Origin of the sequence: Cryobacterium sp. MDB1-18-1 (assembly GCF_004402735.1) — a bacterium.
Classification (GTDB): Bacteria; Actinomycetota; Actinomycetes; order Actinomycetales; family Microbacteriaceae; genus Cryobacterium; species Cryobacterium glucosi.
In genome coordinates this window covers 1-93,457 of the sequence record NZ_SOFR01000064.1, presented here as the reverse complement: position 1 = coordinate 93,457, position 93,457 = coordinate 1, and the positions used below count along the sequence as shown (strand labels likewise).

General features: G+C 69.7%; 86 protein-coding genes and 1 rRNA gene. 42 read left to right on the top strand and 45 right to left on the bottom strand.

The features are described from left to right. The 3 genes from E3O50_RS15475 to E3O50_RS15465 all read right to left on the bottom strand — a co-directional run. A partial coding sequence (locus tag E3O50_RS15475; RefSeq protein WP_134560661.1) for a hypothetical protein occupies positions 1–948 on the bottom strand: 948 nt, incomplete at its 3' end. Positions 949–1,197: 249 nt separating this feature from the next. Then, a complete protein-coding gene (locus E3O50_RS15470) occupies positions 1,198–2,598 on the bottom strand; it encodes a M20/M25/M40 family metallo-hydrolase (protein WP_198413418.1) in 1,401 nt (466 codons plus the stop codon). Positions 2,599–2,642: 44 nt separating this feature from the next. Then, on the bottom strand, positions 2,643–3,404 hold the full coding sequence (locus E3O50_RS15465; protein ID WP_134449817.1) for a gamma-glutamyl-gamma-aminobutyrate hydrolase family protein: 762 nt from the start codon (positions 3,402–3,404) through the stop codon (positions 2,643–2,645). Positions 3,405–3,597: 193 nt separating this feature from the next. Here E3O50_RS15465 and E3O50_RS19850 point away from each other — a divergent pair, with 193 nt between their 5' ends. The 7 genes from E3O50_RS19850 to E3O50_RS15430 all read left to right on the top strand — a co-directional run bounded on the left by E3O50_RS19850 (position 3,598) and on the right by E3O50_RS15430 (position 11,788). Beyond that, positions 3,598–5,700 (top strand): TPM domain-containing protein, encoded by a 2,103-nt coding sequence (locus E3O50_RS19850; RefSeq protein ID WP_134560659.1) that lies wholly within the window; start codon positions 3,598–3,600, stop codon positions 5,698–5,700. Between the two features lie 82 nt (positions 5,701–5,782). Further along, positions 5,783–6,514, top strand: coding sequence for a PspA/IM30 family protein (locus tag E3O50_RS15455; RefSeq protein ID WP_134449815.1), 732 nt, complete (start codon positions 5,783–5,785; stop codon positions 6,512–6,514). Positions 6,515–6,610: 96 nt separating this feature from the next. After that, complete coding sequence (locus E3O50_RS15450; protein WP_134560668.1) at positions 6,611–7,444, top strand: arginase family protein; 834 nt, start codon at positions 6,611–6,613, stop codon at positions 7,442–7,444. A gap of 142 nt (positions 7,445–7,586) precedes the next feature. Further along, positions 7,587–8,438 carry a crotonase/enoyl-CoA hydratase family protein gene (locus tag E3O50_RS15445; protein ID WP_277612980.1) on the top strand — a complete coding sequence of 284 codons (852 nt, stop codon included), beginning with the start codon at positions 7,587–7,589 and terminating at the stop codon, positions 8,436–8,438. Positions 8,439–8,469: 31 nt separating this feature from the next. Then, positions 8,470–9,915 (top strand): NAD(P)/FAD-dependent oxidoreductase, encoded by a 1,446-nt coding sequence (locus E3O50_RS15440; protein WP_134560655.1) that lies wholly within the window; start codon positions 8,470–8,472, stop codon positions 9,913–9,915. Positions 9,916–10,040: 125 nt separating this feature from the next. Beyond that, on the top strand, positions 10,041–11,018 hold the full coding sequence (locus E3O50_RS15435; RefSeq protein ID WP_134560653.1) for an ATP-binding cassette domain-containing protein: 978 nt from the start codon (positions 10,041–10,043) through the stop codon (positions 11,016–11,018). Then, positions 11,015–11,788, top strand: a complete 774-nt coding sequence (locus E3O50_RS15430) for an ABC transporter permease (RefSeq protein WP_134560651.1) — start codon at positions 11,015–11,017, stop codon at positions 11,786–11,788. The genes E3O50_RS15435 and E3O50_RS15430 overlap by 4 nt, the downstream gene beginning before the upstream one ends. A 30-nt stretch (positions 11,789–11,818) precedes the next feature. On the opposite strand, the gene E3O50_RS15425 is transcribed toward E3O50_RS15430, so the two are convergent. Beyond that, a complete protein-coding gene (locus E3O50_RS15425) occupies positions 11,819–14,809 on the bottom strand; it encodes a hypothetical protein (RefSeq protein ID WP_134560649.1) in 2,991 nt (996 codons plus the stop codon). Positions 14,810–14,852: 43 nt separating this feature from the next. Between E3O50_RS15425 and E3O50_RS15420 the strand changes: the two genes are divergently transcribed. Beyond that, positions 14,853–15,224 (top strand): Fe-S oxidoreductase, encoded by a 372-nt coding sequence (locus tag E3O50_RS15420; RefSeq protein WP_134560647.1) that lies wholly within the window; start codon positions 14,853–14,855, stop codon positions 15,222–15,224. Beyond that, the gene (locus tag E3O50_RS15415; protein WP_134560645.1) at positions 15,221–16,093 is read left to right on the top strand and encodes an SDR family NAD(P)-dependent oxidoreductase; all 873 of its coding nucleotides are present in this window, start codon (positions 15,221–15,223) and stop codon (positions 16,091–16,093) included. Before E3O50_RS15420 ends, E3O50_RS15415 begins: the two co-directional genes overlap by 4 nt. Before the next feature lie 37 nt (positions 16,094–16,130). Here E3O50_RS15415 and E3O50_RS15410 read toward each other — a convergent pair whose 3' ends face one another. The 3 genes from E3O50_RS15410 to E3O50_RS15400 all read right to left on the bottom strand — a co-directional run bounded on the left by E3O50_RS15410 (position 16,131) and on the right by E3O50_RS15400 (position 18,872). After that, positions 16,131–17,660 carry a catalase gene (locus tag E3O50_RS15410; RefSeq protein ID WP_134560643.1) on the bottom strand — a complete coding sequence of 510 codons (1,530 nt, stop codon included), beginning with the start codon at positions 17,658–17,660 and terminating at the stop codon, positions 16,131–16,133. A 37-nt stretch (positions 17,661–17,697) separates the two neighbouring features. After that, a complete protein-coding gene (locus E3O50_RS15405; RefSeq protein WP_134449805.1) occupies positions 17,698–18,210 on the bottom strand; it encodes a Fur family transcriptional regulator in 513 nt (170 codons plus the stop codon). Between the two features lie 95 nt (positions 18,211–18,305). Next, complete coding sequence (locus tag E3O50_RS15400; protein WP_134449804.1) at positions 18,306–18,872, bottom strand: MarR family transcriptional regulator; 567 nt, start codon at positions 18,870–18,872, stop codon at positions 18,306–18,308. A gap of 61 nt (positions 18,873–18,933) precedes the next feature. Between E3O50_RS15400 and E3O50_RS15395 the strand changes: the two genes are divergently transcribed. Together E3O50_RS15395 and E3O50_RS15390 are read left to right on the top strand one after the other, a co-directional pair. After that, the gene (locus E3O50_RS15395) at positions 18,934–21,012 is read left to right on the top strand and encodes an MMPL family transporter (protein WP_134560641.1); all 2,079 of its coding nucleotides are present in this window, start codon (positions 18,934–18,936) and stop codon (positions 21,010–21,012) included. A gap of 43 nt (positions 21,013–21,055) precedes the next feature. Then, positions 21,056–21,712, top strand: a complete 657-nt coding sequence (locus E3O50_RS15390) for a hypothetical protein (protein WP_134560639.1) — start codon at positions 21,056–21,058, stop codon at positions 21,710–21,712. Between the two features lie 28 nt (positions 21,713–21,740). Here the strand turns inward: E3O50_RS15390 and E3O50_RS15385 are convergent, their stop codons facing one another. The 9 genes from E3O50_RS15385 to E3O50_RS15345 form a co-directional block, all read right to left on the bottom strand. Continuing rightward, complete coding sequence (locus tag E3O50_RS15385; protein ID WP_134449801.1) at positions 21,741–22,130, bottom strand: hypothetical protein; 390 nt, start codon at positions 22,128–22,130, stop codon at positions 21,741–21,743. Between the two features lie 3 nt (positions 22,131–22,133). Next, on the bottom strand, positions 22,134–22,712 hold the full coding sequence (locus E3O50_RS15380) for a GNAT family N-acetyltransferase (protein ID WP_134449800.1): 579 nt from the start codon (positions 22,710–22,712) through the stop codon (positions 22,134–22,136). Between the two features lie 27 nt (positions 22,713–22,739). After that, positions 22,740–23,435 carry a uracil-DNA glycosylase gene (locus E3O50_RS15375; protein WP_134560638.1) on the bottom strand — a complete coding sequence of 232 codons (696 nt, stop codon included), beginning with the start codon at positions 23,433–23,435 and terminating at the stop codon, positions 22,740–22,742. 3 nt (positions 23,436–23,438) lie between these two features. Further along, positions 23,439–24,188: a Type 1 glutamine amidotransferase-like domain-containing protein gene (locus tag E3O50_RS15370; RefSeq protein ID WP_134560636.1), complete on the bottom strand. Its 750-nt coding sequence runs from the start codon at positions 24,186–24,188 to the stop codon at positions 23,439–23,441. After that, positions 24,185–24,796 carry a phosphoribosyltransferase gene (locus E3O50_RS15365; RefSeq protein ID WP_134449797.1) on the bottom strand — a complete coding sequence of 204 codons (612 nt, stop codon included), beginning with the start codon at positions 24,794–24,796 and terminating at the stop codon, positions 24,185–24,187. Before E3O50_RS15365 ends, E3O50_RS15370 begins: the two co-directional genes overlap by 4 nt. After that, the gene (locus tag E3O50_RS15360; protein WP_134449796.1) at positions 24,765–25,988 is read right to left on the bottom strand and encodes a bifunctional 2-methylcitrate synthase/citrate synthase; all 1,224 of its coding nucleotides are present in this window, start codon (positions 25,986–25,988) and stop codon (positions 24,765–24,767) included. The genes E3O50_RS15365 and E3O50_RS15360 overlap by 32 nt, the downstream gene beginning before the upstream one ends. A 30-nt stretch (positions 25,989–26,018) precedes the next feature. Next, a complete protein-coding gene (prpB, locus tag E3O50_RS15355; RefSeq protein WP_134560634.1) occupies positions 26,019–26,930 on the bottom strand; it encodes a methylisocitrate lyase in 912 nt (303 codons plus the stop codon). After that, positions 26,930–28,465 carry an MmgE/PrpD family protein gene (locus E3O50_RS15350; protein WP_134449794.1) on the bottom strand — a complete coding sequence of 512 codons (1,536 nt, stop codon included), beginning with the start codon at positions 28,463–28,465 and terminating at the stop codon, positions 26,930–26,932. Before E3O50_RS15350 ends, prpB begins: the two co-directional genes overlap by 1 nt. Before the next feature lie 85 nt (positions 28,466–28,550). Next, positions 28,551–29,285 (bottom strand): GntR family transcriptional regulator, encoded by a 735-nt coding sequence (locus E3O50_RS15345; RefSeq protein ID WP_322189561.1) that lies wholly within the window; start codon positions 29,283–29,285, stop codon positions 28,551–28,553. 112 nt (positions 29,286–29,397) lie between these two features. On the opposite strand from E3O50_RS15345, the gene E3O50_RS15340 reads away from it, so the two are divergent. The 3 genes from E3O50_RS15340 to E3O50_RS15330 are packed head-to-tail and all read left to right on the top strand — an operon-like array spanning position 29,398 to position 33,378. Next, on the top strand, positions 29,398–31,341 hold the full coding sequence (locus E3O50_RS15340; protein ID WP_277870864.1) for an AMP-binding protein: 1,944 nt from the start codon (positions 29,398–29,400) through the stop codon (positions 31,339–31,341). 58 nt (positions 31,342–31,399) lie between these two features. Further along, a complete protein-coding gene (locus tag E3O50_RS15335; protein ID WP_134560628.1) occupies positions 31,400–31,756 on the top strand; it encodes a DUF485 domain-containing protein in 357 nt (118 codons plus the stop codon). Further along, a complete protein-coding gene (locus E3O50_RS15330) occupies positions 31,753–33,378 on the top strand; it encodes a cation acetate symporter (RefSeq protein ID WP_241975499.1) in 1,626 nt (541 codons plus the stop codon). Before E3O50_RS15335 ends, E3O50_RS15330 begins: the two co-directional genes overlap by 4 nt. Before the next feature lie 105 nt (positions 33,379–33,483). On the opposite strand, the gene E3O50_RS15325 is transcribed toward E3O50_RS15330, so the two are convergent. Then, complete coding sequence (locus E3O50_RS15325) at positions 33,484–34,266, bottom strand: SDR family oxidoreductase (protein WP_134560626.1); 783 nt, start codon at positions 34,264–34,266, stop codon at positions 33,484–33,486. Between the two features lie 271 nt (positions 34,267–34,537). Then, positions 34,538–34,891: an alpha/beta hydrolase gene (locus tag E3O50_RS15320; RefSeq protein WP_241975498.1), complete on the bottom strand. Its 354-nt coding sequence runs from the start codon at positions 34,889–34,891 to the stop codon at positions 34,538–34,540. 134 nt (positions 34,892–35,025) lie between these two features. Between E3O50_RS15320 and E3O50_RS15315 the strand changes: the two genes are divergently transcribed. Both E3O50_RS15315 and E3O50_RS15310 read left to right on the top strand, forming a co-directional pair. Further along, positions 35,026–36,357: a bifunctional o-acetylhomoserine/o-acetylserine sulfhydrylase gene (locus E3O50_RS15315; RefSeq protein ID WP_134560622.1), complete on the top strand. Its 1,332-nt coding sequence runs from the start codon at positions 35,026–35,028 to the stop codon at positions 36,355–36,357. A 147-nt stretch (positions 36,358–36,504) separates the two neighbouring features. Continuing rightward, the gene (locus E3O50_RS15310; RefSeq protein WP_134449787.1) at positions 36,505–36,930 is read left to right on the top strand and encodes a MarR family transcriptional regulator; all 426 of its coding nucleotides are present in this window, start codon (positions 36,505–36,507) and stop codon (positions 36,928–36,930) included. Between the two features lie 3 nt (positions 36,931–36,933). Here E3O50_RS15310 and E3O50_RS15305 read toward each other — a convergent pair whose 3' ends face one another. After that, entirely contained in the window at positions 36,934–37,446 is a 513-nt protein-coding gene (locus tag E3O50_RS15305) for a CarD family transcriptional regulator (RefSeq protein ID WP_134449786.1), read from the bottom strand. Positions 37,447–37,535: 89 nt separating this feature from the next. Continuing rightward, complete coding sequence (locus E3O50_RS15300; RefSeq protein ID WP_134560620.1) at positions 37,536–38,162, bottom strand: TetR/AcrR family transcriptional regulator; 627 nt, start codon at positions 38,160–38,162, stop codon at positions 37,536–37,538. Positions 38,163–38,327: 165 nt separating this feature from the next. Between E3O50_RS15300 and E3O50_RS15295 the strand changes: the two genes are divergently transcribed. The 5 genes from E3O50_RS15295 (at position 38,328) to E3O50_RS15275 (ending at position 44,633) form a co-directional block, all read left to right on the top strand. Continuing rightward, the gene (locus E3O50_RS15295; RefSeq protein ID WP_134560618.1) at positions 38,328–39,530 is read left to right on the top strand and encodes a homoserine O-acetyltransferase; all 1,203 of its coding nucleotides are present in this window, start codon (positions 38,328–38,330) and stop codon (positions 39,528–39,530) included. A gap of 159 nt (positions 39,531–39,689) precedes the next feature. Further along, on the top strand, positions 39,690–41,195 hold the full coding sequence (locus tag E3O50_RS15290; RefSeq protein ID WP_241975500.1) for a DUF4389 domain-containing protein: 1,506 nt from the start codon (positions 39,690–39,692) through the stop codon (positions 41,193–41,195). A 217-nt stretch (positions 41,196–41,412) separates the two neighbouring features. Then, on the top strand, positions 41,413–42,582 hold the full coding sequence (locus tag E3O50_RS15285) for an ATP-binding protein (protein ID WP_134560616.1): 1,170 nt from the start codon (positions 41,413–41,415) through the stop codon (positions 42,580–42,582). After that, positions 42,579–43,883, top strand: coding sequence for a hypothetical protein (locus E3O50_RS15280; RefSeq protein ID WP_134560614.1), 1,305 nt, complete (start codon positions 42,579–42,581; stop codon positions 43,881–43,883). The genes E3O50_RS15285 and E3O50_RS15280 overlap by 4 nt, the downstream gene beginning before the upstream one ends. A gap of 69 nt (positions 43,884–43,952) precedes the next feature. Beyond that, positions 43,953–44,633 (top strand): response regulator transcription factor, encoded by a 681-nt coding sequence (locus tag E3O50_RS15275; protein WP_255454140.1) that lies wholly within the window; start codon positions 43,953–43,955, stop codon positions 44,631–44,633. Between the two features lie 92 nt (positions 44,634–44,725). On the opposite strand, the gene E3O50_RS15270 is transcribed toward E3O50_RS15275, so the two are convergent. The 3 genes from E3O50_RS15270 to E3O50_RS15260 all read right to left on the bottom strand — a co-directional run bounded on the left by E3O50_RS15270 (position 44,726) and on the right by E3O50_RS15260 (position 47,733). After that, positions 44,726–46,006: an MFS transporter gene (locus E3O50_RS15270; RefSeq protein WP_134560610.1), complete on the bottom strand. Its 1,281-nt coding sequence runs from the start codon at positions 46,004–46,006 to the stop codon at positions 44,726–44,728. 72 nt (positions 46,007–46,078) lie between these two features. Continuing rightward, complete coding sequence (locus E3O50_RS15265) at positions 46,079–46,405, bottom strand: thiamine-binding protein (RefSeq protein ID WP_134449780.1); 327 nt, start codon at positions 46,403–46,405, stop codon at positions 46,079–46,081. Between the two features lie 2 nt (positions 46,406–46,407). Continuing rightward, positions 46,408–47,733 carry a glycosyltransferase family 87 protein gene (locus E3O50_RS15260; RefSeq protein WP_166787412.1) on the bottom strand — a complete coding sequence of 442 codons (1,326 nt, stop codon included), beginning with the start codon at positions 47,731–47,733 and terminating at the stop codon, positions 46,408–46,410. 120 nt (positions 47,734–47,853) lie between these two features. Here E3O50_RS15260 and E3O50_RS15255 point away from each other — a divergent pair, with 120 nt between their 5' ends. From E3O50_RS15255 to E3O50_RS15245, 3 genes are read left to right on the top strand one after another with little or no spacing between them, the layout of a single operon-like run. Further along, positions 47,854–48,786, top strand: a complete 933-nt coding sequence (locus E3O50_RS15255) for an ABC transporter substrate-binding protein (protein WP_134560608.1) — start codon at positions 47,854–47,856, stop codon at positions 48,784–48,786. A gap of 32 nt (positions 48,787–48,818) precedes the next feature. Beyond that, complete coding sequence (locus E3O50_RS15250) at positions 48,819–49,697, top strand: amino acid ABC transporter permease (protein WP_134560666.1); 879 nt, start codon at positions 48,819–48,821, stop codon at positions 49,695–49,697. Further along, entirely contained in the window at positions 49,694–50,452 is a 759-nt protein-coding gene (locus tag E3O50_RS15245; protein ID WP_134560606.1) for an amino acid ABC transporter ATP-binding protein, read from the top strand. Before E3O50_RS15250 ends, E3O50_RS15245 begins: the two co-directional genes overlap by 4 nt. 11 nt (positions 50,453–50,463) lie before the next feature. Here E3O50_RS15245 and E3O50_RS15240 read toward each other — a convergent pair whose 3' ends face one another. Next, positions 50,464–51,333 (bottom strand): ADP/ATP-dependent (S)-NAD(P)H-hydrate dehydratase, encoded by an 870-nt coding sequence (locus tag E3O50_RS15240; protein ID WP_134560604.1) that lies wholly within the window; start codon positions 51,331–51,333, stop codon positions 50,464–50,466. A gap of 29 nt (positions 51,334–51,362) precedes the next feature. On the opposite strand from E3O50_RS15240, the gene E3O50_RS15235 reads away from it, so the two are divergent. Continuing rightward, positions 51,363–52,496, top strand: coding sequence for an NADH:flavin oxidoreductase/NADH oxidase (locus tag E3O50_RS15235; protein ID WP_134560665.1), 1,134 nt, complete (start codon positions 51,363–51,365; stop codon positions 52,494–52,496). A gap of 71 nt (positions 52,497–52,567) precedes the next feature. Here the strand turns inward: E3O50_RS15235 and E3O50_RS15230 are convergent, their stop codons facing one another. The 4 genes from E3O50_RS15230 to E3O50_RS15215 all read right to left on the bottom strand — a co-directional run bounded on the left by E3O50_RS15230 (position 52,568) and on the right by E3O50_RS15215 (position 57,195). After that, positions 52,568–52,945, bottom strand: coding sequence for a VOC family protein (locus E3O50_RS15230; RefSeq protein WP_134560602.1), 378 nt, complete (start codon positions 52,943–52,945; stop codon positions 52,568–52,570). Positions 52,946–53,051: 106 nt separating this feature from the next. After that, positions 53,052–54,134, bottom strand: a complete 1,083-nt coding sequence (locus tag E3O50_RS15225; RefSeq protein ID WP_134560600.1) for a hemolysin family protein — start codon at positions 54,132–54,134, stop codon at positions 53,052–53,054. After that, the gene (locus tag E3O50_RS15220) at positions 54,127–55,554 is read right to left on the bottom strand and encodes a hemolysin family protein (RefSeq protein WP_134560598.1); all 1,428 of its coding nucleotides are present in this window, start codon (positions 55,552–55,554) and stop codon (positions 54,127–54,129) included. The genes E3O50_RS15225 and E3O50_RS15220 overlap by 8 nt, the downstream gene beginning before the upstream one ends. A 201-nt stretch (positions 55,555–55,755) precedes the next feature. After that, a complete protein-coding gene (locus E3O50_RS15215) occupies positions 55,756–57,195 on the bottom strand; it encodes a GuaB1 family IMP dehydrogenase-related protein (protein ID WP_134560596.1) in 1,440 nt (479 codons plus the stop codon). 130 nt (positions 57,196–57,325) lie between these two features. On the opposite strand from E3O50_RS15215, the gene E3O50_RS15210 reads away from it, so the two are divergent. Both E3O50_RS15210 and E3O50_RS15205 read left to right on the top strand, forming a co-directional pair. Then, positions 57,326–61,108 (top strand): multifunctional oxoglutarate decarboxylase/oxoglutarate dehydrogenase thiamine pyrophosphate-binding subunit/dihydrolipoyllysine-residue succinyltransferase subunit, encoded by a 3,783-nt coding sequence (locus E3O50_RS15210; RefSeq protein WP_134560594.1) that lies wholly within the window; start codon positions 57,326–57,328, stop codon positions 61,106–61,108. A 151-nt stretch (positions 61,109–61,259) separates the two neighbouring features. After that, on the top strand, positions 61,260–62,174 hold the full coding sequence (locus E3O50_RS15205) for a VOC family protein (RefSeq protein ID WP_241975497.1): 915 nt from the start codon (positions 61,260–61,262) through the stop codon (positions 62,172–62,174). A gap of 72 nt (positions 62,175–62,246) precedes the next feature. Here E3O50_RS15205 and E3O50_RS15200 read toward each other — a convergent pair whose 3' ends face one another. Next, positions 62,247–62,489 (bottom strand): zf-HC2 domain-containing protein, encoded by a 243-nt coding sequence (locus E3O50_RS15200; RefSeq protein WP_134449770.1) that lies wholly within the window; start codon positions 62,487–62,489, stop codon positions 62,247–62,249. Continuing rightward, the gene (locus E3O50_RS15195; protein WP_174774656.1) at positions 62,486–63,124 is read right to left on the bottom strand and encodes a sigma-70 family RNA polymerase sigma factor; all 639 of its coding nucleotides are present in this window, start codon (positions 63,122–63,124) and stop codon (positions 62,486–62,488) included. The genes E3O50_RS15200 and E3O50_RS15195 overlap by 4 nt, the downstream gene beginning before the upstream one ends. A 110-nt stretch (positions 63,125–63,234) precedes the next feature. Here E3O50_RS15195 and aroA point away from each other — a divergent pair, with 110 nt between their 5' ends. The 3 genes from aroA to bcp are packed head-to-tail and all read left to right on the top strand — an operon-like array spanning position 63,235 to position 66,131. Continuing rightward, positions 63,235–64,596 (top strand): 3-phosphoshikimate 1-carboxyvinyltransferase, encoded by a 1,362-nt coding sequence (gene aroA / locus E3O50_RS15190; RefSeq protein WP_134560592.1) that lies wholly within the window; start codon positions 63,235–63,237, stop codon positions 64,594–64,596. Next, a complete protein-coding gene (rsgA, locus tag E3O50_RS15185; RefSeq protein ID WP_134449767.1) occupies positions 64,593–65,642 on the top strand; it encodes a ribosome small subunit-dependent GTPase A in 1,050 nt (349 codons plus the stop codon). The genes aroA and rsgA overlap by 4 nt, the downstream gene beginning before the upstream one ends. Before the next feature lie 9 nt (positions 65,643–65,651). Further along, on the top strand, positions 65,652–66,131 hold the full coding sequence (bcp, locus tag E3O50_RS15180; RefSeq protein ID WP_134560590.1) for a thioredoxin-dependent thiol peroxidase: 480 nt from the start codon (positions 65,652–65,654) through the stop codon (positions 66,129–66,131). Between the two features lie 126 nt (positions 66,132–66,257). Here the strand turns inward: bcp and E3O50_RS15175 are convergent, their stop codons facing one another. Beyond that, positions 66,258–66,713 carry a hypothetical protein gene (locus tag E3O50_RS15175; protein ID WP_134560588.1) on the bottom strand — a complete coding sequence of 152 codons (456 nt, stop codon included), beginning with the start codon at positions 66,711–66,713 and terminating at the stop codon, positions 66,258–66,260. Positions 66,714–66,893: 180 nt separating this feature from the next. Here E3O50_RS15175 and E3O50_RS15170 point away from each other — a divergent pair, with 180 nt between their 5' ends. Beyond that, positions 66,894–67,142 carry a WhiB family transcriptional regulator gene (locus tag E3O50_RS15170; RefSeq protein WP_035837005.1) on the top strand — a complete coding sequence of 83 codons (249 nt, stop codon included), beginning with the start codon at positions 66,894–66,896 and terminating at the stop codon, positions 67,140–67,142. Positions 67,143–67,188: 46 nt separating this feature from the next. Here E3O50_RS15170 and E3O50_RS15165 read toward each other — a convergent pair whose 3' ends face one another. After that, complete coding sequence (locus E3O50_RS15165; RefSeq protein WP_134449764.1) at positions 67,189–68,682, bottom strand: PAS domain-containing sensor histidine kinase; 1,494 nt, start codon at positions 68,680–68,682, stop codon at positions 67,189–67,191. 78 nt (positions 68,683–68,760) lie between these two features. Between E3O50_RS15165 and E3O50_RS15160 the strand changes: the two genes are divergently transcribed. After that, positions 68,761–69,234 carry a hypothetical protein gene (locus tag E3O50_RS15160; RefSeq protein ID WP_134560586.1) on the top strand — a complete coding sequence of 158 codons (474 nt, stop codon included), beginning with the start codon at positions 68,761–68,763 and terminating at the stop codon, positions 69,232–69,234. Further along, positions 69,231–70,985 (top strand): DUF5671 domain-containing protein, encoded by a 1,755-nt coding sequence (locus tag E3O50_RS15155; protein WP_241975496.1) that lies wholly within the window; start codon positions 69,231–69,233, stop codon positions 70,983–70,985. Before E3O50_RS15160 ends, E3O50_RS15155 begins: the two co-directional genes overlap by 4 nt. Before the next feature lie 72 nt (positions 70,986–71,057). Here E3O50_RS15155 and E3O50_RS15150 read toward each other — a convergent pair whose 3' ends face one another. Both E3O50_RS15150 and E3O50_RS15145 read right to left on the bottom strand, forming a co-directional pair. Then, positions 71,058–72,314, bottom strand: coding sequence for a regulator (locus tag E3O50_RS15150; RefSeq protein ID WP_174774655.1), 1,257 nt, complete (start codon positions 72,312–72,314; stop codon positions 71,058–71,060). A 2-nt stretch (positions 72,315–72,316) separates the two neighbouring features. Further along, entirely contained in the window at positions 72,317–72,952 is a 636-nt protein-coding gene (locus E3O50_RS15145; protein WP_134560584.1) for a hypothetical protein, read from the bottom strand. A 145-nt stretch (positions 72,953–73,097) separates the two neighbouring features. On the opposite strand from E3O50_RS15145, the gene E3O50_RS15140 reads away from it, so the two are divergent. Beyond that, complete coding sequence (locus E3O50_RS15140) at positions 73,098–73,400, top strand: helix-turn-helix domain-containing protein (RefSeq protein ID WP_134449761.1); 303 nt, start codon at positions 73,098–73,100, stop codon at positions 73,398–73,400. 15 nt (positions 73,401–73,415) lie between these two features. On the opposite strand, the gene E3O50_RS19725 is transcribed toward E3O50_RS15140, so the two are convergent. Both E3O50_RS19725 and E3O50_RS19720 read right to left on the bottom strand, forming a co-directional pair. Beyond that, positions 73,416–73,706: a hypothetical protein gene (locus E3O50_RS19725; protein WP_241975495.1), complete on the bottom strand. Its 291-nt coding sequence runs from the start codon at positions 73,704–73,706 to the stop codon at positions 73,416–73,418. A gap of 111 nt (positions 73,707–73,817) precedes the next feature. Beyond that, complete coding sequence (locus E3O50_RS19720; protein WP_241975494.1) at positions 73,818–74,057, bottom strand: hypothetical protein; 240 nt, start codon at positions 74,055–74,057, stop codon at positions 73,818–73,820. A 131-nt stretch (positions 74,058–74,188) separates the two neighbouring features. On the opposite strand from E3O50_RS19720, the gene E3O50_RS15130 reads away from it, so the two are divergent. Next, positions 74,189–74,626: an Rv3235 family protein gene (locus tag E3O50_RS15130; RefSeq protein WP_241975493.1), complete on the top strand. Its 438-nt coding sequence runs from the start codon at positions 74,189–74,191 to the stop codon at positions 74,624–74,626. Here the strand turns inward: E3O50_RS15130 and E3O50_RS15125 are convergent. Then, complete coding sequence (locus tag E3O50_RS15125; protein ID WP_134449759.1) at positions 74,613–75,305, bottom strand: TetR/AcrR family transcriptional regulator; 693 nt, start codon at positions 75,303–75,305, stop codon at positions 74,613–74,615. The genes E3O50_RS15130 and E3O50_RS15125 overlap by 14 nt on opposite strands. Before the next feature lie 104 nt (positions 75,306–75,409). On the opposite strand from E3O50_RS15125, the gene E3O50_RS15120 reads away from it, so the two are divergent. Beyond that, the gene (locus E3O50_RS15120; protein ID WP_134560582.1) at positions 75,410–76,936 is read left to right on the top strand and encodes an MFS transporter; all 1,527 of its coding nucleotides are present in this window, start codon (positions 75,410–75,412) and stop codon (positions 76,934–76,936) included. Positions 76,937–77,006: 70 nt separating this feature from the next. Here the strand turns inward: E3O50_RS15120 and secA are convergent, their stop codons facing one another. From secA to mtrA, 6 genes are all read right to left on the bottom strand, one after another. Continuing rightward, positions 77,007–79,829, bottom strand: coding sequence for a preprotein translocase subunit SecA (secA, locus tag E3O50_RS15115; RefSeq protein WP_134560580.1), 2,823 nt, complete (start codon positions 79,827–79,829; stop codon positions 77,007–77,009). Positions 79,830–80,002: 173 nt separating this feature from the next. Then, positions 80,003–80,710 carry a ribosome-associated translation inhibitor RaiA gene (raiA, locus tag E3O50_RS15110; RefSeq protein WP_134449756.1) on the bottom strand — a complete coding sequence of 236 codons (708 nt, stop codon included), beginning with the start codon at positions 80,708–80,710 and terminating at the stop codon, positions 80,003–80,005. Positions 80,711–80,809: 99 nt separating this feature from the next. Further along, positions 80,810–81,544: a phosphoribosyltransferase family protein gene (locus E3O50_RS15105; RefSeq protein WP_166787411.1), complete on the bottom strand. Its 735-nt coding sequence runs from the start codon at positions 81,542–81,544 to the stop codon at positions 80,810–80,812. A gap of 97 nt (positions 81,545–81,641) precedes the next feature. Next, entirely contained in the window at positions 81,642–83,390 is a 1,749-nt protein-coding gene (locus E3O50_RS15100) for an LpqB family beta-propeller domain-containing protein (RefSeq protein WP_134560578.1), read from the bottom strand. Further along, a complete protein-coding gene (gene mtrB, locus E3O50_RS15095; RefSeq protein WP_134560576.1) occupies positions 83,383–85,083 on the bottom strand; it encodes an MtrAB system histidine kinase MtrB in 1,701 nt (566 codons plus the stop codon). Before mtrB ends, E3O50_RS15100 begins: the two co-directional genes overlap by 8 nt. A gap of 7 nt (positions 85,084–85,090) precedes the next feature. Continuing rightward, entirely contained in the window at positions 85,091–85,771 is a 681-nt protein-coding gene (gene mtrA, locus E3O50_RS15090) for an MtrAB system response regulator MtrA (protein WP_134449752.1), read from the bottom strand. 135 nt (positions 85,772–85,906) lie between these two features. Here mtrA and E3O50_RS15085 point away from each other — a divergent pair, with 135 nt between their 5' ends. Genes E3O50_RS15085 through E3O50_RS15065 form a run of 5 tightly spaced genes read left to right on the top strand, consistent with a single transcriptional unit; the run spans position 85,907 to position 91,265 of the window. Beyond that, positions 85,907–87,058 carry a hypothetical protein gene (locus E3O50_RS15085; RefSeq protein WP_134560574.1) on the top strand — a complete coding sequence of 384 codons (1,152 nt, stop codon included), beginning with the start codon at positions 85,907–85,909 and terminating at the stop codon, positions 87,056–87,058. Further along, a complete protein-coding gene (locus tag E3O50_RS15080) occupies positions 87,055–87,738 on the top strand; it encodes a DUF4129 domain-containing protein (protein WP_134560572.1) in 684 nt (227 codons plus the stop codon). The genes E3O50_RS15085 and E3O50_RS15080 overlap by 4 nt, the downstream gene beginning before the upstream one ends. Next, positions 87,735–88,988 carry a DUF4350 domain-containing protein gene (locus E3O50_RS15075; protein ID WP_134560570.1) on the top strand — a complete coding sequence of 418 codons (1,254 nt, stop codon included), beginning with the start codon at positions 87,735–87,737 and terminating at the stop codon, positions 88,986–88,988. The genes E3O50_RS15080 and E3O50_RS15075 overlap by 4 nt, the downstream gene beginning before the upstream one ends. Further along, positions 88,985–89,956, top strand: a complete 972-nt coding sequence (locus E3O50_RS15070; protein ID WP_134560568.1) for a MoxR family ATPase — start codon at positions 88,985–88,987, stop codon at positions 89,954–89,956. Before E3O50_RS15075 ends, E3O50_RS15070 begins: the two co-directional genes overlap by 4 nt. A gap of 1 nt (position 89,957) precedes the next feature. After that, positions 89,958–91,265: a DUF58 domain-containing protein gene (locus E3O50_RS15065; RefSeq protein ID WP_134560566.1), complete on the top strand. Its 1,308-nt coding sequence runs from the start codon at positions 89,958–89,960 to the stop codon at positions 91,263–91,265. A 14-nt stretch (positions 91,266–91,279) separates the two neighbouring features. Here the strand turns inward: E3O50_RS15065 and E3O50_RS15060 are convergent, their stop codons facing one another. Beyond that, positions 91,280–92,275 carry a stage II sporulation protein M gene (locus E3O50_RS15060; protein WP_134560564.1) on the bottom strand — a complete coding sequence of 332 codons (996 nt, stop codon included), beginning with the start codon at positions 92,273–92,275 and terminating at the stop codon, positions 91,280–91,282. 17 nt (positions 92,276–92,292) lie between these two features. Between E3O50_RS15060 and E3O50_RS15055 the strand changes: the two genes are divergently transcribed. After that, positions 92,293–93,147 carry an RDD family protein gene (locus tag E3O50_RS15055; protein ID WP_134560562.1) on the top strand — a complete coding sequence of 285 codons (855 nt, stop codon included), beginning with the start codon at positions 92,293–92,295 and terminating at the stop codon, positions 93,145–93,147. A 232-nt stretch (positions 93,148–93,379) separates the two neighbouring features. Here the strand turns inward: E3O50_RS15055 and rrf are convergent. Next, a 5S ribosomal RNA gene (rrf, locus tag E3O50_RS15050) occupies positions 93,380–93,457 on the bottom strand; the annotation flags it as partial.

Here is a 93,457-nt window from a genome sequence, read left to right as displayed (position 1 = left end):
CGCCGCATCCCGCGCCAACCCCAGACTCACATTCAACTCCACCTGCCGCACCCGCAACCGATCAGCATCCCGCACCGCGAACAACAGGCGCACCGCACCAGCCATCACGGTCACGACGGCGGTGACGATCGAGAAGTACGACAGGGAGGTGAATTGATTCACCAGGGCAACCGCAAGGGCGCCGAGAGTGAATATCGAGGGAATCGCCAGTACGAACGCCGAATCCGACCCGACAGGCCTCGGGGTGCTCCGGGACCGCCAGGCCGCGGCCACGAGGAGCAGGGCGGCGAGCGGCCAGAGCGCGTTGACCGGCGCTCCCGGCAGATCGAGCCCGGGAAGGCCGGTCGCCTGGATGAGGTTGCCCAGGGCCATCAACGAGAATGCAGCTGTGCACAGCGCCCAGATCTGACTCGGGCGCCGGCCGAGGGCGGCGGCCGTGCCGACAAGGATGGCGACGAGCACGAGCGGGGCGACCGCGTAGACGAGGGAGATCAGGCTGTCGACGGTGATCTCGTCGGCAGCGCGATAGAAGAGCGCAGACGCGATCGACAGCAGACCCAGGCTTGCAATCACACCGTCGAGCCACACGGAGGCCGTTGACGGCGGCAGCCGCTTCCGCACCAGCAGGACCAGCCCGGCGAAGGCGAGCCCGAAGAAGGCTGCGTCGAGTGCGAAGGCGAACGCATCCAGCACGCCGGCGGCGTCATGGTCCGTTGCGGCCGCCGCCGTGCCGGCCGCGTCCGACAGCGCGACGGCGTACAGTGCGCCGGCAAGCGCTCCCCAGGCGGGGCGCTCGATCGGGCGCAGGACCACTCGAGCTCCGACCAGGGTCGCGGCTCCGAGTTCGAGCGCGATGTAGAACCAGCCGTCGAGCCACCCGGGGCGGCCGGGGCCGGTCACGAGGAACGTCGACGCGGCGTATGCGACGGTCCCGATGAGAATCGCCATGAACGAGACCCGGATCGATCCCGGCGCGTCGGGCAGGAGAGAAGCGACGCTGGCGGACCCGCGCTGTGCCACCTGAATCGACCTCTCGTCCGGGTCGTCGCCCCGGCGGCCGCCCGTGCATGCACTGGCCATCCTCAGCGCAGGTCCGGAGCAGGTGACGACGGACGTCAACTGCTACTTACAGTGCAGCATTGCATGCAATTTATCAACTGCGAGCGGCTCGACCCCGGGACTCCCCGCGTGAAGCGATCAGCCGTGCAGGTCCCGCACGACGGCGTCGAGGGCGTTCACCGTGAGTGAGACGGACTCGACGTCGATCCGCTCGTCGTTACCGTGGAAGAGCTGGCGGAACATTCCGTAGTCCCAGCGCCGGCTGAGCAGGGCGAAACCGTACGCGGGGATGCCGCGGCGGCGGTAGAACCGGGCGTCTGAGCCGCCGACGCTCAGCATCGGCAGCAGGTCGGCGTTCGGGTACGCCCGGCGGGCGGCCGCACCGAGGGCGTCGTAGAGCGGTGTGTCGATCGGAGAGCGGGTCGCGGCTTCGAACCCCTCGCCCTCGATCGTCACGTCGGCCATGAGCTCGCCGAGCGCCTCGCGGAGGTATGCGTCGACATCCGCCGCCGCGATGCCGGGCAGCACCCGGATGTCGAGGGTCACAGTCGCGAGGGCGGGAATGACGTTGTCCTTGTCACCGGCCCGCACGACGTTCGGCGAAACGGTCGTGTGGGTCGAGGCGTGCGCGAAGCCGGCGAGGGTGCCGAGTTCGTGCAGGGCGTCGATGATGCGCACGGGGTCGAGGAGCCGGGCGGCGAGCGCCGGGTCGAGGTCGAGCGCCGCGACGTAGCGGCGCCAGTCCGGGGTGATCTGCACGGGCGCGTGGTACCGGGAGAGCCGGTACACCGCATCCGCTGCGATGATGGCGGCGTTGCGGGCACCCCAGGGCGCCGAACCGTGCCCGGGGGTGCCGTGCACGACGAGGCGACGGCCGGCGAGGCCTTTCTCGCCGATCGTCGTGGAGATGGAGGGGGTGGGGCCGACGGGCACGCCGCCGGACTCGGTGAGGACGAAGTCGGCGTCGATCAGGTCGAGGCGGTTCTCGGTGAGCCACTCGACGCCCAGGCCGCTGCCGGCCTCCTCGTCGGCGACGGCCGCGAACACGAGGTCGCCCCGGGGTCGGAATGAACCGGTCGCGATGGCACGTGTGACGGCGGCGTAGCTCGCGGTGAGGCAGAGCATGTCGAGAGCGCCTCTGCCCCAGATCTCGCCGTCGACGATCTCCGCCGCGAACGGGTCGCGGCTCCAGCCGGCCTCGTGCACGGGGACGACGTCGAGGTGGCCGACGAGGGCGAGGGAGGGCGCGCCCGGGTCCGTTCCGTGGATGCGGGTGATCAGGGAGGCCCGGCCCGGGTGCGGTTCGACGACCTCGAGGTCGAGGCCGGAGCCGGCGAAGAAGCCCTCGAGGGTGCGCACACTGCGGATCTCGCCGCCGGAGTCCGCTGTGCCGTCGTTGACGCAGGCGTTGCGGATCAGGTCGCGCAGCAGGTCGACAGTGGCGCGGGTGAGCGCGTCGTCGGGGTGCGTGCTGCCCGGAATGATGCTGCCGGAAAGGGTGTCGTCTGCGATGGTGCGGTCCTTTCGACAGGTGCCCACACTCTACCCGAGCGGATGCCGGGCTCGGGTCGGCTCGGCTCAGCTCAGGCCGCGATACGACCGGCCGCTTCGATGGCCGCGAGCTGGCGCTCGAGGCTCTTCAGCAGCAGCGGGAGCTGGTCGGCTGGAGCGTCGGGGGCCTCAGGGTGCCACTGCACGCCGGTGATCGGCGCGAACTCGTGCTCGACGGCCTCGATGAGCCCGTCGGGGGCCACCGCTGCGGCGAGGAGGCCGGTGCCGAGGCGGTCGACGCTCTGGTGGTGCGCGCTCTGCACGGCGGCGAACGCGCCGCCGAGGCTGTCGGCGAGTACGGTACCCTCGAGCAGTTCGACGGTGTGTTCGCGGAGGATCCGGTCGATCGGCACGTCGACGTTGCGGTGGATGCCTTCGTCGATGTGCTGCACGATGCTGCCGCCGAGGGCGACGTTGATGATCTGGAGGCCGCGGCAGATGCCGAGCAGCGGGGTGCCGTGCTCGAGGGCGCGGCGCACGAGCGCAAGCTGGCCGTCGTCGGCGACCGGGAAATGCAGGGTTTCTTCCGGGTAACCGGAGACGCCGCCGTAGAAACGGGGAGTGATGTCTTCCCCGCCGAGGATGACGATCGCGTCGGCATCCGCTGTCGCGGTGAGCAGGGTGGCGATGGTCATGTCGGCCGCGGCGAGGCGGGTGACGGCCCAGCCGCCCTGTTCGGCTGCGGCCACGACGGTTCCGTTGAGGACCTGGACCTTGGCGTGGTACGCGGGGCGGTCCGGGCGGCTTCCGGTGACCTCGACGACCGCGAGGCGCGGGGCGGTGGTCTCGGCCATGCTGCCCTCCAGGCTGTTTCATCGTGTGCGGTGTTCCCAGTGTGGGCACTGCCGGCTCCGGACGCGAACGGGGCCGTCACAGTCCGCAACAGAAGGTTCGTAGACGGGCGGGTCTGGCCGTTCTATGCTCGCGGCAGGAGGGCACCGGGCACCCGCCCTCGCCTGCCATTCCCGCGCCGAAGGAGGCGAGTCCATGCGGTCACGACGCCTGCTGCTTCTGGGGGTCGTCCTCGCGGTCGTGGGCCTCGGGGCAGGGCCGGGGACTCCGGCATCCGCCGAGGATCCCCCGAGCTTCGGGTCGAGCCACGTGGTCGACAGGGTCGGCGCCCTCGGCTCCCGCACCGCGGAGGTGACCGCCGCCCTCGACCGGCTCTACGCGGAGACCCGCACCGACCTCTTCGTCGCCTACGTCGACAGCTTCACCGGAGTCTCCGACCGCCAGCAGTGGGCAGACCAGACCGCCGACGAGAACGGGCTCGGCACCAACGACGTGCTGCTCGCCGTCGCAACAAGCGACCGCCAGTACCAGCTCTCGGTCGCGCAGAATTCGAGCCTGACGGATGCGCAACTTCTGGAGGTCGAAACCGTCGCGATCGAACCGGCCCTGCGCGTGAACGACTGGGCCGGGGCGGCGATCGGCGCCGCGAACGGCTTCGCGGCGACGATCGGCGGCCAGCCGGTTCCAGCGCCCTCGCTCACCCCCGGTACCGCGAATCCCGGAGGAGGGGCCTCCGGGGGCGGCCTCCTCACGGTGATCCTCGTGGCGCTCGTCGTTTTCATCGCGATCGTCGCGGGGACGATCGTGTTCTTCGCTCGCAGACGGCGGGGCGCGGCGGTGGCTGCAGCCGGTGCAGCCGGTGCAGCGCCTCCCGTCGGAACCGGGCAGCCCGCCGCCCTCTCCACCGAAGAGCTCTCCCGGCGGGCGGCGACCGCCCTCGTCCAGACCGATGACGCCGTGACGTCGAGCGAGCAGGAGCTCGGCTTCGCCCTCGCCCAGTACGGTCAGGAGGCCACGGAGGCGTTCCGCACGGCCCTCGACTCCGCGAAGGCCGCGCTCCGGGCCGCGTTCACCCTCCAGCAGAAGCTCGACGACGCCGTCCCCGACACCGAGGAGCAGCGCAGGGACTGGTTCCTCGCCATCCTCGACGGCTGCGAGCAGGCCAACACGACCCTCGACGACCAGGCGGCGGACTTCGCCGCGCTGCGCCAGCTGGAGAAGAACGCTCCGGCCGCCGCGGCATCCGCTACCCACGATACCGACGCCGCCGAGACCAGGATCGCGCCCGCCGCCGCCCGTATCGCCGAACTCGCCGGCCGGTATACCGCGGCCGCACTCGGGACCGTCGCCGACAATACCGACCAGGCCAGGGAGCGCATCGCCTTCGCACGCACGGCACTGTCGGAGGCCGGCAAACGGATCGAGAGCGACCCGCCGGGAGCAGCCGTCGGGATCCGTGCGGCGGAGGAATCGGTCGACCAGGCCGGGCTGCTGCTCGATGCCGTCGACCGGCTCGGAACCGACCTGTCCGCGGCGGCGGACCGGGTCTCGGCCACACTCGCGGAGTTGCAGGGGGATCTCGCCGCGGCCCGCGCGCTGCCCGCCACCCCTGCCGGCGTCATCGCCGACACCGAACGCGCCGTCGCCGAGGTCTCCGCCCGGCTCGGCGCCGGACCGATCAACCCGCTCGAACTGCTCGGCCGGCTCGAGGCGACCAACGCGCGCATGGATGCCGCGCTGCAGGGGGTGCGGGACGCGGCCGCCCAGGCGCAGCGCACCGAGGCCGCACTCGACCAGGCCCTGCTCTCCGCGCACGGCCAGGTCTCGGCGGCGGACGACTTCATCACGGCCAGGCGCGGCGCCGTCGGTGCCGAGGCGCGCACCCGGCTCGCCGAAGCCGGACGTCTGCTCGCCCAGGCCGACGGCACCCGCGCGACCGACCCGGGCTCCGCTTTCACCGCCGCGCAGCGCTCCGGCTCGCTCGCCGCGGAGTCGATCACCCTGGCACGAGCGGATGTCGACGGTTTCGCGGGCGGGCCCGGCCCCGGTACCGGCCTCGGGCAGGGCGGAGGTCAAGGCGGCACCGGGTCAGGCACGCTCGGCGCCGTCCTCGGCGGGATCCTGATCAACTCGGTGCTCTCCGGCAACCGCGGTGGCGGTCTCTTCGGCGGCGGCACATTCGGCGGCGGCCCCTTAGGTGGTTCGCGCGGCCGGGGCGGTGGCGGCGGGTTCGGCCTGCCGGGCGGCTTCGGCGGTGCGGGCACCCGGTCCCGCCGCGGCGGGGGCGGGAGGTTCTGACTCACTTCACCCCATACAGCGGAAGCACACAGACACGCGCCACACTGGACCCGCCCGCAGAATCACTCGAAAGGACACTGTCATGACCAAGCAATCCATCTTCGGCCGCATCGCACAACTGGCCAAGGCGAACATCAACTCCCTGATCGACTCGGCAGAAGACCCGAAACTCATGCTCGACCAGATGGTGCGCGACTACAGCAACAGCATTTCGGATGCCGAGGGTGCCATCGCGGAGACGATCGGCAACCTGCGCCTCCTCGAGGACGACCACCGGGAGGACGTCGAGGCCGCGGCGGAGTGGGGCGGGAAGGCACTCGCCGCGAGCCGCAAGGCCGACGAGCTGCGCGCAGCGGGCAACGCCGTGGACGCCGACAAATTCGACAACCTCGCCAAGGTCGCGCTCGGCCGCCAGTTGCAGTCCGAGAAAGAGGCGAAGGCCGCCGAGCCGCAGATCGCCTCGCAGACCACCGTCGTCGAACAGCTCAAGACCGGTCTCAACGCGATGAAGGAGAAGCTCGGCCAGCTGTCCGCCAAGCGGGACGAGCTCATCGCCCGCTCGAAGACGGCCGCGGCGCAGACCAAGGTCATGGACGCCGTCAAGAGCATCGACATCATGGATCCCACGAGCGAGGTCAGCAGGTTCGAGGACAAGATCCGCCGCGAGGAGGCCAAGGTGCGCGGGGCGAACGAGCTCGCCGCGTCGAGCCTCGACGCCCAGTTCGAAAGCCTCGAAGACCTCGGCGAACTCACCGAGGTCGACGCCCGCCTGGCGGCGCTCAAGTCCTCCGGCGCGAGCGAGATCGAGAAGTAGCCCACGGCGCTAAACCGCCGAGAGGGCACACTTTTGAGTTCGGAGAACGTGCGCGATGCCCTCGCGCGCGACAAGCCGCGAGGCGCATACTGGAGTATGGCTCCCTCCTTCGTTGTCGTGCCGCAATGGCAGGGTTCGGTTTCTCCGCGCGCAATGCGCCTCAGCGATGGTGCGGAGGCGATCCGGGGTGATCTCCCGTCCTCCGCGACCGTCGAAGTCCCGGTTCCGGTCGAGGCCGGCGACGCGCAGGACACCGGCATCGACCGGTTCTCGAGCCTCGTTATGGTGCGCGAGCGCCTCACCCGTGCGCTGCGCGACTGCGTCACCCCCGTCCTCACGATCGGCGGCGAGTGCGGCGTCTCGCTCGCGGCCGTCGGCCACGCCTCGGCGCGGCATCCGGGCGGCCTTGCCGTGGTCTGGCTCGACGCCCACCCCGACCTGCACACCCCCGAATCATCGCCCTCCGCAGCTTTCGGCGGCATGGTGCTCCGGGCGATCGCCGGCGAGGGTGTCGACGGGCTCGTGCTCGGCGCGGACGAACGGGTGCCGTTCGACCGGATCGTGATCGCGGGAGCCCGCGACATCGACCCGGCCGAAGCCGAGCTCATCGGTGCGGCGGGCATCCGCAGCCTGTCGATCGAGGAGCTCGAGACGCCGGACGGCATTCTCGCCGCGGTCCGCGCGACGGGGGCGCCCGCGTTCTACCTCCACCTCGACCTCGACGTGCTCGACCCCTCCGTGCTGACCGGGCTCTCGAACCTCCTGCCCTTCGGACTGAGCGTCGAGACCCTCGGCCGCACGATCACTGCGCTCAGGGCCGAGTTCGAGCTCGCCGGTGCCACGATCGCGGGCTTCGCGCCCGCCTCCCCCGAGGCCGCGAACGACGACCTGCCGAGCATCCTCCGGATCATCGGCGCCCTCACCCGCTGACCCGCGCACCGCAACGTCGGAGATTTTCGCCACACGCCGTGAATCCGGGCAGCGGATGCCGCGGGTCGCGCACAACTCCGACGTTGCGTTGTCCTGCACCGCGGGCAACGCCCCGAAACCCACCAGCACCAGGAAGGCATCCGTGAGCGAGCAGCGCAGCACCGAACAGAGCCGAACAGAGCACGACCCCGGCGGGCAGGACCGCGCCCACCAGGAACTCCGGGTGCTGACCGAGCGGCGCGGGCACGTGCTCCTGATCGGGCTGAACCGGCCGGAGAAGCGCAACGCCGCCGACCTGCTGATGCTGCAGCAGCTGTCCCTTGCCTACGGCGAGCTCGATCGCGACCCCGGGCTCAGGGTCGGCCTCGTCTACGCCGTCGGCGAGCACTTCACGGCCGGCCTCGACCTCGCCGACATCGGCCCGCGCCTCGGCCCGGACGGCATCGACATGGTGCCGGACGGCGGGGTCAACCCCTGGCAGGTCGACGGCCGAGCGGTCTCGAAGCCGGTGGTGATGGCCGTGCAGGGCACCTGCCTCACACTCGGGATCGAGCTCATGCTCGCGAGCGAGATCTCGGTCGCTGCCGCCTCGACGCGGTTCGGGCAGATCGAGGTGGCCCGCGGCATCCTGCCGTTCGGCGGAGCCACGATCCGGTTCCCCCGCGCGGTCGGCTGGGGCAATGCGATGCGCTGGATCCTCACCGGTGACATGTTCGATGCCGCGGAGGCCCTGCGGATCGGGCTCGTGCAGGAGGTCGTCCCCGACGGCACCGAGTTCGACCGGGCGCTCGAGCTCGCCGGGCGGATCGCCGCCCAGGCCCCGCTCGCGGTGCAGGCGACCCTCGCGAGTGCGCGAGACGCCGTGCGACTCGGCGATGCCGTCGCGGAGGCCGGGCTGCAGCCGACCCTCGGCGTGCTCGCCGCGAGCGAGGATGCCCGGATCGGCATGGAAGCATTCCGCACCCGAACCGCGGCGGAATTCGTGGGGCGCTGAACCACGTGACTCATCGACGACAGGAGACACCATGAACGACCAGACCACGACCTACGACGTCATTGTGATCGGCGGCGGTGCCGTCGGAGAGAATGTCGCAGACCGCACCGTTCAGGGCGGGCTGAGCACGGTCATCGTCGAAAGCGAACTCGTCGGGGGCGAGTGCTCGTACTGGGCGTGCATGCCGTCCAAGGCCCTGCTGCGGAGCGGAACGGCACTCTCCGCCGCACGCCGGGTCGGCGGAGCCGCCGAGGCCGCGACCGGTGAGCTCGACGTCGCCGCCGTGCTGCGTCGCCGGGACTCGTTCACGAGCCACTGGGCGGACGACGGCCAGGTCGGCTGGCTCGACTCCGCGGGAATCGCCCTCGTCCGCGGGCATGCCCGCCTCAGCGGCGTGCGCGAGGTGACCGTCACCGGCACGAACGGGACGACGACCGTGCTCACGGCCCGACACGCCGTCGTGGTGAGCACCGGGTCCTCCGCCGTGCTGCCCGACATCCCAGGGATCGGCACCGTCGACCCCTGGACCAGCCGCGAGGCCACGAGCGTCCAGCACATCCCGGAGAGCCTCGCCATCATCGGCGGCGGTGTCACCGCGGCCGAAATGGCCACGGCGTACACGTCGCTCGGCGCCCGGGTCACGCTCATCGTGCGCCATTCCCTCCTCGGCAAGGAAGAACCGTTCGCCGGCGAACTCGTCATCGAGGCCCTGCGCGCGGCGGGAGCGACGGTCCTGACCGGCGAGGCTCCCGTTCTCGCGATGCGCTCTGCCGACGGCGACGTCGTACTCACCCTCGCGAGCGGTGGAACCGTCACCGCGACAGAGGTCCTCGTCGCGACGGGTCGCGCACCGCGCACCGACGACCTCGGGCTCGCGGCCGTCGGGCTTCCCGACGGCGGCTGGCTGACCGTAGACGACACCCTGCTTGTTCAGGGCGACGCGGCGGACCTCGCCGGCGACTGGCTGTACGCGACCGGCGATGTCACGCATCGGGCCCTCCTCACCCACCAGGGCAAGTACCAGGCGAGGGCGGCGGGCGACGTGATCGTCGCCCGCGCCTCCGGCCGGGCCGTCGACGACTCCCCCTGGGGCACCCACGTCGCCACCGCAGACCACTCCGCCGTCCCCCAGGTCACCTTCACCGATCCCGAGGTCGCCTCGGTCGGGCTCAGCCAGGCGGCGGCAGAGAAGGCCGGCCTCCGGATCCGGGTGCTCGACTATCCGATCGGAAGCGTCGCCGGAGCGAGCCTGCAGGCCGATGGCTACACCGGCATGGCCAGGGCCATCGTCGATCTCGACCGGGAAGTGCTCATCGGCGTCACGTTCGTGGGCCAGGATGTCGCGGAACTCCTGCACGCGGCGACCATCGCCGTCGTCGGCGAGGTACCGATCAGCCGGCTCTGGCACGCGGTCCCGGCCTACCCCACGATGAGCGAAGTCTGGCTGCGCCTGCTGGAGGCATACGGCAGGCCGTAGCGCGGCATCCGCTGCCCGCAGCCGGCGCTCACGGCGGCTGACAGCCGCTGACAGCGCGCGGCAGCGGGGCGACAGCGGGGCGACAGCGCGGGAATTGTCTACTGGTGTCCTACCCAGGAGGCACCATGACCGCAGCAATCGAAGCCCGCGGGCTCACCAAACGATTCGGCACGACCCAGGCACTCGCCGGAATCGACCTCACCGTCGAACCCGGCCGGGTGCTCGGCGTCCTCGGCCCCAACGGCGCGGGCAAGACCACCGCCGTGCGCATTCTCGCGACCCTGCTGAAGCCCGACGCCGGCACCGTCACGGTCGCCGGCTTCGACGTCGTCACTCACCCCGTCGACGTGCGCCGCCGGATCGGCCTGACCGGCCAGTACGCGAGCGTCGACGAGGACCTGCGCGGCGTCGAGAACCTCGTGATGATCGGGCGCCTCCTCGGGCTGTCCCGCTCCGATGCGAAGGCCCGCGCCGCCGAGCTCCTCGAGGAATTCGAGCTGACCGACGCCGGTGGCCGCCTCGCCAAGACCTATTCCGGCGGCATGCGCCGCCGCCTCGACCTCGCGGCCTCGCTGATCGGTCGTCCGAGCGTCGTCTTCCTCGACGAACCGACCACGGGCCTCGACCCCGCCAAGCGCGACGACGTCTGGGAGATGATCCGCACCCTCGTGCGCCAGGGCACGACCGTGCTGCTGACGACGCAGTACCTCGAAGAAGCGGATGCCCTCGCGAACGAGATCACCGTCATCGACCACGGTCTCGTCATCGCCCACGACACCCCGGAGGGCCTGAAGCGCCAGGTCGGCGGGCAGACCCTCGAGGTGCGGCCGACCGACGACCGGGACCTGGACCGCGTCACCGCCCTGCTCGCCTCCGTCGGCACCCGCGCCCCCGAGTTTCCAGCCCCGAGCCTCGTCTCGGTCCCCGTCGCCGGCGCGGATGCCCTCACCGCGACCGTCGCCCGGCTGCACGCCGAGAACATCGCCGTCACCGAGCTCTCGCTGCGGCTCCCGAGCCTCGACGAGGTCTTCTACTCCCTGACCGGTCACACGCCGGCAGTACCCTCCGCCCCCGGCCTCGTCACGGAAGGAGCCGCATCATGATCGTCCGCGACTCGCTGATCCTCGCCCAGCGCACCGTCACCAAGATGGTGCGGAACCCCGAGCAGTTCCTCGACGTCTCGGTGCAGCCGATCGTGATGACGGTGATCTTCGTGTTCATCTTCGGCGGCGCGATCGCCGGGACGAGCCAGGACTACCTCCAGTTCGCGCTTCCCGGCATCATCGTGCAGACGATCATGACCACGGCGATGACCATCGGCGTCAACCTCAACTCCGACCTGAAGAACGGGGTGTTCGACCGGTTCCGGTCCCTGCCGATCGCCCGGTCCGCCCCCCTCATGGGCGCCGTGACTGGCGACGTGGTGCGGCACAGCATCGCGATCGGCGTCACCCTCGCCTTCGGCGCGGCGATCGGCTTCCGCTTCCTGACCCCGTGGTACTCGGTTGTGACGGCCATCGTGCTCATGATCGTGTTCGCGATGAGCCTGTGCTGGACATCCGTGTTCATCGGCATGCTCGCCCGCAGCTCGGGCGCCGTGCAGGGTTTGTCGTTCCTGATCGTCTTTCCGCTCACCTTCGGCTCCTCGGCGTTCGTGCCCGCGGCGACCATGCCCGGCTGGCTCCAGGGCTGGGTCGCGATCAACCCGGTCACCCACGTCACCGACGCGATGCGCGGCCTCCTGGTCGGCAACTCGATCATGACCCCGGGCACAAGCGTCGGCGGCGAAGTCCTCTGGGTGCTGCTCTCCTGCGTCGTCCTCGTCGGCGTCTTCTTCCCCCTGGCGATGCGCGCATACCGCACGAAGCTCTAGCGCGATTCCCTCCCGCGCGCGGGGGCGGGATCAGCCGGCCGGGTCGATCAGGGCGCGGAGGGTCGCGAGGGCGTGCGGGCGCGAGGAGGGCGCCGGCGTCGCCCGGTCGATGCCGTGGGCGGCGGCGGCCTGTTCGATCGCGATCGCTCGCGGTTCGAGGCGGTCGTATGCCCCGATGATCGCCGAGGAGAGGTCGAGCGCCCGCACGGCCTCCTCGACCTGCCCGCGGGCGAGCGCGAGGCCGCCGAGACTCAGTGCGACCTGGCCGATCACGGGGTGGTCGAGGCTCGCGATCGCGGCATCGGCGGCCACGCGAATGGCCCGCTCCGCGGCATCCGCGTCGCCCTGAAGGAGCTCGAGCTCCGCGCGGCGCACCCCGATCATGGCGACGAGCTGGGCGGGCATGTTCGGCCAGCCGGACGCGAGGTCCTCGATCCTGGCGAGCCGGGCGCTCGCGGCTCCCGTGTCGCGGTCGTTCAGGTCGAGCACGAGTGCGGTGGCCTCGGCCTGGATCACGGTGAAGATATTGCCGGACTCCGCAGCCCCTGCGAGGAGTTCATCCGCGCGCTCCCGCGCCGCCGCGAGCCTGCCCTGCCGCAGCATGATCGACACGGCGAGCGCCTGCTGCTGGGCGAGGTCCCAGCTCGAGGTGATGCGGCTCATGTTCGCGGTCGATGCGTCCGTCACGTCGAGCGCCTCGTCCAGGCGCCCCTGCAGGCTGAACCACTCCGCGCGCATCTGCTGCGCGAGGGCGAGGCCCCAGAGGTCGCCGATCGCCTCGAACGCGCGCACGGCGTGGGCGGATGCCTCGCCGAGCTCGGCGATGTCGCCGCGGTTCTGCGCCGTGGCGGCCCGAATCACGTGCAGCATGGCCGCGGGCCAGGGATCAAGGCCGAGTTCCTCGCCGCTCGGGATCCGCACCCGCAGCATCCAGCCCTCCTCTCCGAACGAGGTCCGGAACGCGGACAGGAGCGGGAAGGCGAGCTGCATCAGTTCGCCGCCCCTCCCCGGCGGGTCCTGCGCCCACGCGTCGAACGCACGCCGTGCGGCCTCGGCGAGCGCCTCGGGGACGAGTGCCGAGTCACGAGCGGCATCGGGATTGGCCTCCTCTGCTGAGAAGGCCCGGACGACCGGCGTGAACAGCACAATGGCGCGTGCTTCATCGCTGTCGACCTCTGCGGCCAGTTCGCTCACCGCGCCGAGCCAGACGCCGAGCTCGTCCCTCCGCTCCCGGATCCCCCAGTACCACACGCAGGCGAGCGCGACCCGGACCGCGGGCTCGGCGAGACGCGCGCTCGTTGTGTACCGGAGCGCCGCAGTCACATTGTCGTCTTCGGCGTCGAACCACGCGATCGCCTCGCGGATCCGCGGCCCGCGCATCAGCGCATCGGCGGCCTCCGCCCGCACCGCGATGTATCCGGCCTGCGCCGCGCGCTCGGCCGCGAGGGTCCCGGCCTCCGCGAGCCGTTCGATGCCGTATTCGCGGATGGTCTCGAGCAGCCGGTAGCGTCCGCGTTCGCGGTGCAGCAGCGACTTGTCCACGAGGTTCTCGAAGACGGATGCCCCGACGAGCCCGGCCGTGGCGGCGACGTCGGCCGCATCCCGGGTGTCGATCCCGGCGGGGAACACCGCGAGCCGGCCGAGCGCCGTGCGTTCGTCCGCCGAGAGCAGGCTCCAGCTCCAGTCGATCAGGGCGCGGAGGGTCTGGTGCCGCGGCAGTGCCGTGCGGTACCCGCCGGTGAGGAGGGTGAAGCGATTGTCGAGGCCGTCGAGGACCTCGTCGAGGGTCATGGTGCGGAGCTTCGCCGCGGCAAGCTCGAGGGCGAGCGGCAGCCCGTCGAGGCGCGCGCAGATCCGGGCGGCGCCGGCCAGTTCCCCGGTAGCGAGGCCGGCGCCCCGCGCGGCGAGGGCCCGCTGGCCGAACAGCTCGAGAGCGGCGAACTCGCGCAGGCGCTCCGGCGACCCCGGCGTGTCCGGAGTGTCGATGGCGGCCTCGAGCTCTGACTCGCTCGGGTGCGGCAACGACCCGACGGTGACAAAGGACTCGCCGGGGATTCCGAGCGGCTCGCGACTCGTAGCGAGAATCGTCAGTGCGGGCAGCGCGCCGAGCAGGCTCTCCGCGAGCCGCGCGGCCGCGTCGATGACGTGCTCGCAATTGTCGAGCACGAGCACGACCGCGCGCCCGAGAAGCGCCTCGACGACCCGTTCGAGGCTGCCCACGGGCTCGACGGGCGCGTCCGAGGTGCGCAGTTCGCGCCCGGTGGCCGCGAGCACCGCGGCGAGCACCTCGCCCGGACCCACCGGGGCGAGCTCGACGAGCACGGCACCACGGATGCCCGCTGCCGTTTCGAGCGCGAGGCGCGTCTTCCCGATTCCCCCGGTTCCGACGATCGTGACCAGCCGGGACACGGCGAGCTGCTCCTCGATCGCCGCGAGTTCACGCTCCCGGCCGACGAGGCGGGTGAGGGACACCGGGATGCCGCGGGCCGCGGAGGGTGCGAAGGCCACGGAGGGTGCGCAGCCATCCGGGGCTGCGCCATCCAGGGCTGTGAGTTCGAGTGCCCTGGCCCGGTCGCGGGCGAGGTCGCGGAGGAACCAGTCGAAGTCCGGGGACGGGATCCAGGGTTCGCCAGCCCAGAGCGCGAGGGCCGCGAGCGCGGCGCGTCGGGCATCCGCCGGCAAGGCAGTCCCCGCCGCGGCAACCGCCTCGGCCACGAGGTCTTCGAAACGGAGTGCGTCGACATCGGACCTGGCGAGCAGGAGGCGGTAGCCGCCGACCGTCGACTCGATCACTCCGGGAGGGAGCTGGGCCCGGAGCCGGGAGACGATGGACTGGAGGGCGGCCCGCTGGTTCTCGGGCGCATCGCGGGACCAGACGTCCTCGGAGATCGCCCGGTAGCTCACCGCCGTTCCCGCATCGACGGCAAGCCGGAACAGCACGGCGAGCTGCATCGACCCCGTCACGGGAACCTGCCGTCCGTCGTGCTCGACACTCAGTCCGCCCAGCAGTCGAATTCGCACGGGGTTAACTCTAAGTGCCGGTCAGGCGGCATACGCTTGAGTGATGCTCCGGATCCTTTTCGATTCCCCCCTCAGCAGGGCCGGGTATCTCTATGCGACGGCCGTCGGGCTGGTCTGGGGAGGGCTCCTCAGCACCGGGCGCGTCGAGCGGCGCGGCGGCCTGATCTTCTTCCGTGGCCTGCCGAACTGGGCCTTCGGCCGCGGCGGGTCCTGCGTCGGCGGCTGCTACCTCACCCGGGACAACGTCTCCGACGCGATCCTCGAACACGAGGCCGTGCACAAACGGCAGTGGCAGCGCTACGGCATGCTGTTCCCGCTGTTCTACCGCGCGGCCGGCAGCAACCCGCTCACCAACCGTTTTGAAATCGAGGCCGGCCTGGAAAAGGGCGGCTACCTGACCAAGAGGAAGTCATGACCGACACGTCCGAAGCATCCGCACCGTCCGCTCGCACCATCATCATCACCGGGGGCAGCGACGGCATCGGCGCGGCCGCGGCCCGCGCGCTGAGCCGCACCGGCGCATCCGTCGTCATCGTGGGACGCTCGGCGGCCAAGACCGCCGCCGTCGCAGCACCGCTCGGCGCCGACTCGTTCACCGCCGACTTCGCCAGCCTCGACGAGGTGCGCGCTCTCGCCGCGACCCTCCTCGAGCGCTACCCGCGCATCGACGTGCTCGCCAACAACGCCGGCGGCATCATGGGCAAGCGGGTCCTCACCGTCGACGGCCACGAGAAGACCTTCCAGGTCAACCACCTCGCGCCGTTCCTGCTCACGACGCTCCTCACCGACCGGCTGCTGGAGAGCCACGCCCGGGTGATCAACACCGCGAGCGTGGCGAACAGCGTCTACGCCCGGTTCGACATCGACGACCTCGATGCGAGCGCGAAGTATTCACCCAACCGGGCTTACGGCAACGCCAAGCTCGCCAACATCCTCTTCACCCGCGAGCTGCACCACCGCTACCACGAGCAGGGCCTCACGACTGCGGCGTTCCACCCCGGCGTCGTCGCGACGAGTTTCTCGTCGAACTCGACGAGCGTGATGCGCTTCATCTACCAGACCCCGCTCAAGCGGATGCTGATCACACCGGAGCAGGGCGCAGACACCCTGGTCTGGCTCGCCACGGCTCCCCTGGACGAATGGATCTCCGGCGAGTACTACGACAAGCGCCTGGTCGCGAAGGCGAACAAGCTCGCCTACGACCCGGCGCTCGCCGCAGCCCTCTGGGAGCGCAGCGGGGCGATGGTGGCTGCGACCGCCCAGGCCGCACCCACCCTCGAATAGCCGCTACGGCATCCGCTCGCTTACTCCGAGTACCGCGTTACTCCGAGTATCGGGCGGATGCCTCTGCGAGCATGTCCGCCTCTGCCCACGTCGCGAGGTTCGCGCGCAGTGCAGCGCCGAGCGTGGCGTCGACGCTCGTCCAGTACCAGATCGCGCGTTCGGTGACCTCAGGGCGCTGCACGCCGCTGATCGCACCCGTGATGGTGTCGAGGAAGCGGGCCTTGGCCGCGTCGTCGAACACGTCGCGATAGAGCGTCCCGGCCTGGCCGAAGTCGCTGTCCTCGCTGCGCAGCACGGCGGCGGCACGGAGCAGCTCGCCGTCGTTCTCCCAGCTGCCCTCGCCCGCGAGCAGCGGGTCGGCCACCGGGCCGCCGAGCGAGTTCGGCGCGTAGTTCGGGGCCTCTGGAGCGTTGAAGTGGTGCCTGCCGGCGCCGTCCTGCGAGTAGTTGTTCACCGGGGCTGCGTGCGGGGCGTTGACGGGCAGCTCAGCGTAGTTCGTGCCGACCCGGTATCGCGCGGCATCCGGGTAGGAGAAGATGCGCGCCATCAGCATCTTGTCGGGGCTCGCCGCGATGCCGGGCACGAAGTTGGCCGGCGAGAACGCGGCCTGCTCGATTTCGGCGAAGAAGTTCTGCGGGTTGCGGTTGAGCGTGTGCACACCGACCTCGATGAGCGGGTAGTCGGCGTGCGGCCAGACCTTGGTCAGGTCGAAGGGGTTGAACCGGTAGGTCTTGGCGTCCTCGTACGGCATGATCTGCACCGAGACGGTCCAGGACGGGAAGTTGCCTGCCTCGATCGCGTCGTGCAGGTCGCGGCGGTAGTAGTCGGCGTCTGCGCCGGCGATGAGCTCGGCCTCAGAGCCCTCCATCTCGACGTTGCCCTGGTTGGAGGCGAAGTGATACTTGACCCAGAAGCGCTCGCCGGCGGCATTGATCCACTGGTAGGTGTGCGAGCCGAAGCCGGGCATCTCGCGCCAGGAGCGCGGCAGGCCGCGGTCGCCCATCAGGTAGGTGACCTGGTGCGCGGACTCCGGCGAGAGGGTCCAGAAGTCCCACTGCATCGTGGCATCGCGCAGGCCGGAGCCGGGCAGCCGCTTCTGGGAGTGGATGAAGTCGGGGAACTTGATGCCGTCTCGGATGAAGAACACCGGGGTGTTGTTGCCGACGATGTCGTAGTTGCCCTCCGTCGTGTAGAACTTGACCGAGAAGCCGCGCACGTCGCGCCAGGTGTCCGGACTGCCCTGCTCGCCGGCGACACTCGAGAATCGCTGCAGCGTCTCGGTGCTCGTGCCCGGCTGGAAGACCGCGGCGCGGGTGTACGCGGACACGTCGCCGGTGACCTCGAACACGCCGTGCGCTCCGCCGCCCTTGGCGTGCACGATCCGCTCCGGGATGCGCTCGCGGTTGAACTGCGCGAGCTTTTCGACCAGATAGCGGTCGTGCAGGGCCGCGACGCCGTCCGTCCCGACGGTGAGGGAATGCTCGTCGCTCGCGACGGGGGTTCCGGTCTGGGTGGTGGTCGGCTTGATCGGCCCGGTGTTCGACTCGCTGTTGGACTCGGTGGTCATGCTGCTCCTTTGTTCGACTACATGTGCACTGCGTAGGTCAGGGATGAGTGGGTGGATGGCCGGCCGGGAGATGGGGCTCTGCGCCCGCGGCCTGGCAGTCGGGGCAGAGCCCCCAGTAGGTGACCTCCGCGGCGTGCACGGCGAAACCGGCCGCGTCGCTCGGCTCGAGGCAGGGCGCCTCGCCGACGGCGCAGTCCACGTCCTGCACGGCGGCGCAGCGCGAGCAGATCACGTGGTGGTGGTTGTCGCCGACCCGGCGCTCGTAGAGCGCGGGAGACCCGGACGGTTCGATCCTGCGGGTGAGACCCGCCGAGGTGAAGGCCGCGAGCACGCCGTAGACCGCCTGCAGCGACGTTCCGGGCAACTCGGTCCGCACCACGGCGAAGAGCCGCTCGGCACTCGCGTGCGGGGAATCGTCGAGGGCCCGCAGCACGGCGAGGCGCGGCGCGGTGACCTTGAGTCCCGATCGGCGGATGCTGTCACCGAGCTGCCCTGGCTCGCCCGGCCGCGAGAATCCCGGGTTTTTGCTCGGCGTCCCGGTCGTCGTCATGCCCTCACGCTAACAGTTGTTTTGATTTCCTCAAAACAATTCACCGAATGTTCAGAAACGCCGGATGTTCAGGAAGCGGGGGTCAGGAGCGAGGGTCAGGAGCGGGGAGCGGTGTCGCCGTCACCATCGGCGCCGCCGGCGAGGGCGCCGCGGTAGACGTCGAGCACCCGCGACAGGAAGGCCGCGATGACCTCGCGCTCCTCCGCGGGGAGGTCACGGGTGACAGTGGCGACTCCCCCGATCACCGGCATGAGCGCTCCGACGGCCTTCTCCACCGATTTCGCTGCGGGCAGGACGACGACCTTCCGCCGGTCCGAGGTGTGCGCCTCGCGCCGGGCATGACCGAGTGCGACGAGCCGGTCGACCACAAGGGTGGTCGCGGCCGTCGAGATGTCGAGCCGCCGGGAGAGTTCGCTCGGCGTGAGCGAACCGGCCGTGATCAGGTGTTCCATTGCGGACAGGTCGGTCGGATTCACCGCGAGGGCCTGTCCGACCTGGCGCTCGAACGCCCGGGACAGCACCACGAATTCCCGCAGCTGGGTGCCGATCTCGCCGGAATAGGGCAGGCCGATGTCGTTGTCGCCGACAAGGGGTTGGACGGCGCCGGTCGGCGCACCGCTTGGTGCACCAGCCGGGAGCGGGGACTTGCGAGGCTCTGCCATGACCGCCATACTAGTCCTGACATTGCTAGGATGCTTAGCAATCAGGACTATTGGAGGAAAAGTGCTCGGGATTGTGCGCATCATCACGGGTCGGCGCACGGCCTGGGTCGTCCTCGTCGGCGCCGTCATCGCCGTCGGACTGCTGTTCGCACTGCTGCCGAAGAGCGCCGGGAACGACTTCCCGACGTCCGGGCTGCCCACGTCGAGCCAGGCTGCCAGGGTCGATGCCCTCCTCGCCGACTTCCCCTCGGCGAAGCAGACCTCCGCGATCGTCGTCTGGAACCGCGGTGGCGACACGACCGGCGCGGAGAGCGCGCTGACGGAGACGGACAAGGCCGCGATCACCGCGCAGGCCGCCGAACTCGGCGCACTGTCGACCGCCCCGCGGGCGACCACGCCCCGGTTCAGCGACGACGGGCTCGCGGCGATCAGCGTCGTGCCGCTCGAGGCCGCCGCCGTCAGCGCCGACGTCAAGGGCACGGCCGCGGACATCCGCTCGGCCGCCTCGAGCGACCTGCCCTCCGGCCTGAGTTCCTACGTGACCGGGCCGGTCGGGTTCCAGGCCGACATCTCCAACGCCTTCGCGGGCGCCGATTTCCGGCTGCTGCTCGTGACCGTGATCGTCGTCGCGGTACTGCTGATCATCACCTACCGCAGCCCCGTGCTCTGGATCGTGCCGCTCGTGGTCGTCGGACTGGCCGACGGGCTCGCCGGCGTCGTCGTGAGCGCCCTCGCCGGGCCGTTCGGCATCACCCTGGACGCAAGCGTTTCGGGCATCCAGTCCGTGCTCGTCTTCGGTGCGGGCACCAACTACGCACTGCTGCTCGTCGCCCGCTACCGCGAGGAACTGCTGCACACCGAGAGCAGGAACGAGGCGATGCGGATCGCCGTGCGGAGCGCAGGCCCCGCGATCGCCGCGAGCGGAGGGACCGTCGCGCTGAGCCTGCTGACCTTGCTCTTCGCCGAGCTCTCCGGCAACCGCGCGCTCGGTTTCGCCTGCGCGATCGGTGTCGTCATCGCGATCCTGTTCGCCCTGATCGTCCTTCCCGCCGCCCTCGTCGTCTGCGGCCGCGGGCTGTTCTGGCCGTTCGTGCCGCGCTACGACCCCGCGTCGCCCCGCGTGCACACCGGATTCTGGTCCCGGCTCGGCCGCGGCGTCGCCCGGCGCCCTGTGGCGATCATCGTCGCCTCCGCGCTCGGGCTCGGCGCCCTGAGTCTGGGACTGGTCGGGGCATCCGTCGGGCTCTCGCAGGCGGACCAGCTGCTCGGCAACCCGGAATCGGTGCAGGCGCAGGCGCAGGCCATCGTCGACGCCTCGTTCTCGTCGGGGCTCACGAGCCAGACCATCGTGCTCGCACCGGATGCCTCGGCGACAGAGGCCGCGAGCCTCGCCACAACGACAGCGGGCGTCGCAACGGTGCAGCCGGGCGAGAGCGCGAACGGGCGCACCCGGCTCAACCTGTCGCTTTCGAGCGAACCGGGCAGTGAGACGACCTTCGCCACCATCACCGCGCTGCGCACCGCATACGCGGATGCCGGCGGCGCGGTCGCGGATTCCCTCGTCGGCGGCACAGACGCGACGGCCCTCGACACCCGCACGAGTTCGCAGCGCGACCAGGACCTGATCCTGCCGATGATCCTCGCGATCGTCTTCGGCATCCTCGCCCTGCTGCTCCGCTCCCTCGTCGCGCCGGTCCTGCTGATCCTGAGCGTGCTCGCGACGTTCTTCGCGAGCCTCGGCGCTTCCAACCTGATCTTCCAGAACCTGCTCGGCTTCCCGGCTTTCAATACGAACGTCGTGCTGTTCGCGTTCCTGTTCCTCGTCGCGCTCGGGGTGGACTACAACATCTTCCTCACGACGAGGGCGCGGGAGGAGGCCCGGCTGCACGGCACCCGGGAGGGCATGGTGCGCGCCCTCTCCTCGACCGGAGCGGTGATCACGAGCGCCGGCATCCTGATCGCAGCGGTCTTCGTCGTGCTCGGGGTACTCCCGGTCGTCGCGCTCGCTCAGATCGGCGTGATCGTCTGCCTCGGCGTGCTGCTCGACACCCTGCTCGTCCGCACCCTCGTGGTTCCCGCGCTCGTGTTCCTCACCGGCGACCGGTTCTGGTGGCCGTCGCACCCGGCACTCCGCGAGTAGCGGGGCACCGAGCCCCGGCAGACCTCGCGAGTACAGTGTCCGCATGACTGCGGTGCTCGAGCGGATGCTGCCGGCGTGGCTCGTTCGGCATCCGCTGCGGTCGGGCTGGGCCTGGCTGGCCCTCTGGGGTGTCGTGGTCGCCTCCGACGCCCTCTCGCCCTGGGTTCCCGGTCCCGGCTGGTACGCGGTCGTGCTGCTCGCCGCGCTGCCGGCCCTCGCGGCGACAGTGTGGCTGCTCGCGGCCACACCGCGCGACCACCTTCCGCCCGCGAACGACTCGGTGCTCGGCCATTTCTTCGTGCGATTCCTCGCGCTGTGTGCGGCATTCCTGGTCTGGGGGGTGTCCGTGGTCGCGAGTTCGTCGATCTCGACAGCGATCCAGGCCGCGGCCGACGACAATGACGCCGAGGTGACCGGGCTCGGCTTCACGCTCATGCTCGCGGCGATCCCGGTGGTACTGCTCGTACTGTGGATGGCCTTCGTCGTTCGGTGCAGCTGGTTCCTGCGGCGGTTGCGCGGCTGGCGCGAACTGCCGGAGGCGCACGCGGTTCCGGAGGACTTCCTGCGGACCAGCCCGCGCTTACGATCCACGATCGTGGGGCTCGCCCACCCTGGGCTGCTCCTCGCCGGCGGGCTCGGGGCATCCGTGCTCGCCGTGCTTCTCGGCGGACCCGAGTTCACGCTGCATCTCACGCCCTGACCCGCGCCCCCGGACGGGGCAGTGCTGCTCAGCGGGCGAGCGGGCCGCCGACCTTGGTCAGCAGCGTCTGGAACGCGCGGGGTGCCGCGCGGAGCTCCGAGCGGGCCGTGAGCGCACCGGCGGCGTGGAAGGCCTGGGCGACGTTGATGATCTCGTACTGCACGAGCGAACCCTCCTCCTCCGCGAGCACGCGGTACTCGCCTCGGTACCACCAGTCCCCCTGCACCACGATCAGGCGCTCGGCGGGATCGGCCCGGAAATGCCGGTTGATCGTGGCGACCCCCTCGCTCGGTGCGGGCATCAGCGCCGCGAGCAGCCGCACGAACACGGTCTCCGGCGGCGCTTCGAGGTGCCCAGCGAAGGACCGCAGCACGGTGTGTCGAGGCGGCAGCTCGAACGAGACCTCCGGATCGGTCACGGGTTACTTCAGGCTCTTCTGGAGCAGCACGGTTCCGAGCCAGCGGTCGAACTTGAAGCCGACCTTGCCCATCCGGCCGATCTCCTTGAACCCGAAGTCGAGGTGCAGCTTGATCGACGCGTCGGCGCCCTGGTCGGCGATCACGGCGATGATCTCCTTGAGGCCCGCATCCTTGGAGCGCGTGATGAGCTCGCCGAGCAGCACCCGGCCGAGTCCCTTGCCTGTCGAGGCCGCTCCGAGGTAGATCGAGTTCTCGACGGTGAACCGGAACGCGCGCTTCTCTTTCCACGGCGTCACGAGCGCGTAGCCGAGGATCTGACCGGCGGGCGACACGGCCACGATGAAGGGCATGCCGAGCTTGCCGAGGTAGTAGAACTTACTGCGCCAGGCGGCGAGGGTCATCGGGTCGACGTCGAAGGTGACCGTGCTGTTGGCGACGTAGTAGTTGTAGATCTCGCGGATGTACGGCAGGTCGGTGATCAGCGCGTCCCGCATCGAGTACTCGAACGGAGCCTCGGTCTCCGGCGCCGGGCGCAGGTGCCTGGGCAACTGCCGGCGCGGCTGGTATTCCTCTTCAAGCATGGCTGGCTCCTCCCACGGACTTCCAGATTACCCGAGTGTCCAGTCGACGGGCGCTGCGCCCTGCTCGGCGAGGAGCGCGTTCGCGCGGCTGAAGGGCCTCGACCCGAAAAAGCCCCGCCGCGCGGACAGCGGGCTCGGATGCGCCGACTCGATCACCGGGGTGTTGCCGAGCAACGGCCGCAGCCTCGCGGCGTCCTTCCCCCAGAGGATCGCGACGAGGGGCGTGCCGCGGGCGACGAGGGTACGGATGGCCTGGTCCGTGACGGCCTCCCAGCCGTGCCCGCGGTGCGAACCCGGCTCGCCGGCGCGCACGGTGAGCACCCGGTTGAGCAGCAGCACTCCCTGGGCCGACCAGGCCGAGAGGTCTCCGGTGCGCAGGGTCACCCCGACGTCCGACTGGAGCTCGGCACCGATGTTCACGAGGCTCCGCGGCAAGGGCCGCACGGCGGGATCGACCGCGAAGGCGAGGCCGAGCGGATGCCCCGGCGTCGGATACGGGTCCTGGCCGACCAGGAGCACGCGTACCGCCCGGAACGGTTCGCGGAAGGCGCGCAGCACGGTCGCCGGCGCCGGCAGCCAGGGTCGCCCGGCGGCCGACTCGGCGTCGAGGAAACCGGTCGCCTGGGCCAGCGCGCCCGCCGCGGGGGCGAGGGCCGCTGCCCAGCCAGGGTCAACCGATGACGGGTCGACCGATGACGGGTCGATCGACGACGGGTCGATCACGGCCTAGGCGCCGAAGGTGCTGACGAGCACGCCGTTCTCGGACTGGCTGACCCGCCAGACGCTGCCGGAGCCGACGACACGGAGGGCGCCCTCCCCGACGATGAGCGCGGTGTTCTCGTCGACAGCGAGGCCGCCGTCGATGAGGCCGGCTTCCGTTGCGGCGATGAGGCGGGACAGGGTTCCCCACTGGGCGGCGTGCACGTCGACGGTGACGTCGAGCAGGCCGATGCCGGGCTGGATGGTGAGTTCGTCGAGGCCTTCAGAGGCTGCTTCCGCGCTGACCTCGACCTCGCCCAGGCGCCAGCCGCCGACGAGGGCACGCTCTGCGGCGATCATGGCACCGGCGGAGTAGCCGAGGTACGGCACGCCGGCGGACACCTGGCGGCGGATCTCGCCTGCGATCGGGGTGAGTGCGGCAAGGTAGGCGGGCGTGAGCCCACCGCCGACGATGATGCCGTCGACGTCCGCGATCGCGGGCAGGGTCGCCGCGTCGCTCAGTGCGAGTTCGGTGATCTTCGCCTCGAAGACCCCGGCCGCACCGAGCGCCTCGGCGAGCTTCGCGGCGTGCTGGGCGGCGTCGTCAACAGCGTCGTCAACAGCAGCGGTGCCGGGCGCACGCACCGCGATGATCGCGATCCGGGGTTCGTCGCGACCGGCCGCCGTGGCACGCACGGTCGCCTCGGCGAGGAACGGACCGAACACGGCCGCGCTGTGTTCGGCGGCCCAGCCGCCGCCGACGAGGTGGATGCTCATGCGACGACGCCCGCAACGGCAGGCGCGACGACGACATTCTCCACTGCGGAGGGGGCGACGACGGTCGCGACGATGGGGGCGAGCAGGGCCGTCACTTCAGGCGCGTCGACGATCGGCAGCGCCGACCACGGGAACACGATCCAGTCGTCGGTCTCGCGCCAGGTGTAGTCCGGGACGAGGACCGTGCGCGGCTTGGTGTACAGGGTCGCGCAGCGCACCTCGGCCGCCGACTCCCGCAACATCGCGAGCACGAGCGCGAGGGTGCGCCCCGAGTCGGAGACGTCGTCGACGAGCAGCACGCTGAGTCCGGCAAGTGCCGGCGCGTCGAGCATCGGACCGGAGAGCACCGGCTCGGGCAGGCGTTCGTCGACCCCGGTGTAGAACTGCACGTTGATGCTGCCGCAGTTCTTCGTGCCGAGCGCGTACGACATCGCGCCCGCGAGCAGCAGGCCGCCGCGCGCGATCGCGATCACGACGTCCGGGTGGAATCCGCTCGACAGCACGTCGACGGCCAGTTGCCGCGAGGCAGCGGCGAAGTCCTCCCAGCCGAGGATTTCCCGCTGGATGCCGGTCGTGTCAGTTGCTGAGTCGTCTGCTTCGAATGCCATTGTCCAATGGTAGGTCACCGGCCGGTTGGAGGTCGGGTTCCGGTTCAGCGGCGAGGTGCCGTTCCGGGTGCCCGTCGTAGAGCGAGAGCGGCCGGATCAGGGAGTTCGAAGCGGTCTGTTCGATGATGTGCGCGGTCCAGCCGGCGATCCGGGAGGCCACGAAGAGGGGCGTGAAGGTCAGGGTGTCGAAGCCCATCAGGTAGTACGCCGGTCCCGACGGGTAGTCGAGGTTCGGCAGGATGCCGGTGCGCTCCTTCATCCCCGCCGCGAGGCGCTCGTAGAGCTCGATCAGGTCCGGGCGCTGGTAGTGCTCGACCAGGGTGAGCAGCGCGGTCTTCATCGTCGGCACCCGGGAGTCGCCGTGCTTGTAGACGCGGTGCCCGAAACCCATCACCTTGTGATGCGCGTCGAGGGTCTCCTTGAGCCAGGCATCCGCTCGTTCGCCGGAGCCTTCGCCGAGGCCGATCTGCTCGAACGTGTGCATCACGGCTTCGTTGGCGCCGCCGTGCAGCGCACCCTTGAGGGCGCCGACCGCCCCGGTGATCGCCGAGTGCAGGTCGCTCATCGTGGACGTGATCACGCGCGCGGTGAAGGTGGATGCGTTGAAGGAGTGGTCGGCGTACATGATCATCGACACGTCGAAGGCCTCGACGACGACGAGTTCCGGCACCTCGCCGAAGGTCATGAACAGGAAGTTCGCCGAGTAGCCGAGGTCGTCGCGCGGTTCGATCGGCTCGAGCCCGTGGCGGCGGCGCTGGTCGTAGGCGACGATCGCGGGCATCTGGGACCAGAGCCGCAGGCCCTTGGCCTTGTTCGCCTCCGGGGAGGCGTCGTCGACCTGCGGGTCGAAGGCGCCGATCAGGCTCACGGCGGTCCGCACGACGTCCATCGGGTGCGCGGTCAGGGGAAGCTCGTCGATCACGCGGCGCACGGCGGGCTGGAGGTGGCGGAGGGACCGCTCCTCGTCTTCGAACGCGGCGAGCTCGTCGGGCGTCGGGAGTTCGCCGTTCCAGAGCAGGTAGGTGACCTCCTCGAAGCTCTTCTGCGCGGCGAGTTCCTGCACCGGGTAGCCCCGGTAGAGCAGGGAGTTCGACAGGTCGTTGACCTTCGAGACGCGGGTGCGGTCGACCACGATTCCGGCGAGGCCCTTGTAGACCGTCGGTTCGGTGACGGCTGGTTCGTTCTGACTCATGTCGCTCCTTCGCGTGCGGTGAGTGCGTGGTTACGCGGGCAGGGTGGGGTTGAGGGTGAAATTGAAAACGCCGGAGTCGAAGTGATTGTACGACTCGTAGTCGAGCAGTTCGTAGAGCTTCGAGCGGTGCTGCATCTCGGGCAGCATCGACTCGAGCGAGCCGTGTTCGACGATCGCGTCGAGGCCGCGGTCTGCGGCGCCCATCGCGAGGCGCAACAGCGAGACGGGGAAGATCACGAGGTTCATCCCGACATCGGCGAGCTGCTGCACGGTGAAGAGCTCCCCCTTGCCGAACTCGGTCATGTTCGCGAGCACGGGCACGTCGACGGCCGCACGGATCGCCGCGAATTCGGCGAGCGACGCCATCGCCTCGGGAAAGATCGCGTCTGCGCCCGCGTCGACGAGTGCCTTCGCCCTGTCGACGGCCGCGGCGAGACCGTCGACGGCACGGATGTCGGTGCGCGCCATCACGAGGAAGTTCGGGTCCCTGCGGGCATCGACGGCCGCGCGGATGCGCTTGCTGGCCGTCTCGAGGTCGACGACCTGCTTGCCGTCGAGGTGGCCGCAGCGTTTCGGGTTGACCTGGTCCTCGATGTGCATCCCGGCGAGGCCGGCGTCCTCGAGGGTCTGCACGGTGCGCGCGACGTTCATCGGCTCGCCGAATCCGGTGTCGGCGTCGACGATCGCGGGCAGGTCGGTCATCCTGGCGATCTGCTGGCTGCGCCCGGCGACCTCGGTGAGGGTGGTCAGGCCGATGTCGGGCAGGCCGAGGTCTGCGGAGAGCACGGCGCCGGAGATGTAGACGCCCTCGAACCCCTTCGCCTCGATCAGGCGGGCGGAAAGCGGGTTGAATGCCCCGGGGAACCGGAGCAGGCGTCCGCTGGCCAGGTCGCGGCGGAAACCCTCGCGCTTGGCGGCGGGGGTGCGTGTCGAATACAACATCAGAAGATTCCATTCGGGATGGGGACCGATGTGAGCAGGCCGTTGCGGGCCACGATGGTGAGCTGGTCGAGGTCGTCGGCGGCGAGGTCGGGCAGGCGTTCGGCGGCGTCGAGGAAGCGCAGGATCTCGCCCTCCTCGAGCACGCCCGCGGCGAGGGTGCGGAACTTGTCAATGTACTCCGCCCGGCCGAAGGGCTGCGCGCCGAGCGGATGCGCGTCGGCGACGGCGAGCTCGTCGACGATCCGCTTGCCATTGGCCAGCTCGATCTCTACCCGGCCGCCGAAGGCCTTCTCGGCGGGGTCGAGCGAGTGGTAGCGCCGGGTCCACTCGACGTCCTCCTCGGTCGTGACCTTGTTCCAGAGGGCGATGGTGTCCGCGCGGCTCGCGCGTTCCGGCCGGTAGGAGTCGACGTGGTGCCAGCTGCCGTCCTGCAGTGCAACGGTGAAGATGTACGGGATCGAGTGGTCGAGGGTCTCCCTTGTCGCACTCGGGTCGTACTTCTGCGGGTCGTTCGCACCGGAGCCGATCACGTTGTGGGTGTGATGGCTCGTGTGGATCACGATCCGGGTGATGTTGGCCGGGTCGGCGAGTTCCGGGTGCTCGCGGTAGAGCTTGCGGGCGAGGTCGATGAGGGCCTGGGCCTGGTACTCGGCGGAGTGTTCCTTCGTGTAACTGTCCAGGATGGCCCGCTTGGCCTCGCCCCGGCCCGGCAGGGCGACCTGGTAGGAAGCCTCCGGACCGTCGAGGAGCCACGCGATGACGCCGTCTTCGCCCTCGTAGATCGGGGTCGGACTCGTCTCGCCGCGCATGGCGCGGTCGACGGATTCGACGGCCATCTTGCCGGCGAATGCGGGCGCGTACGCCTTCCAGCTCGAGATCTCACCCTTGCGGGACTGCCGGGTGGCCGTTGTGGTGTGCAGGGCCTGGCCGATGGCCTGGAAGATCGTCTCGGTGTCGAGGCCGAGCAGGGTGCCGATCCCGGCGGCGGCCGACGGGCCGAGGTGGGCGACGTGGTCGATCTTGTGCGCGTGCAGGCTGATCGCCCGCACGAGGTCGATCTGGATCTCGTAGCCGGTCGCGATCCCGCGCACGAGGTCCCGCCCGCTCAGGCCGCGGGTGACGGCGAGGTGCTGGGCGACGGCGAGGACCGGCGGGATGTTGTCGCCGGGGTGGGAGTACTCGGCGGCGAGGAAGGTGTCGTGATAGTCCAGCTCGCGGACGGCGACGCCGTTGGCCCACGCCGCCCATTCCGGCGAGACCCGGCGGGAACGCTGTTCGCCGAACACGGTCGCGCCGACGCCGTTGAAGGAGCGCGGATGCGCGAGCGCCTGCGAGCGCGCGGCGACGACCGGTCGCCGGGTGAGCGAGGCCGCTGCGACGGCGGCATTGTCGATGACCCGGTTGATGATCATCTCGGTCACCTCGGCGGAGACCTCCACCGGGTCGGACGCGCACTCGGCGATCTTCCAGGCGAGCTGATCCGTGCGGGCCAGGTCTTCGTCGCTGCGGTGGACTCGAACATCGTGAAGCTGCACAGGGTTCCCTTCGGTGGTTCGGTTGGACGGTGGTTCGGGTGGGCGGTGGTTCGGGTGGGCGCTGGTTCGGGTGGGCGCTGGTGCTTCAGTCGGCCTGGGCGGCCGGGTTCGCCTCGAGCGCGGCGAGGACGTTGCTGAGGCTCTGGTGGAGGTGGACGTGGGTGGCGTGGGCGGCGAGCGAGGTATCACCGGCGACGATGGCCTCGATGATGAGCAGGTGCTCGGCCGCCGCCGCCCGCAGCCGGGCCGGGTTGTGCCTGGCGAGCCTGCGGATCCTGGCGAGGTGGGTGCGCACGTTGGCGAGCGCGGTGACGAGGAACGGGTTGCCGACTGCCGCGTCGAGCGCGTCGTCGAAGTCGTCGATGAGCTCGTAGTACCGGTGCAGTCCGGCCTCGCCCAGCAGCAGCAGTTCGGGTGCCGTGCGGAACTGGTCGCGCAGCTCGAGGAAGACGTGGGGGTCGCGCCGGGTCGCCGCGATCCTGGCCGCGTGCTCCTCGAGGGCGCGGCGGAGTTCGTACAGTTCGTGGATGCTGTCGACGGACATCTCCGTGACCATGAATCCGCGGCCGGCGCGGCCGGCGACGAGCCCGTCGGCGATCAGGCGGGCGATGGCGGCCCGGAGCGGGGTGCGCGAGACGCCGATGCGGTCGGACTGCTCGACCTCGAGGAGGCCGGCGCCCGGGGCGAGGACTCCGTCGAGGATCTCGTCGCGCAGCTGCCGGTACGCGCGTTCGCTCGCGCTGACGACGGCGACCGGCGGTGCGGCCGTGCGGGTACCCACCGGAGTGGTGTTCCCCGACGTTGGGGTTTCTGTATACACAGACGCCATGCTATTCCCTTTTTACCCGGCGTGTGCAAGACTTCCTGAATTCTATGTATACATAGGAGCTTCAATGGGGAGGTTCACAGTGACATACACAGCGACAGGCACGGTGGGGAGCTACCGCGACTCCTGGCTGCGCTCGACGGATGCCGCGACCCGCGCCGACTTCTGGCTCGAGGCATCCGCCTTCATCGACTGGACCGTGCCCCCGCGCACCGCGCTCGAGGAGCGCGAGCCCGGGACCTGGCGCTGGTTCCCGGACGGCGAGCTCAACACGAGCTACAACGCCCTCGACCGGCACGTGCTCGCCGGCCGCGGCGACCAGGCCGCGGTCATCTACGACTCCGCGATGAGCGGCACCCGGGTCAGCATCAGCTACAGCCGGCTGCTCGACCGCGTCTCCCGGTTCGCCGGGGTGCTGCGCGCCCAGGGCGTCGGCGTCGGCGACCGGGTGATCGTCTACCTGCCGATGATCCCGGAGGCGATCGTGGCCATGCTCGCGTGCGCCAGGATCGGCGCCGTGCACTCCGTGGTCTTCGGCGGCTTCGCGGCGAGCGAACTCGCCGTGCGGATCGACGACGCCCGGCCCACCGTGATCGTGACCGCATCGGGCGGGCTCGAGCCCGGCCGCGTCGTCGAATACCTGCCGCTCGTGAAGAAGGCGCTTGACCGGTCGCAGGGTTCGGTCCGCACCGTCATCGTGCGGGACCGCGAGTCGATCCCCGGGAGCGCGGCGGACTACGCCGTCACGGGCACGGACACGGACACGGGCACGGACGCCGTCACCTGGCTCGACTGGGCGACCGAAGAGGATGCCGCGACCCCTGCCGAACCCGTGAGCCTCCGCTCTGAGGACCCGCTGTACATCCTCTACACCTCGGGAACGACCGGGAATCCGAAGGGCATCGTGCGCGACAACGGCGGACACGCCGTCGCGCTCGCCTGGTCGATGCGCAACATCTACGCCGCGGGGCCCGGAGACGTCTTCTGGGCGGCCTCGGACGTCGGCTGGGTCGTCGGGCACTCCTACATCGTCTATGCGCCGCTCCTCGTCGGGGCGACGACCGTCATCTATGAGGGCAAGCCGATCGGCACCCCCGACGCCGGCGCCTTCTGGCGGGTCGTCGAGGACTACAAGGTCACCGTGCTCTTCACCGCCCCGACCGCGATCCGGGCCATACGCCGGGTCGACCCCGAGCTCGCCGAGCTGCAGAAGTACGACGTCTCGAGCCTGACCGGCCTCTTCCTCGCCGGGGAACGACTCGACCCCGAGACGTACCACTGGGCGAACGACGGGCTGCACTGCCCGGTGATCGACCACTGGTGGCAGACCGAGACAGGCTGGGCGATCTGCGCGAACCCGCGCGGCATCGAGGAAGTTCCGACCAAGCCGGGATCGGCGACGTTCCCGGTCGCGGGCTACGCCATCGAGATCCTCGACTCGAAGGGCCGGCCCGTGACGAAGGTCGGCAAGGAGGGCAACATCGCCATCCGCCTGCCGCTTCCGCCCGGAACCCTGCTCGGTGTCTGGGGCAGCGCGGAGCGGTATGCGAGCGCCTATCTCTCCGCCTTCCCCGGCTACTATGCGACGGGCGACTCCGGCCATTTCGACGCCGACGGCTACCTCTACGTCATGGGCCGCACCGACGACGTGATCAACGTGGCCGGGCACCGGCTGTCGACCGGATCCCTCGAGGAGGTACTCACCCTGCATCCGTCGGTCGCGGAGTGCGCCGTGCTCGGAGTGCACGACCCGCTCAAGGGCCAGCGCGCCGCGGGCTTCGTGACGCTCAAGGCCGGGGCGACGATCGACCACGACACCCTCGCCAAGGAACTCGTCGGACTCGTGCGCGAGCACGTCGGCCCGGTCGCCGCCTTCCGTGACGTGACGATCCTCGACCGGCTGCCGAAGACCCGCTCTGGCAAGATCCTGCGCAAGACGATCCGCCAGATCGTCGACGGCGAGCCGTACACGGTTCCCCCGACGATCGAGGACCCTGCCGTGCTCGACGCGCTCAAACTCGCCGTGCACGGCACCGCCCACACCAGCTGAATCCTCTCCCCCAGACCGCACCACCCAGCATCATCCTCACCGGAGCAAAGGAGCCCCCATGACGGAATCACTGAGAGATGCACGACCGGGAGCGACGCCGTCGTCGATCGACTACGTCGCTTTCGCCCAATCGCCCCGCTTCCTCGAGCTGAAGAGGAGGAGGAACCGGTTCGTGATCCCGCTCGCCGTGTTCTTCCTGGTCTGGTACTTCGGGTTCGTGCTCGTCGCCGCCTACCTGCCCGCCGTGATGGCCATCCCGGTCGTCGGATCGGTCAACCTCGGCCTCGTGCTCGGCCTCGGCCAGTTCGTCACGACCTTCGCGATCACCATGTGGTACGTGTCCTTCTCGAACAAGACCCTCGACCCGATGGGCGCAGCGCTCCGCGCAGAGCTCGAAAAGATGGAGCAGAAATGAGCGCCGGCGCCATGATCGTCCAGACCGCCGTGAAGGCCACGGAGACCAACCCCGTCCTGAACATCTCGATCTTCCTCGCCTTCGTGGCCGTCACCCTGATCGTCGTGATCCGGGCGGGCCGCAACAACCGTTCCGCCGCGGACTACTACACCGGCGGCCGGTCCTTCACCGGACCGCAGAACGGCTTCGCGATCGCGGGAGACTACCTCTCGGCGGCGTCCTTCCTCGGCATCGTCGGAGCGATCGCGATCAGCGGGTACGACGGCTTCCTGTACTCGATCGGGTTCCTCGTCGCGTGGCTCGTCGCCCTGCTGCTCGTCGCAGAGCTGATGCGCAACACCGGCAAGTACACGATGGCCGACGTGCTCTCGTTCCGGCTCAAGCAGGGCCCGGTCAGGGTCGCGGCAGCCACGACGACCCTCGCCGTGTGCTTCTTCTACCTCCTCGCCCAGATGGCCGGCGCCGGCGGACTCGTGTCGCTGCTGCTCGGCATCAACGACAAGCTCGGCCAGTCGGTCGTCGTCGTCGTTGTCGGCGGCCTGATGATCCTCTACGTGCTCATCGGCGGGATGAAGGGCACCACCTGGGTCCAGATCATCAAGGCGTTCCTCCTGATCATCGGAGCCCTCGGGATGACGATCTGGGTGCTCGCGATCAACGGCTTCAACTTCTCCGGACTGCTCGACTCTGCCGTCGCGGCCTCGATCAGCAAGCCCGCTGAGGCCATCCTCGTGCCGGGGCTCAAGTACGGGCACAATCCGCTCGACTTCATCTCCCTCGCGATCGCGCTCGTCCTCGGCACCGCGGGCCTGCCGCACGTGCTGATGCGCTTCTACACGGTCCCGAGCGCCAAGGAGGCCCGTCGTTCCGTGGTCTGGGCGATCTGGCTCATCGGCGCGTTCTACCTCTTCACCCTCGTGCTCGGCTTCGGCGCAGCGGCGCTCGTCGGCGCGGACGTCATCGCGGCGGCTCCCGGCGGGGTCAACTCCGCGGCGCCGCTCCTCTCGCTCGCGCTCGGAGGACCGCTCCTGCTCGGCTTCATCTCGGCGATCGCCTTCGCGACGATCCTTGCGGTCGTCGCCGGCATCACGATCACCGCGGCGACCTCGTTCGCGCACGACATCTACATGAGCGTGATCAAGAAGGGCAAGGGCGACCCGGACAGCGAAGTGAAGGTCGCCCGCCGCACCGTCATCGTGATCGGCATCCTCGCGATCGCGGGCGGCATCGGCGTGCAGGGCCAGAACATCGCGTTCCTCGTGGCGCTCGCCTTCGCCGTCGCGGCGAGCGCGAACCTCCCGACGATCCTCTACTCACTGTTCTGGCGCGGCTTCACCACCCGCGGAGCGGTCTGGAGCATGTACGGCGGCCTCGCCGCTGCGATGATCCTGATCATCTTCTCCCCGGTGTTCTCCGGCACGCCGACGTCGATGTTCGGCGCTGGGGTCAACTTCGCGTGGTTCCCGCTCAGCAACCCCGGCATCGTCTCGATCCCGATCGGCTTCTTCCTCGGCTGGCTCGGCTCCGTCACGAGCACCCGCAAGGAGGACCCTCTCCTCGCCGCCGAGATGTCAGTCCGCTCCCTCACCGGCCACGGCGCCGAGAAGGCCGTCGAGCACTAGCCCGCAGTTTCCTTTCCGGTCGAGAGTTCCCGCTCCACGGGTGACTCTCGACCGGAAGAGTGCGGTTCACGGGCCGGGTCTGGCCGGGCCAGCGGATGCCGCGGGTCAGTCCTTCGGGACGAGGGGGCCGCGCGCGACGCGCGTCGGGGCCGCCTGGGCGACGGGCTTGACCGTGATCAGGTCGAGGTTGACGTGGGCGGGCAGTTCGACGCTCAGCACGATCGTCTCGGCGATGTCCTCCGCGGTGAGCGGGTGCTCCACGCCGGCGTATGCGGCAGCGGCCTTTTCCGTGTCGCCGCCGAAGCGGACGAGGCCGAATTCCTCGGTCTTGACCATGCCGGGCGCGATCTCGATCACCCGGATCGGCTCGCCGTTGAGCTCGAGCCGCAGCACCTCCACGAGGGCGTGGGCCGCGAACTTGGCGGCGTTGTATCCGCCACCGCCGAGGTACGCGACGTGCCCGGCGATGGAGGTGACCGTGACGATATCGGCGCTGCCAGCGGCATCCGTGCGGAGTGTCTCTCGCAGCAGCGGGAGCACGGCACTCGTGACCCGCTTGACCGCAAGCACATTGATCTCGAACATCCAGGCCCAGTCTTTGACAGGGGCGGTCTCGACGCTGTCGAGGCCGCGGGCGCCGCCGGCGTTGTTCACGAGGGCGTGCACGGGGCCGGATGCCGCGAGATAGTCGCGGAGGGCGTCGACGTCCGCCTGCACCGTCAGGTCGGCCGTGAAGACATCGGCGCCGGTTTCCGCTGCGAGGGCCGCGAGCCGGTCGGCACGCCGGGCCACGCCGACGACGTCCCAGCCGTGGGCCCGGAACAGTCGCACCGTGGCCGCCCCGATTCCCGAACTCGCACCGGTCACTACAACTCGCTTGTTTGCCATGGTCCCATTCTGGCGGCACGAGCGGCGGTCGGGGCACACCCGGGGCACACCCGGTAGATGACGCCGTGCTTCCCTGTCGTTCGCCCGGCCATCGCTCGCCTGCGCGCTCAGTCCGGCGATCGGCGCAGCTGCGGTGATACGTAGTCGCTAGGCCTGTCGATCACCGCGAGCGTGCACCGCGAAACGCAGACGAGACGGTCGCGGCCGTCGCTGATCCTCACCTCCCAGACCTGGACTCGTGCACCGAGGTGGATCGGGCGGGCGACTCCCGTCACCCATCCGCTATCGACGTGAGCGTCTCCGCACAGGCGACGGACGCGCCGCCGTGGAGCACCAGCCGTCGCACGGTATCCGGATGCGCCGCCGCCCACGCCACAGCGACCAGCGCACCCATCGACGTGCCGATGAGGTCGAACGGCTCCGGACCGAGCTTCGCGACGACCGCGGCGAGCTGCTCCAGCTCGAAGTCCATCGACGGCGGCCGGCTCGTCGGAGCCGACAGGCCGCATCCGGCGCGGTCGTACCGGATGAGCCGGCGGTCCGCCGCCAGACTCTCGTAGAACGCCCGCTCCTCGGGCAGCTGCCAGCTGAGCTCGAGGTGACTGAGCCACCCCGCTGTGTACACGAGCGGCGGACCGCGGCACACCCGTAGATGACGCCGTGTTTCGGCGACATTGCCGACCCCGCGAGCGCGTGCCTAAACTCGCACCCAAGAGCGATGGACGGTCCACGCTCGTCACGGATTACAGGGAGTTCTTCATGAGCGAAAACGCGGCCGCCTGGCAGTTCGAAACCAAGCAGGTGCACTCTGGCGCGCACCCCGACCCGGTCACCAACGCACGCGCCACCCCGATCTACCAGACCACGTCCTACGTGTTCAACAGCGCGCAGCACGCCCAGAACCTCTTCGCCCTCGCCGAGTTCGGCAACATCTACACCCGCATCATGAACCCGACCCAGGCCGTCGTCGAAGAGCGCATCGCCGCGCTCGAAGGCGGCACCGCGGCGCTGCTGCTCGCCTCCGGCCAGGCCGCATCGACCTTCGCCGTGCTCAACATCGCCCAGGCCGGCGACCACATCGTCTCCTCGAGCTCGATCTACGGCGGAACCTACAACCTCTTCAAGTACACCCTCGCCAAGCTCGGCATCGAGACGACCTTCGTCGAGGACCAGGACGATGCAGCAGAGTGGGCCCGCGCCGTGCGCCCGAACACCAAGCTGTTCTTCGCCGAGACCATCGGCAACCCCAAGATCAACGTGCTCGACATCTCGCTCGTCGCCGACGTCGCCCACCAGAACGGCGTCCCGCTCATCGTCGACAGCACCATCGCGACCCCGTACCTGATCCGCCCCTTCGAACACGGCGCCGACATCGTCGTCCACTCCGCCACCAAGTTCCTCGGCGGCCACGGCACGATCATCGGCGGCGTCATCGTCGACGGCGGCACCTTCGAGTGGTCGAAGAACGTCGAGAAGTTCCCCGGCCTCACCGAGCCGGACCCGTCCTACCACGGCGTCAGCTACACGGGCGCGGTCGGCGACGGCATCGCGTACATCATCAAGGCACGCGTTCAGTTGCTCAGGGACCTCGGCAGCGCGATCGCCCCCGCGAGCGCCTGGCAGCTGATCCAGGGCATCGAGACCCTGAGCCTGCGCATCGAGCGCCACGTGCAGAACGCCCAGGACATCGCGGAATGGCTCGAGAGCCACCCCGACATCGCCTCGGTCAACTACGCCGGCCTGCCGTCGAGCCCCTGGTATGCGACCGCCAACAAATACGCGCCCAAGGGCGTCGGCGCGGTCGTCTCCTTCGAGCTCAAGGGCGGGGTGGATGCCGGCCGCGCGCTCGTCGACAACCTCGAGCTCTTCAGCCACCTGGCCAACATCGGCGACGTCCGCTCGCTCGTGATCCACCCGGCCTCGACCACCCACGCCCAGCTCACGCCGGAGCAGCAGCTCACGAGCGGCGTGACCCCCGGGCTCGTGCGCCTGTCCGTCGGCATCGAGAACATCGCCGACCTCAAGGCCGACCTCGAGCACGGGCTCGCCGCCGCCCGCGCCGTAGTCGAGGCCTCGCGCGCGAACGCCTGACCCGCACCGCAGCACCCCTGACCGATTCGACGGAGATTCTGCCGGAATTGTACGTTGCAGGCCGTTTTCGGGCCGCGCGAGGCACAATCTCCGTCGAATTGGTTCAGAGAACGATCCGGATGACGGGTCCGTGAATATCCTGTCGGTATGACTGACCTGCGACCGATCGGATACTGGCTCAAGCTCGTCGACCAACTGATCAACGAGCAATTCGCGACGACCCTCGAGGAACACGGGGTGACGAGGCGGCAGTGGCAGCTGCTCGGGATGCTGTCCCGCGGACCGGCCTCGGTCGAGCAGCTCACGAGCGGGGTCGCCCCGTTCCTCGACACCGAGGGTGAGACCGTCGTCGAACACCTCGCCGAACTCGTCGAGAGCGGCTGGGTCACGGTGTCGGAGTCCGGGTACGCGATCACCGACCGCGGCAGGCTCGCCTACCAGCGCCTCGCCGAGGTCGTATCGGTGAACCGGGATGCCGCGACCCAGGACGTCAGCCCTGCCGACTACGCCACGACCCTGGCCACCCTCGAGCGGGTGGCCCGCAACCTCGGCTGGACCGGCGAGCCGGAGTGATCCCTAGGCCGCCGTGGTACCGGTCGCGGGGATCGAGCTCGCGAGCACGGTGTCGAGGACGGCGGATGCCTCTTCGCTCGTCGAGCTCTGGGCGAGTGCGAGTTCGGAGACGAGCACCTGGCGGGCCTTGACGAGCATGTTCTTCTCGCCGGCGGACACGCCGCGCTCCTGGTCACGACGCCACAGGTCGCGGACGACCTCGCCGACGCGGTAGACGCTGCCGCTCGCCATCTTCTCCTGGTTGGCCTTGTACCGGCGCGACCAGTTCCCCGGCTCCTCGACGAAGGATTCGCGGAGAACGTCGAACACGGCCTGGACGCCGGCGCTGTCGATGACGTCGCGCACGCCGACGAGCTCGGCGTTCTCGATCGGCAGCTTGATCGTCAGGTCGTTCGCGTGCACGGTGAGGGTCATGAACTTCTTCTCGATCCCCTTCACGGCGCGGGTCGTGATTTCAGTGATGGTGACCGCGCCGTGGTGCGGGTAGACCAGGGTTTCTCCCACGGTGAAATTCATATGCTGCCTCTGTTCGTTGGTGATGCGGGGTTCTCGCGACCATCGTCGGTCGGTTGTGTGGTGGTGTGTGGGGTGCCGGGTTCGCGGCGTCAGGCCGCGTCGACCAGCCATTCGGGGAGGAATTCGACGAGCTGGTCGACGATCTCGTCGTCCGTGACGTCCAGCTGGCCGCGCATCCAGGCGCTGATCAGGGTGAGCGCTCCCCCGGCCACGTAGGTGGCGAAGGACTCGGGGTGCACGACCCTGGGCGTGCCGGAGAGCACGACGAGCGATTCGACGAGGCGGCGCGAGTACGCTTCGATCTCGTCGTCGTATGCCGTGCGGGTGATCGGCAGGTCGAGCACACTCGAGTACAGCGGGTAGTGCTCCACGATGTGGGAGATGAGCCGCTGGTAGCCGACCCGTGCGGCCTGGGCCCCGGTGAGGTCGTCGCTCAGCAGGTCGAACCCGGACACGCCGATCTCGGCGAACTGCTCGCGGAGGAACCCGGTCGCGAGATCGTCGAGGCTGCTGAAGTGCGCGTAGAACGAACTGCGGCTGATCGAGGCCGTGCGCACGATGTCGCTGACCGAGACGGATGCGACGCGCTGGGTCATGAGCGTGCGGACCGCTGTGAAAATGGCCTGCCTGGTGCGTTCCGCCCGGGGGTCCGAGGCACGCACGGCGCTGATTGTACCGCGCACCACGCTTTCTCGGACATACTCGGTGCGGGTCATCAGGACAGTCTAGCACTTCTCGGACACCTGTCCGAGAAGTGGGCAAGGGGGCCGGATGAGCGCCGCAACAACCGCACGTCTCCAACCGCACGTCTCCAACCGCACGAAACAAGCCGCGCGTAACAAAGGGACGTTGGCGCGTCAGACCGGGCAGAATGAGGGCATATGGAATGGCAGACCTCGGCGGACACGGTCCCGTCCAGCTTCATCACCGAGGCTCAGGCGCGCTCGCTGTTCGGCAAGCCCCCGGCGACGGGCGCGTGGCGCGACGGCGACCCCGTCGGCAACCGCAGGTTCCAGGACGTGGGCGCACTCGACCTCGAGGCCGGCGGGCGACTGGGCGCCGTCCGGATCGCCTACGAGACCTGGGGCGAACTCTCCCCCGCGCGGGACAACGCGGTGCTCGTGCTGCACGCCCTCACCGGGGACAGCCACCTGCTCGGCGCGGCAGGGCCCGGCCACGCGACCGCCGGCTGGTGGGGCGGCATCGTCGGCCCCGGCCTGGCCATCGACACCGACCGCTATTTTGTCGTCGCACCGAACATGCTCGGCGGTTGCCAGGGCAGCACGGGCCCGTCGTCCCTCGCCCCTGACGGCTCGGAGTGGGGCATCCGCTTCCCCTACCTGACCATCCGCGACCAGGTCGCCGCCCAGGTCGCATTCGCCGACCGGATCGGGATCGACGCCTGGGCCCTCGTGGTCGGCGGGTCGATGGGGGGAATGCACGCCCTCGAATGGGCGATCGACCGGCCGGACCGGGTGGAGAGGCTCGCGATCCTCGCGGCGCCGCCCGCGACGACGGCCGATCAGATCGCCCTGAATTCGGTGCAGATCGAAGCCATCCGCAGCGACCCGCTGTTCCGGTCCGGCGATTACTACGACGCCGTCGACGGCGACGGTCCGACCCGCGGGCTCGCCCTGGCCCGGCGGATGGCCCTGCTGAACTACCGCAGCCCGTCCGAGCTCAACGAGCGTTTCGAGCGCGGCTGGCAGAGCCGGATCTCCCCGCTCGGCTCCGGCGGCCGGTTCGCCGTCGAGTCCTACCTCGACTTCCACGGCAACAAGTTCACCCGACGTTTCGACGCGAACAGCTACATCGTCCTCGTCGAGGCGATGAACTCCCACGATGTGACCCGCGGCCGGGGTTCCCTCGCCGAGGCCCTCTCCTCGATCGAAGCAACCACCCTCGTCGTCGGAATCGACAGCGACCGGCTGTTCCCCGTCGAGGGCCAGCGCCGGATCGCGGCACACCTCCGCAACGGCCTCGACGGCACCGAACCCGTCGTGCTCTCCTCGAGCTATGGCCACGACGGCTTTCTGATCGAGGATGCCGCCGTCGGCGAGCAACTCGGCCGCCTGCTCCGCTGACCTTCACGACGGCTGGACGTCGGCCGGTTCCGCCGGCTATCACACCGACTTTTCCGCTACCGCCCTGCGATTGACAGGGCAGGCATTCCGGACGACCCTGACAGGGAGCCCGGCCACTGCCTGCCTTGTCCAGACCGCCCTGCGAAGAGGAGTCCCGTGATGAAAGCCGGCTACGTCGTCATGGTCATCGTCGGAACGCTGCTCGCCGTGTCCGGCATCGGCTTGCTCGCGGGCGGGGTCGCCGTTGCAACGGTCGCGGCACAACAGGGCAGGGACGGGTTCCTGACCACGCCGAGCGGCTCATTCTCCGTGGCCTCGTATGCGATCACCTCACCGAACCTCACGACGGAGAGCGACTCAGGCACCGGGACCAGCACCCAGGCGGGGTCCGGCGGGATGCCCTCCGGGCTCGCGACCGTGATGCTCGAGGCGACGAGCGCCCGCGGCACCGGGGTCTTCATCGGCATCGCACCGCGGGCGGAGGTGGAACGCTACCTCGCATCCGTCGCGCACAGCGAGCTCACCTCCGTGAACTCCACGCCATTCCGCACCGAGTACCGCGAGGTGCCCGGCAGCAGACGTCCTGCTCGTCCGGGCAGCCAGACCTGGTGGACGGTCGCGGCCTCCGGGCCGGGAACGCAGCGCCTGGTCTGGCCGGTCGTGAGCGGCGACTGGGCCGTCGTCGTCATGAACGCGGATGCGACGCAGGGCGTTGACGTAGAGGCGCGGGCCGGCGTCCGGTCCGGCCTCTTCGTGCCTGCGGCGGTCGCCCTGTTGCTCGGCGGCGGGCTGCTGCTCGTGGCCGGGGTGCTCCTCGTGGTCTTCGGCGCGTTGGGCCTCGGGAGGCGCGACTCCGCACAGGGGCCGGACGACCACGACGGCGCTGTCGGAACGACGGGCACTGCCGGAGCGATGGGCGCTGCCGGAGCGATGGGAACTGTCGCAGCGACGGGTCCACCTGGTCCGGTCTACCCAGCCCGCCTCGAGGGCACACTGCAGCCCGACGTGTCCAGGGGATTGTGGCTCGTGAAATGGATCCTGATCTTCCCGCACGTCGTGGTGCTGTTCTTCCTCTGGTTCGCCACGTTCGTGACGACGATCGTCGCGGGCTTCGCCATCCTGTTCACCGGCCGGTATCCCCTGGCCCTCTTCACGTTCAACGTCGGCGTGCTGCGCTGGAGCTGGCGCGTCGCCTTCTACGCGTATTCGGCGCTCGGCACGGACAGGTACCCGCCGTTCACTCTCGCCCCGGCCGACTACCCAGCCGACCTCGACATCGACTACCCCGAGCGGTTGTCCCGGGGGCTTGTCCTGGTCAAGTGGTGGCTGCTCGCGATTCCACAGATCCTCATCGTGTCCGCCCTGACGAGCACCCCGACCGCTCGCTACACGATCGGGGACACGACTTATTCGACGACGACCGGAGTATCACTCCTCGGTCTCCTCGTGCTCATTGCGGGGCTGATGCTGCTGTTCACGGGCCACTACCGGCAGTCCCTGTTCGATTTCATCCTCGGTATCGACCGCTGGGTGTTCCGTGTGGTGGTGTACACCGGACTCTTCCGGGACGACTATCCACCGTTCCGCCTCGACCAGGGCGGGACCGAAACGGGGGGCACCGGACCGGGGGGAATCGACGAGGCTGCTAGGGTGAAAACGACCTGAGGAATCACGGATGCTGGCCCGACAAAGCTCGAGGCGCCTAACTGTTCCCCCTGCACGCGCCCAAATACCCCCGGTTCGCCCCGTTCCCGGCGAACCCCCCGCACGCGTGGCCCGTAAACAAGGCACATTCGTGAAACTGAGCGCCACGCGCGCGTCGAAACCGGCCGCATCCGGATATGGTGCTTTCTGGAGCACGACGAGGGGTAATGCGACGGGTATGCAACGCATTTTCAAGGAACGGGATCGACTGCTGCGCAAGGGCGCGCAGCTGACCGGGCTCGCTGGTTCCATCGCCACGTTCCTGGCGCTCCTGATACCGGGCGGCCTCGACCGGTTGGCGCTCGCCGTGAGCCTTCCCCTGCTCCTTGTCATCGTCGGCGCCCAGTACTTGCTCGGCCGCAACGGTCACCTGCGATGGGCGGCACTCCTCGTCGTCTGCGGGGTGGCCATGATCCTCGTGATCGGCTTCGTCGGCACGGGAACATCGGGACTCAACCTCGGCGAACAGGCAGTGATAGCGTGCGTCGCCTCACCCGCGATCGGTTCCATCGCCCTGGTACTCGTCACCACCTCGCGCCGGCTGATCATGCTGGGCGTCGCCTTCGGCGCGACGCTCGCGAGCGTGCTCGCTGCCGCGCGGCTCAGCACCGACGCACTCGTCCCGGTCATGCTCACGATCACCGGCTGGTTCGCGATCGCGATCGCCGGATGGTGGATCGCGCAGAGCATCCCCCGCGTCATGCAGCGCATCGCAGAAATCGGCCGTGCGCACCTCGCCGAACGGCACGCGAGCGAGCTCGAGGCCCAGCGCCGGCAGGACGCCAGGCTCCTGCACGACACCGTCCTCGCGACCCTCACCCTGCTCGCGCACTCGGGCGTCGGCGTGAGCCCCGCCGCCTTGCGTCAGCAGGCCGGCGATGACGCCCGGCTGCTCAGGCAGCTCCGGCTCGGCGGGCTCCCGACCCCGCACCGCTCCGGCGTCTACACGCTCGAACCCGCGTCGGAGTCGACCCTCGGCAGCACCCTCGAGTCCGTGAAACAGCGCTTCAAGCGGATGGGGCTCGACGTGGACTGGCACGGGAGCGGCCAGGTCCTGCTGCCGAGCACCGTTCTGGACTCGTTCCTGCTCGCCCTGGGCGAGTGCCTCGAGAACGTGCGCAGGCACGCAGGGGTCGCCCGCGCCGACGTCACGATCACGGACGACGACACGACAGTTCGTGCCATGGTGACCGACGCCGGCGTCGGTTTCGACCTCGCGGCGGTGAGCCCGGAACGCCTCGGTTTCGCCGAGTCCGTCGTCGCCAGGCTCCGCGACGTCGGCGGCAACGCCCGGCTGTTCTCGTCCCCGGGTTCGGGAACGACGGTCGTACTCGAGGTGCCCAAGTGAGCACCCGCGGCGTGACCGTGCAGCCGGAGCGCGGCATCCGTCGACCGGCCAGGCGCGCCGTCACCGAAGCCGGCCCGCTCGCAGAACACGGACGTCAGGAGCGCCAGGATCGCCGCCGCAGCTTCCGCAGGCCGGAGCGAACGGTCAAGACGACGCGCGCCAACCAGAGCGGCCTCGGTGGACGCCACCTCGGGATCGGCCTCTCCGTCGCCGGCGGCATCGTCGCGGCCTACCTGTTCTGGGAGTACGTCGAGCAGTGGCCCCGGTACACGACTCCCGTCCCGACCCTCGTGGCGTGGGTGATCCTCGTGGCGGCGACGGCGTTCGCGATCGCCGTCGTTCAGCGACTCTCCGCACGGATGCCCGACTGGCTGTTCGCGGCGGCCCTCGCGTCCGGCGCGGTCGTCATCGCACTCGACCTGGCCGGCTCGCACGCCGGCGCCGACCGGGGGGTCTTCCCGACCGCCGCCGCCGCGGTCGGGAGCCTGCTGATCGCGCTCGTGACCGTTCGGCGAGGCAGGGACGTCGTCTCTTCCACAGCCGTCCTCGGAACGCTCCTCGCCGTGTTCGCGATCACAGAGCCGCGCAGCAACCCGCTGTCCTTCGCGCCGGAGCTCGTCGCGTTCGGGCTCGCGGTGATACCCCCGCTCCTCGGCGTCGCGATCGTCCGCTCGTTCCACCGGATGGTGCAGCGCGAACTGGACCTCGTGCTCGTACAGAGCACGGTCTCCCAGCCGCGGTTCGCCGTCGGCATGCTCGCCTCCGAGGAACTCGCGCGGATCGACCTCGACGCGGAGACCTTGCTCGACGATGTGTCCAAGGGCCGCACCGCGCTCCCCCTCAACGCGGCCAAGTCGACGACCGCGTCTTCGCTCGCGACCCAGTTGCGGCTGCACCTCATCCAGGGCCGCAGGGAGACCTGGCTGTACCACGCCATCACGGAGTCCGAGTTCCTCGGCCCCTCGGTGAGCCTCAACGACCCGGCCGGGCTCGCCGGGCTGCTCGATCCCGCCCAGCGCGACGCCCTGCTGCGCACCATCTGGCTCCTGATCAGCGACACCCAGCGCCCCGAGGCATCCGTCGCCCTCTCCCTCGGTCCGATCCGCCCGACGAATGGCCTGATCGACCGGCAGAAGTTACGATTCCCCATCGAATTGGCCACCACGGGTGTGCCTCGGCGCCGGGTCGACCCCGAGACGTGGCAAGCTATCCGGGTAGTTGGCCCGCACATCGCGTCGAGCCGGGGTGGCAGTCTCCACGTGGAGATCGAGTGCAGCATTGACAATCCCGCAGATGCGTGAAATTTTCTGGTCCGGCATCGCCGGGCTTCCAGTCGGATGCACAGGCAACAGGAGGCAACAGTGACGAACATCAGCACGACGACCCGGGCGGCGGCGCCCAGTCGGGAGAATCCGATCCGGCTTGCTCTCGTGGACGACCACCGGATGCTGCTGGGGGCGTTGACGGAGTGGATCCGCGGCGCCGCAGACGACATCAACATGGTCGCCGCTGTGACGACGTGGCCGGAACTTCTCACCCACCCCGAATTCCCGGTGGACGTCGTTCTCCTCGACCTCGATCTCAAGGACAACATCCCGGTTTCGCTCAAGATCTCGACCCTCAAGACGGCCGGTGTCAAGACCGTCCTGATGAGCACGTACTCGGAGCCCGGCCTCGTGCGCGAGGCACTCGCCGCCGGGGCACTCGGCTACCTCGTCAAGAGCGAAGAAGCCGGCATGATCGTCGACGCGATCCGGGCAGCCTTCGACGGGGAGTCGTACATCTCCGCTGAACTCGACGAAGCGCTCAGCGCCGGAACGGGCGGCGGTTCGCCGAGACTGAGCGCACAGGAACGCCGCGTGATGGCTCTCTACGGTGCCGGCGAGCCCGTCAAGGCCGTTGCCCACCAGCTCGGCATCTCCGAGGAGACCGCCAAGTCCTACCTCAAGCGGATCCGCGAGAAGTACCGTCTTGCGGGCTTCGACGTCGGAACCAAGGTCGCGCTGCGGAAGCGCGCGATTCACGACGGGATCCTGCTGCAGACGGACTGAGCTCGAGCTCCCGACCCTCTGTCGGAGTCTTCCGTGACCGTCGCAGGCGCAGACCGCGCCGACCCGAGTCGCGAAAGGTTCCGACTTCGGCGTTAAACGGCGTCCGTGACGACCTCGATGAGGGCGGTGCCGTACGGCACGTGCCGTCCGTTGCGGCGCCAGGACCGGTCGATCGCGAAGCTCACGACCGCGAGCGAAAGTCCGATGACGCTCAGGACCGCGCCGATCCAGACCGGGGCGACGTAGCCGAGGCCGCCGGCGATGGCCAGGCCGCCGAGGAACGCGCCGAGCGCGTTGCCGATGTTGAGGGCCGAGTGGTTGAGCGCAGCCGCAATGGACTGGCTGTCGTGCGAGACATCCATCAGCCGGGTCTGGATGGCCGGGGACAGCCCGGCCGCCGCGCCGCCGACGAGGAAGACGCCGGCCAGGAGTCCGGGCAGGAACTGGGCGGACAGGGCAAGTCCCACCAGGGCAACGATCATCACTGCGAAGAACCCGTAGAGGGTGCGGCGGACGCTCTTGTCGGCGAGGTGGCCGCCGAGCAGGTTGCCGACGGTCATGCCGAGGCCGATGACCACGAGCACGAGCGGAACGGCGCCCGCGCCGAGGCCGGTCACCTCGATGATGAGCGGGGCGACATAGGTGTAGACGGCGAAGAGGCCGCCGAAGCCGATCGCCCCGATACCGAGCGCGAACCAGACCTGCAGCCGACCGAACGCCTTCAGCTCGTTGCGCATCGTCGCGAGCGCGTTACCCGCCTGGAACGGCACGAGCAGGATCACGGCGAGGAAGGTGACCGCGAAGACGGCGGCGACGACGAGGTAGGCGACCCGCCAGCCGGACACCTGCCCGATCCAGGTGATCACGGGCACGCCGATCACATTGGAGATGGTCAGGCCGCTGAGCACGAGCGCGACGCCGCGCGCCCGCTTGCCCGGGCCCATCAGGTCGGCAGCGACGAGCGAGGCGATGCCGAAGTAGGCGCCGTGCGGGAGCGCGGCCACGAACCGGGCCACGAGCACGAGCCCGAACGTCGGCAGCAGGGCGGAGGCGATCGTCGCGAGGGTGAACGCGGCGAGCAGGGCGAGCAGCAGCTGCTTGCGCGGCCAGCGTGCCGCTGCGGCCGCGATCGTCGGGGCTCCGACGACGACGCCGAGAGCGTACGCCGAGATCAGCCAGCCGATCTGGGCGTTCGCAGCGTCCGGCGCTGTCGCGTAGAGGCCGGGCAGGAGATCCCGCGCGAGGTTCGGCAGCAGCCCCATCGCCACGAATTCGGTCGCGCCGATGCCGAAGCCGCCGAGGGCGAGGGAGAGCAGGGCAAGGCGGATGCGGGCCGGAGACAGAATCGCCGACCCGTCGGTGGGTGGGGGCATGCGGTCCAGCCTAGGGCCGGACGGTTGCGGCGGGAAGCGCCCGGCAGCATCCGCCTGCCCGTGCGGTGCCTGCTATGCCGCGCCTCCGGCCGCCCGTGCGTTCTCGAGCGCGACCTCGAGGCGTTCGACCTTGCCGGTCAGCTCGCCGGTGCGACCGGGGCGGATGTCCGCCTTGAGAACGAGGGACACCCGCGGCCCGAAGGCGCCGACGGCCTCCGTGGCGGCCTTGACGACGGCGAAGACCTCGTCCCAGGAGCCCTCGATCGTCGTGAACATCGAGTCGGTGTGGTTCGGCAGGCCCGAGTCGCGGACGATCCGGACGGCCGCGGCGACGGCGTCGTGCACGGAACCCTCGGCATCCTGGGCTCCGGAGGGCGAGACGGAAAAGGCGACGAGCATGATTACTCCCTGGGGATGAGGATCGGGCGGTCGAGGCCGGCCGCCGGTGGGTCGTGCGGGGCGGCGTTGCCGTTCCCGTGGCGGCTGCCGTGCTGGGCGGAGCTGCTGCCGAGGGTCCACACCTCGCGGACGGCCCAGGCGAGCACGACGAACTCGAGCACGTTGCGCATGGAGAGGGCGAGCACCATCAGCGGGTTGGCGACGAGCAGCCAGTCGTACAGGTAGGGGTAGACGACCTGGGTGAGCCCGGCGATGACCGTGACGAGGATGGTCGGGGTACGCCAGCCGCGCCCTCGCAGGAGGATGCCGAGGATGGTCGGCGCGGCGAGCCAGATCACGAACTGCGGAGAGCCGACCTTGTTGACGGCCATCAGCGTCACGACGAGCGCGAGGACGAGCGGCGGGAACAGCCTCTCGAAGCTCGCCCCTGCCCGTGTCGCCCGCACCGCGATCAGCAGCACCGCTGCGATGCAGAGCGCGAGGACCGGCGTCATGAGCGCGACGGCGATGAAAGATCCTGGGCCGACGACCTGGAAGGTGAGGATGTCGTGGTCGTAGTAGATGTAGCTGCCCGGGATCCGCAGCGCGGCCTGCACCATCCAGATGGCGCCGACGGGAGACTCGATCTGGATGCCGCGGTTGGCCTGCTCGGAGATGAAGCTGAACACGCGGAGGCCGCTGCCGAGGCTGAGCGCCGTGACCACGATGACGGCGCTCGTGGCGAGGAAGGCGTAGCCGGCGCGCATCCGTTGCTTCGATGCGATGACAAGCGCCGCGATGACAGCGATCGGCCAGATCTTCACCCACGTCGCGAGCGTGAGGATCACGGTGCCCCAGACCGGCCGGGTCCGCAGCCACAAAACGGCGAGGATGACGAGCGGGGCCGTGATCGAGTCGATCCTGGCGAGCGCGATCGGACCGAGCAGCAGGAGGAAGGCCAGCCACCAGCCCGCGGCGAGGAGCGCGCGCGGCCCGCGGCGCCGGCCGGTCAGGGCCGCGAATGCGACCGCGTTGAGGAGGGTGACGATGCCGAGCCAGGTCGCCGTGTACGAGGCGGTGCCGAAGGCGAGGGCCGCGAAGATCGGCACGACGGCGAGCAGGGGGTAGACGAAGGGCGCGGTGATGCCGACGAGGGCCACTCCGCTCGCGGCGTCGGTCGCCCAGCCGAGGTAGACGACGTCGACATCGCCGAGCGGCCAGCCGATCGCGGCGAAGCAGATGTAGACGAGCCAGGCGTGCACAGCGATGAATCCGGCCCAGAGCAGGATGCGCAGGCTCGGCCCCGACGCGAACCGCACCGGTGGTTTCGGGGGGAGGGAATCGGGCACGTTCCACTTTCCCACACCCCGGTGTTCTTAACGAGACCGTCACATTCGCTGGTGGGTGCCGACGACCGCGAAAACATGCGTCATGATGGCCAGAGACAGTCATCTCGAGGAGTGGTCAATATGGTGAATCGCCGCAGGTCCCGTCACATTTTTGTGCTCGCCCTCTCCGTGGCGGGTGCGCTCCTGTTGAGCGCCTGTTCGGCAGCGAGCCCCACCCAGGGCAGCGCCCCGTCCACGAACGCGGGATCGCTGAGCTCCCCCGATCCCACGTCGTACCTCACACCGGGCAAGCTCACGATCGGAACCGGGGAACCCGCGTACTTCCCCTGGGTTATCGACGACTCACCAGCATCCGGCAAGGGCTTCGAAGCCGCCGTCGCCTACGCCGTCGCCGGCAAGCTCGGCTTCGCGAAGGAGAACGTGACCTGGGTGCGGAGCACCTTCGACGAGGCGATCGCTCCGGGGCCGAAGGCCTTCGACTTCAACCTGCAGCAGTTCTCGATCACGGCCGAGCGCGCCCAGCAGGTCGACTTCTCCTCTCCGTACTACGAGACCACCCAGGCCGTGATCACCGTCAGCACCTCTCCGGCGGCCGCCGTGACCTCGCTCGCCGGACTCAAGAGTCTCCTGATCGGGGCCGCGACCGGCACGACGAGCTTCACGGAAGCGGAGAAGCTGATCGCACCGACCCAGGGCGTGCAGGCGTTCAACACGAACGACGACGCGAAGCTCGCACTGCAGAACGGCACCGTCGACGCGATCGTCGTCGACCTCCCGACAGCGTTCTACCTCACCGGGGTCGAACTCGACGGCGGCACGATCATCGGGCAGCTGCCCGATGCCGCAGCGGGGTCCAGCAGCCAGACCCCCACCCCTGGCGCAACGCCCGGCGCCCAGGCGGGTACCGACGCATTCGGCCTCGTCCTCGCCAAGGACAGCCCACTCACCGCCGCCGTGAGCGCCGCCGTCGACGCCCTGCGCGCGGACGGAACCCTCGCGAACCTCGCCGATACCTGGCTCGCCGGCAACGCGGACGCGCCCGTCCTGAAGTGACACCGGAGGAAGGTCCAGTGGCCGGTCCCGACCTGGTCACCGACACGGTCACCGACACCGGTCGGCCGACGCGGCCGTCGAGCGCGGTCGAGCTCGGCCGCCGGGCGTACAGGCGCACGCAGACCGCCCGGTCTGTGCTGCTGAGCGCGGTGAGCACGGTCCTCTTCGCGATCGTGATCTGGGTGTTCGTGGTCAACACGCCGGGCTGGACCCGGGTACAGCAGTCCTTCTTCGACCCCGCCGTCGCGGTGAAGGCCTGGCCGCGCGTGTTCGAGGGACTGTTGCTCAACATCCGCGTGCTGCTCGTCGCCGCCGTCGGCGTGCTGATCGTGAGCCTGCTGCTCGCGACACTCCGCACCCTGCGCGGCGCGGTCTTCTTCCCGCTGCGCGCCCTCACCGCCGGGTACACCGACCTGTTCCGCGGGTTGCCGCTCATCATCGTGCTCTACCTCGTCGGCTTCGGGCTGCCCGGCCTCGGGGTGTTCCCGAAGCTGCCCTCGTATGTCTGGGGCACGATCGCACTCGTCCTGACGTACTCGGCCTATGTCGCCGAGGTGTGGCGCGCCGGGATCGAGGCGGTTCACCCCTCGCAGGTGCTCGCCGGTCGGTCGCTCGGCCTCAGCCACGGCCGCACCCTGCGCACGATCGTGCTGCCGCAAGCGCTCCGCAAGGTGACGCCGGCATTGATGAACGACTTCGTCGCGATGCAGAAGGACGTCGGCCTGATCAGCGTGCTCGGCGCCGTCGACGCGGTCAGGGCCGCCCAGATCGAGACGGCGGCGAGCTTCAACTTCACGCCGTACGTGCTCGCCGGGCTGCTTTTCGTGCTGCTCGCCCTGCCGATGATCCGCCTCACGGACTGGCTGTCCGCCCGGATGCGCCGCCGCGAGCAGGTCGGTGGGGTCGTATGAGCGAGGCAGCGGATGCCGTCGTTCCGGTCCTCCGGGTCGACGACGTCTACAAGAGCTTCGGCTCGGTTCCCGTGCTCCGCGGCATCGACCTCGTCGTGCACGAACACGAGGTCGTCGCACTGATCGGGGCGAGCGGGTCCGGCAAGTCGACCCTGCTCCGCGTGATCAACCTGCTCGAGCGCGTCGACGACGGGCAGGTCTGGCTCACCGGCCGGGACATCAGCGACCCGCGCGCGAACGCGGACGCCGTGCGCGCCAGGATCGGCGTGGTGTTCCAGCAGTTCAACCTCTTCCCGCACCTGAGCGTGCTCGACAACGTCACCCTCGCCAGCCGGATCGTGCACCGGGTGCCGCGCCGCACGGCCGAGGCGCGCGGCCTCGAGCTGCTCGACCAGATCGGCCTGTCCGCGAAGGCCCGCGACTTCCCCGACCGACTGTCCGGCGGCCAGCAGCAGCGTGCCGCGATCGTGCGGTCGATCATGACGAACCCCGAACTGCTCCTCCTCGACGAGGTGACGAGCGCGCTCGATCCCGAGCTCGTCGGCGAGGTCCTCGACCTCGTGCGGCAGCTCAAGCAGTCGGGAACGACGATCGTGATGGCGACCCACGAGATGGGCTTCGCGCGGGACGTCGCCGACCGGGTCGCGTTCATCGACGCCGGCCGGATCCTCGAGTTCGGGCCGCCGGAGCAGGTCTTCGATGCCCCGCGCGAACCCCGCACCCGCGCCTTCCTCGCCCGCATCCCGCGCCGCTGATTCGATCCGGGTCAGGGGCGGAGGAGGGCCGCGATCGTCGCGGGGATGGCCTCGGCGACATCGAGGGCCACAAGCGGGCCGCCTGCGGACGCCCGGGCCGCCGCGAGGCCGTGCACGAGCGCCGCGGTCGCCGCGAGGGCGGCGCAGGCCTCGGCATCCGCTTCGAGCGCCGCGGCGTGGGTGGCGAAGAGTGCGCCGAGGATGCCCCCGAGCACGTCCCCCGCGCCGGCCGTCGCGAGCCACGGCGGGGCACCGGTCACCGTGAGCCTGGTGCCGCCGGGCGAGGCGACGTACGTCACAGCCCCCTTGAGCAAAACGGACACGCCGAGCAGGTCGGCAGCGCGCACGGCCCACTCCCCCGGGTCCGCCGCGATCTCCGCGGGCGTCACGTCGACACGCCGCCCGGAGACCGCGCCGGAGCCCGCGCCGGAGAGCAGCCCGGCGAGCTCCCGGTAGTGCGGGGTGATCACGGTCGGGCCGCTGTGACTGCCGACGAGGTCGAGGGCGCCCGCGTCGCACACGACGGGAACCCCCTCGGCGAACGCGCCCTCGAGCGCCTCGAGCGTCGCCGGCGAGCGCTCGGAGGCGTCCATCCCGGAGCCGAGCAACCAGGCCTGCACCCGCCCCTGCGCTGTGACGATCTCGGGCCTGCGCTGCAGCACGAGGCTCGTGGCCCGGCGCGGGCCGAGGTAGCGCACCATCCCGAGCCCCGTGCGCATGGCCGCCTCGACCCCGAGCACGGCGGCGCCCGGGTAGGCGCGTGAGCCCGTGCGCACGCCGAGAACCCCCCTGCTGTACTTGTCTGCGGATGCCCCTGGCACGGCGATCCACTCTCGCGCCCGCTCATCGTCCCAGGCCTGCCATCCCGCGAAACCACTCATGACCCCACGATAGATTGGTTTGCGTGCCCCTGACCCAGCCCACCCCCGCCCAGCAGCCCGCCCAGCCCCTCGCCTTCCGCCCCCTGACCGTCCGGGGCCTGACCGTGCGCAACCGGCTCTGGGTCGCCCCGATGTGCCAGTACTCGATCCTGAAAGAGGACGGCGTGCCGGAGGACTGGCACCTCGTGCACCTCGGCGGCCTCGCGGCGGGCGGGGCCGGCCTCGTCATCGCCGAGGCGAGCGCGGTGAGCCCGGAGGGTCGCATCACCGCCCGAGACACCGGCATCTGGAACACGGAGCAGGCCGACGCCTGGGCCCACGTCGTCCGCTTCATCCACGGACAGGGCGCACGCGCCGGCATCCAGCTCGCGCACGCCGGCCGCAAGGCATCGACCTGGCCGGCCTGGGGCACCGACAGCCACGGCGCCGTCCGGCACGGCACCGTCCCCGCGGCGGAGGGCGGCTGGCCGACGCTGTCGGCGTCGACCATCCCGTTCCCCGGCTACGCGGCTCCCGTCGCCCTCGACGCCCGCGGCATCGACACGGTCGTCGACGATTTCGCCGCCGCGGCCGTCCGCGCCATCGAAGCCGGCTTCGACGTGCTCGAGATCCATGCGGCACACGGGTACCTGCTGCACCAGTTCCTCTCCCCGCTCAGCAACGACCGCACCGACGAGTTCGGCGGTTCCCTCGAGAACCGCGCCAGGCTGCTGCTGCGGGTCGTCGCGGCCGTCCGCGCGGCGGTCGGCGAGTCGCATCCGCTCTTCGTGCGTTTCTCGGCCACCGACTGGGCCCCGGGAGGCTGGACCCCGGAGGAGACCGCCACCGTCGCCGGCTGGACGCGCACCGCGGGCGCCGACTTCTTCGACATCTCCTCCGGCGGCAACGTCACGGGCGTGCAGATCCCGCTCAGTCCCGGCTACCAGGTGCCGCTCGCCGCGTTTGTGAAGGGCGAAGCGGATGTCCCGGTGAGCGCGGTCGGACTCATCACGACCCCGGCGCAGGCCGAGGAGATCCTCGCGAGCGGGCAGGCCGACGCCGTCATGCTCGCGAGGGAACTCCTGCGCGACCCGCACTTCCCGTTGCGGGCAGCCCACGAACTCGGGGCGACGATCGACTATTGGCCGCCGCAGTACCTGCGCGCCCGCTGGCCGGAGGCCTGAGCGCCCCACCGACCCGGCGCTCACTCCGGCCAGGCGCTCAGGGCGCCTGGCCCTTCACGCCGTCTGGCCATTCACACCGGCTGGGACACGCAGATGAAATTCCCTTCCGAATCCCGGAACCAGGCAGCCTTGCCCTCGGAGTCCGTTGCGATGCCGTTCTCGGTCTTGAGTCCCGGCACGTCGTACTCCTCGAAGACAACTCCGCGGCTGCGCCGCGCGGCCATTTCGGCCTCGAGGTCGTCTGTCATCCAGCCGAGCGCGGTGTTCCTGGCCGTGCCGGCGTTCTCGGTTTCGTAGACCTGCACCCTGGCCCCGGACGGCGTGCGGTAGACGAGCCCGTGCTCGTGCTCCTCCGCCGGTTCGAGCCCGAGCTTGTCCCGGTAGAACTCCCTCGCGCGCTTCAGGTCCTTCGCCGGCAGTACCGAATAGGCTTCCAACTGGCTCAACATGAGTCTGCCTCACTTTCTTTCGGCGCACATTTTACGCCCGTGAGCACCCGCCGTCGAGGTCCCGGCCTGCCCGCAGCGTCCGTCGGACCCGGGCCCTCGACGCCGCTCAGAGACGCCGGGTCGCGTCCTGCACTTCGCCGACGAGCTCTTCGATGATGTCCTCGAGGAAGAGCACCCCCGTCGTCGCCCCGACTGCGGTGAACGAGCGGGCGAGATGTGCTCCGGAGCGGCGCATGGTCGCGAGCGCGTCCTCGAGGTCGGTGCCTTCGTAGATCGACACGAGCTGGCGGATGCGCTTGGCCGGGATGGGATCGGCGTAGCTGCCGAGGCCGTTCCCGGCGGTGCTGCCCGTGACGGGGATTCCCGCGTCGCCGTCGAGGTCGATCACGTCCTTGAGGTGCACGTAGCCGGTCGGCTCCCCTTCGGCGGTCACGAGCACGTAGCGCGAGAAACCGTGCTTGGTGACGGCCTTCTCCACGTCGGCCGGGCTTGCGGACTCCGGCAGGCTGATCAGGTCCGCGAGCGGGACCGCGACGTCGCGCACCTTGCGGGTGGTGAACTCGAACGTCGCGCTGAGCGCACCGGTTCCGTCGCGGAGCACGCCCTCCCTGGTCGACTCCGACACGATCGTCGCGACCTCCTCGAGCGTGTACGTGCTGTTCGCCTCGTGCTTGGGCTCGACCCGGAACAGCCTCAGGACGCCGTTGGCAGTCGAGTTGAGCGCCACGATCAGGGGCTTGACGAGGCGTCCGAAGAACACGAGCGGCGGCGCGAGCACGAGCACGGCCTTGTCGGGGATCGAGAACGACAGGTTCTTGGGCACCATCTCGCCGAACACGACGTGCAGGTAGGAGACGAGCAGCAGCGTCACGATGAACGCGATCGCGGTGAGCGCCTCGTCCGGCAGCCCGGTCAGGGCGAGCGGCGCCTCGAGCAGGTGGTGGATCGCCGGCTCAGAAACGTTCAGGATCAGCAGCGAGCACACCGTGATGCCGAGCTGGGTCGTCGCGAGCATGAGCGTCGCGTGCTCCATCGCGTAGAGCGCCGTCCGGGCGCCCATCCGGCCGGCGGCTGCGAGCGGCTCGATCTGGGAGCGCCTCGCGGAGATGACCGCGAACTCGGCGGCCACGAAGAAGGCATTTCCGGCGAGCAGCACGAACAGCCAGACGATTCCTGCCCAGTCACTCATGACGGCGCTCCTTCGGCTTCGCCGCGGTGGGTCGGGTGGGCGCAGAGGGTGCCGTCGCCGGCGTCGCCAGCGGTACGGTTGCGACCGCGACCGTGGTCCCCGGCTCGGACTCGGTCTCCGGTTCCGGCTCCGACGTGGGCGTGAAGCGGATGCGGTCGATCCGGCGACCGTCGAGACGTTCGACCGAGAGCTCTCCCGTTGCGATGCCGACGACGTCGCCGACGACGGGCAATCGGCCGAGCTCGCTCATCACGAAACCCGCGACCGTCTCGTACGGGCCGTCCTCAGGAACCACGACGCCGGTGCGTTCGAGGAGTTCGTCCGGGCGGAGCATCCCGGGGAAGGTCAGGGAGTCCGGCGAACGCACGACCCCTGCCCTGGTGCGGTCGTGCTCGTCGGCGACCTCGCCGACCAGTTCCTCGACGAGGTCCTCGAGGGTCGCGACACCGGCGGTTCCGCCGTATTCGTCGACGACGACGGCCATCTGGTAGCCGCGGCCGCGGAGTTCGACGAGGAGGCCGTCGAGTTTCATGGTCTCCGGCACGCGAACGGCCTCGGACTGGAGTGCGGACACCGGGACATCCGCCCGGCGGTGCCGCGGCACGGCGACGGCCTGCTTCACGTGCACGATGCCGACGACGTCGTCGACTCCCTCGTCGACGACGGGGAACCGCGAGTACCCGGTTTGGCGGGTGAGGTCGATCACGGCCTGGGCGGAGGCGTTGCGCTGGATGCTCGCGACGCGCGGGCGGGGCGTCATGACGTCGGCGGCGGTGTGGCCGGAGAAGAGCAGGGTGCGGTGCAGCAGCTTCGCCGTGTCCTTCTCGAGCAGGCCGGCACTGGCAGAACGCCGCACGAGCGAGGAGAGCTCCTCTGCGGTGCGCGCTCCGGACAGCTCTTCCTTGGGTTCGATCCCGATCGACCGGAGCACGGCGTTCGCGCTGCCGTTGAGCACGGTCACGGCCGGACGGAACACGGTCGTGAAAAGGGTCTGGAACGGGATCACGAGCTTCGCGGTCTTGATCGGCAGGGCGAGGGCGAAGTTCTTCGGCACCAGCTCGCCGATGATCATCGAGGCGAGGGTCGCGATCACGATCGCGGCCGTCGAGGCGACGACGGGCACGACGAGTTTCGGGAACCCCGCAGCCAGCAGCGGCGGCGCGAGCAGGCTGCTGATCGCGGGCTCGAGAGCGTAGCCGGTGAGGAGCGTGGTCAGGGTGATGCCGAGCTGGGCGCTCGAGAGGTGCGTCGAGGTGATCTTCAGGGCCGCGATGGTCTTCGCGAGCCGCGTCTCTCCGCGGGCCTGCCTGGCCTCGAGGTCGCTGCGCTCGAGATTCACGAGGGAGAACTCGCTCGCGACGAAGAGGCCGGTGCCGATGGTCAGGATGATGCCGACGCCGAGCATGACCCACTCAAACATCGCGGGGCCCGGCGTCCGCTTTCGTTACAGCTGTCGTTGCAGCTGTCGTCACAAGGGGAAAACCGTTCTCACGGGGAGAACGGTTACTGGGCGAATTCGCAGGAGGAGGGTCGTCCATTATTCATCCAACTATACCGTGCAGGTCCCGTGCGGGACCGGGTGCGCGTGGCACACCCGGACCCGATTGTCAGGAAGCGACCGCTACCAGGAGACCGGGAGGGCCTTGCCCTCCTCGTAGCCGGCGGCCGATTGGATCCCGACGAGGGAGCGCTCGTGGAATTCGTCGAGGTTGGTCGCGCCCGCGTAGCTGAACGAGCTGCGCACACCGGAGGTGATCATGTCGAGCAGGTCCTCGAGTGAGGGACGGAGCGGGTCGAGGTAGATCTTCGAGCTCGAGATGCCCTCTGCGAAGAGGGTCTTCCGTGCGAGCTCGTACGGGTCGAGCCTGTCGAAGCGTTCCTGAACGGCCTTGGTCGATGCCATGCCCCAGCTCTCCTTGTAGACCGCGCCGGAGGCATCCGTGTCGAGCAGGCCAGGCGCCTCGATGGTGCCGGCGAACCACGAGCCGATCATGACGGATGCCGCGCCGGCGGCGAGTGCGAGCGCCACGTCCCTGGGGTAGCGCACCCCGCCGTCCGCCCAGACGTGCGCGCCGAGTTCGCGCGCGGCGGCTGCGGTCTCGAGCACGGCGGAGAACTGCGGCCGGCCGACGGCGGTCATCATCCGGGTCGTGCACATCGCGCCGGGTCCGACGCCGACCTTCACGATGGTGGCGCCCGCCCCGACCAGGTCGTTGACGGCATCCGCGGTCACGACGTTGCCTGCGACGATCGGGATGCCGAGGCCGAGCTCTGCGACGATGCCGAGCGCCCGCAGCATGCCGGCCTGGTGCCCGTGCGCGGTGTCGACGACGAGGACGTCGACACCGGCGGCGACGAGCGCGCGTGCCTTCGCGGCCACGTCGCCGTTGATGCCGATCGCCGCCGCGACGAGCAGACGCCCGTGGGCGTCGACGGAGGGCTGATAGAGGGTCGAGCGGAGCGCGCTCTTGCGGCTCAGGGTGCCGACCATGACGCCGTGGCGGAGCACGGGGGCGAAGTCGAGTTCCGCGGCGGTCATCACGTCGAAGGCGCGGCGCGGGCCGTCGATGTCCTCGGCGTCGAGGGACGTCAGCGGGCCGTGCAGCAGGTCGCCGAGCTGGGCGTCCGGCAGGGCGGTGCCGAGCCTGGCGGCGTCGATGCAGCCGAGGTATGCGCCGCGGGCGTCGTTGACGACGATGCCCTGGCCGGCGACGGGGGGCACCTGGCGCAGGGCGCTCGCGACCGTTTCACCCGGCCCGAAGATGAACGGGGTGTCGAAACGGGTCGACTGGTCCTTCACCCAGCGGATCGCGGCGTCGAGTTCCTGCAGGTGCATGTCCTGCGGCAGCACGCCGAGTCCGCCGCGGCGTGCGAGGGACGCGGCGAGCCGGGGACCGGTCACCGAGTTCATGTTCGCGGACACGACAGGGATGGTGGCCCCTGTCCCGTCTCCGGGCGCGAGGGAGACGTCGAGCCTGCTCGTGACGGCCGATTCGCTCGGCACCAGGAAGACGTCGGAATACGTGAGATCGTGGCTGGGGATCGCTCCATAGAACTGCATGCAAATAACGCTAGCCCCCCGCATCGATACCCGCAGCCATGCGCGATTGGTTTAGGCTGGGCGGGCAGACCGAACCGGCGATTTTCGGCCGGGGATATCCAAAATTCAACGCAGAGAGTGGGAACCGGCTGTGTCGAGCCAGTTGACCGGTAGTGGATCCGACGAAGCAACGTCGGGTGAATTCGGAGCGAACGAGTGGCTCGTCGACGAGCTGTACGAACGGTACCTCGTCGACAAGAACTCGGTGGATGAGTCCTGGTGGCCCGTGCTGGAGAGCTACCACCAGACCGCGAACGGGGCAGGCCACGACGCGGAGCCACCCGCTGCCGAGGCCGCGCAGCCGGCCCAGCCGGCGGCATCCGCCCCCGCAGCAGCAACCCCGGTCGCACCGGCCCCCGTCGCATCCGCCCCGGTCGAGCCCGCCCCGATCACGGCACCGATCGCGATCATCGGCGGCCAGCGCACCGCCCGCACCACCTCGACCGCCCCGCGTTCGCTCCCCGTCCCTGCCGACGCGCCGGTCAAGGGTCAGCCGGCTCCGGCGGGCACTGCCGAGACGCAGGACCTCGTCACCCCGCTCCGCGGCATGCAGAAGAGCCTCGCCGCCAACATGGCCACGAGCCTCACCGTGCCAACGGCGACGAGCGTGCGCACCATCCCGGCCAAGCTCCTGATCGACAACCGCATCGTGATGAACAACCACATGCGCAGGTCCCGCGGTGGCAAGGTCTCCTTCACGCACCTGATCGGCTGGGCGCTGATCAAGGCCCTCAAGATGTTCCCGAGCCAGAACGTCTGGTACGACGAGATCGACGGAAAGCCCTCCGTCGTCGCTCCCGCCCACGTCGGCCTCGGCATCGCGATCGACCTGCCCAAGCCGGACGGCACCCGCGCCCTCATGGTCCCCGCGATCAAGCGTGCGGACACCATGACCTTCGGCGAGTACCTGTCGTCATACGAAGACCTCGTCACCCGCGCGCGCAAGAACAAGCTGACCGCCGACGACTTCTCCGGCGCGACCGTTTCGCTCACCAACCCGGGCGGCATCGGGACCGTGCACTCCGTCCCCAGGCTGATGAAGGGGCAGGGCTGCATCATCGGCGCCGGCGCCCTCGACTACCCGGCCGAGTTCCAGGGTGCGAGCGTCAAGACGCTCACCGGCCTGGCCATCTCCAAGACCATCACCCTCACGAGCACCTACGACCACCGCGTCATCCAGGGCGCCGGCTCCGGCGAATTCCTCAAGATCGTGCACGAGCTCCTCATCGGCGGGCACCACTTCTACGAAGACATCTTCGCGGCGCTGCGCATTCCATACGACCCGATCCACTGGGCGCCCGACATCAGCGTCGACCTCGCGAGCGCCGTCGACAAGACCGCGCGCGTGCAGGAACTGATCAACGCCTACCGGGTCCGCGGACACCTGATGGCCGACGTCGACCCGCTCGAATACACCCAGCGCACCCACCCCGACCTCGACATCGCCAACCACGGCCTGACCTTCTGGGACCTCGACCGCCAGTTCGTCACGGGCGGCTTCGGCAGCCAGCGGCTGATGCTGCTCCGCGACATCCTCGGTGTGCTCCGCGACTCCTACTGCCGCACGACCGGCATCGAGTACATGCATATCCAGGACCCTGCCCAGCGCAAGTGGATGCAGGAAAAGATGGAGAAGACCTACGTCAAGCCCACGCATGACGAGCAGATGCGCATCCTCGGAAAGCTCAACGAGGCCGAGGCCTTCGAGACCTTCCTGCAGACCAAGTACGTCGGCCAGAAGCGGTTCAGCCTCGAGGGCGGCGAGTCCACCATCCCGCTCCTCGACGCGATCCTCGAAGGTGCGGCGAATGCCGGCCTCGACGGCGTCGCGATCGGCATGGCCCACCGTGGCCGGCTGAACGTGCTCACCAACATCGCCGGAAAGACCTACGGCCAGATCTTCCGCGAGTTCGAGGGCACCCAGGACCCCAGAAGCGTGCAGGGCTCAGGGGACGTCAAGTACCACCTCGGCACGGAGGGCAGCTTCCGCGGAAACAACGGCGTGGAGATCCCGGTGTACCTCGCCGCGAACCCCTCGCACCTCGAAGCCGTCGACGGCGTCCTCGAGGGCATCGTGCGCGCCAAGCAGGACCGCAAGCCGATCGGCACCTTCTCGACCCTCCCCGTGCTCGTGCACGGCGACGCGGCCATGGCCGGCCAGGGCATCGTGCTCGAAACGCTGCAGATGTCCCAGCTGCGCGGCTTCCGCACCGGCGGCACGATCCACCTCGTCGTCAACAACCAGGTCGGCTTCACGACGCTGCCCCTCGACGCGCGCACCTCGGTGTATTCGACGGACGTCGCGAAGACCATCCAGGCGCCGATCTTCCACGTGAACGGCGACGACCCCGAGGCCGTCGTGCGGGTCGCTGAGCTCGCATTCGCCTACCGCCAGGAGTTCAAGCGCGACGTCGTGATCGACCTGATCTGCTACCGCAGGCGTGGCCACAACGAGGGCGACGACCCCTCGATGACCCAGCCCCTGATGTACAACCTGATCGAGGCCAAGCGCTCGGTGCGGAAGCTCTACACCGAGGCGCTCGTCGGACGTGGCGACATCACCGAGGCAGAGTACGAGGCCGCGCACGCCGACTTCCAGGACCGCCTCGAACGCGCGTTCATGGAGACGCACGCCGCGCAGTCCTCTTCGATTCCGGTCGTCGGCAGCCAGGGCCTGTCCTCCGGCAACAACCTCCAGGACGAAGCCGTCGGCGAGCCTGCGACCACGGGCGTCCCCGAGGCGGTCGTGCACCTCATCGGGGATGCCTTCCTCAACAAGCCCGCCGGCTTCACGGTCCACAACAAGCTCCAGCAGCTCATGCAGAAGCGTGCGGACATGAGCCGGAACGGCAACATCGACTGGGCGTTCGGTGAGCTCCTCGCCCTCGGTTCCCTCCTGCTCGAGCGCACCCCGGTGCGCTTCGCCGGCCAGGATGCCCGCCGCGGCACCTTCGTGCAGCGTCACGCCGTTCTCCACGACCGCATCAACGGCCAGGAATGGCTGCCGCTCGCGAACCTCAGCGAGGACCAGGCCCGGTTCTGGATCTACGACTCGCTCCTGAGCGAATACGCGGCGATGGGCTTCGAGTACGGCTACTCCGTCGAACGCGCCGACGCGCTCGTTCTCTGGGAGGCCCAGTTCGGCGACTTCGCCAACGGCGCCCAGACCGTGATCGACGAGTTCGTGTCCTCCGCCGAGCAGAAGTGGGGCCAGCGGTCCTCCGTCGTGCTCCTCCTCCCGCACGGGTACGAGGGCCAGGGCCCCGACCACTCCTCGGCGAGGATCGAACGCTACCTCCAGCTGTGCGCCGAGAACAACATGACCGTCGCCCGCCCCTCGACGCCGGCCTCGTACTTCCACCTGCTGCGCCGCCAGGCGTACATGCGCCCGCGGCGCCCGCTCGTGGTCTTCACGCCCAAGTCGATGCTCCGCCTGCGCGGCGCGACGAGCGCGGTCGCCGACTTCACCAGCGGACGTTTCGAGCCCGTGATCGACGACGCGCGCATCACAGACAAGTCCGCTGTCAAGCGCGTGCTGTTCATGGCGGGCAAGCTCTACTACGACCTGCTCAGCGAGCTCGAGAAGAACCCGAACCCCGAGATCGCACTCGTGCGGATCGAGCAGTTCTACCCGCTGCCCGCAGCCGAGATTCAGCAGGTCGTCGCCCAGTACCCGGACGCCGAACTCGCCTGGGTGCAGGATGAGCCGGAAAACCAGGGCGCCTGGCCGTTCTTCTACTTCAGCACCAGCAAGGTCGTCAAGCGCCCGGTTCGGGTGTTCTCCCGGGCCGCCTCCGCATCGCCGGCGGCCGGCTCCGCGAAGCGGCACGCCGCCGAACAGGTCGACCTGCTGAGGAACGCGCTCACCCTCTAGGCGTACCTTTCCGGTCGAGAGTTCCCGTTCTGGCGGGCACTCTCGACCGGAAGGGCACGGGCATTGCCCGGAGACGGGCCCGGTCGTAGGCTGGCCGCGATCGCGACCTCGAAGGTGACAGGGACCGCGACGCGACCGAAGGAGTGTTGCTGTGTCCACCCGCGATGTGACCCGGCTCGGCGAACCCTGCTGGAACGACCTGATGACCTCGGATCCCTCGAAGGACCGTGAGTTCTACACCCAGCTCTTCGGGTGGCACGCGAGCGAATCCGGACCCGAATACGGCAACTACGTGACCTTCTCGCGCGGAGCCGCAGATGTCGCAGGAATGGCCGCCGCCCCTGACGGGTCGAACGCGCCGGACGCGTGGCTCGTCTACCTCTCGGTCGACGACGTCGACGACACGGTGACGGCCGCGGTCGCAGCCGGAGGCCAGGTGCTCCTGGAGCCGCTCACGGTCGGCGGGATGGGACGCACCGCGGTGCTCGCGGACCCCTCCGGCGCCGCGGTCGGCATCTGGCAGCCCATTGAGTTCGACGGCTTCCACACCGTCGCCCGGCCGGGGACACCGATCTGGCACGAACTCAGCAGTCGGGACTACGACGCCGCCCTGCCGTTCTACGCGACCGTCTTCGGCTGGGACCCGCAGGTCCTGAGCGACACCCCGGAATTCCGGTACAGCACGATCGGGCCGGAGGGCATGCCCGTCGCCGGGGTCATGGACTCGACGGCGTTCCTCCCGGAGGGTGTTCCCTCGCACTGGGCGGTGTACTTCGGCGTCCCGGACGCGGCAACGGCCGCCGCCCGGGTCGTCGAGCTGGGCGGCGCGGTGCTTCGCGAGCCGTGGGACTCGGAGTTCGGCACCTTCGCCCAGGTCGCAGACCCGACGGGAGCGATGTTCTACCTGGGTTCGGTCGAGGCCGGCACGCCGACCGGCGCGGCCAGGGACGACGCCACAACGACGGAAACGGTCGCGACCGGCGTCGGCGACGACGCTGCCTTCGCGGATGCCGCCTTCATCGACGTCGACGAGAGTGACGTCGAAACCAGCCAGTCCGCCGGGTGATCCGTCACGGGCATCCGCCGAACGACGGTGCCGCGAGGGACACGCCAGGCAGGAGTCAGTGCCAGGCGGGAGTCAGTGCGAGGACTGGATGGTACGCAGTTTGAGCAACACCTGGTCGCGGAGGTCTTCCGGAGCGATCTCCCGGCAGGCGCGCTGCACGGCCTCGGTCAGGGTGCGCCCGACGAGGTGTTCGCTGCTGCAGTCCGTGCAGTGGGCCAGGTGCTCCTGGATATCGGCGGTGTCCTCGCCGCAGAGTTCGTTGTGGAGGTATTCCTCGAGTTCGGCCTTGGCCTTCTCGCAGCCGCAATCGGTCATTTCGTGCTCCCAGAGGTGTTACGACCGGCCCGGCCCGTTGCAGCCGGGGTCCCGGATGCGGGCTGGGCTGAGCCCAGGCCGCGCTCGAGCGCATAGCCGGCCAACAGGTCACGCAGGAGTCGCCGGCCACGGTGCAGGCGGCTCATCACGGTGCCGATCGGTGTTTTCATGATTTCGGCGATCTCCTGGTAGGAGAAGCCCTCGACGTCGGCGAAGTACACGGCCAGCCGGAAGTCTTCCGGGATGGACTGCAGGGCGTCCTTCACGGCGCTGTCCGGCAGGTGATCGATCGCTTCGGCCTCTGCCGAGCGACTCGCCATCGCGGTCGTCGATTCGGCGCCCCCGAGCTGCCAGTCTTCGAGGTCGTCGATGGTGCCCTGGTAGGGCTCGCGCTGCTTCTTGCGATAGGTGTTGATGAATGTGTTCGTGAGGATGCGGTAGAGCCACGCTTTGAGATTGGTGCCCTGCTCGAACTGCTTGAAAGCGGCGAACGACTTGACGAACGTCTCCTGGACCAGGTCCTGCGCATCCGAAGGATTGCGCGTCATCCGCATTGCTGCGGCGTAGAGCTGGTCGATGTAGGGCATCGCCTGTTCTTCGAACAGGTCTCGCAGGTCGATCGCGTCAGTTGTCATCACGGACAATTCTAATGCGTCGATCACGGACGTTTCGGGTCGTTCAAGCACCGTTGACAGCACCATCGGGACCTCCCTCATCTGTTCATCACCGACTATCCTGATAACCGATGTTGATCTCGAGATATTCCAAGCCCGATTTCGATCCCTACGGCGACAACGCGCCCGAAGAGACGGATGCCTGGTGGCCGGCCCCTGTTGCAGCGCGGCCGCTCGCCGCCGTCGTCTCCCTGCCGGGTTCGAAGTCGCTCACCAACCGCGAGCTCGTGCTCGCGGCCCTCGCCGACGGGCCCTCCCTCCTCCGCGCACCGCTGCACTCCCGCGACAGCGACCTGATGGTCGATGCGCTCCGGCAGCTGGGCGCCACGATCGAGTCCGTCCCCGGCGACGGCGAGTTCGGCGCGGACCTCCGGGTCACCCCCGGCGAGCTCTTCGGCTCGACGACGATCGACTGCGGCCTGGCCGGCACCGTGATGCGCTTCCTCCCGCCCGTCGCCGCCCTCGCGCTCGGCCCGACGACGTTCGACGGCGACGCCGGTGCACGCCGCCGCCCGATGGCGACCACGATCTCCTCCCTCAGCGCCCTCGGCGCCGACATCAACGACGACGGCCGCCACGCGCTGCCGTTCACGGTGCACGGCACCGGCAGCCTCTCCGGCGGTGAGGTCACGATCGACGCGTCCACCTCGAGCCAGTTCGTCTCCGGCCTGCTCCTCGCCGCCCCGCGGTTCGAGCGCGGACTGCACCTCCGACACGACGGCGAACGCCTGCCGAGCCTGCCGCACATCGAGATGACGATCGCGACCCTCGCCCGCCGCGGGGTCACCGTGACGAGCCCAGCCGTCGGCGAATGGATCGTCGAGCCCGGCCCGATCCGGGGTATCGACGTCGACATCGAACCAGACCTGTCCAACGCCGCGCCGTTCCTCGCGGCCGCGCTCGTGGCCGGCGGGAGCGTCACGATCACGGGCTGGCCTGCCGAGACGACCCAGGTCGGCGCCGACCTCGCGTACCTGCTGCCGCTGTTCGGCGCGATCGTCACCCGCGCGGGCGACCGTCTCACGGTCACCGCGGGCGAGCATCTCACCGGCGTCACTCTCGACCTCTCAACGGGAGGTGAGCTCGCGCCGGCCCTCGTCGCCCTCGCCGCCCTCGCGGATTCCCCGAGCACGATCACCGGCATCGGCCACATCCGGAACCACGAGACCGACCGCCTCGCCGCCCTCGTGACGGAGATCAACGGGCTCGGCGGCGCCGTCACGGAGCTGCCGGACGGCCTGCAGATCGACCCGCGGCCCCTGCACGGCGGACAGTGGCACAGCTACGACGACCACCGGATGGCGACGGCGGGAGCCCTGATCGGCCTCGCTGTTCCCGGCGTCCTGGTCGAGGACATCGGCACGACTGCGAAGACGCTCCCCCAGTTCCCCGAACTGTGGCACGCGCTCCTCGCCTCGACCGTGCTCGCATGAGCTGGTGGGCCGGCGCGGACGACGACGAACCCGAGTTCGACGAGTCGAGCGTGCGGGTGCGCCCCAACCGCAAGGGCAGCAAACCGCGCACCAAGACCCGCCCTGACCACGAGGACGCGCTCACCGGGCGCATCCTCTCGGTCGACCGCGGCCGCTACACCGTCATGCTCGACGAGAACAAGCACACCGAACGACGGGTGACCGCGGCCAGGGCGAGCGAGCTGCGCAAGCACGCCGTCGTGACCGGCGACCGCGTCGACATCGTCGGAGACACCACCGGGGCGGAGGGCAGCCTCGCCCGCATCGTGCGGATCGTGCCGCGGGTCACCCTGCTGCGCCGCAGCGCCGACGACACCGACGCCGTCGAACGGGTCATCGTCGCCAATGCCGACCAGATGCTCATCGTCGTCGCCGCCGCGAACCCGGAGCCGCGCATCCGCCTGGTCGACCGGTACCTCGTCGCGGCGTACGACGCGGGCGTCACGCCGATCCTCTGCATCACGAAGACCGACCTCGCCGATCCCGCCGAGTTCCTGAACAACTTCGCCGGCCTCGACCTGATCGTCTTCACGAGCCGCGACGACGCCATGCCGCTCGAGAGCATCTCCGCTGCGCTCGTCGGCCATGACACCGTCTTCGTCGGCCACTCCGGCGTCGGCAAGTCCACGCTCGTCAACGCCCTCGTGCCGGACGCGCACCGCGCCGTCGGCGTCGTGAACACCGTGACCGGCCGCGGCAGGCACACCTCGTCCTCGACGGTCTCGCTGCGACTCGAAACGGATGCCGGCCGCGGCTGGGTCATCGACACCCCCGGCGTGCGCTCCTTCGGCCTCGGGCATATCAACACCGACAACATCCTCAAGGCGTTCACCGACCTCGCCGCGATCGCGGAGAAGTGCCCGCGCGGCTGTACCCATCTGCCGGACTCGCCGGACTGCGCCATCAACGAGGCCGTCGCGGCCGGCGAACTCGGCGACACCGGCAAGGCCCGCCTCGACTCGCTGCAACGACTGCTCGCGACCTTCGCGGTGTCCCCGCACCACTAACGTGGGGGCATGACGGATTCCACGCGCCTCGAAGCCGGCGACCCGGCACCGCAGTTCACGCTCACCGACCAGGACGGCGCATCCGTCTCGCTGGCCGGGTTCGCGGGCTCGAAGGTCGTCGTCTACTTCTACCCGGCCGCGCTCACCCCGGCCTGCACGAAGCAGGCCTGCGATTTCCGCGACAGCCTCGGTTCGCTCGAGACTGCGGGCTACCGCGTGCTCGGCGTCTCGCGGGACACGCCGGAGAAGCTCCGGGCCTTCCGGGACGCCGAGGGCCTCACGTTCCCGCTCCTGAGCGACAGCGACCTCACCGTGCACCGGGCGTACGCCGCCTGGGGCGAGAAAAACCTCTACGGCAAGACCGTCACGGGCGTCCTGCGGTCCACCTTCGTGATCGACGAGGCCCGACTGATCACGCTCGCGCTCTACAACGTACGTGCGACGGGCCACGTCGCGAGCCTGCGCAAGAAGCTCGGCCTCGGCGACTGACACCCGGTCCCACTTCCCCGGGGCCGTCAGGGGCCCCCAGCGGCCGCTGACGACATCCGCTGCCGTCCGGGCGGCACCGACCTGCTGCCTGGACGAAATACTGTGTGAACACTCGGCGACGGATGTCTACCCGGCCGTGTCGCCCTCATCCCGCGGGGTCTGCGTGGCCGTGAGCACCGCTGGAGTGAACAGGAGCCCGAGCACCACGATCGAGGGCACCAGGAGCGCCCAGCCGAGATCCGGACGCGCGTACAGCCCCTGGAAGCAGCCGACGGCGACGGCGATCTGCACGACCTGCCAGGTCACCGCGGCGCCGCGGATCCAGCCGCGGCGCCTCAGGGAATTGACCGCGATCGCGGTCACCCAGGCGGCGGCGATCAGCACGATGATCAGGATCGCGACCCCGCTCGCGAGCGAGGTCGGCGTCGCGGTGAGAAGCTCGAGGACGAGCCAGACCACCGCGGCCCAGAGCAGGGCGGCCTCGGCCCAGAGCAGGCCGGCGAGGAGAAGGAGTGCGGGCGCACGACGCGGGCGGAACGCACCGGCGTCACCGTCCGGACGCTGGTCGAACTGTTGATTCACAGAGATATCCCATACCAAACTATTGATTTGACCCCACCATTATGCGACCATAATTGAGGCCCGGTTGACGCTCACAGGGACGTGAGCCCTATGAATGCGTAAATCGCTTACCTTCCTGCAATCGGCAGCCTCTCATCTTCGGCCAATCGGCCAGGCACCCTGCAATAAAGGAGCATCTCTATGGACTGGCGCGACAAAGCGGCCTGCCTCACCGCCGACCCGGAATTGTTCTTCCCCGTCGGTAACACTGGACCCGCTGTGGACCAGATCGAGAAGGCCAAGTCTGTGTGTGCCCGTTGCAATGTGACCGAGGTGTGCCTCCAGTACGCACTGGAGACCGGACAGGATTCCGGCGTCTGGGGCGGCCTGAGCGAAGACGAACGCCGCGCCCTCAAGCGCCGTGCCGCACGGGCGCGCCGCGCGTCCTAGCCCCACCGCCCGTGTCCTGAGACCTGGCGCGCCGCCCCCGCGGCAGTCAGGTCTCACGCATGTACCGCAGGGGAATCTCGATCGTCACTTCGGTGCCGCTGCCCATCATCGTGTGCCAGTCGATGCTCCCGCTGAGCTCGCCCTGGATCAGGGTGCGCACGATCTGCGTGCCCAGTCCCGATCCGACCTTGCCCTCGGGAAGACCGGAACCATTGTCACGCACGCGCACCGTGAGGGTCTCTTCGTTGCGCTCGGCCTCGATCACGACTTCGCCCTCCCGGCCGGCGAGGCCATGCTCGACCGCGTTCGTGACGAGCTCCGTGAGCGCGAGCGCGAGCGGGGTGGCGAAGGCGCTCGGCAGAACGCCGAAACTGCCGGACAGCTTCGGGTGCGCCGTCGTGTTGTGAGCGGATGCGACCTCGGCGATCAGGAGCAGCACCCGGTCGAAGACGACGTCGAAGTCGACCTGCTGGTTCAGCCCCGTCGACAGGGTGTCGTGGACGACAGCGATCGCCGCGACCCGGCGCATGGCCTGGTTGAGCGCCTCGCGCGCGGTATCGGAGTGGGTCCGCCTGGCCTGGATCCGGAGCAGCGACGCCACGGTCTGGAGGTTGTTCTTCACCCGGTGGTGGATCTCCCGGATGGTCGCGTCCTTCGTGATGAGCTCGCGCTCCTGGTGGCGCAGTTCGGTCACGTCGCGGCAGAGCACGATCGCGCCGATCCGCTGGCCGCGGTTGCGGATCGGGATCGCGCGGAGCGAGACGGTCACCCCGCGAGCCTCGACATCGGTTCGCCAGGGAGCCCGGCCGGTGACGACGAGCGGGAGCGATTCGTCGACGACGACCGTGCCGGTGAGCAATCCCGTCGTGACCTCGGCGAGTGACTCGCCCTCGAGCTCGTCGACGAAGCCCATCCGGTTGAAGGCGGAGAGCGCGTTGGGGCTCGCGAAGGTCGTGACACCGTCGAGGTCGAGCCGGATCAGGCCGTCCGAGGCGCGCGGGGCGCCGCGGCGCGGGCCGGTCGGAGCGCCGAGATCGGGGAAATCGCCGGAGGCGATCATCGCGAACAGGTCGTTGGCGCAGTCGTTGAAGGTGAGTTCCTGGCGGCTCGGCGTGCGCGCCTCGCTGAGGTTCGTGTGCCGGGTGAGCACGGCGACGGGCACGGGTGCGATCTGGGAACCGGTCGTGCTGAGCCGGCGCATCACGGGGATCGCCCTGACGCGGGTCGGAGTCTCCTCGTACCAGTCCGGGGCCGTCGTATCCACGATCCTGGCGGACTCGAAGGCCTCCGTCACCTGCTGGCGCCATTCCCCCTTGATTCCCTGCCCGACGAAGTCGCGGTAGAACAGGGTCGCGGCGCTCGAGGGGCGCGCGTGCGCGACCGCCACGAAGCTCCCGGTCGTGCCGGGCACCCACACCACGATGTCCGCGAAAGCAAGGTCGGCGAGGAGCTGACCGTCCGCGACGAGCATGTGGAGCCAGTCCACATCCTCGGCACTGCTGCGGCCCTGGGCAAGTACGAGATCACTGAGCGTCGACACCCTGCCAGCCTAGGTCCCCCTGAACGAGGAAAGTGACTGGGGCGACCATGAATCGGCGCGCGGTGTCATGCTGGTCAGATGAACCCCACTCCGGGCAGGCCCGATCGCACCCTGATCGCCGTTCTGTCCGTGATCGTAGTTCTGGTCATCGTCGCGCTCGTCGTCGTCTTCTCCCGCGGAGCGCGGGAGCAGCTCGGCCAGGCGACCCCGGCCGGTGTCGTCCAGCGCTACTCTGCCGCTGTCATCGACGGCGACGAGCAGAAGGCGGCCGGATTCCTCACCCCGCACGCCCTCGCGAGTTGCGACGCGGTCGGCGGCCGGGCCGCCGGCGACCTGAGGGTCACGCTCGTCTCGACGACGGAGCGGCCCGGTTCGGCCGACGTCACGGTGTCCATCGTCACCTCGGAGGATGCCGGCCCCTTCGGGTCCTCGGAATACGAGAGCCAGGAGGTGTTCGACCTGCTCACGGTCGACGGCGCCTGGAAGATCGACTCCGCGCCCTGGCAACTCGCGATCTGCCCGGGCACCACGACAACGACGGATGCCCCGTGATCGTCGGGGCAGGTCTCCTGGTCGCGCTCGGCGTCGTCATCGCCGCCATCGTGATCGGGGTCCGCCGGTCGCCGGCACCGCGGGGAGGGTCGGCCCAGCCGACGGTCCGGCGCCTGATCGCCTTCGTCCTCCTGTTCACCCTCGTCGTGATCGCCGCGATCGGTCTGGCCGGGCTGCTGGGGCGCCTGCTCGATGCGGGTAATGCTCTCGCAGGGGAAGACGTCGCCGGACTCGCCCGCTCGCTCGCCTTCACCCTGGTCGCCGGCCCCTTCGCCGCCCTGCTGTGGTGGGTGCTCCGGTGGCGCCTGGACGGCGAAGATCGGTCGTCCCTCGCCTGGGGCCTCTACCTCGCCGGCATGCGCACCGTCGCGCTCGTCGTCGCCTCGACCGCCCTGCTCGGCTCCGCAGCGGCCCTCGTGCGCGCGGACTGGCAGCCGCGCACCCTCGCCACCGGACTGGTCTGGGCCGCCGTGTGGGTGTGGCACACGTGGATGTCCAGGAATCCGGCCACGCATCCGCTGCGGCTCCCGACGGCGGCGATCGTTCTCGGGAGCGTGTTCGGTCTCGTGATCGGTACCGGCGGAGCCGTCACGGCGCTCGGCGCGCTGCTCGACTCGGCCATCACCGGGTCGGGGGCATCGACGTTCGCGGGTGCCCCGTGGTGGTGGCTCCCCCTCGAAGGCCTGGTCTGGTGCGCCGGCGGCGGCGCCGTGTGGTGGTGGCACTGGCTGCACGACAGGGCAGTCACCCTCCGCGGCGGGCTCGCCGACGTCGCTTTCATCGCCAGCGGAATCGGCGGAGCGGCGATCCTCACCCTCGCCGGGGCGGGCACAACGGTGTTCGTGCTGCTCAGGCTCTGCTTCGACCGCTCAGGCGCGTTCGGAAACGCCGAGTCCCTCACCGTCATCCTCGATCCCCTCGGCAACGCACTCGCGGCGGCGTCGATGGGCGCATTCGTCTGGGCCTATCACCGGGTCCTGGTTCCAGTCCGCGGCGACCAGACCCGGCAGGCGGCCGGCCTGGTCGTGTCCGGCATCGGGCTCGTCGGTGCGGCCTCCGGGCTCGGGGTCGTGGTGAACTCCCTGCTCGCGGCACTCGCGCAGCCGCTCGCCGACTCGAACCCGCGCACCCTGCTGCTCGGCGGCATCAGCGTCATGATCGCGGGCGGACCGGTCTGGTGGCTGGCCTGGCGTCCGCTGGCCCCGGCCGATCCATCCACAAGCTCCGCGACCGCCCGGCGCGTCTACCTGATCCTGGTCTTCGGTGTCAGCGCCGTCGTCGCGCTGGTCGCCCTCCTCCTGATCGGCTACCGCATCTTCGAGTTCGGTCTCGGGTCCGCGTCCGGGTCCCCATCCGGGAGCAGCCTGCTCGAGCGGGTGCGCGCCCCGCTGGGGCTCCTCATCGCGACCGGCCTCGCCGCCGGGTACCACTTCGCCGTCTGGCAGCGCGACAGGGCCATGAGCGCCGCGACGCCGGGCCGGCAATGCACCATCGGACGGGTGATCCTGGTCACCGGCGCGTCCCCCGAACCGCTCCGGCGGGCGATCACCGAGACCACAGGGGCATCCGTGACCGTCTGGGCGCGGGCAGAGGGCAACGCAGACGCAGGCGCCGAAGCGGGCACGGACAGCACTGCAGGCGGCCCATCCGCCGCGGAGATCACCGCGGCCCTCGACGGGGTCACCGGCAAACGGGTGCTCGTCGTGACGGGCCCCGGCTCCGGGGTCACCGTGATCCGGCTGCGGGACTGAACCTCGGGCACCGGCGTCAGGACGCCGGATTCAGAGCGCGGGGTTCAGACGGCGGGGTTCAGAGGGCGGGGTTCAGAGGGCGGGCGCCCGGCGACGCCACGGCATCCGCCCCAGTCCCCGGCCCCGCGCCCGCACCGGTTCGGGCAGAAGCTCCCTGTGCACCAGACGCAGGATGCCCGTGCGTGCGGGCGACTTCGGCGCGGCATCGCGCAGCGTGCGGCCGGTCAGCACGGCAGCGTCGGCGCCGGACTGGTCGTGCGGGACCAGGAACGGGGCGTGGATGCCGCCGAACCGGCGCAGCGCTGCGACGACCTGCCGGTTGGCGTCGATCCCAACGGCGCTCGGCCGCACCCGGTTCATCACGACGCTGACCCTGTCCGTCGAGACCGCCTCGGCGAGCTCGGCCCACGACCGCAGGAAGCGGGCAAGCCCGACGGGGTCGGCAAGCCCGCACGCGACGACGTGGTCCGCTGACCGGAGCGCGGTGAGCGTCGCAGCGTTCCGCCGCGGCGCGAACAGGTCGCTCGAGATCTCCTCGTCGCTTTCGAGGCTGAAGCCGGTGTCGAGGACGACGTAGTCGGCCCAGTTCCGCAGCACCTCGATGGTCTTCGAGACGCGCTCGCCCGACAGCTCCGGCCAGCGCGAGGGGCGCCCGATGCCCGTGAGCACCCAGAACGCGCCGCGCGGCGAGGTGTAGCGCTGCGCGATGCGTTCGAGTTCCGGCCGGGTGAGGCTGTCGGTCCCGGCGAGGCGGCAGGCCGCGGCGAAACCGGGCGATTCGTCGAGCATCCCGAGGGCCGGCGCGATCCCGCCTCCGTAGCTGTCGACGTCGACGAGCGCCACGGTGTGGCCCGCCGCCGCGACCTCGGCGGCGATGTTGATCGCGAGCGTCGTGCGGCCCGGCGCGCCGGAGGGCCCCCAGACCGCGATCACGGTGCCACGAGCGGACACTGTGCGCGTGGCCTCCCGCTCGGCGACCCGCAACGGGATCACCACGCCGGCCTCGATCACCGCCTCGATGCCCGCCCATTCCGCTGTCGCGTCGATCACGTCGAGGAGGCCGAGTCCCGCCGCGTTCCTGCGGTCCTGGTCGGTCGCGGCGAGGGCGATCACGCGCACACCGTGCTCGTCGCACGCCCGGATCACGGCGGCACTCAGCGTCGCCCGTCCCGCGCTCACGAGCGCGACGTCGGCCTCTGTGCGGTCCAGGACCGCGAGCAGTTCCGCTCCCCGCGACAGCCGGGCGAGGACGGAGTGCCCGTACTGCACGATATCCGCGAGGAGGCGGTCTTCCGTCGAACGGTCGAGCGCGAGCAGCAGCCGGGCCATGGTCAACCTCCGAGGGGCTGGTTGGCCGGAACGACCGCGATCGCCGCTCCGTTGGCGATCGCGGTGAGTACGGCGGCGACGGCCTCCCTGGGCACCCGGAGCTCGACCGAGCGGCGGCCGGCTCCCACCGAAAGCCCGCCCGGTTCAAGCACGCGCACCACCCCCGCCTGCCCGACGAGCACGGCAGGCGGCCCGAACGCACCCCGCTCGGTCTGCGGCGACGACCACACGTCGACAACAGCGCCAGGCGCGACCGCCTGCGCGAGGGCGTCCGTCGGTTCGACGACGACCGTCGTCACGCCCGCCTCAGCGGATGCGCCGACCGCGGACACCGGGATCAGCTCGCCTGCTGCGACGGTCCTGGCCAGGACCAGGCCGTCCGCGGGCATCCGCTCGGGGGTCACGTAGAGCGGGAGCGTGCCGTCCAGGCGGACCTGGCTGAGCTCGAGGTCGGCGGCCGTCACCCGGTCGCCGACGATGAGGGCGCCACGGGCGGCGTAGACGGCGGTCGTGCGGTCGCTGCCTGCGACGACCGCAGAGACGCCGCCGACCGCACCGAGCACGAGCACCAGGCCGATGAGCAGGCGCGGGTCGAACCAGACTCCCGGGCGTCGTGCGCGATTCGGCCTCGAGACCATGGTCGCCCCTCTCCTCGGCGAGGGCAGCTGCCGCCCGCCTGATCAATGGTTTCTATCGTCGCCGTTCCCGGCCCACGGCGGGAAAGTTATCCACAGGCTGTCGTTTTCCCGGCGGGACACCGCGGGAACCCCCGATAATCGAAGCATGAACGCTCCCGACGCCTATCGTGGGCTGGGCCGCTTCCTCACCCTCGCGGACACCGCCGACATACTCGCCCTGACCGCGGCAGAGGTGAGCGAGCTTGTGCACACGGGCGAGCTTCCTGCCATCCGGATCGGCCCGTCCGCGCCCGAGCGGATGCAGCACTGGCGCGTGGAGCGGGTCGTGCTCGAGTCGTACATCGAGGCCAAGTACGAAGAGGCCAGGCGGCTGTCGCTGTGGGAGCAGTCCGACTACGCGAACATCCCCGAGCTCTCCGGCGGCACGATCATCCGGCCGCCCGACTGAACCCGGCCGGCGCGGTCAGGGCAGGCACAGCAGCTGGATCCCGGCGAGGGGAATGATCCGGTATTGCCTCACCTCGGAGCTGCGGCGCGGCACCCCGCGGTCGTGCATCGCGAGGTCGATGTGGTCGCGACCGACCCGGTCGATCGTTCCACTGAGGAGACCACCCGGCGTGTGCACCTCGACGAACCTGCGCCGCCTGGCCAGGTCGCGGAGCACGAAGGCGAACCCGATGCGGTCGACGACCCCCGACCCGGGTTCCGCGGGCGCGGCGAGGGAGGCACGCACCTCCGCAGACTGCAGGATCACCCCGGCGATCGCCGCGATCGGAACGACGCACTGCGGAGCGCCCCGGGCGGGGACACCGGGCGGGGCCGTCCCTGCCGACGCCGTTGGCGTGTCGAGGATCTCGGCGGCGAGTCAGTCCCGCCCGAACGTCGTCGGGCGGATGGCCAGCGTGACCCCGGAGGTGAGCACCAGCCGCACGACACCGCCGCCCGCGCGCGGGCCCGAACCGGCGCCCAGGCCCATCAGCCGGTGCCGCAGCGATAACCGGCCGAGCCGGAGCCGTTCCTCTTCCGCGCGCAGCTCGAGGTCCTCGGCGTTCAGCTCGTGTTCGAGCTGTCCCTCGAGGTCGTCGAACAGGTTGTCCCAGCGCACACACACGACGCTAACTCGCCGCGAACCGGCCAGCCGGGTTATCCACAGGACATATAAGCGCACGACACCGCGGGCATCCGCTGGTTGAGTAGCGAACCTGCACCTCAGCACCCGGAACCCCCGGAGGAGTCATGAGCGATTCAGTCGGCAAGAGTGAGCAGGCGAGCGCCCGAGCGGAGCGGTTCGCCGAGGAAGATTACTTCGGGCAGCAGCCGAGTTCCCGCGGGCAACTGCCGGATCCGGAGCCGCTGCTCATCAACCTCACCCGGTGCGTGATCGAGGTGCTCTCCGGGGCCCGCGAACTCGACCAGCTCGCGCGCTGGGTGAGCGACGACGTCTACCGGCACCTGCTGAAACGGGTCGTCCTCTCCAACCGGGCGCGGGCGGTCAAAGGGCTCCGGGCGCAACGGCCCACGATCTCCATCGGCAGGGTCACCATCACGGAACCGAGGGACGGGGTGGTCGAAGCCGTCGTCATCGTGCACAGCAAGGTGCGGGTGCGCGCGGTGGCGTTGCGCCTCGAGGGCCTCGACAACCGCTGGCGGGCCAGCGCGATCAACGTGCTGTGACGGCAGTATCCCCTGCAGCTCGCGACTCCGGGTCCGCGCCGGCCGCCGGACCGGCACCCAGGCCCACCGCGGGAAGGATCACCCCGTCGATCAAGGAGATCAGGAATTCCCTGTCGATGGTCTTGCGCTCGAACAGGATCCGCATGGAGGCCATGGCCGTGGTCACGGTCGACAGGTTGTCGATGTCGCAGCGCGACGAGATCTCGCCGCGCTCGACGGCCCGGCGCAACAGGAAGCGATGCGCGGTCACCCGGGGTTCGACGACGGAGACGCGGGCGGTTTCGGCGAGCTCGGGCGAGTGGGCGAGGAGGGACATCAGGCCGGCGATGACCCGGAGCTTCTTCTCGCCGTCCTCGATCGAGTGCGGCTTGATCATGGCGATCAGGTCCCCGCGCAGCGTGCCCGTGTCCGGGAGTTGGGACAGGTTCAGGTCACCGTTCTTCATGCACGCGACCGCGTCGATGACAAGTTCGCCCTTCGAGGGCCATCGCCGGTAGAGGGTGGCCTTGCCCGCTTTGGCCCGGGCCGCGACCATGTCGATGGTCATGCCCTCATACCCGCATTCGGCGAGCACGTCGACGGCAGCGGCGAGGATGTCAGGGTCGCGGGTGTGGTCCCGTCTGCGTCCGAGCTTGACGGGCTCCGTCTCCTCGGCGGGATCGAGCTGCGTCGTCGCCACACTCACCACTTTCTGATCGAAGTCTTCTGATCGAATGTTACCCGGAGGTAAATTCAGGAACTGTTAAGATCCGGAACTCCACAGTATCGTATATAGTCGCCTTCATGCCAAAGACTTCCGCCACTTCGTCCACTCTAACGAGCACGCCCGTGCCGCATTCCCGGCGCTGGTGGACCCTCAGCACCGTCGCCCTCGCCCAGCTCATGGTCGTACTCGACTCGACCGTGGTCAACATCGCGCTGCCCTCCGCGCAGACCGACCTCGGCTTCTCCAACGGAGACCGCCAGTGGATCATCACCGCGTATTCCCTCGCGTTCGCGAGCCTCCTCCTGCTCGGCGGACGCCTGTCCGACCTGATCGGCCGGAAGCGCACCTTCATCATCGGACTGATCGGCTTCGCAGCCGCCTCGGCACTCGGCGGTGCGGCAGGCACCTTCGGGCTGCTCGTCGGCGCCCGGACCCTGCAGGGCGCGTTCGGCGCCCTCCTCGCCCCGACCGCCCTCGCCGTTCTCACGACGACGTTCACCATCCCGAAGGAACGCGCCCGTGCCTTCGGGATCTTCGGAGCGATCGCCGGTGCCGGCGGCGCCGTCGGACTGCTCCTCGGCGGCTTCCTCACCCAGAACCTCGACTGGCGCTGGAACCTCTACATCAACATCCCCATCGCCGTGATCGGGGTGATCGGTGCGATCGTCTTCGTCGACCACCTCGAGCGCACCGGCCCGCGCCCGAAGCTCGACATTCCCGGCACAATCCTGGTCTCCGGAGCCCTCTTCGGCCTCGTCTACGGCTTCTCCAACGCCGAGACCGACGGCTGGGACTCACCGCTGACCTGGGGCATGCTCGCGGGGGCCGTCGTGCTGCTCGTCGCGTTCGTGCTGTGGCAGCGCCGTGCCGCGCATCCGCTTCTGCCGCTCGTGATCGTGCTCGACCGCAACCGCGGTGCCGCGTACCTCTCGGTGCTGATCGCCGGCGCAGGCATGTTCGGCATCTTCCTGTTCGTCACGTACTACCTGCAGGTCTCACTGGGCTACACCCCGGTCCAGACCGGACTGTCATTCCTGCCGATGATCGCCATGCTCGTCGTCGCGGCCCAGTTGTCGACGAACATCTTCGTGCCCCGGTTCGGCCCGAAGATCATGGTGCCGTTCGGCATGACGCTCGGAGCCCTCGGAATGATCTACCTGACCCATCTCGACCTGGGCAGCACCTACGCCGCCGACATACTGCCGCCCCTGATGATCCTCGGCTTCGCGATGGGCTCGATCATGCCCGCCTCGATGCAGACGGCGACGCTCGGCGTCGACCGGCAGTTCGCCGGGGTCGCCTCCGCGATGGTGAACACGAGCCAGCAGGTCGGCGGGTCGATCGGCACCGCTCTGCTCAACACGCTCGCCGCGACCGCCGCGACGAACTTCCTGGCCGCGAACACCCCGCTCACCGCTGCGGTGGCCGCGGATGCCGCAATCCACAGCTACGCGGTCGCATACTGGTGGGGCGCCGGCTTCTTCGCCGTCGGCGCGGTCCTCGCGGCGCTGCTCTTCCGGCGGATGGGCCATGGCGTGTCGCTCTCGAACCCGCACGGCACCCCCGCGGCAGTGCCCACCGAAGTGCCGCTTCCGGTGCACTAGGCACGGGTCGCACACGACGGAAGGCCGGGTCCCGAGGGACCCGGCCTTCCGTCGTGTGCGACGGGCGGTGCTACTTCTTGCCCTGGGCCCGACGCTCGGCGCGGTTCACCGGAACGGCCGGCGTCCCGGAGTCGCGCTGGCCGAAGGCGCCGCGACGGGGAGGACCAGCGGGAGCCGCTGACTCCTCCGCAGGGGCATCTCCTGCGTTCGCGTCCGTCTCGGCCCGGCGGGCACGGTCGGTCGCGGCCTGCTGGATCTGGCCGCGCTGGTTGCGCACCTCGACTCCGCCGGAATCGCTCGGTGCGGTGTAGCTGAGCTTGTCGGCACCGGAATCCTCACCGGGGGTGAGGCCCTTGGCGACGACGACGGGCGCGGCGACGGGATCTGGCGCCTGGTTGACCTCGACCTCGAGGTTGAACAGGAAGCCGACGGTCTCCTCGCGGATCTGGCCCATCATCTGCTGGAACATGGCGAAACCCTCACGCTGGTACTCGACGAGCGGGTCACGCTGGGCCATCGCACGGAGGCCGATGCCGTCCTTGAGGTAGTCCATCTCGTAGAGGTGCTCGCGCCAGCGGCGGTCGATCACGGAGAGCACGACGCGGCGCTCGAGTTCGCGCATGGCCGGGGAGCCGAGGCTGGACTCGCGCTTCTGGTAGGCGACCCGAGCGTCGGAGAGGATCTCCCTGCGCATGAAGTCGCGGTTGATCCTGCCCCGGTTGCCTGCCTCGGAGATGACCTCGTCGATGGTGATGCCGACGGGATAGAGGGTTCTGAGCTCGGTCCACAGCGCGTCGAAGTCCCAGTCGTCGCCGTTGCCCTCACCGGTGTGCACGCTGAGAACCTCGTCGATCACGTCTTCCAGGAAGCGCTGGGTGCGCTCGTGGAGGTCGTCACCCTCGAGGATGTGACGGCGGTCGCCGTAGATCGCTTCGCGCTGGCGGTTGAGCACGTCGTCGTACTTGAGCACGTTCTTGCGAATCTCGGCGTTGCGGCCCTCGACCTGCGACTGGGCAGAGCGGATGGCGCGGCTCACAACCTTGGATTCGATCGCCATGTCGTCGGGCACACCCTGGCGGCTCATCAGGCTCTCGGCGGCTCCCGCGTTGAAGAGGCGCATCAGGTCGTCGGTCAGGGACAGGTAGAAGCGGCTCTCTCCCGGGTCGCCCTGGCGTCCGCTGCGTCCGCGGAGCTGGTTGTCGATGCGGCGCGATTCGTGGCGCTCTGTGCCGAGAACGTAGAGACCGCCGGCCTCGACGACCTTCTCGGCTTCCTCGGAGACCTTCGCCTTGACCGCGGCGAAGACGTCGTCCCACTCGGTCTCGTATTCTTCGGGCGTCTCGATGGGGCTGAGGCCCTTCGCGTTCATCTCGGCGACGGCGAGGAACTCGGCGTTGCCACCGAGCATGACGTCGGTTCCACGACCGGCCATGTTCGTGGCGACCGTGACGGAGCCGAGGCGACCGGCCTGGGCGACGATCGCGGCTTCCCGCGCGTGGTTCTTCGCGTTGAGAACCTCGTGGCGGACCCCTCGCTTGGCGAGCAGGCGGGAGAGGTATTCGCTCTTCTCGACGCTCGTCGTTCCGACGAGGACGGGCTGGCCCTTCTCGTGCCTGCCGACGATGTCCTCGACGACCTGGCCGAACTTGGCCTCCTCGTTCTTGTAGACGAGGTCGGACTGGTCGATGCGCTTCATCGGCTTGTTGGTGGGGATCGAGACCACGCCGAGCTTGTATGTGCTCATGAACTCGGCTGCCTCAGTCTCGGCGGTTCCGGTCATGCCGGACAGCTTCGTGTAGAGCCGGAAGTAGTTCTGCAGGGTGACTGTCGCGAGGGTCTGGTTCTCGGCCTTGACCGCGACACCCTCCTTGGCCTCGATGGCCTGGTGAATGCCCTCGTTGTACCGTCGGCCCATCAGGATGCGACCGGTGTGCTCGTCGACGATGAGAACCTCGCCGTTCATCACGACGTAGTCCTTGTCCTTCTTGAACAGGGCGTTCGCCTTGATCGCGTTGTTCAGGAACGAGATCAGCGGGGTGTTCGCCGATTCGTAGAGGTTGTCGATGCCGAGGTAGTCCTCGACCTTTTCGATGCCGGGTTCGAGCACGCCGACGGTGCGCTTCTTCTCGTCGACCTCGAAGTCGACCTCGGGGACGAGCCGTTTGGTCAGGCTCGCGAACTCGGTGAACCAGCGGTTCGCCTCGCCCGATGCCGGACCGGAGATGATCAGCGGGGTGCGGGCCTCGTCGATCAGGATCGAGTCGACCTCGTCGACGATCGCGTAGTAGTGGCCGCGCTGGACCATGTCGGCTGCCTGCCACGCCATGTTGTCGCGCAGGTAGTCGAAGCCGAACTCATTGTTCGTGCCGTAGGTGATGTCCGCGAGGTACTGGTCATGGCGCTGCGCGGGGGTCTGGCCGGACAGGATGCACCCGGTGGTCATGCCGAGGGCACGGAACACGCGGCCCATCAGCTCGCTCTGGTAGCTCGCGAGGTAGTCGTTCACGGTGATGATGTGCACACCGCGGCTTGTGATGGCGTTGAGGTACGCCGCGGTCGTCGCGACGAGCGTCTTGCCCTCACCGGTCTTCATCTCGGCGATGTTGCCGAGGTGCAGGGCCGCCCCGCCCATGAGCTGCACGTCGAAGTGCCGCAAGCCCAGGGTGCGGGTCGAGGCCTCGCGTACGGCGGCGAACGCCTCTGGCAGCAAGTCGTCGAGCGACTCGCCGTTCGAGTAGCGTTCCCGCAGCACGACGGTTTCGTTCTTCAGCTCCTCGTCGGTGAGCTGGCTGAAGTCTTCTTCCAGCGCATTGATGGCTTTCGCATACTGCTCGAGACGACGCAGGACGCGTCCTTCACCAACACGAAGAACCTTTTCAAGGATTGAGGCCACGAATGCACTCCACTAGTCACGGCGCCGTTACGCCTGTCGTCTCGGTGAGATGAACCAGGGTCTGGCTGCTCACGCGACGGATTGAACCACGCCGGCACTGTTGTGCGCCGGTGTGCGGCAACTATAACAATGCTAGTTGGTCAGGGAGTGCACTCGACGGCCTACCGGACGCCTTACTCGGCGGCGACCCGCAACTCCTCGCTGTTCTCGGCCAGTTCGATGACCCCGTAGTCCCAGCCCTTGCGGCGGTAGACCACACTCGGCCGGTTCGTCTCGGAGTCCTGGAACAGGTAGAAGTCGTGCCCGACGAGTTCCATGAAGTACAGGGCGTCGTCGACGGTCATCGGGGCGGCGGAGAAGACCTTGCGGCGGATGACGACCGGCGTGTACACCTCGTCCGCTTCCTCCTCGGCGGCGGTGGCCGCGGCGGCTGCCTCCGACTCGGTGGGGCGGATCACGCGGATGACTCCGGTGCGCACCTCGTCGAGGGTTTCGGCGTCGGCCGGCTTGATGTCGACGACGCTGAAGTCAACGGATGCCGCGTCGTGCAGCGAGGTGGGGCGGTGCGCTCCGCCACGGTGCAGCTTCTGGCGGTCCTTGGCGCGGCGCACGCGCTCGAGGAGCCGTCCGAGTGCCACGTCGAAGGCTGCGTACTTGTCCGAACCGTCCGCTTCAGCGCGGACGATGGGACCCTTCCCGATCAGGGTCAGCTCGACCCTGTCATTGCCGGTGGCTGAACCCTTTTCGCGGTTCCGGCTGAGCTTGACTTCGAGGGCGAGGGCCTTGTCGGCAAGGCCGGCGATCTTCTCAGCCTTTTCCGACGCATATGACCGGAAACGATCAGTGATCCCCAGGTTTCGTCCGACGATGTTAGTTTCCATGACGACCTCCAGATCTGGCGAACCGCCCGGTCCCGGGCGATTGGTGCGCGCCTTTAGCTCCACCGTAGCCCTGCCGGCGGGAGAAGTCACCGCAATTTGTCAATCGGTTTCTGATGAACGATGTGTGACAGGTAGGCGTCTCCGGGTTTCCGCGAGGGCGGCCACGCCCACGACCTCTCCCCCGGCGGCGAGGATGGCGCGGCGGGCTTCGAGAACGGTGGCGCCCGTCGTCACGATGTCGTCGACGAGCAGGCAGCGCACCCCGGTCAGGGAACGAAGGGCGCGCAGCGAACCGTCCCGGTTCCTGGACCTGGCGGCACGGTCGAGCCCGACCTGGTCGGCGGTCTCCCGGCCGGTGAGGACCCGGTGCGGTGCGAGTCCGGCCCGGCGGAGCAGCAGCTCGACCGGGAGGAAACCGCGCGCCCGCCAGGCCCGTCGCGACGAGGGAATCGTGACCAGGCGGATGCCGGTCTCCGCAGCGCCGCGGGACTCCACTGGTCCGCCGGACTCCACTGCGGCGAGCGCGGCCACGACCGCGGCCAGGAGCGCAGGGGCGAGCGCGGCGGCGGCATCCGTTCGCCCTCCGTCCTTGAAACTCGCGATCACGCGTCGCGGAACGCCGGCATAGTCGAGCCCCGCCCAGACCCGCAGGCCGCCGCGCTCGGTCACGCGCACGGCAGGCACCAGGAGGGCGCGGCAGGCCGCGCAGAGGGCGCGGTCCGGCGCCCCGCAACCGCTGCACGCCGTGGGCAGGAGAACGGCCCACGCGTCCAGGACGGCCCGCCACGCCTCCCGTGCCGTTCGTGCCGTTCGTGCCGCGCCGGTCCCGGTCATGCCGCCAGACTGCCCGACCTGACGCGAGCGCATGATCGCGAGCGCACGGCGGTGCGCGCGCGGCCGTGCGCCGGCGCTGTGGAGGACAGGCCCGCGCCTACCCGCCGATTCCCTGCTGGGTGGCCACGAGAGTCACGTCGTCGATGCGCTCCTGCCAGCCGACTCCGCGCTGCATCATCAGGCCGCCCGTTGTGGCGAGTGCGCGCACGTCCCTCAGGGTGTTGCTTCCCGTGATCGTCGCACTGCCCGGCGCTGACTCGATGCTGGAACTGACGCCGCCGAGCTGCTGGGTCACGATGCGGTCCTCTCCGGTCGGGAGCGCGACGAGGTAGGCGACCGTGAGCTCGTCGATCCAGGTGGCGTCGAGGGGGATGCCCGGAACGGACTGGAGCTGGACTTCGTCTCCGAGGGCGACCGGAACGGACTTGTCCCGCTTGATCGAGACGACCACGAAGCGGGTCTCCGTTCCAGAGGTGAGCAGCGCGATCAGCCGGGTACCGTCCCGGGACACCCGCAACGCCACGATTCCGGAGGCCTCCGGCCAGGAGGTCGGCACGGCCGTCGCATCCCCGTTTGGGCTGTAGACGAACAGCTCACCGGGACGGTTCGAGGGCACGGACCAGACGTAGCCGAAGTTGTCGACGGCCGGCGCGATGAGGCCGGGCCGCGGATCGAGCAGCTTCGCGACCTCGCCGACCCGGACGGAGGAGACCCCGGTCGCGGCCCGCGCCGCCGCGACGGTCTGCCCCGGTGAGAGGGTGACCGCCGTCGGGCCGAGCGCGACGACCTGGTCGGAGAGCCCGGGGATCGGGGTGACCGTCTTCCCTGCTGCGGACAGGAACCCGAAGGCGCCCTGACGGAGTACGAGCGCCCGGGCGTCCACCCGCGGGTTGACGATCGGGGCGTTGGCGCCGAGGTCCCCGATGTCCTGGGAGTTCTGGTTGATCGAGATCGTGACGGTGATGCCCGTGGGGAGGCTGTTTGTGAGCTGCGCCCGCATCCGCTGCAGGGTGACCCTGTCTGCGTTCAGGGCTTCGCCGTTGAGGTCGACCTTCGCGTCGCGCGAGACGACCTGCACGGCATCCGCGGTGAGCTTGGTTCCATCGGGGAACGCGCTGACAACGGCCCCGCCCAGCCACGGGCTCGGCCCGTGCAGCACTCCGTTGACGATCTTGGTCAGGGTGGCGCCCCCGCGCGGGAACCAGCGCAGGTCTGGCACCAGGAACGCGAAGCTCGAATCGAAGAAGTAGAGCGCCTGGGAGCTGAACACGTCGCTGAACGTGGTCTGGTCGACGACGGTGCCGTTCGGCGCAGCGCTGATCCGCCACTGGTCACCGACCTTCTGGAACTGGTAGCGCAGCACGACGGGCGAGGGAGACTCGACCTCGTGGTATTCACCGATCCCGTCGACGTCGGCGATGGGATTCACCGAGAACTGCATGGTCTGGCCGTCGACGGGGATGATGGTGCGCGCCGTCCCGTCGTCGACCGTCACCCCGGCATCCGCCGCCCAGGCGCCGCTGAAACCGGGGGCGAGGAATTCGCGGGCGATCGCGTAGTCGTTCTCCGGGCTGGTCTGGGCGTCGATGAAACCGCGCAGGATGTTTTCCTGGCTGGCATCGGCCTGCGGGTGCGACGGCAGGAAGACGGGTGCGGGGTTGTCCCCGGCTGCGACCGCCTGCCCGGTGCGCACGCTGCCGCTCCGGGGAATCCCCGAGCATCCGCTGAGCAGGACCGCGAGCACGAGGAGGGCTGCCAGCGTGCCCCCTGCGCGCCAGGGTCCGCCTCCACGGGTTTCCCGGGTCGCATGGATTGCACGGCGGATGCCGTCGCTCCGGTCAGTCATGGATCGCTCCCTCACCGTGTTGGGCGCCCTTGACCCCGGCCCGGCCGACCTCGCCGACCGTGAGGCGCGGCAGGGTTCCGTCGGACCCGGCGTCCTCCGGCGGCAGCGGGCTCGGCGAGCTCGTGATCTCGCCGCGCGCGGTCCGGGGCAGGGTCAGCCGGAAGCACGAGCCCTTCCCGGGGCTCGACCAGACCTGGAGCCAGCCGCGGTGCACGGTCGCGTCCTCGAGTGAGATCGAGAGGCCGAGGCCCGTGCCGCCGATGGTGCGCTTGCGGGAGGGGTCTGCCCGCCAGAACCGGTCGAAGACGTGGTTGACGTCGACCTGGCTCATGCCGAGGCCGTAGTCGCGCACCGAGAGGGCAACGGCGGACTCGTTGCTGTCGACCGAGACGATGACGGGCTTGCCCTCGCCGTGCTCGATCGCGTTGCCGATCAGGTTGTGCATGATCCGGCGGATGCGACGGGGATCGACCTCCGCGTCGAGGTGTCCTCCCGGGGCGACGAGGTTGAGCCGGGTGCCCTTGGATTCGGCGAGCGACCGCAGGCCCTCGACGGCATCTGCGGCGAGGTGCACGAGGTTCGTCGGCTCGGCCTCGAGTTCGACCGACCCGGCGTCGTACTTGCTGATCTCGAGCAGGTCCGCGAGCAGGAGTTCGAATCGCTCGACCTGGGTGTGCAGGAGTTCCGCAGTTCGACCCGTCGCAGGGGGGAAGGCGGCCCGCTGGTCGTAGAGCATGTCGCCGGCCAGCCGGATCGTCGTCAGCGGGGTGCGCAGCTCGTGCGACACGTCGGAGACGAAGCGCTGCTGCACCTCGGAGAGGTCGGCGAGCTCCTTGATCTGGCTCTGCAGGCTGTCCGCCATCCCATTGAACGACCGGGCGAGGGTCGTGATGACGTCGTCGCCCTTGACGGGCAGCCGCACACCGAGGTCCCCGGAGGCCAGCCGCTGGCTGGTCTCGGCCGCGACCCGGATCGGCGTCACCACGAAGCGCACCACGATCCAGGTCACCGCACCGATCAGGATGATGAGCAGGAGCCCGGCGATGCCGAGGGTTCGCTGCACGAACTGCAGTGTCGTTTCCGCCTCGCCGAGGTTGTAGCCGATGTAGAGCTCGTACCGGCCGGCGACGGGGACGGTGATCTGCGAACCGACGACGATCCCGGCGACCTGGCCGTCGTCATCCGTCGCCAGGGCCACCGACTGCCAGAACTGGGTGCCCGGCGAGCCCTGGACGGCGGTGCGCAGCTCGGGCGAGATGACCTCGGTCGAGTCGCCGAATGTCGAGAAGTCCTGGGGCACGGACGTCGACGGGTCCTGACCGGGAACCCGGAACACGGCGACAAGCCGGCTCGAGGACGCCGCGGAAATGGCGCTCCGCGCCGAGGCAAGCAGGCTCTGCACCTGGACCCGGTCGGCCGCGTCCGAGGAATCCAGGATCCCCTGGGCCGCGCTCGTCGCCCGGTTCGAGTCGAGTTCGACCTGGCTGAGCCGGGACTGGAAGAGATCGTTGCCGACGCTCACCGAGACATACACGCCGACCATGACGATGGCGATGCCGGACAGCACGACCGTGATGGTCACGGTGCGGAACTGCAGGGAGGACCGCCAGGTGCGAAGCAGGCGGGCACGCCAGGATCTCCAGTCGCGCCAGTCCCTGCGCCATGTTCGGGCAAACCCGGTCGGTTCGGCCATGCGGAGCCTAGATGGCCGCGCCGGCCCGGTACCCGACACCGCGGACCGTCATCACGATGCGGGGGTTGTCCGGATCGTCCTCGACCTTGGCGCGGAGGCGTTGCACGTGCACGTTCACGAGCCGGGTGTCGGCCTTGTAGTGGTAGCCCCACACCTGCTCGAGCAGCATCTCCCGGGTGAACACCTGCTGGGGACGGGACGCGAGGGTGAGGAGGAGGTCGAATTCGAGTGGGGTCAGGCCGATCTGCCGGTCGCCGCGGCGCACCTCGTGCCCGGCGGCGTCGACGGTGAGGTCGCCGATCGAGAGGTTCGCGGGAGAATCCGTTGACACCGGCCGCAGCCGCGTGCGGATCCTGGCGACGAGTTCCTTCGGGTTGAACGGTTTGACCATGTAGTCGTCCGCGCCGGATTCGAGGCCCTTGACCACATCCGTCGTATCGGTGCGAGCGGTGAGCATGATGATGGGCGTTCCCGATTCGGCGCGGATCAGGGTGCACACCTCGATGCCGTCGAGGCCGGGCAGCATCAGGTCGAGCAGGACCAGATCGGGTTTGATCGTCCGGAATGCGTCGAGCGCGAGTGAGCCGTCTTCGCAGAAGTGCGGGTCGAAACCTTCACCCTGCAAGACAATGCCGATCATTTCCGCCAGCGCGGTGTCGTCGTCGACGACCAAAATGCGTGCGTTCATCCAACCGTTTTCTGCTTAGGTCACCGGAGGGAATACTCCCGGTGAGTCATGCAATCACTGACACCAGAGTAGTCGAGGGGGGCTGGCATTGCCCGTCGCGCCCGTTTCGATGCCGAGTATGCCAGCATAGGTCTCGTGACGGACCCGCAGAACTGGCACGCACCGACAGGTGACGCGTACGATCGACCGCGCTACGGCGAATACGCGCCGCCGCCGGCGTCCGGTGCACCCCAGGCCTGGGGTCCTCCTCCCGCGTGGACCCCGCCGCCGCGCCCCGGCCTCCTCCCGTTGCGGCCGCTCGGTTTCGGCTCCCTGCTCTGGGCGCCCTTCCAGGTGCTGCGGCGCAATCCCAAGGCCACGTTCGGAAGCGCACTCCTCGTGCAGGGCGCGATCCTCCTGGTCACCCTGCTGATCGTCGGCCCGGTGACGGTGCTCGCCCTCGGCAGGGTCGACAGCGCCCCGCTCGCGGACAGGGACGCGGTCCAGGCCGGCGCCAACCTCACCATCGTGTTGTCGGCGATCGTGCCGATCCTCCTCTCCGTGATCGCCTCCGCGATGCTCCAGGGCGTCATCGTCGTCGAGGTCTCCCGTGCCATGCTCGGCCAGAAGCTCCGGCTCGGCCAGCTCTGGCGGGCGGCCGGCCGACGCCTCTGGCCGCTCGCACTCTGGTCCGCGATCCTCAGCGGAGCCCTTCTCCTCGGCCTGGCCATCGTCGCTGGGGTCGTCGTCGTGTTCGTGTTGCTCGGAGGAGCCGGCGTCGTCTTCGGGATCGTCTTCGGCATCCTCGGCGCACTCGGCATCCTCGCGCTCTCGGCCTGGCTGGCCACGAAGACGTCCCTCGTCCCGAGCCTGATCGTGCTCGAACGCCTCGGCATCGGGGCGGCCATCGCCCGATCGTGGTCGCTCACGAGGGGCTATTTCTGGCGCACGCTCGGAGTGCAGTTCCTTGTCGCCGCGATTGTGAACATCGTCTCGCAGATCGTCTCGACACCGCTGTCGCTGCTCGGCGGCGTCGCGGTCTCCCTCATCGACCCGACCGGCGCCATCGACTCCTGGATCCCCGTGATCGTGCTGTACGTGCTGACCATTCTCCTGAGCCTCGTACTCGGGGCCGTCGCCGCGGTGGTCCAGTCCGGCACGACAGCGCTGATCTACATCGACCTGCGGATGCGCAAGGAAGGCCTCGACCTCGACCTGCAGCGCTTCGTCGAGTCTTCCCCCGGCAACGACGCTGCCGACCCGTACCTGATCCCTGCCGGGCGGATGCCGGCGGCCCCGCAGTCATGACCGGTGCGGGGGGCACGTGGTCTGGTCCGTTCCTGGGGGGCATCCCTGTCGATCCCGATGCCCCGACGGCCACGGCCTGGTTGCGGGACGAGCTCGCCAAGCCGCCGTACCAGGCCGCGCGGCCGACCTGGTTCGACCTGGTCAGCAAGGCCTTCTTCGACTGGTTCGCTTCACTGGGCGTGCCGTCTGGCGCGGGCCTCGGACCCTGGGTCCCGCTCGTCGTGACGCTTGTCGTCGTCGCCGTCGTCGTGGTCGCCGTGCTCGTCTTCGGGTTGCCTCGGTGGAACAGGCGCAGCGCCCTGCAGCACGAGATGTTCGGCAGGAACGACGCCCGGTCCTCAGACGAGTTGCGCCGGGCGGCGCTGTCGGCAGCATCGCACAAGGACTGGAACCTCGCGATCAGCGAGATGTTCCGGGCCCTGGCACGGTCGCTCATCGAACGCACGGTGCTCTTCATCACGCCCGGCACGACCGCGCACAACTTCGCCGACCGGGCGGCAACGGCGTTCCCGGAGGAGCGGGTCAGCCTCCGGACGGCGGCTGACCTCTTCGACGGCGTGCGCTACCTCAACGCCGAGGGCACCGAGTCCGGCTTCCTGTCCCTCGCCGCGCTCGAAAGCGCCCTGCGCACGCGGACGCCGACGACCCGCGAAGACCCGGCCCCGACGGCAATGCGGTGACCACTCTCGCGGGCGCCGATGCCGTAGCGACGACCCCGACCCTGCGCGCCGCCGCACGGCGCTCGCGGTTCTGGGTGCTCGCCGGCGTCGGCGCCCTGCTCGTCGCCATCGCGGCGACGCTGCTCGCGGGCGCCGGTTCAAGCGGAGGGACCCCGCTCGCCGCCGACAACGCCGCACCGGCGGGCGCCCGCGCCCTCGTCGAGGTGCTGCGCCAGCAGGGGGTGCGCGTCACGACAGCGGACTCCCTGGACGAGGCTCGCACGATCGCCGCGGCGAGCACGGATCCGACCCTGTTCTTCAGTGACCCGAACGGCTATCTGACGAACGACCGGATCTCGGCCATGGCGGCCCTCGCACCCCGGACCGTCGTGGTCTCCCCCGATTTCCTCCTGCTGCAGACGCTGACCCCCGCAGTCGGCTTCGGCGGGGTCGCCGACAGCCTGGACGGCCCTGGCGATCGCTGCGACCTGCCCGCTGCGATCAGGGCAGGCGGCGTCGCCCCCGGCGGGAAGACGCTCAGCCTCCCCGCCGACTCCGCGGAAAGCGGTTGTTTCCCGTCCGGTCGGAACTCATTCGCCGTCGTCGGCGCGACCCTGCCGTCCACAGAGCTGACCCTCGTCGCCGATGGCGCCATCTTCAGCAACGACGAGATCACGGCATCCGGTCACGCGGCGCTCGCACTCGGGCTGCTCGGGCCGAGCGCCGACCTGATCTGGTACCTGCCGACCCTGACGGATGTCGCGGTCACCGGCCCGCCGAGCCTCGGCGAGTTGACGCCGGGCTGGGTCACGCCCTCGATCCTGCTGCTCGCGGTCGTCTTCCTCGCCGCGGCCGTGTGGCAGGGCAGGCGACTCGGACCGCTCGTCGCCGAGAACCTGCCGGTGACCGTACGCGCGAGCGAGACGATGGAAGGCAGGGCCCGCCTCTATGCCCGCGGCAACGCGCGCCTCCGCGCCCTCGACTCCCTGCGGGTCGCCACCGTGCAGCGCCTCGCGACCCGGGTCGGGCTGTCCAGGCTCGCGAGCCTCGACGACGTCGTGCTCGCGGTGTCCGCACTGACCGGTCGGGCACCGGCCGAGGTGCGCTTCGTCCTCGTCGACGGAGTCCCGGCGACGGACCGCGACCTCATTGCCCAGTCCGACCTCCTCCAGGACCTGGAGCGAGCCGTGATCGCCGCGAGCGGCCTGCCCGCTGATCCGCCGGCATCCGCCCCACCCACCGCAACCACCCCCGGAAGAATGGACCCATGAGCACACCGACCGATACCATCGTTTCCCTTCGGGAATCGCTCGCGCATGTTCGCACCGAGGTCGGCAAGGCCGTCGTCGGCCAGGACGGCGCAGTGACGGGACTCATCATCGCCCTGCTCGCGCGCGGCCACGTGCTGCTCGAGGGCGTGCCCGGTGTCGCCAAGACCCTCCTAGTGCGCTCGCTCAGCCACGCGCTCAGCCTCGAGACGAAACGGGTTCAGTTCACGCCCGACCTGATGCCGGGCGACGTCACAGGGTCGCTCATCTACGACGCGCGGGCCGGCGAGTTCGAGTTCCGGAAGGGCCCGGTGTTCACGAACATCCTGCTCGCGGACGAGATCAACCGGACACCGCCGAAGACCCAGTCCGCACTGCTCGAGGCGATGGAGGAACGCCAGGTCAGCGTCGACGGCCGGACGATTCCGTTGCCGGACCCGTTCATCGTCGCCGCGACCATGAATCCGATCGAATACGAGGGCACGTACTCGCTGCCCGAGGCGCAGCTCGACCGGTTCCTGCTCAAGCTCGTGCTCGACGTGCCGGAACGCGACGCGGAGTTCGAGGTGCTCCGCCGCCACGCCGCCGGTTTCAACCCCCGCGACCTCACCGCGGCCGGGGTCACTCCCGTGCTCGGCGCCGAGCAGCTCACCGCCGCGCAGGCCGCCGTCATGGAGGTCGGCTCGAGCGCGGACGTGCTCGCATACATCGTGGATCTCGCGCGCGCGACCCGGCGCAGCCCCTCGGTCAAGCTCGGCGTGAGCCCCCGCGGGACGACGGCGCTTCTCGCGGCGACGAAAGCCTGGGCGTGGCTCAGCGGCTACGACTCGATCACTCCCGACCACGTCCAGGCGATGGTCCTCCCGGTCTGGCGGCACCGGATCCAGCTCCAGCCGGAAGCCGAGCTCGAGGGCGTGTTCGTGGACGCCATCCTGCGCAGCGTGCTCCAGCAGGTCCAGGTTCCGATCTAAGGTGACGGTCTCCGGTCGGTTCACACTGCTCGTCGCCCTCGGCGTCGTGCCAATTGTGCTGCTCGGACGCAGCCAGGCGGCCGCGGGCGGCATCCTCGCCCTGTGGCTGCTGCTTTCGGTCGGGCTCGGCCTGCTCGACCTCGCGCTGGCCGGCTCGCCCAGGGCCGTGCGCCTCGAACGCAGGCTGCCGGCAAGGGTGCGCCTCGGCGAAACCGTGACGAGCCTGCTGTACGTCACCAATTCCGGCTCCCGTCGCCTCCGCGCCCTCGTGCGGGATGCCTGGCAACCGTCGGCCGGCGCAGGCAACAACCGCACCCCTCTGTCCGTCCCGACAGGGGAACGCCGGCTCGTGTCCCTCCCGCTGACTCCGTTCCGGAGGGGAGAACGACGGGTGGACCGGGTCACGATCCGCTCGTACGGGCCGCTCGGCCTGTGGGCGCGCCAGGCCACGCTCGAGGCGCCCGGGCGCATCCGTGTCCTGCCGCCCTTCAACGCCCGGAAGCACCTGCCCTCGCGCATCACCCGGCTCAAGGAACTCGACGGGCGCACGAGCGTGCTCGTGCGCGGACAGGGCACCGAGTTCGACTTGCTGCGGGAGTATGTGCGCGGCGACGACGTGCGCTCGATCGACTGGCGGGCTACGGCGCGGCACAACGACGTGGTCGTGCGCACCTGGCGACCGGAGCGCGACCGGCGGGTGGTCATCGTGATCGACACCGGACGCACCTCCGCCGCGCGGATCGACAACGAGACGAGGCTCGACACCGCGTTCGAGGCGGCGCTGCTGCTCGCCGCGCTCGCGTCGAAGGCCGGAGACCGTGTCGACATGGTCGCCTTCGACCGGCGGGTGCGCGGCCGGGTGCAGGGCGCGCAGGGCGCAGAACTGCTGTCGCGGATGGTCGACACCCTTGCGGTGATCGACCCCGAACTCCTCGAAATGGACTGGGCCGGAGTGCCGGCCCAGGTGCGCGCGATCACGAGCCAGCGCGCCCTCGTCGTGCTGCTGACCTCGATCGATGCCGCGGGGGCGTCGACCGGACTGCTCGCGGTACTGCCCCAGCTGACCCGCCGCCACACCGTCGTCGTCGCGTCGGTCACCGACCCGACGACCGTGCAGGCGACCCACGAACGCGCCGACCGGGAGCAGGTCTACCGCGCCGCCGCTGCCGAACGGGCGCTGCTCGACGTCGCCAGGGTCGCCGCGGCGATCCGCCAGCAGGGTGCCGACGTCGTCACCGGTCCGCCAGCGGACCTGCCGCCCCGCCTCGCCGACCACTACCTCGCCCTGAAGCTCGCCGGCCGACTGTAGCCCGCTCGCGGCCCTCAGGACGCGTAGATGCGGGTGCTGCCGGCCTCGAACTCACCGATGTCGCCGGTCTCGCCGGAACGTGCGGCCCGTCGGCCGAGCACGAGCATGTACGTCAGGAACGCACACAGCGCGGCGAAGCCGATGCCGATCTTGACCGGCCACGGCCACGGCGCCGGGGTCACGAAGCCTTCGATCACGCCGGAGACGAGGAGGACGAAGACGAGGCCGATCGCAACCGTCGCGAGGGCTCGCGAGTCCGCCGCGAGAGCCTGCCCGCGGGTACGCCCACCGGGGGCGATCCAGGACCAGAAGATGCGAAGCCCCGCGGCCGCAGCGACGAAGATCGCGGTGAGCTCCAGCATCCCGTGCGGCGCGATGTAGAGGAAGAAGACGTCGCCCTTGCCGTATGCGAACATCACCGCGGCTGTCGTGCCGATGTTCTGGGCATTCGAGAGCACGATGTACGGCACGTAGAGGCCGAGGATACCGAAGGCGACGCACTGCGCGGCGATCCAGGCGTTGTTCGTCCAGACCTGGCCGGTGAACGACGCGGCGGGGTTGGCGGAGTAGTAGTCGACGAATTCAGAGTTCACGAGTTGCTGGAGCTGGGCGTCGGAGCCGAGGTTGGCGAGCACCCGGGGGTCGCCGGTGATCCAGACGGCATAGAGCACCGCGACCGCGACCGTCACGACCGCGACGCACAGCGTGAGCCAGCGCAGGCGGTAGAGCGCGGCGGGCAGTTGAAGGACGAAGAACCGAGGCACCTGGGACACGAGGTTCGCGCCGGCTCCGGTGAAGCGCAGCCGGGCGCGGGACAACGCGACGGAGAGCCGGTCGCCCGGGATCGTGGAGCCGGCCGTGCTCTTGATTGCGGACAGCTGGGTCGCGCCGGACTGGTACAGGCCGATCAGTTCGTCAGACTGAGCGCCGGAGAGCCGCCGCTCCCTGCCGAGCTCGGCGAGGCGGTCCCACTGGGCGCGGTGCGCCGTTGAATATGCGTCGAGGTCCATCTGCTCTAATAGTAGACATGGCACACCCCGGAAACGCGGCGGATCAGGGAGAAAGTTCTCCCTATGAGTACGAACTCGTCACTGGCGAGGCGGTCGCGCTTGATGTGCGGCCGGCGAGTTTCATCCTGCGCGCGGCCGGCACCATCATCGACTGGCTCGCCTATCTCGGTTTCTTCGTGGGACTCGCCTTCGCGGTCGACTTCGTCATGGGCGACGCCCTGGATCCAGCGCTCGCGCAGACGCTGGCGATTTCAGGGCTCGCGTTCTCGATCCTCGTCCTCCCGACTGTCGTGGAGACCGTGACCGGAGGACGCTCGCTCGGCAAGCTCGTGATCGGCGCCCGCATCGTGCGTGACGACGGCGGGTCCATTCAGCTGCGGCACGCCTTCACCCGCGCCCTCAGCGGAATCTTCGAGATCTACCTCACCTTCGGCGGCCTGGCCGCCACGACGGCACTGCTGAACGGCAAGTCCAAGCGCCTCGGCGACCTGATGGCCGGCACGTACAGCCAGTATGAACGGGTGGCCCGGTTCGACGAGCCGGTCCTCGGGCTTCCGCAAGAGCTCACCACCTGGTCGTACACCGTCGATGTCGTGCGGCTGCCTGACCGGCTCTCGCGCCGCATCGCCCAGTTTTTCCGCCAGTCCGGACGCCTGACCCCGGAGACACGCGTGCGCGTGGCAAGTGACCTCGCGGCGGAAGCGGCGCCCTTCGTCTCCCCGGTTCCCGCCGTCTCCCCCGAGGAGTTCCTCGCCGGCGTCGCCGCCGTGCGCCGCAGCCGCGAGTACGCGGCACTCCTCCTGGAACGAGATCGCCTCGAGCGCCTCCGCCCGGTGCTCACGCGCCTCCCCCACGATTTCCCCAACCGCTGAGCGGATGCTGCGCCGCCCCGCTACGGGTTGCGCGCCGGTTGCGCTGTTACGCGCCCGGCGTGTCCGGGGCGTAGCGGCGCTGGTGTCGCGCGGGGCCAGTGCAGGGCGGGGCCAGTGCAGGGCGGGCCGGCGGGCTGGCTGGCTGGCTGGCTGGCTGGCTGGTGGTTGCAGTGTGTGGGTTAAAGCAGAAAAGCCACCCCGTGGGGTGGCTTTTCTGGTGTTGCTAAGTTAAGTCCGGCGGTGTCCTACTCTCCCACAGGGTCCCCCCTGCAGTACCATCGGCGCTGAGAGTCTTAGCTTCCGGGTTCGG

What these genes read in the sequence shown, in the direction of transcription:
- E3O50_RS15420 (WP_134560647.1), top strand. Translation starts at nt 14,853, where the DNA reads ATGCTCCGGATCCTTTTCGATTCCCCCCTCAGCAGGGCCGGGTATCTC.
- E3O50_RS15130 (WP_241975493.1), top strand. Translation starts at nt 74,189, where the DNA reads ATGAGCGATTCAGTCGGCAAGAGTGAGCAGGCGAGCGCCCGAGCGGAG.
- E3O50_RS15220 (WP_134560598.1), bottom strand. Translation starts at nt 55,554, where the DNA reads ATGTTTGAGTGGGTCATGCTCGGCGTCGGCATCATCCTGACCATCGGC.
- E3O50_RS15465 (WP_134449817.1), bottom strand. Translation starts at nt 3,404, where the DNA reads ATGGCCGAGACCACCGCCCCGCGCCTCGCGGTCGTCGAGGTCACCGGA.
- mtrB (WP_134560576.1), bottom strand. Translation starts at nt 85,083, where the DNA reads ATGGCCGAACCGACCGGGTTTGCCCGAACATGGCGCAGGGACTGGCGC.
- E3O50_RS15455 (WP_134449815.1), top strand. Translation starts at nt 5,783, where the DNA reads ATGACCAAGCAATCCATCTTCGGCCGCATCGCACAACTGGCCAAGGCG.
- E3O50_RS15290 (WP_241975500.1), top strand. Translation starts at nt 39,690, where the DNA reads ATGAAAGCCGGCTACGTCGTCATGGTCATCGTCGGAACGCTGCTCGCC.
- E3O50_RS15230 (WP_134560602.1), bottom strand. Translation starts at nt 52,945, where the DNA reads ATGTTGAGCCAGTTGGAAGCCTATTCGGTACTGCCGGCGAAGGACCTG.
- E3O50_RS15120 (WP_134560582.1), top strand. Translation starts at nt 75,410, where the DNA reads ATGCCAAAGACTTCCGCCACTTCGTCCACTCTAACGAGCACGCCCGTG.
- E3O50_RS15270 (WP_134560610.1), bottom strand. Translation starts at nt 46,006, where the DNA reads ATGCCCCCACCCACCGACGGGTCGGCGATTCTGTCTCCGGCCCGCATC.
- E3O50_RS15300 (WP_134560620.1), bottom strand. Translation starts at nt 38,162, where the DNA reads ATGACCCGCACCGAGTATGTCCGAGAAAGCGTGGTGCGCGGTACAATC.
- E3O50_RS15170 (WP_035837005.1), top strand. Translation starts at nt 66,894, where the DNA reads ATGGACTGGCGCGACAAAGCGGCCTGCCTCACCGCCGACCCGGAATTG.
- E3O50_RS15265 (WP_134449780.1), bottom strand. Translation starts at nt 46,405, where the DNA reads ATGCTCGTCGCCTTTTCCGTCTCGCCCTCCGGAGCCCAGGATGCCGAG.
- aroA (WP_134560592.1), top strand. Translation starts at nt 63,235, where the DNA reads ATGTTGATCTCGAGATATTCCAAGCCCGATTTCGATCCCTACGGCGAC.
- E3O50_RS15245 (WP_134560606.1), top strand. Translation starts at nt 49,694, where the DNA reads ATGAGCGAGGCAGCGGATGCCGTCGTTCCGGTCCTCCGGGTCGACGAC.
- E3O50_RS15150 (WP_174774655.1), bottom strand. Translation starts at nt 72,314, where the DNA reads ATGGCCCGGCTGCTGCTCGCGCTCGACCGTTCGACGGAAGACCGCCTC.
- E3O50_RS15330 (WP_241975499.1), top strand. Translation starts at nt 31,753, where the DNA reads ATGAGCGCCGGCGCCATGATCGTCCAGACCGCCGTGAAGGCCACGGAG.
- E3O50_RS15370 (WP_134560636.1), bottom strand. Translation starts at nt 24,188, where the DNA reads ATGAGCATCCACCTCGTCGGCGGCGGCTGGGCCGCCGAACACAGCGCG.
- E3O50_RS15080 (WP_134560572.1), top strand. Translation starts at nt 87,055, where the DNA reads ATGACCGGTGCGGGGGGCACGTGGTCTGGTCCGTTCCTGGGGGGCATC.
- E3O50_RS15105 (WP_166787411.1), bottom strand. Translation starts at nt 81,544, where the DNA reads ATGACCGGGACCGGCGCGGCACGAACGGCACGAACGGCACGGGAGGCG.
- E3O50_RS15440 (WP_134560655.1), top strand. Translation starts at nt 8,470, where the DNA reads ATGAACGACCAGACCACGACCTACGACGTCATTGTGATCGGCGGCGGT.
- E3O50_RS15400 (WP_134449804.1), bottom strand. Translation starts at nt 18,872, where the DNA reads ATGGCAGAGCCTCGCAAGTCCCCGCTCCCGGCTGGTGCACCAAGCGGT.
- E3O50_RS15070 (WP_134560568.1), top strand. Translation starts at nt 88,985, where the DNA reads ATGAGCACACCGACCGATACCATCGTTTCCCTTCGGGAATCGCTCGCG.
- E3O50_RS15215 (WP_134560596.1), bottom strand. Translation starts at nt 57,195, where the DNA reads ATGCAGTTCTATGGAGCGATCCCCAGCCACGATCTCACGTATTCCGAC.
- rsgA (WP_134449767.1), top strand. Translation starts at nt 64,593, where the DNA reads ATGAGCTGGTGGGCCGGCGCGGACGACGACGAACCCGAGTTCGACGAG.
- E3O50_RS15410 (WP_134560643.1), bottom strand. Translation starts at nt 17,660, where the DNA reads ATGACCACCGAGTCCAACAGCGAGTCGAACACCGGGCCGATCAAGCCG.
- E3O50_RS15365 (WP_134449797.1), bottom strand. Translation starts at nt 24,796, where the DNA reads ATGGCATTCGAAGCAGACGACTCAGCAACTGACACGACCGGCATCCAG.
- E3O50_RS15140 (WP_134449761.1), top strand. Translation starts at nt 73,098, where the DNA reads ATGAACGCTCCCGACGCCTATCGTGGGCTGGGCCGCTTCCTCACCCTC.
- E3O50_RS19850 (WP_134560659.1), top strand. Translation starts at nt 3,598, where the DNA reads ATGCGGTCACGACGCCTGCTGCTTCTGGGGGTCGTCCTCGCGGTCGTG.
- raiA (WP_134449756.1), bottom strand. Translation starts at nt 80,710, where the DNA reads ATGGAAACTAACATCGTCGGACGAAACCTGGGGATCACTGATCGTTTC.
- E3O50_RS15240 (WP_134560604.1), bottom strand. Translation starts at nt 51,333, where the DNA reads ATGAGTGGTTTCGCGGGATGGCAGGCCTGGGACGATGAGCGGGCGCGA.
- E3O50_RS15450 (WP_134560668.1), top strand. Translation starts at nt 6,611, where the DNA reads ATGGCTCCCTCCTTCGTTGTCGTGCCGCAATGGCAGGGTTCGGTTTCT.
- E3O50_RS15295 (WP_134560618.1), top strand. Translation starts at nt 38,328, where the DNA reads ATGGAATGGCAGACCTCGGCGGACACGGTCCCGTCCAGCTTCATCACC.
- E3O50_RS15430 (WP_134560651.1), top strand. Translation starts at nt 11,015, where the DNA reads ATGATCGTCCGCGACTCGCTGATCCTCGCCCAGCGCACCGTCACCAAG.
- E3O50_RS15055 (WP_134560562.1), top strand. Translation starts at nt 92,293, where the DNA reads ATGGCACACCCCGGAAACGCGGCGGATCAGGGAGAAAGTTCTCCCTAT.
- E3O50_RS15360 (WP_134449796.1), bottom strand. Translation starts at nt 25,988, where the DNA reads ATGAGTCAGAACGAACCAGCCGTCACCGAACCGACGGTCTACAAGGGC.
- E3O50_RS15305 (WP_134449786.1), bottom strand. Translation starts at nt 37,446, where the DNA reads ATGAATTTCACCGTGGGAGAAACCCTGGTCTACCCGCACCACGGCGCG.
- E3O50_RS15100 (WP_134560578.1), bottom strand. Translation starts at nt 83,390, where the DNA reads ATGACTGACCGGAGCGACGGCATCCGCCGTGCAATCCATGCGACCCGG.
- E3O50_RS15060 (WP_134560564.1), bottom strand. Translation starts at nt 92,275, where the DNA reads ATGGACCTCGACGCATATTCAACGGCGCACCGCGCCCAGTGGGACCGC.
- E3O50_RS15325 (WP_134560626.1), bottom strand. Translation starts at nt 34,266, where the DNA reads ATGGCAAACAAGCGAGTTGTAGTGACCGGTGCGAGTTCGGGAATCGGG.
- E3O50_RS15415 (WP_134560645.1), top strand. Translation starts at nt 15,221, where the DNA reads ATGACCGACACGTCCGAAGCATCCGCACCGTCCGCTCGCACCATCATC.
- E3O50_RS15435 (WP_134560653.1), top strand. Translation starts at nt 10,041, where the DNA reads ATGACCGCAGCAATCGAAGCCCGCGGGCTCACCAAACGATTCGGCACG.
- E3O50_RS15335 (WP_134560628.1), top strand. Translation starts at nt 31,400, where the DNA reads ATGACGGAATCACTGAGAGATGCACGACCGGGAGCGACGCCGTCGTCG.
- E3O50_RS15255 (WP_134560608.1), top strand. Translation starts at nt 47,854, where the DNA reads ATGGTGAATCGCCGCAGGTCCCGTCACATTTTTGTGCTCGCCCTCTCC.
- E3O50_RS15145 (WP_134560584.1), bottom strand. Translation starts at nt 72,952, where the DNA reads ATGGTCTCGAGGCCGAATCGCGCACGACGCCCGGGAGTCTGGTTCGAC.
- E3O50_RS15405 (WP_134449805.1), bottom strand. Translation starts at nt 18,210, where the DNA reads ATGACGACGACCGGGACGCCGAGCAAAAACCCGGGATTCTCGCGGCCG.
- bcp (WP_134560590.1), top strand. Translation starts at nt 65,652, where the DNA reads ATGACGGATTCCACGCGCCTCGAAGCCGGCGACCCGGCACCGCAGTTC.
- E3O50_RS15380 (WP_134449800.1), bottom strand. Translation starts at nt 22,712, where the DNA reads ATGCTTGAAGAGGAATACCAGCCGCGCCGGCAGTTGCCCAGGCACCTG.
- E3O50_RS15285 (WP_134560616.1), top strand. Translation starts at nt 41,413, where the DNA reads ATGCAACGCATTTTCAAGGAACGGGATCGACTGCTGCGCAAGGGCGCG.
- E3O50_RS15195 (WP_174774656.1), bottom strand. Translation starts at nt 63,124, where the DNA reads ATGACAACTGACGCGATCGACCTGCGAGACCTGTTCGAAGAACAGGCG.
- mtrA (WP_134449752.1), bottom strand. Translation starts at nt 85,771, where the DNA reads ATGAACGCACGCATTTTGGTCGTCGACGACGACACCGCGCTGGCGGAA.
- E3O50_RS15315 (WP_134560622.1), top strand. Translation starts at nt 35,026, where the DNA reads ATGAGCGAAAACGCGGCCGCCTGGCAGTTCGAAACCAAGCAGGTGCAC.
- E3O50_RS15310 (WP_134449787.1), top strand. Translation starts at nt 36,505, where the DNA reads ATGACTGACCTGCGACCGATCGGATACTGGCTCAAGCTCGTCGACCAA.
- E3O50_RS15225 (WP_134560600.1), bottom strand. Translation starts at nt 54,134, where the DNA reads ATGAGTGACTGGGCAGGAATCGTCTGGCTGTTCGTGCTGCTCGCCGGA.
- prpB (WP_134560634.1), bottom strand. Translation starts at nt 26,930, where the DNA reads ATGTTGTATTCGACACGCACCCCCGCCGCCAAGCGCGAGGGTTTCCGC.
- E3O50_RS15160 (WP_134560586.1), top strand. Translation starts at nt 68,761, where the DNA reads ATGAACCCCACTCCGGGCAGGCCCGATCGCACCCTGATCGCCGTTCTG.
- E3O50_RS15390 (WP_134560639.1), top strand. Translation starts at nt 21,056, where the DNA reads ATGACTGCGGTGCTCGAGCGGATGCTGCCGGCGTGGCTCGTTCGGCAT.
- E3O50_RS15200 (WP_134449770.1), bottom strand. Translation starts at nt 62,489, where the DNA reads ATGACCGATTGCGGCTGCGAGAAGGCCAAGGCCGAACTCGAGGAATAC.